The organism is Acidovorax sp., from assembly GCF_021287135.1.
In the GTDB taxonomy this organism is placed as follows: Bacteria; Pseudomonadota; Gammaproteobacteria; order Burkholderiales; family Burkholderiaceae_C; genus Acidovorax.
Map to the genome: position 1 here is coordinate 1 of NZ_JAJTBB010000089.1, position 114907 is coordinate 114907.

Here is a 114907-nt window from a genome sequence, read left to right on the forward strand (position 1 = left end):
GTGCAGGCGCTGCAGAAGAACCCGCTGGTGGCGCAGGTCATCCCGCTCAGCCTGGGTGACAGCTACCGGGGCTTCCGCATCGTGGGCACCACGCCGGACTACATCACGCACTACGCGGCCACGCTGGCCGAAGGCGCGCTGTGGCAGCAGCCCATGGACGCGGTGCTGGGCGCCAGCGTGGCGCGCGGCATTGTCAAGGCCAGCCACGCAGGTGCGCCGCTGGTCGGCGCCACCTTCATCGGCAGCCATGGCCTGGATGAAGGAGGGCATGCGCACGGCGACCACCCCTATCGCGTGAGCGGCGTGCTCGCGCCCTGCGGCTGTGTGCTGGACCGGCTGATCCTGACCAGCACCGAATCCGTCTGGATGGTGCACGAAACCGCCACGGCCAACGATGCCGAAGACCTGGAAATTCTGAAGGAAGAGCGCGAGGTGACTGTGGCGCTGGTGCACTATCGCACGCCCATGGCGGCCATCACGCTGCCGCGCCTGATCAACGGCGGCACCTCAATGCAGGCGGCGGCGCCTGCCATCGAGGTCACGCGCCTGCTGCGCCTGCTGGGCGTGGGGGCGGACGTGCTGCGCGCCTTTGGCGGCGTGCTGCTGGCGGTGGCTGCGCTCAGCGTCTTCATTGCCCTGTGGAATGCCGTGCGCGAGCGCCGCGCCGACTTGGCCATGCTGCGCATGCTGGGCGCGCCCCCCGGCCGCGTGGCCGGGCTGGTGCTGTGGGAGGCCCTGTGGCTGGCCGCGCTGGCGTCCGCCCTGGGCCTGCTGCTGGGCCACGGCCTGGCCCAGGGGCTGGGCTGGGCGCTGCAGGCCCAGGGCCTGCTGCCCGTGACCGGCGGCATCTGGCTGCCCGCCGAGGCCGGCGTGCCGCTGCTGGCGGCCGGCGTGGCCGCCCTGGCGGCGCTGCTGCCCGCCCTGCAGGCCTACCGCACCGACGTGGCGGACCTGCTGAGCCAGCCATGACCCCCGCCGCTCCGCTGGAAATTCTTTTGTTCGTTACCCTGAAGGACCTCTCATGACCCACCGCCTTTCCCTCCTGGCCCTGGCCCCCTTGCTGCTGGCGGGGGCCCTGGCGCACGCCCAGGCCCACAACGACAAGGAAACGCAGGAAGACATCGCCCGCCACCGCGCCATGGCCGCGGCGCACGAAGCCGCCGCCAAATGCCTGGAGTCCGGCAAGGGCGAGGAGCAGTGCCAGAAAGACCTGCAGGCCGCCTGCCGCAACCTGGCCATCGGCAAGTACTGCGGCATGAAGCACGTGCACTGACACGGCCCCTTTTTTCAACGACACGGACTTTTCCGGAGGTTCCCGCCATGGCCACCCGCTCCCGCTCCCGTTCCCTGTTGCTGCCTGCGCTGACCCTGGCCCTGTGGGCCGGCGGGGCCGGCACCGCGCTGGCCCAGCCGGTGGGCGGGGCCACGAAGCCGGAGCCCGGCGCGTTCGAGCGGGCCACCGGCAGGGCGCCGGCCGACGCAGCGGCTCCCACCGCCGCCGCCCCGGCGCTGTCCCCGCCGCTGCCCGCGGGCACCGGCGCCGGCTACCACAGCCCCAACAGCCCCATTGCGCCGCTGCCGCAGCGCAGCGACGTGGTGCCCTGGTCGGTGCTGGCGGACCTGAACAAGAAGACCACCAAGAACGGCATCCTTCCGGTGTTCAACAGTGCGCAAAAGGGCATGGACAAGACGGTGCAGCGCATCCAGGGCTTCATGGTGCCGCTGGACGCCAAGCCCACGCAGACGCACTTCATCCTCACCTCCGTACCGCTGACCTGCTCGTTCTGCACGCCCGGCGGCCCCGAGAGCATGGTCGAGGTCAAGGCCAAGACCCCCGTGCGCTACTCGCTGGAGCCGGTGGTGGTGGAAGGCCAGTTCGCCGTGCTCACCAACGACCCCTACGGCCTGTACTACCGCGTGGTGGACGCCGTGCCCGTGAAGTAAACGGGCCGCTCCGCGCCGAATTTTTGCCGCATGGCCCGCACCGCTCCGAACAACGCATCCGCACGCCGCCACGACCGGCGGCGCTGGGCGGCGCACGCCGCACTAGGTTGGTTGGTGTTGGCCCTGGTGCTGGTGCCTGCGATCGGGCGCCTGCACCAGATCGCCCACGCCACGGCCCTGGACCGGGTCCATGCCGGCCACGCGCTGGCAGGTGTGGAGCAGCCCGCCCGCGACGCTCAAGACGCCCAGGCCCCAGGCCGCGCGCCGGCAGAGGCGCCCCAGGCCCTGCTGCAACTGCTGGGCAGCCACACCCCGGCAGACTGCCTGGTGCTCGACCAGCTGGCGCTGGGCGACGCCGCGCACGCCACTCCGTTGGCGCTGCCGCCTATTGCGGCGCCTGCGCAGACGCCCCCCGGGCCCGCCGGGCAGGCCGGGGCCACCCACGAAGCGCTGTTCTACGCGCGGGGCCCGCCGCGCGCCTGACGGGCGGCGCGCTCCCCCACGGCACCGCCCTGCGGCGGGTGGCCGCAAACACTCCTGATTTCATAGCTGCTCGCGCTTGCTGGTAAAGCGCTGGCGGCCGTTTTTATTCAATTTTCCGTGGATGCCGCGTTCGCGCGGGCCGGCCGTTGGCCTGCCCGGCGCGCCGTGCCGCCACGGGCTTCCGTATGGACCGCACCTGTTGCGAACCCCTTTGCACACCATGACCTCCATCTTTATCGCAACCCGCCGCCCGGCGCTTCGCTACCGTCCCGCCCTCCATCCCGTGGCCCTGGCCGCTTTGCTGGCCTTTGGCGGCAATGGCGCGGCGCATGCGCAAGGCGCACCCGGCGGCGCCAGTGAAGCGCCCGGCGCCGCACCCGCCAGCCTGCCGGCCGTCACCGTCTCCGCCAGCGGTCTGCAGCTGGGCGCCGCCGACATGACCACGCCCGTGACCGTGCTCGAGGGCGACGAGCTGGTGCGCCGCCGTGAAGGCACCCTGGGCGAAACGCTGAACAGCGAGCCCGGCATCACCAGCAGCCACTTCGGCGCGGGGGCCAGCCGCCCCATCATCCGCGGCATGGACGGCCCGCGCGTCAAGGTGCTGACCGATGGCGCCGAGCTGCACGACGCCTCCACCCTCAGCCCCGACCACGCCGTGGTGTCCGAGCCGCTGCTGGCCACGCAGATCGAGGTGCTGCGCGGCCCCTCGGCCCTGGTCTACGGCAACGGCGCGGTGGGCGGCGTGGTCAACGTGCTGGACGGCAAGGTGCCCACCGCCGTGCCGGAAAAAGGCTATGAGGGCAGCGCCGAGCTGCGGGCCAACACCGGCGCCCGCGAGGCTGCCGGCGCGTTCTCGCTCACGGGCGGCACCGGCCCCCTGGCCGTGCACGTGGAAGGCGTGGCGCGCGATGCCGGCAACTACGGCGTGGGCAAGGGCTGGGCCGGGGGCGACAAGGTACCCGGCAGCTTCAACCGCACCGATACCGGCAGCGTGGGCCTGTCGTGGGTGGGCGACCGCGGCTACCTGGGCGCCGCCTACACCCGCCAGACCGCCAAGTACGGCCTGCCGGGGCACAACCACAGCTTTGACGGCTGCCACACCCATGGCGACCACCTGCACTGCGGTGCGCACGACGGGGAGGAGGGCGACGGCCACGACCACGGCGCCGCGGCGGACCCGGGCGACGTGCCCGTGGTGGACCTGCGCAGCGAGCGCTGGGACGTGCGGGGCGAGCTGCGCAACCCGTTTGCCGGCTTCTCGGCACTGCGCCTGCGTGCGGGCTTCACCGACTACCGGCACGACGAGGTCGAGGACGGCGCCATCAGCACCACCTTCAAGAACAAGGCCTACGACACGCGCGTGGAGCTGCAGCACGAGCCGGTGGCCGGCTTCAAGGGCGTGATCGGCCTGCAGACCTCGCAGCGCAAGTTCAGCGCCGAGGGCGAGGAAGCCTACGTGCAGCCCACCGTCACCCGCCGCACCGGCCTGTTTGCGCTGGAGGAATACCGCTTGGGCGACTGGCGCTTCGAGGCCGCGCTGCGCCACGACCGCCAGACCGCCGAAGCGCAGACCAGCGGCATCGAGCGCAGCCACAACGGCACCTCGGCATCGCTGGGCGCGGTGTGGAAGTTCACGCCCGGCTACCAGTTGGGCGCCTCCTTCACCCGCGCCAGCCGGGCGCCCACGGCCGAAGAGCTGTACGCCCAGGGCCTGCACATGGCCACCAGCACCTACGAGCGCGGCAACGCCGACCTGCGCTCCGAAATCTCGCAGAACATCGACCTGGGCCTGAAAAAGACCAGCGGCGACACGACCTTCGGCGTCAGCGTGTTCCGCAACCGCATCCACAACTACATCTACGGCCGCACGCTGGACGCGCTGGACGGCCTGCAGCTGCTGCAATACAGCCAGGCCGACGCCACCTTCACCGGCATCGAGGGGCAGGTGCGCCAGCGCCTCACGCGCCATCTGGGTATCACCCTGTTTGGCGACACCGTGCGGGCCCGCGTCGATGGCGGCGGCAACCTGCCGCGCATTCCCGCCACACGCGCGGGCGTGCGGCTGGACGCCAGCTGGCAGGCCTGGGAAGGCCAGGTGGAGTGGGTGCAGGTGGCCCGCCAGAACCGTGTGGCCGCGTTTGAGTCGGCCACGCCCGGCTACGGCATGCTCAACCTGGGCGTGAGCTACAACGGACAGTTCAGCACCGGCACGCCCTGGCAGCTGTACCTGAAGGCCAACAACCTCACCGACCGGCTGGCCTACGCCCACACCTCGTTCATCAAGACGGCGGCCCCGCTCATGGGGCGCAACATCACCGTGGGGATGAAGGTGGCGTTCTGACGCTCTGCCGCGGGTCCGCGGCGTTCCGCCGCCGGCCCGCGGCACCTGCGGGACGGCCCCGGCCCACCGCGGCACAACAATCTGATACAAATCAGGCGCTGAACGCCGCCCGGGCGTAAGGTGTTGCGCACGCTGCCGGCCGGGCGGCCGATGGCCCGCCCCGGCGGCAGCTCCGCGGGCACGCAAGAATGCCCGCGGACGGGGCAGGATAGCGCGCAGCAACAGGAACCTCCACGATGATGAAGGCGCACCGCATTTTCCGAGGAATGGCCGCCCTGGTCCTGGCCGGGGCTGGCGGACCGTTGTGGGCGCAGGGCGCCGGCGAGCCGCTGCAGCTGATGTGCTCGGTGCGCGAGGAATGGTGTTCGCTGATCGCAACCACCTTTGGCCGCGTGAGCGGCGCCAAGGTCCAGGTGGTGCGCCGCGGCTCGGGCGATGCGCTGGCCCAGCTGGCGGCCGAGCGCGCCAGCCCCCGGATCGACGTGTGGTTCGGCGGCACCGGCGACCCCCACCTGCAGGCGGCCGAGCTGGGGCTGACGCAGGCGTACAAGTCGCCCTCGCTGCCTCAACTGCGCCTGTGGGCGCAGGCGCAGGCCAAGCAATCCAACTGGCACACCGTGGGGGTCTACATGGGCCCCCTGGGAATCGCCGTCAACACCGACGTGCTGGCGCGGCGCGGCGTGGCCGCCCCCCAGTGCTGGCACGACCTGCTGCAGCCCGCCTTTCGCGGGCAGGTGGTGGTGTCGCACCCCGCCAGCTCCGGCACGGCCTACACCTTTGTCGCCACGCTGGTGCAGCTGCTGGGCGAGGACAAGGCGTTCGGCTACTTCAAGGCCCTGCACCAGAACGTGGGGCAGTACACCCGCGCCGGCACGGCCGCCGTGCGGGTGGTGGGGCGGGGCGAAGCCATGGCCTCGGTCAGCTTTCTGCAGGACGTGCCGGCCGAACGGCTCCAGGGCGCGCCGGTGGCCGGCGTCGTGCCCTGCGAGGGCACGGGCGCGGAGATCGGCTCCATGTCGATGGTCCGGGGCGCGCCGCATCCCGAGCTGGCGCGGCGCTTCTACGAATGGGCGCTCACCCCGGGCGCCCAGCAGTTCGGCGTCGCGGCCGGGCAGTTCCATGTGCCATCGCACCGCGACACGCCCATGGACCCGCGCATGCCCTCGCTGCCCCGCACGCGGCTGGTGAACTACGACTACGTGAAGTACGGATCGGTGGCCGAGCGGCAGCGGCTCATCGACCGCTGGGAGCGCGAGGTCACGGCGCCGCCGCACTGACCCCGCGCCAGCGCCTGCCGCTGCCGCTGCCGCTGCGGGTGCGGGTGCCGCTGCGGGTGCGGCTCAAGCAGCGGACCTCCGTTGGAGTGCGCCAGAAGGCCCCATGCAAGACCCGGCTGTCGGGTGCAATCTGAATAAAAATGGGCCGCAGCGCTTGTGGGGCAAGCGCGAGCAGCTACAACAACAATAGCGCCCCGCACCGGACTGTGCGCGGTGTCGGCCACAATACCGGCCACCTCTGCCATCTCTTGCGGCACGCCCCTGCCGCGCACCCACCGGTTTCCTGCCTTGAACTCGCCCGTCTTCACTTCGCTGGCCCCCGTCATCCTGTTCATCGCCCTGGGCTTTTATGTGGGGCGGCGGGGGTGGATACGCGCCGCCGCGGTGAAGGACCTGGCCAACCTGGTGTTCATGGTGCTCACGCCCGCGCTGCTGTTCCGCACCATGAGCACGGTGCACATCCAGGACCTGGACTTCGGCCCGGTGGGCATTTACTTTGCCGCGTTTGGACTGGTGTACACGGGCACGCTGGCGGTGCTGGGCTTCAGCAGCCTGGGGGCGGCGCGGGCGCTGGCCAACACCTTCAGCAACACGCTGATGATCGGCGTGCCGCTGGTGGGCCTGGTGTTTGGCGAGGCCGGGCTGGTCACCCTGTTCACGCTGATCTCGGTGCACTCGCTCATCCTGCTCACGGCCGCCACCGTGGTGTTCGAGCTGGCCGTGGCGCGCGAGCATGCGGGCCGGCCGGGCGGGGCGCAGCAGCCGATGTGGCGCACCGTGCTGCAGGCCGTGCGCAATGGCATCCTGCACCCCGTGCCGCTGCCCATCATCGCGGGCCTGCTGTTTGCGCAGACGGGGCTGATGGTGCCCGAAGTGATCAACAAGCCGCTGCAGCTGCTGGGCCAGGCGCTGGGCCCCATTGCGCTGCTGCTGGTGGGGGTGACGCTGGCCTTCACCAAGGTGGGACACCACTTCCGCGCGGCGCTGCGGATCGCGCTGGTCAAGTGCGTGGTGCATCCCGCCGTGCTGGCCGCGCTGGGCTGGGCGCTCGGCCTCTCGGGCCTGCCCCTGGCGGTAATGATCGTGGCAGCATCGCTGCCGGTGGGCGCCAACGTGTTCCTGTTTGCCCAGCGCTACAGCGTGGCCGAGGACGAGGTGACCGCCAGCGTGGCCGTCTCCACCGCCCTGGCCCTGGCCACCATGCCGGTGGTCATCCTGGCCGTGACGCGCTGGGTGGTGGGGTGACCCACCGCCCCCGGGTTCAAGGCGCCAGCCGTTCGCGCACCCACTCGCCAGCATCCAGCCGGTAGCGCAGGCGGTCGTGCAGGCGGCTCTTGCGGCCCTGCCAGAACTCCCACTGCTCAGGCTTCAGGCGGTAGCCGCCCCAGTGCGGCGGGCGCGGCGGCTTGAGCATGAACTGCGCGCCGTACTTGGCCGCGTTGGCCACCAGCACGCTGCGGCCTGAAATTACCTGGCTCTGCGGGCTGGCCCAGGCGCCGATGCGCGAATCCAGCGGGCGGCTGTGGAAGTAGGCGTCGCTTTCCTCGTCGCTCACTTTCTCCACCGTGCCCTCGATGCGCACCACACGCTCCAGCTCCACCCAGTGGAACTGCAGCGCCGCAAACGGGTTGCCCGCCAGCTGGCGGCCCTTGCGGCTGTCGTAGTTGGTAAACCAGACGATGCCGCGCTCGTCATAGCCCTTGATCAGCACGATGCGCGTGCTGGGGCGCAGGTCGCTGCCCACGGTTGCCAGCGTCATGGCGTTGGGCTCGGGGATCTGGGCCTTGATGGCTTCTTGCAGCCACTGGTCAAACTGTTGCAGCGGCGCGGCGTGCGAGGCGTCTTCGTTCAGCTCGGCGCGCTCGTAGCTCTTGCGCAGGTCGGCAATGGCGGAGGAAAGGGGAGAGGAGGGCGAGGTCATGGGCCGATTGTGCATGGCCGCTGCCGCGCAGTACCCCGCCACAGGTCAACCCCACTATTCGCCCGGCTCCAGGCTGGGTGGAGCGACGAACAGACGCCGAACGTTCATTCGCTTATAGTCGCAGGCTCCCATGAAACCCAAAGACGACGAAAAGCAGCGCGCCATTGCCCAGGCCACCTTCGACCTGGTGGCCCAGACGGGCCTGAGCGGCCTGACCATGGCCCAGATCGCCCGCGCCGCCGGGCTGGCCACCAGCACGCTGTACGTGTACTACCCGTCCAAGGACGAGCTGATCAGCCAGCTCTACCAGGACGCCAAGACCGTCACGGCTGCCCGCATCATGGAAGGCGTGACGCCCGAGCTGCCCTACCGCGCCAAAGTGCGCCGCATGTGGGGCAACCTGCTGCGCCACCGGCTGGACCAGTATGCCGAGGTCGTGTTTCAGGAGCAGTACTACAACTCCCCCTGGTTCACGCCCGGCAACCGCGAGTTCTCCACGCGCCTGATGGCCGGCTTTTTTGCAGTGGTGGAAGAGGGCCAGCGGCAAGAGATCCTCAAGGATGTGCCCGTGCCGCTGCTCACCGCCAGCCTGGTCGGCTCCGTGCGCGAGACGGCCAACCTGATCCGGTCGGGCACCCTGGCCGATGACGAGCAGGTTTTGCAAATGGCTTTCAGCCTTTGCTGGGACGCTATCAAAGCCTGACCGGATGCTGCCGCCCTGGTAGCGGCACCGTGCACAAACCCCAACTTTGCTGTTTAATCGAATATTTATTCTCTTAAAACCAGAGCGCGCTCACGCGCCCCGCATTCGCCTTCCCGCAATCGCTTCGCTACACCCCCCGGAGAACCCACGATGCCCACCCTGAACATCAACGGCAAGGACACCGCCGTCAACGCCGACGACTCCACCCCCATCCTCTGGGCCCTGCGCGACACGCTGGGCATGACCGGCACCAAGTTTGGCTGCGGCCAGGCGCTGTGCGGGGCCTGCACGGTGCACCTGAACGGCGCGCCCGTGCGCTCGTGCATCACGCCCATCTCGGCGGCGGTGGGCCAGAAGATCACCACCATCGAAGCCATTGCCGCCGACGACAAGGTGGGCAAGGCCGTGCACGCCGCCTGGGTGAAGCACGACGTGGCCCAGTGCGGCTACTGCCAAAGCGGCCAGATCATGAGCGCCACCGCGCTGCTCAAGGGCAAGAAGAAGCCCACCGACGCCGACATCGACGCGGCCATGGCGGGCAACGTGTGCCGTTGCGGCACCTACGTGCGCATCCGCGCCGCCATCCACGACGCCGCCAAGTCGCTGACTGCTTGAGCGGATTTCGAGCACGCATTACAGCCACGGCCACCCACCAGCCGTTCGGGCTGAGCCTGTCGAAGCCAGGGCGCTCCCGGTCGGAGCCCTTCGACAAGCTCAGGGCAAACGGTGGCGGCAAGGCCGCACCCCCAACACATCGTCAAAACAGTTACGAGCAGGAGAACACCATGCATTTCGACGCTCAAACCGCCCGCAACCACATGCCAAAAGGCCTGGTAGCGCTGATGGATCAAGCGCAAGGCGCTATCAATACCGAAGCAAATGCCGCCGCCCCCGAGGGCGTGGCACGCCGCACCTTCCTCAAGGCCGCGGCCGCATCCGGCTTTGCGCTGGGGGCCTACCCGCTGGTGGCTGCCGCGCAGGGTGCAGGGGGTGCGGCAGCGCCCGCCGGGCTCAAGCCTTTCGAGCAGCCCTCGGCCTTTGTGCGCATTGACACCGATGGCACCGTCACCGTCACCATCAACCGCCTGGACTTCGGCCAGGGCGTTCAAACCGGCCTGCCCATGATCCTGGCCGAAGAGCTGGACGCCGACTGGAGCCGTGTGCGCAGCGTGCACGGCGACGCCAACCCCGCTTATGCCGACCCGGCCTTTGGCATGCACCTCACGGGCGGCTCCAACTCTCTCAAGAACTCGTACACCCAGTACCGCGAGCTGGGCGCCCGCACCCGCGCCATGCTGGTGTCTGCCGCCGCAGCGCAGTGGGGTGTGGACGCATCCACCCTGCGCACCAACGCAGGCTTTGTGGTGGGCCCCGGCGGCAAAAAATTGAGCTACGGCGCGCTGGCCGAAGCCGCCATGCAGCAGCCCGTGCCCGAGAAGGTCACCCTCAAGGACCCCAAGCAGTTCCGCATCATCGGCAAGCCCACGGGCCGGCTCGACGCCCAGGCCAAATCCAGCGGCCAGCAAGACTACGGCATTGACGTGCGCCTGCCCGGCATGCTCACGGCCGTGGTGGCCCGCCCGCCCGTGTTTGGCGCCAAGGTGAAGTCGCTGGACGACAGCGCTGCCAAAGCAGTGAAGGGCGTGAAAGCCGTGCTGCGCGTGCCCACCGACCGCGGCGGCGAAGGCGTGGCCGTGATTGCCGAAGGCTACTGGCCCGCCAAACAGGGGCGCGATGCACTCAAGGTGGAATGGGACACCGCCGGCGTGGAGAAGGCCGATACCGCCCAGCTGCTCACCCAGTACCGCGCCCTGGCCCAGCAAACCGGCACCATCGCCATCCCCGCCGATGTGGCCCCGCTGGCCAACGCGCCGCAAAAGATCAGCGCCGAGTTCACCTTTCCGTACCTAGCCCACGCGCCCATGGAGCCGCTGAACTGCACCGTGAAGCTCGATGGTGACAAAGCCGAGTTGTGGATGGGCACCCAGATGCCCGGCCTGGACGCCATGGCCGCCGCCAAGGTGCTGGGCCTGCAGCCGCAAAACGTGAAGGTGCACACCCAGATGGCCGGTGGCGGCTTTGGCCGCCGCGCCATCCCCACCAGCGACTACGTGGTGGAAGCCTGCGGCGTGGCCAAGGCCGCCCGCACCGCCGGCATCGCCGCCCCCGTGCGCACCCTGTGGAGCCGCGAGGACGACATCAAGGGCGGCTACTACCGCCCCATGCACGTGCACCGCGCCGAGATCGGCTTTGACGCCCAGGGCAACATCCTGGCGTGGGACCACGTCATCGTCGGCCAGTCCATCCTCAAAGGCTCGCCGTTCGAGGCCTTCATGGTCAAGAACGGCGTGGACGCCACGGCCGTGGAGGGCATGAAAGAGCCCTACGACATCCCCATGCGCCTGTCGGTGCACCACCCGCAGGTCAACGTGCCCGTGCTGTGGTGGCGCAGCGTGGGCAGCACCCACACCGCCTACGCCATGGAAACCCTGCTGGACGAAGTGGCCCGCGCGACGAAGCAAGACCCCGTGGCCTACCGCCTGCGCCTGATGGGCGACAAGCACCCCCGCCACAAGGCCGCCCTGCAACTGGCGGTAGACCAGTCCGGCTACGGCAAAAAGAAGCTCGCCGCAGGCCGCGCCTGGGGCGTGGCGGTGCACGAGTCGTTCAGCTCCGTGGTCGCGTATGTAGTCGAAGCATCGGTGAGCAAGGACGGCACCCCCAAGCTGCACACTGTGACGGCCGGCGTGCACTGCAACCTGGCCGTCAACCCCAAGAGCGTGGAAGCCCAGGTGCAGGGCGCAGCGCTGATGGGCTTGTCGATGTGCCTGCCCGGCGCCGCCATCACCCTGAAGGACGGCGTGGTGGAGCAAAGCAACTTCGGCGACTTCGCCGTGCCCCGCATCACCGACATGCCCCAGGTGGCCGTGCACATCGTGCCGAGCGCGGAGCCGCCAACAGGGATGGGCGAGCCTGGGTTGCCGCCGCTGGCGCCCGCGTTTGCGAATGCAGTGGCAAGGTTGACGGGGAAGACGCCGAGGGAGTTGCCGTTTAAGTTGGCTTGAGCGGGTGGGATGAAATGAGAGCGCCGGGTTTGGGAAAGTCCGGCGCTTTTTTAGCCCATTCGATTACTCCAGCTCAGCGCTCCGGCTATTGCTGAGGTGGTGTTTGGTGAAAAGCCTTCGGCCCGCTTCCAGCGGTACAGGATGTGGTGGAGAGGTGTCTGCAATGCAGCGGTTGCAGCCCCGTCGTGCACCCTATTCGTCGCACAGCGGTAATTGGACTTGGCGACTGCAGTACGCATGAAGGTCCACTGCACAGTTTTTAGTAGCCGAAGAACTTTGGGCGACAATCAAATCTGCACCGCTGGCTGTGCATGCCTAGCGCAAACTTTCATTTTTGCCCATTGCCGCCTCAGCAGAGCACGACTTTAGTGTCCGAAAGCTTCCACTAACGCCCTTGGTAAGTCCCTTGGCGCAGGGAGAGCGTCAGATCTTCCGCCTGCTAGACGTGACAGATATCTGTGTGTTGCACTTCATTTACAACTTACTACTTAACCTGCAGGCCTGGGATTCGTGACCCCGAATGGGATGTGAACCGAAGGCACGACAGAGGAAGTTGCCGCGAGATGACCAGATTGATCATCGAAGAAGATGTGCGGCTTCAGTACGCCGAGAACGTTGTGCTTCTCAATGCCGCCAAGAAAGAAGGCATCGTTTGGCATAACACCCCAACTCTTGAGTGTATTCAACGCACGCTCATGCGAGGGGGCATTTCTAGCCGTCACTACCGAGATGCGTAAACGATTTTTGTACGTGGCGTCGGCTCGGCGCCTTTCCTCTTCAACTGACTGAATCTTTGCGACTCGAATCAAAAACTGTTGTAACGGCCCTGGGTTGTGGGGCTGCATTATGTTCTTGACTTCGTGCTCGTGAAACTTGCTGACGTCCTGCGTTTTCTGCATAACCGTCTCAGATTCGTCATCTGCGAGAACTCCGTCAAAGTCAAATGCAATACGCAAACCGGTATCCCCCTCGTCATCAACGACCGCTGAATCAAGAACTTGGCCGGCTGGATAACTCGCCTCGATCGCTGCCGTCACATCGTCTGCGTCACTCGAAAGGAATAGTGCAATATTGAGCGCAGGTATGTACTCATACGGCGCCCGACCCTGCATAAATATCGCACGCGTGATGCCCAGGTCATGATGCTCAATGGATTTCATTACCCGGAGGCCGGTGTCAGGGTCGTTTTTGGATAGTAGAACGACTTCGACCAGTGGATCCTTAGCTGGGTCCGTGCTCAAGTCATTGAGTGATAGCAGTCGACGGATGAAGGAGAACGCTATTCCCTTCGCTAGCGGCTTGTTTAGATTCTCCTGCTGAAACTTTCGGTATGACTCTTCGCCTTGGGCGCGGAAGACCGCGTCGGATTCGCGCAGATCAAACATCGCGCTAGATGCAACGCCAATGACTAGTCGGTTTTGAAGATCGTAGGCCATATCAAGATGCTACCTTTTTGAGTCCTAGCGGATGAAGGGACTTCTTCGTCCCGGCACGATCCGCCCAATTGCGGTATGGCGGCACTAGGTGCCTTGTGTTGGCGATCAACTACGGGGAGTTAGGCCGCGGCAAACAGCCTTTCGACAACGGCTTCTTCAACGACAGAGCGCTGGTAGGTGTAGCTGTCCAAGCCGGCCTTTGATCCAAGTACCAACGGTGCCTTGGAGGAAACGTCGTTTGTTACGAGAACGGTGAAGGCGGGGCCACCACCGACTCGACTTGTCTGATGAAGAGTGCCTGCTGTTACCGAGTACGACTCGCCTTCCTTGAAGACTGAGCGGCCCCGCTCAACCAAGCGGAATAGTTGGTCTGTCTTTATCAAGATGGACTGACCGTCTCGATACTTGGTCTCGTAGACCGAATACTCGTGTCCAGTCGCACTCGCTTCGTACTCGATGTTTTCGACTGCACCAGACAGGACCCAACTTTGAAACTCAAAGAGGTGATCATGAATCTGGCACTCTGGGGACTGCTGAACACCGCCATGTACAGGCCAATAGTGCAGTCTAAGATTAAGGGGGGCCTCCGCGATCAGTGTGCATACGATAAATCCTAGGGGGTGAAAGCGAAAGGGCGCACGAAGCTCTTGCCTCATTGCAAGCAAATCCGCCAAGCGGATACGACCGCAATCAAGGTCGACGCGAATCTGATCTATAGATATGCTCATTCAGTAGGGGTCACTGGGCGCGTTGACGCAACTAAGAACTCTAGCGAGATTAATTTCGCCTAGCCTCACCTCTTGGAACAGGTCAGCACACTTGATCGCCTCCCGTAACTTCATTTCATCGATCTGACCGCTGAACTCAATATTGCCGCAGCAAGTCATTTCCCTTGATTGACGCTCAGTCAAACGTACGTCATCCTTATAAGAGTCATAGAAGTATGTTCCTGCATCGGCTCGGAGCGCTGAAGCCTCTTTTTCTTCCTTTGTTATAACAACATACTGGTCGGCTATGTCGAGTCGGAAAGCGGAAAAATGATCGACGAAGAAAACTCTGATCCTGAGGAGAGGCTCGGAAAATCGAAATTTTAGGGCGGTAAGAGCTGTTGCTAGTATTTCTTCTTGCACTACTTGCCGAGTCCATGCCGTTCCAGACTTTCCTGATTTAAGACTTCTTCGATAGGTCGCATATTCGGAACACAGCGAATCGTTCATTGGATTTAGAACGCAGATGGTTATGTCTCGACCGATTCCATCTGCCCGTGCTGCCTCTGCGAGCTTGGGAATTGTCGTGGCGCGGGTGTATCTGCCACATGCCCCTTTGAATATCCAAGAACGGGTGGCGGATGTGGCGGACTTCAACAGCGGGTTTATCTGTTTCGGTTCGATGACTTCGATTGCGGACCTCTTCACAATATCGGGTTTAAGCCAAAACACGAATGCGCCAATGAAGACTGCCAGGAGCAATGAGACAACAAGATTATCTAGAAGCGAACCAAAGAGAGCGGCGCCAGTTAGCTTCTGCGCTGAATCAAAGTATGGGATAACAAAGAAGCGAACGATCAAGGCGAGCGCAAGTACTAGCGCTACCGCGCCAAAGAACGTGCGACGATAGTGTTGCTTAGAAAGAATTTCGTCCATTGAAGATGTGCTTTTTTGGACTGCCGGTTGAGTCTGCTGGCTCTCCTGCCGCCGGCTTGCAGTCATTGCTGCCAGAGGGCTCCTTGAAGAAATGTAACAGCACCCCTGGGGCTGTTTCAACATGCTGCGTTGGGATGGAATCCGGTGAGGGTCGGAAGACGCTTGTCACGGGGCGCGCAAGCCGTCATTTGAGCCAGTAGGCACAGAGCGGCCAATTTCAGAGATTAGGGCAGCCGGTCAGGAGGCGGCGTTCAGCTACAGGTGTTAGCGATTTGCCATTGATGTACAGGATTGCGAATGACTCAGATCAGCCTGAAGCCTCCCTGGCGTTGCAGGCCATCCCTATGGATGAAAAGTGCCGCTAGCGCTTTGTAGGTAAGCGCAAGCAGCTATCAATTTTGCATTGCGGGACTTGGGCGTGTTGGCTGCGATGCCATCCTGCATTTCAATCTGCGCCGATTGCACTCTGCTCCCCAGCGTCCGCTGCGCCAGCACCGTGTGGGGAGGTTGTATGACAGCTACCTTTTCTCAGCGGGCTGCCGTGGCGTCGCTGGTGCGCGGCATTCAGCACTGCCACAGTCCGCAGATTTCCTAGCGACTCCTATTTTTCTTTAGCAATCGCCTCAAATTTCCATAAAACCTTATGGCGTAGGCGCCCCATGCCGCGTCATCACTTCTTTCACGGCTTCCACAATCGCGTCCTGCAGGTGGTGCAGCCGCCCCTCAGGCGCAAAGATGTCCGGCTGGTCGCGGCGCAGTTTGCCGGTCACGGCCCAGCCGTTGCTGCGGAGGGACGCAATGATGCGGTCGGCATCGGGGTCGGGCATCTCCACCCATTGTTTGATGGCCTCGCGGGCGGCATCGTTGTCGCGCAGGGCGGCGGCTTCGCGGGCCATTTCGTGGTCTACGGTGTCGCGCAGCAGGTCGCTGAAGTAGCGCACATGGGGGGTGAGGTCGGGGTAGCGCCAGGCGTGCAGGGCGTCTTGCTCCGCCGCAAAGTGAAAGTCGCTGGTCACGCCGTCGGGGTAGGTGTGCAGGGTGGCAAAGCGGTATTGGCCTTCGTAGCGGCGCATCAGCGGCTTGGAGAAGGATTCGAGCACGCGGTCATAGGCGGCGCGCCCGGCGGGGGAGCCCGCGATGGTGGCCGACACGGGGATGATGAGGTTGGGCGGCACCGCGCCGTCCGCCGCCAGCAGGTGGTTGAACAAAAAGCGGTGCACGCGCCCATTGCCGTCTGACAAGGGGTGCAGGTACACAAAGGCGAATGACACGGCCGCAGCGCGTGCGACGGTGGCGGTTTCTGCGCTGGTGTCTGCTCGGTCGCGGCGGGTGCTGGCTTCAAAGCTGCGCAGGCCTTGCAGCATGTCTTGCACCGCAGCCGGTGGCGGCGCGATGTAGTGCACCACCTGCCCTTGAAAGCCCGATTGCCCCACAAACACCGGCGACTGCCGCACGCCCATGCGCAGGGCGGTGCTGCCGAGGATGGCGGTTTGCAGTTGGGCCAGGCCTTCGGGCTCCAGCGGGGCATCCATGCGGCCGCTCAACTCGCCAATGGCGGCGGCAAAGCGCTTGACGCGGTCGCCTTGCTCTTGCTCCCGTTCAATGGCAAAGCTGGCGCGCGATTCTTTCAGGGTAAGCCACGCTGCGCTGCGCAGCAGCAGGTCGGCCCCATAGGTGCTGTTCAGCCGCTCCACGCCAGCCCGCAAGTCGTACAGGTTGCGCTCGGGCTGCGGCCCCAGGTAAATCAGCGGGCAGTAGCTGCGCGGGCCGGGCAGGTTGTTGCGCACCTTCCAGCGTTTGTGGTTGGTGGGGCGGGTGGCAGTGAGGTACAGGGCGGGGTCGATGGCATCCACATAGCCCACGTTGGCGCCGGTGTCGGGCGCATGCAGCGTTTTGCCGGTGAACCATTCGTACAAAAAGGCGGTGCGCCGGGCATAGGCGCCGGTGGGCGCGTCTTGCAGCCAGGCAATGATTTCTTGCGGGTTGATGCGCTCAAACACGCGGGAGAAGAACTCGAAGTTCAGCCGCTCGTACTTGAGCCCGAATTCAAAGTGGCCGCGGAAGGTGTCGCTGGGCTGGTATTGCGGGGTCCAGGTGCGGATTTCGGCCGCCAGATGCAGTTCGGTGCGGTTTTGCGAGCCGATTTGACTGCGCGTGAACAGGGGCTGCACGGGTTCAATGCCCAGCATGTCGGCAACGCGCGTAAAGCCCAGGGCAGTGGCAGTCATGGCATGTTTTTTCGTCAGAGGTTATTTATTTTGTTATGAAATCTGTATTTTTCCTATAAATCTTTATTGATTGGCGCAGGGCGTTGATGTGCGAGGCACCCAGAGCCCGCTGTTCGGGCGCTGGAGCCGCACCTGCGGCGGCCCCATAGAGCAGCCCCGCTTACTTGATTTCAAAGCGTGCGGAAAGCACCTTGCCCCCCACCGTCACCTGCGCCAGCGCCTTGGTGCCCGGCGCTACGCGAAAGCTGCCTTTGGCCTCCAGCCGGTCGCCCGCAGGGGCCATGGTGGCTTCCTGCTTTTCGGTGCCGTTCAGCAGCGTGACTTTGGCGCTGGCCTTGCTCACGTCGGCGGGCTTGCCGTGGTCGCGCAGGTAGAGCTGCAGCACGTCGGGCTTGGCGACCAACTCTAGGTCCATGTCTTTCACTTCCACCACCACGCCGCCGTGTTGCGGGGCGTGGCTGTGGGCTTCGCCGTGGGCGTGGGCGGGGAGGGTGGGGGCCAGCAGGGTGGCGGTGGTGAGGGCGGCCAGGGTGAGCAGGCGGCGCAGGGGTTTGGTGGTGGTGGATGGGGTGTTGAAGGGCATGGTTGCTCCTGGTTGGTGAGTGAGGGGGTGAATGAATGGTTTTCGGTGTGCTTATTGATGGGCCGGCGCCTACTTCGACCGCTCACGCTAAGCTTGTCGAAGCGCGGCGCGCGGTTTCGACAAGCTCAACCCGAACGGATATTTCGGCTTTAAAAGGGCCTCTCAAGACAACAGTCGAATGGGCAGGGCCTGTGGAGGGCATGTGCGGCGCTTCGACAGGCTCAGCGTGAACGGTTGGGGGAGGGTTACGTCATGGGGGCCGGGCGCCGATCAAAGCGTGGGCGCGGACCAAGCTGCATACCGGTGCCAGCGCAAGGGCGCTTGGGTGGGGGCAAATCGCCGTAGTCGTCTGCATCAAAACGCCTCCGCATCCCGCTCGTCCATCAGACGTTCGGCGCTCTTTCGGCCAAACAGCCAGAACAGGGCGGGGGTGAGGTAGGTATCGAGCAGGGTGGAGCTGATGAGGCCCGAGAAGATGACCACGGCCACGGGGTGCAGGATTTCGGTGCCGGGGCGTTCGGCCTCGAATAGCAGGGGGGCCAGGGCAAAGGCGGTGACCAGCGCGGTCATCAGCACGGGGCTGAGCCGTTCGATGGAGCCGCGCACGATCAAGGCGTGCGAGAAGTTTTCACCCTCAAAGCGCATCAGGTTGATGTAGTGGCTGACCTTGAGGATGCCGTTGCGCACCGAGATGCCCGCCAGCGTGATGAAGCCCACCATGGCCGCCACCGACAGCGGCTGGCCCGACAGCCACAGCCCCAGCACAGCACCCACCAGCGCCAGCGGAATGTTGGCCATGATGAGGGTGGCCAGCACGGCCGAGCGGTAGCGGCTGTACAGCACCACGAACATCAGCACCAGCGACACCAGCGAGAGCAGGCCCACCAGGCGCGAGGCTTCTTCCTGCGCCTGGAACTGGCCGCCCAGGGTGATGAAGTAGCCCTCGGGCAGGCGCGTTTCGGCCACCACGCGGCGGATGTCGGCCACCACCTCGGACAGCGCCCGGCCCTGCGCGTTGGCCGATAGCACGATGCGGCGGCGGCCGTCGTCGCGGCTGATCTGGTTGGGGCCGTCGCTGTCTTCAATGGTGGCCAGGCGCGACAGGGGCACGGCGCCCAGGGGCGTGTCGATGAGCACCTGGCCCAGGCCCTCGATGCTGCGGGCGGCCTCGGGCAGCTTGACCACCAGGGCAAAGCGGCGGTTGCCTTCCACGATCTGCGTCACGCGCTCGCCTTCCACCAGGCTTTGCAGTGTGGCCAGCACCTGGGGCGCGGGCACGCCGTAGCGGGCGGCGGCGGCGTAGTCCACGCGCACCTTGATCTGCGGGGCCAGCACCTGCTTTTCCACCTCCAGGTCTGCCAGGCCGGGGATGCCTGCCAGCCGCCCGCGCAGCGATTCGGCCTGGCCGCGCAGGGTGTCCAGGTCTTCGCCAAACACCTTGATGGCGATTTGCGAGCGCACGCCCGAGAGCATGTGGTCGATGCGGTGCGAGATGGGCTGCCCAATGCCAATGGCGGCCGGCAGGGGCGCCAGGCGGGCGCGTATGTCGGCCACGACGGCGTCCATGGGCCGCGTCAGCTCGGCGGCGGGGCGCAGGCCCACGTCCAGCTCGCTCACGTGCACACCCTCGGCGTGTTCGTCCAGCTCGGCGCGTCCGCTGCGGCGGCCCACGTGGGTCACTTCGGGCACCTGCTTGACGAGCCGCTCGGCCTGCTGCGCCAGGGCGGAGGATTCGGCCAAGGTGACGCCGGGGTTGAGCCGCAGGCCCACCATCAGCGTGCCTTCGTTGAACGGCGGCAGGAACGTGGTGGGGAAGAACGGCACCGCCACCGCAGCCACCAGCACGGCTACGCCCGCAGCGGCCAGTGCGGCGCGCGGGCGGTTCAGCACCGCCTGCAGGCTGCCGCGGTAGCCGTTTTTGAGCCAACGCAGCACGCGCGTGTCGCCATGCCCCAGCTGCTTCATGCCCGGCAGCAGGTAGTACGACAGCACCGGCGTGATGGTGACGGACACCAGGAGCGATGCCAGCGTGGAGACGATGAACGCCACGCCCAGCGGCACAAACAGCCGCCCCTCCATGCCCGGCAGCGCGAACAGGGGTAAGAACACCAGCACGATGATGACGGTGGCGTAGAGGATGGCCGAGCGCACTTCCATGGAGGCGCGTGCGACTACCTCCAGCGGGTGCAGGCGGTGCTGCGGGTGGCGGATGCGGTCTTCTTTCAGGCGGCGCATGATGTTTTCCACATCCACCACGGCGTCGTCCACCAGCCCGCCAATGGCAATGGCCAGGCCGCCCAGCGTCATGGTGTTGATCGACAGGCCGAAGTACTGGAACACCAGCCCCGTGAGGAAGATGGACGTGGGGATGGCGGTGAGCGCAATCACCAGCGGCCGCAGCGTGCCCAAAAAGAAGTACAGGATGACTGCCACAAAGACGGACGCCCCGATGAGCTTGCCCTGCAGCGTGGTAATGGACGCCTCGATGAAGTTGGCCTGCCGGAAGGTGACGCGCGGCGCGTTCATGCCTGCGGGCAGCGAGGGCTTCATTTCTTGCAAGGCGGCCTCGATGCTGCGGGTGAGGGCGATGGTGTCGGCCGTGGGCTGCTTCTGGATGCCCAGGATGACGGCGGGCTGGCCTTCAAACCCCGCGTCGCCGCGCCGGATGGCGGGCGCGAACTGCACGGTGGCAACCTGCCGCAGCACGATGGGCTGGCCGTTGCGGGTGCTCAATGCCAAGTTCTGCAAGTCCGTGAGCCGCGAGGTGCGGCCCAGGTGGCGGATGAGGTATTCGCGCCCGTTCAGCTCCAGAAATCCGCCCGAGGTGTTGGCCGAAAAGCCTTTGAGCGCGGCCTCCAGGTGCGACTCGGTAATGCCCAGCGCGGCCATGCGGGCCGTGTCGGGCTGCACCTGAAACTGCCGCACCTCGCCCCCGATGGGGATGACCTGCGCCCCGCCCGCAATGGCCATGAGGCGGGGGCGCAGCCCCCAGTCGGCGTACTCGCGCACCTGCATGGCGCTGAGGGCGGGGGCTTTGCCTGTGGAGGCGTTGCCCGCCGCAGGCTCGGAGGCCGGGGGCGCGCCGATGGGAATGGCGATCTGCAGGATCTCGCCCATCACCGAGCTGATGGGCCCCATGCGGGGTACCACGCCGGGCGGCAGGCCTTCTTCCATGGCGGTGAGGCGCTCGGACACCATCTGCCGGGCGCGGTAGATGTCGGTGCGCCAGTCAAAGGTCACATACACGAACGACAGCCCGGCGCTGGAGACGGAGCGCACGCTCTCCACGCCGGGCAGGCCGTTCATGGTGGTCTCCAGCGGGAAGGTGATGAGCTGCTCCACCTCTTCGGCGGCCATGCCGCCCGCCTCGGTCATGAGGGTGACGGTGGGCTTGTTGAGGTCAGGGAACACGTCCACCGGCGTGCGGGTGAGCGTGAACGCGCCATAGGCCATCAAGACCAGGGCGCTGATGATGACGAGCAGCCGGTTGCGCAGGCTGCTTTCCAGAATCCACTTGAACATGGTGCGGGGGCCTTTCGCGTGTGCTCAGCGCACCTGGTTGATGAGGTTGGCGCCCTGCACGGCCACGCGGTCGCCCGCGGCCAGCCCGGCGGTGATGGCGACTGAGCTGCCATCGAGCGGCGCGGCCGTGACCACGCGCGGCGCAAACTGCTCGGCGGCCGTATTGACCCACACGATGGTCTCGTTGGCGGGGTTCTTGGCCAGCGCAGTGCTGGGCACGCGCAGGCCTTGCAGCTGGGTGCGGTGCTGCACGTGCACTTCCAGCGTCTGGCCCACGGCGACGCCCGCCAGGCTGGCGGGGGCGGTGCCAGCTTTGGCCGGGTCCGGCGCGGCGGGTGCGAACAGCAGCGGCAGGGCCTGTTCCCGCAGGCTGCGCGCCGCGCCCAGAAAGCGCAGCGGCACGCTGTGCCCGCCCACGGCAATCGCCGCACCGGCCACATCGGCGGCCAGGGCGGGGTCGTAGGCCAGGGCTTCCACCTGCAGTCGCTGGGGGTTGACCACTTCAAACACCAGCTCGCGCGCATCCACCACCTGGCCCGCCACGGCGTTGGCCGAGGCAATGACGCCCGAGACGGGGGCCACCAGCGCATCGCGCGCCTGCAGGCCGCCACCCACGGCGCCGATGCGGGCCTGCAGGCTGGCCACCTCGCTCTCGGCGGCTTCAATGTCTTTGCGCGGCACGGTGTCGGCCAGCTCGCGCTGGCGGGCCAGGCGTTTGGCGGCCAGGGCGTGGCTGGCGCGCAGCTCGGCCAACTGGGCCTGCTGGCCTGCGCGCTCCAGCGTGCCGGTGGCGGGCTCCACATAGGCCAGCACTTCGCCGCGCTGCACGGCTTGGCCCAGCTGGGGCAGGCCCTTGGGGCCGGGCTGCAGTCGGCCCGCGAGCAGCGCCTGCACCTTGCCACCGGCGGCAGGGTCCATCACCACACGCCCGGGCAGGGTGGTGGTGCGGGCCAGCGGGGCCAGTTCCACGGGCAGGGTGCGCACGCCCATCTGCCGCTGCGAGGGCTTGGGCAAGAACACGCTGCCATCGGGCAGGCGGCGTGGGCCGTTGCCGGTGGCGGCGGGAGGGGCATCGCCATGGTCATGGCCGGGGCCTGCCCAGGCGGTGGGAGCAAAGGCGGCGCACAGAGTTAGGGTGATGGCAAGCAGGGGCGAGCGAAGGGTGGGCATGGCCTTGGCGGAACGGGTTTGGGGGGTGGCTGGGGCGGTGCGGGCGGTCATGCGGCACCTCCGGCGGCGGTGGTGCGGCGGGCGCGCTGTGTTGCAACCAGCGCGATGGCGATGGCGGCCATTAAGGCAGCCAAGCCCGCCGCCCAAGGCAGGGCCTTGCGCCACGCGGGTGCTGCGGCTTCAGCGTGGGCGGCTTCGTCGCCATGCAGGTCCAGCGCGGCGGCCAGCAGGTCGCTTTGCGCGCCGGCCACCACGGTGGCGGCAATGGCGTGCTCGCCTTCGGGCAGGGGCTGGGGCAGGGTGGCTTCGTATTCGCCGGTGCCATGGGCTTGCACGGGCACGGCGGTGCCGTTCACTTCCAGCGTGATCTGCGCGCCATCCACCGGGCTGTTGTCGGGGGCGCGGTCCAGGTACAGGCTCAGGTGCTGGCCTTGCAGCACGCCCACCAGCTCAAAGTCTTCGGAGGTGGCGGCAAAGCGGGGCAGGGCGGTGGCGGGCGCTGCGTGCGCCTCGCCGTGGTCGTGGCCGGCGTCGGCATGGGCGGTGGAAGTCCACCCCAGGGCCAGCGCGGCCAGCAGGGCGAGGCTGGCGCCGAACAGGCGGCGCGTGAACGAAAGCATGAAGGGCAACATGGTCGAAAGAGGGAGATGGGGGTTGTGCGAAGTGGTCATGGGCGGGCCTTACTGCGGTGCGCCGCTGTGGTGCCCGGCCAGTGACGTCGGTGCAGGCGCTGGCAACAGCCCGGCGGCCTGGCGCAGCGCGGACTGGGCCGCGGCCTGCTCCACGCGGGCGCGCTGCAACTGGCGGGCGGCGTCGGCCGCCTCGGCCTCGGTGCGCAGGCGGGTGGGCAGATCGGTCTCACCCAGGCTGAAGGACTTGGCAAAGAAGCCACGGGTCTCCGCAGCCAGGCGGTGGCGCTCCTGGGCCGCGGCCAGTTGCGCCTGCGCGGCATCGGCCTTGGCCTGGGCGCTGGCCCAGTCGGCGGCCACGCGCTGCTGCTCGGCCTGCCACTGCAGTTCGGCTTCCAGCGCATCGGCCTGGGCCTGGGCCAGCTTGGCGCGGTGGCGGTCGCCCCCGCCAAAGGGCACGCGCAGGGCCAGCGTGAGGCTTTGCGCGCTGGGCTCGCCACGGCCATCGCGGGTGCGGGTGGTGGAAACGGTCAGCTCCGGGTTGGCGCGCTGCTGGCGCTCCAGCAGCGCCACCTGGGCGCGGGCGGTTTGCCAGCGCTGCCAGGCTTCGGCCACGGCGGGGTGCCCGGACCAGTCGGCGCTGCCCGGCGCCGGGGTGGGCGCGGGTTCCGCCTCAGGGTCGTTGGCCTGCGGCGTCGGCGCCATGCCGGCCAGGGCGCGCAGGCGCTGGGCGGCTTCGGCCAGCTGGGCCCGGGCGCTGGCCTGCTCGGCCTGGGCGGTGGCCGCTGCGCCGTCGGCCTGGTGCTGGTCGGCGCGGGCCAGGTCGCCGCGCTGCACGCGACGGGCCACGTCGGCGGCCAACTGGCGGGCGGTGCCTAGGCGCTCAGCGGCCGCCTGCGCATCCACCTGCGCACGCTGCCAGGCCCAGAAGGCCTCGCGCACCTGGCCGGCGCTGCGCCATTGGGCTGCTTGCAGGCGGGCGTCCAGGGCCGTGGTTTCTGCATGGGCCAAGTCAGCGGTGCGTGCGCGCTCGCCGGGCAGCCACAGGGGCACGGCAATGCCCACCTCGTGTTCGCGGCTGCCCGTGTTGCGGTTCCACCGGTCGGTCTGCGTGCTGAGCTGCAGCGCCGGTGGTTCGGGCGTCCAGCTCTGTGCGGCCTGGGTCTGTGCGTGTAGCGCCTGCTGGCGCAGCGCGGTAGAGGCCGCCTCGGGCTGGCGGCGCCACGCGGCGCTCACCCAGTCGGCCAGGGTTTGGGCCTGGGCGGCGGAACTCGCACCCGCCGCCCACAGAAGCACTGCCGCGCATGCCGCGGCGTTGCCTCGGGAAAAGCAATTCATCCGGATCTCCTGAAAGTCGAGAAAAACAAAGACGCAGGGAGATCGGCGCAAGGGCACGCGCAGCCGCAGCCCGGCCGCATTCAACGGCCAGCACTGGCGACAGGGCTAACGAAGGAGGGGAGAGAAAGCCGTTGCCGTCCGCCGATCAGGCAGCGGCGGCCCAATTGGGCTTGTCCGGCGGCGCCAGGGCGCGCGTGGGCAGGGTGGGCGTGCGGCGCAGCGGGTGCGCACCGATCCCGTGCAGGGCGGGTGCGGGCTGCCACAGGGGCACGGCCACGGCGCCCCCGGCGTGGCAGACGTTGCAGTCCACATCGGCGCCTGCCAGCAGCGCGGACGCGTCGTCCGCATCGGCTGCCGGGGCGGCGCTGCCATGCTGGTGCTCGTGGTGGCCCCAGTGGCGCTCGGCAGAGAGCATGCCCAAGCCGTTGGCAGCGCCGCGCTCATGCCGGCAATAGGCCGCCGCTTCAGCCCAGACGGATTGAAGCGGCAACAAGACCAGCAAAAGGGTGAGGAGCCAGCGGCGCATGCGCGGCGGATTGTAGGGAATGCGCCGCGCTGGCGGCGAGATCACGGCCGCGCGGTGCGGGTATGGCGAAGGGCGGACGCCCTCTGTTGTTGTTACTCCAGCGTCAGCCGCTGGGTTTCCACCACGCGCTTGTACACCTCCAGCTCGGCCCGCAGCTGGGCGGCAAACTGATCGGGGGTGTTCAGGATCAGTTGCGAGCCGGTGTCTTCGATGCGCTTCTTCACGTCCGGCTTGTCGGCCGCCTGGCGCACGCTGGTCGCCACCTTGTCGACCACCGCCTTGGGCAACCCCTTGGGGCCCACGATGCCGTAGTAGGCCATGCGGTTCACGGGCTCCAGCCCCACTTCCTTGAAGGTGGGCACGCCCGGCAGCTGCGGCAGGCGCTGGGGTGCCGCCACCACGATGGGAACCAGCCGCCCGGCCTGAATGAACGGCAGGGCCGAAGGCAGGTTGTCAAACACGATGGGCACTTGGCCTGCCACGGTGTCGTTGAGCGCGGGGCCGGAGCCACGGTAGGGAATGTGGGTGATGAAGATGCCCGAGAGGCTCTTGAACAGCTCCATCTGCATGTGCCCGATGGAGCCGGTGCCCGCGGTGGCGTAGCTGTATTTGCCGGGCTGTGATTTGAGGGCCTGCGCAAAGCCCTTGTAGTCGCGCACCCCGAAGCCGGGGTGCACGGCAATCACGTTGGGCGTGGCCGCCACGTTGATGATGGGGGTGAGGTCGGTGGCCGGGTCATAACCGACCTTGGGGTTGATGGCGGGGCCTGCCGCCGTGGTGGACACCGTGGCCATGCCCAGCACGTAGCCGTCGGCCGGCTGGCGGGCCAGTTCCTGCGTCCCCAGCGCGCCGCCCGCGCCACCCTTGTTGTCCACCACCACCGGCTGCCCCAGGGCAGCGGCCATGCCCGAGCCCAGCACGCGCGCAATGATGTCGGTGGTGCCACCGGCGGCAAAGGGCACGATGAGGCGCACCGGCTTGGCGGGGTAGCTTGCTTGGGCCTGGGCGGCCGGTGCCGCCAGCAGGCCGGCGTACGCCGCGGCGGCGCCCAGGGCGGCTGCGGTGGCGCGGCGCAGTGGGTGGGGCGAGGAAGTCATGGGGATCATGGCTGGGTGTCTCCAGGGTGGTTGTCAAACGGGGAATGGCTGCGCTGCCGGCCCAGGGCGTAGCCGGCCTGGCGCTCCATGAGATGGCTGGGCCCCAGCTCCGCGCAGGTGGTGGCGCCCAGCATCGCGAGGTTGCGGTCCACCTCGGCACGCAGCAGGTCAATGGCAGCGGCAACGCCGGCCTGGCCGTCCACCGCCGCGGCGTAGTTGAAGGGGCGGCCCACCCACACGGCCCGCGCGCCCAGGGCCAGGGCCTTGATCACGTCGGTGCCCCGGCGGATGCCGCCGTCCAGCATCACGGTCATGCCGCTGCCGGCCTGCTCGGCAATGGCGGGCAGCACGCGCAGCGGGGCCACGGCGCCGTCGAGCTGGCGGCCGCCGTGGTTGCTGACGATGATGCCGTCCACCCCGTGCTGGCGGGCCAGCGCGGCGTCCAGCGGGCTCAGGATGCCCTTGACCACCAGCGGACCCTCCCACTGACGGCGGATGCGGGCGATGTGGCTCCAGTCGAAATGGTCGCGGGCGGCAAAGTCGCGCTGCACCCGCGAGGACAGGATGGGCGCGCCGCGCTCGGCAAACGAGTTTTCAAAATGCGGCATGCCGTGGCGTGCCAGGGTGCGCAGCAGCGTGCCCGCCAGCCACCGTGGGCGCACCAGGCCGTCCCACGCCAGGCGCACGCTGGGGCGCAGCGGGGTGGAGAAGCCCGCGCGGATGTTGTTCTCGCGGTTGCCCGCCACGGGGATGTCCACCGTGACGACCAGGGTCTGCACGCCCGCCGCCTTCACGCGCTGGAGCAGGGCGTCGATGCGCTCGGGCGTGCCGGGCAGGTAGGCCTGGAACCAGGTGCCGGGGGCGGCCGCCATCACTTCTTCCAGCCGGATGAGCGAGCTGCCGCTTTGCACGGCGGGGATGCCGGCCGCCGCCGCTGCGCGCGCCAGCACGATGTCTCCCCGGTAGGCCGTCAACGCGGCAATGCCCATGGGCGCAATGCCGAAGGGGCTGGCATAGCGTTGGCCGAACAGCGTCACGCCCTGGTCGCGCTGGGCCACGTTGCGCAGCACGCGGGGCACCAGGGCCAGTTCACTGAATGCCCGGCGGTTGTCCGCGAGCGCCTGGTTGTCTTCGGCGGCCCCGGCCACATAGCCAAAAATGGGGCGCGGCAGCACGCGGCGGGCGGCCGCTTCAAAGTCGTCCAGCGACAGCAGGTGGGCCGTGCGGCCGCTGCGGCGCGCGCCGTCGAAGGCACCCCAGGCGTTGAGGGGCGGCGGGGTCAGGGCGGGAGAGGGGGCGGACATGGGGCTGGGTTCCAGTCAGGTGCAAGGCAATGGCTGAGTGGCAGTGTCCGGAATCCGCGAAAATCAAGAAAGCGAATTTATTGAGATGGATTCGTTCGCCAAATAGAAACGATATGACCCTCAAACAGCTTGAAGCCTTCTACTGGGCCGCCACCTGCAGCAGCTTTGCCACGGCGGCGGAGCGGGTGCACTTGTCGGTGTCGTCGCTTTCCAAGCGCATCACCGAGCTGGAGGCGTCGCTGGGGCAGGTGCTGTTCGACCGCGGCGGCCACCGCGCCACGCTGACCGAAGCCGGCTCGCGGCTGGTGCCGCTGGCGGGCGCCTTGCTGCAGCAGGCCGACCGCCTGCACCAGGAAATGGGCAGCACCACCGGCCTGCGGGGGCCTTGCCGCCTGGGGGTGGGCGAGCTCACGGCCCTGACCTGGCTGCCCCGGCTGGCGACGGCACTGGCCAGCGCCCACCCGGCGCTGGAGCTGAGCGTGCACGTGGACGTGGGCGAGGCCCTGTCGGAGCGGCTGGACAAGGGCGAACTGGACGCCGCCGTGATCGCCGGCCCCGCCAGCCGCAGCGCCTTGACCTCGGTGCCCCTGGCGGACGCGGCGTTCGTGTGGTGCGCGGCGCCCCAGGTGGCAGACAGCGTGCGCTGCATTGATGCCGACGCCTTGCTGCGGCAGCCGCTGGTCACGCTGCCGCAGGGCTCGGGGGTCACCGCCCTGGTGGACGACTGGCTGCGGCAAGCGAGCTCGCCCGCCGTGCGGCGCCTGCCGTGCAACCACTGGGGGGCCATCGTGGGGCTGCTGGCCCATGGCCGCGGGGTGGGCTTGCTACCCCAGGGGCTGGCGCAGGCCCTGGGCCGCCGTCAGGTCCTGCAGGAGCTGCCCAGCGCCGTCCCCCTGGGCCGCCTGGGCTACGCGCTGCACAGCCGCCGTGACGATGTGCGGCCCCTGGTGGGCGAGCTGCGCAGCCAGGCGGCGCTGCATGCGGATTTTTCGGTGGCCGGCGGGTTTTTCTGACGGCACGGCGCACGCGGCGGTGTCCTCTTGCGCGCGCGGGGCGCGGGGCGGTGCACACTTCGGGCTGGCCAAGCCTCCTCCCCCAGCGCAGACGTCTCATGCACCTTCCATCCCCCACCGTCCTGATCCTTGCCTCCGGCCGGGGCGAGCGCTTTGCCGCGTCGGGCGGCACGGTGCACAAGCTGCAAGCCCTGCTGGCGGGCAAACCCGTGCTGCAGCACACGCTGGACGCCGTGCGCGCCAGCGGCCTGCCGTGGCATGTGGAAGATGCGGGCCACCCCGGCATGGGCGATTCCATTGCCGCCGCGGTGCGCCACACGGCCGATGCGGCGGGCTGGCTGGTGCTGCCGGGCGACCTGCCGTTGGTGCAGCCCGCCACGCTGCAGGCCCTGGCCCAGGTGCTGGTGCAGCAGCAGGCCGTGGTGGCGTGGCCGGAATTCCGGGGCGAGCGCGGGCACCCGGTGGCCTTTGGCCCGCAGTGCCGCGCTGACCTGCTGGCCCTGTCGGGCGAGAAAGGCGCCGCGCCCGTGGTGCGCCAGTGGGCCGGGCAGGGCCGGGGGCTGGCGGTGCCGGTGGAGGATGAAGGCGTGGTCACGGACGTGGACACGCTGGACGCGCTGCGCCACGCCGAGGCGCTGCTGGCGGCACGCGGCCGCTAGCCGCCGGACACCTTTTTCCTTGATCCGGCAAAAAGAAAGCCGCTGCGGCGGGCAGCGGCTGGGGCATCAGGAGAGCGGGTGGCCGTCTACTTGGCGGCGATCACCGCGCAGGCCAGCCGGGGACCGGCGTTGCCGGTGGGTTGGGTGGTGTAGTCGTCCGGGTCGCGGTGCACGATCAGGCCGCGGCCGACGATGTTGGTGTCGCCACTGCCCACGCGCAGGGTGCTGGATTCAAAGCTGAACTTGGCCACGCCGTTGGCGTCCGCCTTCAGGCTGGGCAGGTCGCCCGTGTGGTGCTCGCCCATGCCGTGGTGGCCATGGGGCTTGCCGCCGGGGTTGAAGTGGCCGCCGGCGCTCATGCCATCGCCGCTGGAGCAATCGCCCTTTTCATGGATGTGGAAGCCATGTTCGGCGCCGGGCTTGAGGCCTGTGATTTCGCCGCTGACCTTCACGGTGGCACCTGACTGCACGAAGGTCACGGTGCCGGCGGTGGTGTTGCCGCGCGTGGGGGCCAGCTGGGCGGTGGCCGAGGGACCGGTGGAGCCCGTGGAATAGGCCGCGCAGCCGGCAAGCGCCGCAGCAGCGGCCAGCGAGAGGGCGCCGGCCAGGCGGAAAGGGGTCGTCTTCATGGCGGGGAACTCCTTTGCAGGTGGAAAAACGCGGCATTGTGCGGGCCTGTGGCCGCGGACTTGGGGCCCGGGCACTTGCGCACGGCGCAAAACGTGCACTATGCCTCTTTTTGGGCCAGCGCGATAAGGCGGGCGAGGGCGCGGTCATGGATGCCGTGCCGGCGCAGCTCGTCGTAGGTGGCCTGCGCGTAGTCGCGCGTGGTGCCGTAGCGCCCGCTGGCCTGGGCAAAGATGCGGCAGTACTCGTGGTCGGGCAGCACCCCGGTGTGGCTGGGGCTTTTGCGCGAGAGCGTGAACGCCAGCGCCCGCACCGGGCCCTGCGGCGTGTGGCACTCCAGCCAGCGCGGGTCGTAGACGGCGGTGACCATCTCGCGCTGCCACAGGTTGATCATCACCGGCCGGCCGTGGGCCTGCGGCACACGGAACACCATGCCCCGGCAGCTACCGCCCGAGAGCATGCCGAACACCAGGCCGGGGCATTCGGGCGTGCCGCGGTTGATGCGGCTCCACATCTTCAGCGCGCGGTGCCAGCCATGCACCTTGGCGGGGCGGCGCTCGGTGTAGTCAAAGTCCGGCCGCCAGATCAGGGAGCCGTAGCCAAAGATCCACAGGTCCTCCCGGCCGCCCCATTCGTGCAGCACGCGCTCCAGCATGGGAGCGGGATCGCGCAAGGGGGCTGGGAGCTGGGTCATGCGTTCACTCTACAATTGAAAGGTTTGCTGCAGGCGGCCCAGGGGCTTGGAGGCCCGGTTCGGCGGCCGCGTTGCGCGATTTTCCCTTCCAATCCACTCTCATTACAGGACCTTTTTCTCATGTCCAGCTCCGACGACGATAGCCAACAACGTTTTGCCCTTGGTTTCCTGTTTGCGCTCATCGCGCTGGTCATTTCCGTGGTGGTGGGCTCCGTGGTGGTCAAGCGCCTGGGCGCTGCTGCGCCGGCCAAGGCAGCGGCCGCAGCCCCCGCCGCAGCGGCCCCGTTGCTGGTGGAAGAAGCCAGCGTGCGCGTGGAGAACGGCGTGGTGATGTTCTTCTTCGCCACCGCCAAGGCCGATCTGGCTGCCGGCGCCAACGAAGCCCTGGCCGACGTGGTCAAGGGCGTGGCCGGCGGCAAGAAGGCCATCGTCTCGGGCTTCCACGACGCCACCGGCGACGCGGCCCAGAATGCCGAACTGGCCAAGCAGCGTGCCCTGGCCGTGCGCGATGCGCTCAAGGCGCTGGGCGTGGCCGAAGAACAGATCGAGCTGAAGAAGCCCGAGGTCACCACCGCCACCGGCACCAACGAACAAGCCCGCCGCGTGGAAGTGGTGCTGGGCGCCCAGTAAGCGGCGTCTCGCCCGGCCTCTGCGCCGGGCCTGCCCACAAAAAAACCCGGCCAGGCCGGGTTTTTTCGTTTCTGAATGAAAACAGGCTCTAGCGCTTGTGCAGCAAGCGCAAGCAGCTCTGTTTTTTATAGCAAAATCACCGCAAGCCCTGGCCCGCGGCGCCGTCGGCACGCTGGATCAGCTCGATTTTGTAGCCGTCCGGGTCGGTCACAAAGGCAATCACGGTGCTGCCGCCCTTGACCGGGCCGGCCTCGCGCGTCACGTTGCCGCCGGCGGCCTTGATCTTTTCACACGCTGCATACGCGTCCGGCACGCCCAGGGCGATGTGGCCGTAGGCCGTGCCCAGTTCGTAGCTTTCCACGCCCCAGTTGTAGGTCAGCTCGATCTCGGCCTGGCCGGGATTGCCGCCCTCGAAGCCCAGGAACGCCAGCGAGTACTTGTACTCGGGGTTCTCGGACTGGCGCAGCAGTTGCATGCCGAGCACCTGGGTGTAGAAATCAATCGAGCGTTGAAGGTTGCCAACGCGCAGCATCGTGTGGAGGAATCTCATGCCCGCGATTGTGCCGGCAGATCGAAAACCAGGCAGGTGGTGGTGGCGTGGGCGTACAGCGTCCCGTCCGGGCCCACCAGGCGCGCCTCGGCCGTGGCCAGCTGGCGCCCGCAGTGAATCACCCGGCCTTCGGCCCGCACCCGGGGCACCTTGGGCGTGATGGCCTTGACCAGGTTGATGCCCAGTTCGGCCGTGGTGTAGCCGCGGCCCGGCTCCATGCGGGTGTGGATGGCGCAGCCCAGCGCCGAGTCGAGCAGGGTGGCGAACCAGCCGCCGTGCACCGTGCCCATGGGGTTGAGGTGTTCGGCGCGGGGCGTGCCCTGAAAGATGGCGGTGCCTTCGCCCACTTCGATGATCAAGAAATCCAGCGTCTTGGCGATGGCGGCATAGGGCAGCTCGCCGCGAAGCATGGCTTGCATCTGCTGCAGGCCGTTCAGGTGGGCGATCTGCTCGCGCCGGGCCACGCCCGGGCCGGGGCCGGCATCCAGCGCGGCAAGGATGTTGCGCTCCTGGGCAAGCCAGTGTTCAAGGTGGTTGTGCTGTGTCATGGGAAATCCAGGTGGATGAAGGGGGCGAGCCGATTGACTTGCATATGCAATTATTGCAGATACAATCAAGCCCATGCAAGCCGAACCATCCGCCCAGGCACCCGTGCTGCCGCAGGGCTGCACCAACTTCAAGCTGCGCCAGCTGATGCGCCGCGTGGCCCACCACTACGACGCGGAGATGGCGAAGTGCGGGCTCAAGACCACGCAGTATTCGCTGCTGTCGCATGTCCTCAAGCTCGGCCCCATCCGCCCTGGCGACCTGGCCGCGGCGATGACCATGGATGCCTCCACGCTCACGCGCAACCTGCGTCCGCTGGTGGATGCGGGCTGGGTGGCGCTGAAGGCGGGCACGGACGCCCGCAGCCGCCTGGTGCACATCACCGACGCGGGCCGCGACAAACGCGCTGAGGCGCAACGCCATTGGAAGGCCGCGCAGCTGGCCTTGAACGAAACACTGGGCGTGGAACGCGTGTCCGCGTTGCACGCGCTGGTGGACGACTCGCTCGATTTGCTGGCGGCGCTGCCAGCGCAGGAGGCCGTGCATGGCGAATAGCAACACCCCTCCAGCGGCCGCCAAGCCCGGCGCGCCGCTGGCCCTGTGGCTGGTGCTGCTGGCCGCGGCGGGCGCCTTTGCGCTCACCATGGGCACGCGGCAGACCATGGGACTGTTCCTGTCTGCGCTCAACACCTCCACAGGGCTGGGCATCGGCAGCATCAGCCTGGCGTTCGCCTTCGGGCAGCTGTGGTGGGGGCTGACGCAGCCCTTTGCCGGCGCCGTGGCGGACCGCATAGGCACCGGGCGCGTGATCCTGCTGGGCGTGGCCCTGGTGGCCCTGGGCACGTTCATCACCCCCTACATGACGACCACGGCCGGGCTGGTGCTGGCCATTGGCGTGCTGGCGGCGGGCGGGGCCGGCATGGCCGGGCCGTCGGTGCTCATGGCAGCCACGGCGCGGCTGGTGCCCTTGCGCCACCGGGGCCTGGCCACCGGCGTCGTCAATGCGGGCGGCTCGTTCGGGCAGTTCGTGATGGCACCCATCGCCATCGGACTGACCGCGGCCGTGGGCTGGGCCAGCGCCATGCAGTGGCTGGGCGTGCTGGTACTGCTGGCGCTGCCGGCCGCGTGGGTGCTGCGGGGCAATTCGCAGGCGCTGGCGGCCCAGGCGGCAGCCGCGTCCGGGGCGAGGGCGCTCACCGCACGCGAGGCCGTGGCCCAGGCGCTGGCAACGCCCAGCTACCGGTACCTGGCGGCAGGCTTTCTGGTGTGCGGCTTCCATGTGGCGTTCCTGGCCACCCACCTGCCGGGCGTCATTGCAGCCTGCGGGCTGGCCCCTGAAATCGGGGGCTGGTCGCTGGCCGTGATCGGGCTGTTCAACATCGTGGGCAGCCTGGGCATGGGCTGGGCGGTGGGCCGCTGGCGCATGAAATCGCTGCTCTCGCTGCTGTATGCGGTGCGGGGGCTGGCGGTGCTGGCCTTCCTGCTGGCCCCCAAGACGCCGGCCGTGGTGCTGGTGTTTGCCGCGGTGATGGGCGTGACCTTTCTCTCCACCGTGCCCCCCACGGCCGGGCTGGTGGCCAAGATGTTCGGCACCGCCAACATGGCGCTGCTGTTCGGCGTGGTGATGCTGTCGCACCAGATCGGCGGCTTCCTGGGGGCCTACCTGGGCGGCAGCGTCTTCCAGGCCACCGGCAGCTACGACTGGGTCTGGTACATCGACATCGTCCTGGCCGCGGGCGCTGCACTGGTCCACCTGCCGATCCGTGAAGCACACCCGCCGCGCCCGGCGGCGTCCGCCGCCTGAACAGGCCCTGTTGACTGGAGAGGAAAGCCCACCATGATCGAATCCCCCGCCACCCACCCGGCCGCCAGTGCGCAGCGGCCGCCCCTGTACCTGGACGACCTGGCCGTGGGCGACCAGTTCAAGAGCGCCGAGCACGCGATGGACGAGGCGCAGATCAAGGCCTTCGCGGCGCAGTTCGACCCCCAGCCGTTCCACCTGGACGACGGCGCCGCCCGCGACACGCTGTTCGGCGGGCTGGCCGCCAGCGGCTGGCACACGGCGGCCATCACCATGCGGCTGCAGGTGACCTCGGGCCTGCCCATCGCAGGCGGCATCATCGGCGCCGGCGGCGAACTGAGCTGGCCCCGGCCCACCCGCGCCAGCGACGTGCTGCATGTGGTCAGCGAGGTGCAGCAGATCCAGCCTTCGCGCTCCAAGCCCGACCGCGGCATGGTCACCGTGCGCAGCGAGACCCGCAACCAGCACGGCGACGTGGTGCAGGTGGCCACCGTGCGGGTGGTGGTGCCACGCCGGCCGGGCGCCCAGGCCCCGGCGCCGTCTCCATCGCCAGCCCACCCATGAGTGCCCCCGCCGCCGCCGGCCCCACGGCGACAGGGAGCGCGCAGCGCGCCCCGGAACGCGGCCCGCTGGACCCGCGGACGCGCCTGCTGCTGGAGGCGCCCATCGCCCCCACGCTGCTGCGCCTGGGCGCACCCAACGTGCTGGTGATGCTGGCACAGGCCGGGGTAGGGCTGGTGGAAACCTATTTCGTGGGCCAGCTGGGCACGGATGCGCTGGCCGGCATGGCCCTGGTGTTTCCGGTGCTGATGCTCATGCAGATGACCTCGGCCGGCGCCATGGGCGGGGGCATCGCCTCGGCCATTGCCCGTGCGCTGGGGGGGGGGCGGCGCGACGACGCCAACGCCCTGGTCTGGCACGCCCTGGCCATTGCCGGCGTGTTTGCGCTGGTGTTCACCGCAGCCGTGGTGGGAGGAGGGCGCTGGCTCTACACCCGCATGGGCGGCACCGGCGGCGCGCTGGAGGCGGCGCTGGTGTATTCCAACGGGGTGTTTGCCGGCGCGGTGCTGGTGTGGCTGTTCAACACCCTCTCGGCCGTGATCCGCGGTACGGGCAACATGGCGGTGCCGGCCTGCGTGACGCTGCTGGGGGCGGCGGTGCTGGTGCCGCTCTCGCCCCTGCTGATCTTCGGCTGGGGCCCCGTGCCCGCTCTGGGCATCGCGGGCGGGGCGCTGGCGCTGATGGGCTATTACCTGGCGGGCAGCCTGGTGCTCGGCGGCTACCTGATGTCACGCCGCAGCCTGCTCCGGCCGCAGCTGGGGCCGCTGCGCTGGCGCGGTGCGTTGTTCTGGGACATCTTGCGCGTGGGGCTGGTGGGCACCGTCTCCACCGTGGCCACCAATGTCGCCATTGGCGCCACCACGGCGCTGGTGGGCGGCTTTGGCACCGCCGCGCTGGCCGGGTACGGCACGGCGGCACGCCTGGAATACCTGCTGGTGCCCCTGGTCTTCGGGTTGGGCGCTCCGCTGGTGGCCATGGTGGGCACCTGCATGGGCGCGGGCCAACGCGAGCGTGCGCTGCGCGCCACCTGGATCGGCGCCGGCCTGGCCTTTGGCATGGCGCAGGCCATCGGCCTGGCAGCGGCCGCATTTCCGGCAGCCTGGCTGTCGCTGTTCCATGCCGATGCCGCCATGCACGCCGCCGGCGCGCAGTACCTGCGGGTGGTGGGGCCGGTGTATGGGTTCTTCGGGCTGGGCCTGGTGCTGTACTTTGCCTCGCAAGGGGCAGGGCGCCTGCTGTGGCCGGTGGCCGGGAACCTGGTCCGCCTGGCCGTGGCGGTGCTGGGCGGCTGGCTGGCGCTGCGCTGGGGCGGCGGCCTGGGGGCCGTGTTTGCCGCACAGGCGGCGGCGCTGGTGCTCTACGGCCTGGTCAATGCCTGGGCGATTGCCGGGGGCGCGTGGTTCGGCCCCGTGGGCTGGCCGCGCAGCATTGCCCGCACGCTGGGCCGCAGCCCGGCCGGACGCCCCGTGATTTAGAAGAAAATCAGGCTCTAGCCCTTACCCATAAAGCGCGAGCAGCTATCAATTCAGGAGTTTTCAGGGTCTGTGGCCGCGAGGTCTACACCGGCACGGTGTAGTTCAGCGTCATGCGGCCACCGTCCACGGTCACGATCTCGCCGGTCACGTAGCTGGCGGCATCGCTGGCCAGCCAGGCCACCACGTCGGCAATCTCGGCGGGCTCGCCCAGGCGCTTCATGGGGGTGCGGCTCATGATCTTGTTGCGGGCCTCGTCGCTGGTCAGCACGGCCTGGGCCGCCAGTTCGGTGGCGATGGTGCCGGGCGCCACGGCGTTGACGCGGATGTTCCGGTCGGCCAGGGCCAGCGCCATCACCCGCGTGAGCTGGTTGATGCCACCCTTGCTCACGTTGTAGCTGGCGATGTTGGGGATGGCCAGCACGCCGTTGACGGAGCTCATGTTGACGATGGCGCCGCCGCCCGAGGCCGCCATGGCGCGCGCCGCTGCCTGACCCATGAGGAACGAGCCCTTGAGGTTCACGCGCAGCACCGCGTCGAAATCGGCCTCCGTCACGTCCAGAAAATCCGCCGCGCGGAAGATGCCGGCGTTGTTCACCAGCACGTCGATGCGGCCGTGGGCCGCCAGCGTCTGCGCCACCAGGGCGTCGACCTGTGCCTTGTCGCCGACATCGCAGTGCACGTACAACCCGCCCAGTTCCTGCGCCAGCGCCTGGCCGGGCGCGTCGGCCACGTCGGCAAGCACGGTGCGAGCGCCTTCGGCCGCAAACCGGCGCGCGCAGGCGGCGCCAATGCCTTGGGCTGCGCCCGTGATGATGCAAACGCGGCCCTGGTGGCCAAACTGGACCGGCGGCCGGGACAATGGTGAGGTGGTGATGGAAGCCATGGGCTGCATGGTAGCCGGAGCCCGGGGCGAAGCCGGCGGCATGGCCACATGCACGCCGTCATATCACTAGATACGATGTATATTATGTTAAATCACATTTAGACAGCAAAGGGCTGACGGCCAGTTCAACCCCGCCATGCGCCGTCATGCGACACCTTCAAAGCCAAAGCACCCTGCGCTGCCGATCAAGAGGCCTCGGGGCCCAGCACTTCGCCCTGTGGCCCCCAGGCCACGCGCGTCAGGCCGGGCTCCTGGGCTTCCAGACGGCGGCGCTCCAGCTCGGTGGCGCTGAGCTGGCCGAAGTCGTGGCGTCCCACGTCGGCCAGTTCGCTCTCGTGGCGCAACTGGTCGGCCCGTTCCAGCGCCGCACGCACATGGCCCAGCAAGTCCTTTTCGTCCCAGGGCTTGAGCAGATAGCGGAAGACCTCGGCATCGTTGACGGCCCGCATGAGGTTTTCGGAATCCGAGGACGCGCTCAACACCATGCGCACCGCGTTCGGCTGCAGCGTACGCACCAGGCCCAGGAATTCCACCCCGGTCATCAGCGGCATGCGGTAGTCAGAGATCACCACGTCGAATGCGGCTTCCTTGAGCCGCGCCAGCGCCTGCTCGGGGTCTTCGGTGCCCTCGATCCGCAGCTCCGGCCCAAAACCGGCGCGCAGACTGCGCTTGATGGCGGAAAGGACGTTGGGCTCATCGTCCAGAAGAAGAATTCTTGGCATGGCGGGCCTCGAGGGTTTGGCGGAGTTTCGAGCTTGTCAACAGGCGCTTATGGCCGGATCGGCAGGATCATTTCGATGCCGTCGCGGCCCTCGCGCAGCTTCAGCCGCTGGATGAGCTCGGCGGTCAGAACGTGGTCGGCCACCAGCAGCACGGCGCCTTCGCTGGACAGCAGATCCCGCGCCAGCACCATGCCCGGCCGCAGCTGGGGCGTGCGCAGCATGCGGGGCGGCGCTTCGGGCACCGGGGCGGCCTTCAGCAACATCTGCAGGAACACGTCGACCACTTCGGGATGGAACTGCGTGCCCCGGCCCCGCGCAATCATGGACCGGGCGTCGGCGGCATTCAGCGGGGTGGAACTGAGGTGCCCGATCTGCAGGTCGTCATAGGTGTCCGCCACGGCCAGGATGGCGGCGTTCAGCGGGATCATGTCGCCCGCGAGGCCATCGGGATATCCCTGGCCGTCGTGGCGCTCGTGGTGGCTGCGGATGATGTTGGCCACGGCATGCATGTCGTCCAGCGCCATCAGGGCCTGCTCGCCCAGCACCGCATGGCGCCGGTACTGGGCCATTTCGTCTTCCGAAAACCGGGGCACGGGCCGGCCGAGCAGGCTGTCGGGCAGGCCGATCTGGCCGATGTCATGCATGAGCCCGGCAATGAAGGCGTCCTGCTGGTCCGCTTCGCTCAGGTTCATGGCCCGCGCGGTGCGCCGCGCCAGGTCCGCCACCCGGCGCGAGTGGCCGGACAGATGCCCTCCCCGCCACTCCAGCAGGTTGGTGAACACCTTGATGGAGGTGAGATAGTTTTTCTTGAGCTTCTGGCTCAGGGCCAGCAGTTCGGCGGTGCGCTCGGCAACTTTTTCTTCCAGGGTTTCGTTCAGTTCCGTGAGCGCCTGGTTCTTGGCGCGCAGTTGCGCTTGCAGGCGCTCCTTGTCCCGCTGCAGCGCGTGGCGTTCAAAAACCTGGCGGGCGGCGGCCAGCACCTCGGCATCGTCCCAGGGCTTGGTGATGTAGCGGTACACCTCGCCGCTGTTGATGGCTGCGATGGTGGAACCGAGGTCGGCATAGCCGGTGAGCAGCACCCGCGTGGCGTGCGGCCAGCGCAGGCGGATCTGTTCGAGCAACTGGGCGCCGCTCATGCCCGGCATGCGCATGTCCGAAAACACCAGGTCGGCCGGCTCCTGCTCCATCAGCGCAAGCGCCTCGGCCCCGCTGAGGGCGGTATCCACCTGGTAGCCGCTGCCGCGGAACATGCGCTTGAGCGCCGCGACGATGTTGGGTTCGTCGTCCACGCACAGAATGCGCCAGGGGCGTTCCGTTTCAGTGACCACCGCGCCTTCCCTGGCGCCCTCGCCCGCCTGCGTGCTGGCTTGTACAGGCGCAGCGACAGCGGGGTCAGCCTGCGGCGGGATCGGACGCGCAGGCGGCGGCGCTTCGGCCGCGGGGCCGGTGGCGCGGGGGATGTCGGCAGGAACGTGGGCCATGCGCTACGCCTCTTCAGGGTGGCGGATGGGCAGCGTCACGCGAAAACAGGTGCCCGCCCCTGGCTCGCTGGTCACGTCGATATGGCCCAGGTGCTTCTTCACGATGCCGTACGACAGCGACAGCCCCAGCCCGGTGCCCTGCCCCACCGGCTTGGTGGTGAAAAAGGGGTCGAAGATCCGCACCAGGTTCTCCTTGGCAATGCCTTCGCCGGTGTCCTGCACCTCCACCCACACATGGGTGTCCGTGGCGCCGGTGCGGATGGTGATGGTGCCGCGGTCGGCCCGAATGGCGTGGGCGGCGTTGACCAGCAGGTTCAGGAACACCTGGTTGAGCTCGGACGGCAGGCACTCGATGTCGGGCAGCTGCCCGTAGTCCTTGACGACCTCGGCCTTGTATTTGATCTCGTTGTTGACGATGTTCAGCGTGGAGTCGATGCCATGGTGCAGATCGGCCAACACCCACTTCTGCGACGTGTCCACGCGGGAGAAGTCCTTGAGGTTCTGCACGATGTTGCGCACGCGCGTGATGCCGTCCTTGGACTCGGTCATCAGCGTGGGAATGTCCTCCTTGAGGAAGTCCAGCTCGATTTTCTCGCGCAGCGCCTTCAGGCGGGCCGCCACCGGGCTGCCCGCCAGGGCCGACTCCGCTTCCTCGTAGGCGGCCAGCATTTCAAACAGGTCGTCCAGGTAGCGCTCGAGCGTGCCGAAGTTCGAGAAGATGAAGCCGATGGGGTTGTTGATCTCGTGCGCCACGCCCGCCGCCAGCTGGCCGATGGACGCCATTTTTTCCGACTGCATCAGCTTGTCCTGCGCATCCGACAGCCTGGCGTTCAGCTGCTTGAGCTCTTCGTTGGCGCGCAGCAGCTCCTGCACGCGGTGCTCCGCCGCGTCCGCACCCGGCATCGGCACGGGCAGAACGGAGGCAGTGGCTGTCGTGTTCATGCGGTTCTCCTCAGGGAAGCAACGCGTGGCAGACCGCGTCGTGCTGCTGCGATACGGCGTCAAAAACCTCCGCGCATTGCGCGTCGCTCAAAGCCAGGCGGCTCCAGGCGTCCAGTGTGAGCAAAGGCACCATGTCATCGGCCTTGCGGGACAGGTCCAGCCCGTGGGCAATGTTGTCGGCAACATGCACCACGTCGGTCAGGCTTTTGGCGCTGGCGTGGGGCGGCCGGTGATGGCAGGCAATGGCGGCGACGATTTCCGGGGCGAAGCGCCAGTGTTCGGCCATCACGCCGCCCACGTCGGCATGGTCCGTCCCGAAATAATGACGCTCTGCCGCGTGCATGAGGCAGTCCTGTTCTGCGCGGTAGGCAATGGCCTGCGCGTATTCATCGGGGAAGGAGCTGATGAGCACCAGCCGCCCGATATCGTGCAGCAGGCCCAGGGTGAATGCCGCGTCTTCGTCCAGCCGTACGCGTTGGGCCACGGCACGCGCCGTCAGGGCAGTACCGATGGCGTGGCGCCAGAGCGCGTCGAAATCAAAGCCCTGGCAGCGCGAGCCGCCGAACCCCCCAGCCAGCCCCGCTGCCGTGGCCACGCTGCGCAGGGTGCGCAGGCCCAGGATTGCCGTGGCCTCCGCAATGGACGTGACCTGGCGCGGCAAGCCATAGAAGGACGAATTGGCCAGCCGCAGCGTCTTGGCGGCAATGGCCTGGTCATGCGAAATCTTGACCGCGAGCTGCTCGGCAGTGACCTGGCTGTCCCCCAGCGACTGGATCAGTTCCAGCACCACGGCCGGGAGTGCCGGCAATTCGCGCACGGCGTGCAGGATGGCATCAGGGGTCAGTGGCCTCATGGCTTCTGTGCGTCTTTTTCCGCGTCGCGGTATCGGAGGATGAGGTGCAGCAAGGGGTTGAGTTGCCCCAGGCGCAGCGCCGGGCGGAACAGGTGCAGCAGCCGCGCCTGCGTGGCTTCGTGCGAAGCCGGCGGCGGAGGTGCCGCGCCATCCTGCGCTGCGCCTCCTGCGGGGGGCGCGGCCTGGACAACAAAAACCGTCTGGATGCCCCGCTGCTGCAGGCTGCGCAGCACGCCCGTGGTGACGACGCTGCCTGCGGGCAGCAGCAGCTGCGCCTGGCTGTCGAGCACCGGCTGCGCCAGCACCAGCCCGTCGGGGATGGTTTGCAGGGTGGTGGCAAGTGCTTGTGGCATGGTTGCTCGGCAAGGGTCAGGGCGCACTGCTGGGCACCACCACCAGCAGGCGCCCGCGGGAATGGTCATCACCGCCCACGGCCCGGCAGACCACGCGGTAGGCGCTGCCAGCGAGGTGGACGTCGTGGTAGCTCTGGTCGGCCGCATGCCACACCGGCCGCAGTGCCTCGGGCAGCACGCTGTCCGCCGGGTAGCCCAGCAAGGGACCGGAGCCGCCCAGCAGCGCCTCGGCGTCCGCGTTCACAAAAGCGACCATGCCTTCCAGATCGACCCCCACCACCGCGGCGGGAATGTGGTCCAGGACCTCTCTGGCGACGCCCAGGCTGCTCTCCTCGCGGTGGACCTGGTCGCGCTGGTTGGCGAGCAGCTGCTGCAGACGCTCGTTCACCGAGCTCAGTTCTTCGTTGGCACTCAGGACTGCGCTGGCCAAGCGCCGGTTCTCATCGGCCATTTCCTTCTGCGCGAAGGCTTCGGCGATGTGGCCGCGCAGCCGCTCGTCGTCCCACGGTTTCGTGAGGAATTTGTAGATGGCGCCTTCGTTGATTGCGTCGGTGATGGATTGCAGCTCGGTGTAGCCGGACAGCACCATGCGGACGGTGTCGGGGTACAGCTCCTTGGCCCGCCGCAGAAACTCCACGCCCGTCATGCCGGGCATCCGCTGGTCGGACAAGATCACGTCCACCGCGTTCTCGGCCAGCCTTTGCAGGCCCTGGGGGCCGCTGCTGGCCGTGACGATGTGGTAGCCGTCGCGGCGCAGCAGCCGGCGCAGCGCGGCGACGATGCTGTCCTCATCGTCCACCAGCAGCAGCGTGCGCTGGTGCTGGCGCCGCAGCAGCAGATGCTCGGGCAGCGCCTTGCGCTCTTGCAGCAGCGCCGCCATCGCCGGGGCAGGCAGCGGCCCGCTGAAATACGTGCCCTGCATCTGGTCGCAGCGGTTGGCGATCAGCAGCGCCAGCTGCCCCTCGGTCTCCACGCCTTCGGCCAGCACCTTCATTTGCAGGCTGTGGGCCATGTTGATGATGGCGCGGGTGATGGACACATCCTGCGACGCCGCCGTGACGTCGTGGACGAAGGAGCGGTCCACCTTCACCACGTCGATGGGCAAGGTGCGCAGGTAGCTCAGGCTGGAATAGCCGGTCCCGAAGTCGTCCAGCGAAATTTCGATGCCCAGCGCCTTGAGGTCGCCCAGGATGCGCGCGGTGCGGGTGCTCTCGCCCATCAACGCGCCTTCGGTGATCTCCAGCCCGAGCAGCCGCGGGTCCAGCCCGGTATCGATCAGGATCTTCTGAATGCGCTGGACCAGGTCCGGTTGCTGCAGTTGCCGGGCCGACAGGTTCACCGCCACACGCAGCCCGGCGTGGCCTGCGCGCTGCCACTGCAGCGCCTGCTGGCAGGCGGTGCGCAGCACCCACTCGCCGATGGGCACGATCAGCCCCGTGTCTTCGGCCACCCGCAGGTAGCTGGAGCGGGACGCGGCCGGCCCCTCGGGCGTGTTCCACTGCAAGAAGGCTTCGGCCCCCACCACCGTGCCACTGACCAGTTCCAGCTTGGGCTGGAACTGCAGTTCAAACTCCTGGCGGTCCAGCGCCCGGCGCAGGCCGGATTCCATGGCCAGCCGGAAGATCGCCTTGGAATGCATGCCAAAGCTGTACACGCAAACCTGGTTGGCGCCCAGCTCGTGGGCCCGGTACATCGCAGCCTGCGATTGCTGCAGCAGCTTTTCAGGGTCGTCCCCGTGCGCGGGATACAGCGAGATGCCGACGCTGCAGGCCACCTTGACGTCGTTGCCGCCCAGCGTGACGGGAAGCGACAACGCTTCCACCACCAAGGCCGCCGCATTGCGAGCGAGGGTTTCGTTCACGGCATCGTCCCGCGCCAGCACCAGAGAAAACTCTCCGCTCCCGAAGTGCGCCAGCAGATCGTCGCGCGATGCATGGGGCTGCAGGCGCCGGGCCACTTCGGCCAGCAATTGGTCTCCTGCGGCGTACCCCAGTGATTCGCTCACCAGCTTGAGCTGGTCGATCTCGATGCTCAGCACCGCAAGCTGGCGGCCGTGGCGGCCGGCTTCGCGAATCTTGGTGTCCAGGTATTCCGTCAGCGCGTTGCGGTTGGGCAGATCGGTGACCTCGTCGGTGTTGGTCAGCCGGTCCAGCCGCTGTTCGGCCGCGCGCTGCAGCGTGATGTCCTGCAGCAGCGTGACGGTGCGCACCACCCTGCCCTCGGCATCCGCGTCGGCCAGCACGCGGTGCAGCACGGTGCGCTGGCTGCCGTCGGCATGCACGATGCGGTGCTGGAACTCGCAGATGTCGTCCGGAGACACGCCTTCGCTGATCGCCTGCACGTAAGGCCGCTCCACCGCTGGCACGCGGGAGAGCAGCCAATCGCCTTCGGCGGGAGCCTCGGTGGGCGGCACGCCGAAGATGGCGTACATGCCGGACGAAAGCGTCACCGCGCCCGTGGCCAGGTCCCATTCGGCAGCGCCGATGCGTGCCAGTTCCTCGGCATTGCGAAACAGCTGCGCACGCTGCTGCGCGTAGCGCGTGGCGGCCTTGATGGCGCTGACGTCGTGCAACGTGACCAGATCCGCCGCCTGGGAGGACAGCACAATCCGCGCGCCCCACACCTGGGCACTGAACCGCGCGCCGTTCTTGCGCACGCATTCGATCTCATACGCGTTGCCGGGCACACCGGCCACGCGGGCGCTCGCCTGGGCGCGCACCATGGCCCGGTACTCAGGGGCGCACAGCAGCATCGGATCCATGCCTCCGAGCATTTCGTCCCGGGTGTAGCCGAACATTTCCAGGAGCTTCGGGTTGACGAACAGGAAGCGCCCTTCCTGGATCACGAACACCGCGGCCTGGACCTGTTCGATCAGCAACCGGTAGTCGCCCTCGGCGACGTCCACCGCTTGTTCCAAGGAAAGGCCGGCGTCCATGGAGCGGGCCTCACTGCTCCACGCAGTCCCAGAAATGGGCGGTGCGCCGATTCTTTGGATCCCGCGGACTTGCTGCGCGGCCTGCGCCGCGGCCGCCCCGCGCTGGCTGGGGCCGCAGGAACTTGCGGCACGAGGACCCGCCGCACTGCGTGCTCCGGCATGCATCTCGGGCGGTCATGGGTAAGAGCTCCTCCGCTGGCGTTTTTTTTCTGGGACTTGCCGCCCACTGTACCGGTCCGCCAGCGGCCTGCCGCCATCACCCCACACCCGGTGGGGTTGGCCGCCTGATCGGCTCCAGCGGATCAGCTGCAGGCCGTGCCGCAGCCCGCCCGCGCACTACCCTCCCCGGCCACCTCGGCGCGGTGGCCGGCAAGGCCCAGCTTGGCCAGCAGCTGCACATCGGCCTGCACGTCGGGGTTGCCGGTGACCAGCAGCTTGTCGCCGTAGAAGATGGAATTCGCCCCAGCCAGAAAGCACAGCGCCTGCACCGCTTCGCCCAGCTGCTGGCGCCCGGCGGACAGCCGCACACGCGCCCTGGGCATGGTAATGCGGGCCACGGCGATCACGCGCACGAAGTCCAGCGGGTCGATGGGCTCGCTGTCCGCCAGCGGCGTGCCGGGCACGCGCACCAGGCTGTTGATGGGGACCGATTCCGGGTACGGCTGCAGGTTGGCCAGTTGGGCGATCAGGCCCGCGCGGTGCACGGGCGCCTCGCCCATGCCCACGATGCCGCCGCAGCACACGCTGATGCCGGCGGCGCGCACGGCCTGCAGGGTGTCCAGCCGATCCTGGTACTGGCGGGTGCTCACCACATCGGTGTAGTACTCGGGGGCCGTATCCAGGTTGTGGTTGTAGTAGTCCAGGCCTGCGGCCTTGAGGTGCTGCGCCTGGTGCGGCTCCAGCATGCCCAGGGTGGCGCAGGTCTGCAGGCCCAGCCCCTTCACGGCGCCGATCAGGGCGCTGACTTTTTCAATGTCGCGGTCCTTGGGCGCGCGCCAGGCGGCGCCCATGCAAAAGCGGGTGGCGCCCGCGTCTTTGGCGGCCTGGGCGGCGGCCGTCACCTCTTCCACACTCAGGAGCTTCTGGGCTTGCACGCCCGTGTCGAACTCGGCGGACTGCGGGCAGTAGCCGCAGTTCTCGGGGCAGCCGCCGGTCTTCACCGACAGCAGCGTGGCCAGCTCGATATCGCCAGCGGGCCAATGGGCGCGGTGCACCGTCTGGGCCTGGAACAGCAGGTCCAGCAACGGCTTGTCCAGCAGGGCCTGGATGGCTTCCACGGTCCACGGTCCTTGCGCGGCAGGCACGCTGGCGCGGGGGTGCAGTTGCACGGGCTGGGGCGCCATCGCGGTGGTGGCAGTTTGCATACGGTTGATTCCTTCTTCAGCAGCTCCCGGCGCCAATGCGTGCACGGCGGTAGGGACGGAGGCACAAATCACGCCACGCCGCAGGTGCTGGGCGGGCGGAGAAAGCGGGCATTCTCAAGCACAAATGGGCGCACAGATGCATCCAGTGGTCACAAAAACTGCCAATCATTTCCCCATTTTTCTGCGCAGAACGGCCGCCAATTCGCGCCAGTTATCCGCGCTGATGGGCGACGTTGCGCGCGGTTGCGCGCACGGCGCGGGCGGCGCTGGCATCTCGGCCCCTTTGGCCCGCTACGGCCGCCAAATGGAGCCCATGGGTGCGGGGGCGTGGCCGAAGTTATTACAGGCGCGGTGGGGCCGCTGAGGTCAGGCCGCCAACCGGGCGTTCAGCGCCACGAATTCGCCCACCAGCCGGCCTGCGGGGAGTCCGTCGTCGCCGGACAGGATCGACGCCACCGCAATGCGCGCCTTGCCCTTGCGTGCGAGCATCTGCGTGAAGCGCGGCCACAGCTGCGGCTCCAGCAGTTCAGAGCGGGCCTGGAAGGCCCCGGCGATGGGCTGCTCGTACTCCATGGTGTTGCGCTGGATCACCAGCCGGCAGTCCAGCGCCTCGGCCCGCAGCCGCTGGTGCAGCAGCGACCAGGCCGCCAGAATGGCCAGCGCCGACGCGCTGCCGCCAAAGACCGTGTCCCGGTGGTTGATGTTGGGCGCCAGCGGTGCGCGCAGCAGCACGCCGCCGGGGTCCGCAGACACCACTTCCACCGCCATGGCGTGCGACAGCGGAATGTGCTCGTGCAGGTAACGTTCCAGTTCAGTGGGCGCCATGGCAGCCATCTCGCCGCTCCTTTCGCGCCCGTTCAGCCCAGGGCGGCAATGACGTCCGCGGGCGCCTGCACCAGTTCGATCAGCACGCCCTCCCCCGCAATCGGGAACTCGTCATTGCTCTTGGGGTGCAGGAAGGTGATGTCGTAGCCCGCAGCGCCCTTGCGGATGCCCCCGGGCGCAAAGCGCACGCCCTGCGCGGTGAGCCACTCCACCGCCTTGGGCAGGTCGTCAATCCACAGGCCGATGTGGTTGAGCGGCGTGGTGTGCACGGCGGGCTTCTTGTCGATGTCGAGGGGCTGCATGATGTCCACCTCCACCTTGAAGGCGCCCTGCCCCATGGCGAGGATGTCCTCGTCCACGTTCTCGCGCTCACTCTGGAAGGTGCCGGTCTGCGTGAGGCCCAGCATGTCCACCCACAGGGTTTTCATGCGCTGCTTGTCGGTGCCGCCGATGGCGACCTGCTGGATACCGAGGACTTTGAAGGGACGTGGCGTGCTCATGGCGTTGCTCAATGAAAAGTTAGGTTGAAAACAGGGTGCGGAGCGCAGGCAGACGGGGTGCCTACCACTCGTCCAGCACCCAGCCGGCGGCAAACGCAAAGTACTCGCGCAGCCAGGCGTTGTAGCGGATAGAGAGCGGCGTGGGCGCCGCCACTGGAATCGTCCGGGTGTAGCCCGCCTTGCGGGCGATGCGCTGCGCACGGACGGTGTGAAAGTCGCTGGTGACCAGGGCCACGGCGGCATCCGGCCCCAGCCCCTGGGCTTGCAGCACGGGCAGGCTGTAGCGCAGATTCAGCTCGGTGCTGGTGCTGCGCTCTTCCTGCAGGATGCGGCGGGCGTCCAGGCCCTGCGCCCGCAGGTAATTGCCCATCACCTGGCCTTCGCTCAGCGTTTCGCCAAAGTCCACGCCGCCAGACACCACCACCCAGGCTTGCGGGTAGGCCAGCGCCACTTCAAGAGCCTTGTCCAGCCGCTCGCGCAAGGCCGGCGACGGCTGCCCCTGCGTGGTGCCGCTGCCCAGCACCAGGATGGCTTGCGGCGCGGGGCGGATGGTGGCCGCTGCGTGCCCGCCCATCTGGCGTGCCAGCACCGCCCAGAACGCGGCAACGCTGACGGCCCAGAGCAGCAACAACCCCCAGCCCACGCGCCACAGCTTGCGCCGCAGCGCCGCCCGCCCCAACCAGTCCTGCACGGCCTGCCAGCGCCAGGCCAGCAGGCTGCCCGCCGCGCCCAGCGCGGCCGGCACCGTCACGCCCACCGAGAAATAGCCCAGGGCCATCAGGGCCAGGCCGTCCGCCAGCAGCACGGTGCCCGCCGCGGCGCAAAACCACCGCGGCAATGGCCACGGGGCATTGCCCCCAGGCTTCACTGGAATTCCAGAATCACCTGGTCCACCGCCAGCGACTCGCCCTTGCCGGCGACGATCTTGCCCACCACGCCGTCTTGCGCGGCAAAGAGGATGTTCTCCATCTTCATGGCCTCGATCACCGCCAGCTTTTCACCGGCCTGCACTTTCTGGCCGGGCTGCACGGCCACGTCCACCAGCAGGCCGGGCATGGGCGAGAGCAGGAACTTGGACAGGTCAGGCGGCGCCTTGTAGGGCATCAGCTGGTGCAGCCGCGCCCCCAGGGGCGAGAGCACCATGGCCTCGATCTGCGTGCCGTTGTGCTGGATGCGCAGGGCCAGCGGGTTCTTGCCCGCGCCACGCTCCACCTGGGCCGTGAAGCCCTGGCCGTTGCAGGCACCCTGCACGCGGATCTGTCCCAAGGTGGCGTTACTACTGATTTGATAGCTTCTGCCGCCCACTGTGACTGCGCTGGAGCCCGATTTGTCTTCAAAGTCAGACACCGTCACCTCGTGGTGCTGGTTCTGCCCTTCGGCGCCCAGCGTGACCACCACAAACTGCTCGCCCACCTTCACCTCGTGCCCGGCCAGCTGCCCGCTGATGCCCGAGGCGCGCGCGCGGTAGCGGCGGTTCATGAACGCGGCCAGGGCCACCAGGAACAGCGGGTCTTCGTGCGGCACGTCTTCGGCCGCAAAGCCCTTGCCGTAGTGCTCGGCAATGAAGCCGGTGTTGAACTGGCCCGACACGAACTTGGGGTGCGCCAGCAGCGCCGCCTGGAACGGAATGTTGCTGCTGATGCCCCGGATCACGAACCCGTTGAGCGCCGCGCGCATCTTGGCAATCGCGTCGTTGCGGTCCGTGCCGTGCACGATCAGCTTGGCGATCATCGAGTCGTAGTACATGGGGATCTCGCCGCCCTCGTACACGCCCGTGTCCACCCGCACGCCCAGCTTCTTGCTGGTGTCGGACTGGAACATCGTCTCCTCCGGCGGCTGAAAGCGCACCAGCCGGCCGGTGGACGGCAAAAAGTTGCGGAACGGGTCTTCGGCGTTGATGCGGCACTCAATGGCCCAGCCGTCGCGCTTCACGTCGGCCTGGCCCAAAGGCAGCTTCTCGCCTGCAGCCACGCGGATCATCAGCTCCACCAGGTCCAGGCCGGTGATGCACTCCGTCACCGGGTGTTCCACCTGCAGGCGGGTGTTCATCTCCAGGAAGTAGAAGTCCTGGTCCTTGCCGACCACAAACTCCACCGTGCCCGCGCTCTGGTACTTCACGGCCTTGGCCAGCGCCACGGCCTGCTCGCCCATGGCCTTGCGCGTGGCGTCGCTGATGAAGGGGCTGGGCGCCTCTTCAATCACCTTCTGGTGGCGGCGCTGGATGGAGCACTCGCGCTCGTTCAGGTAGATCACGTTGCCGTGGCTGTCGCCCAGGATCTGGATCTCGATGTGGCGCGGCTCCTGCACAAACTTCTCGATGAAGATGCGGTCGTCGCCAAAGCTGTTGCGGGCCTCGTTCTGGCAGCTGGCAAAGCCCTCGAACGCTTCCTTGTCGTTGTAGGCCACGCGCAGGCCCTTGCCGCCGCCGCCGGCCGATGCCTTGATCATCACGGGGTAGCCGATGCCCTTGGCAATCTCCACCGCCTGCTCGGGGCCTGCAATCGCGTCGTTGTAGCCCGGAATGGTGTTGACCTTGGCCTCGTTGGCCAGCTTCTTCGACGCGATCTTGTCGCCCATGGCCGCAATCGAATGCGCCTTGGGGCCGATGAAGGCAATGCCCTCGTCTTCGCAACGCTGGGCAAAGGCTTCGTTTTCAGAGAGGAAGCCGTAGCCAGGGTGCACGGCCTGCGCGCCGGTCTGCTTGCAGGCGGCAATGATCTTCTCGGCCTGCAGGTAGCTTTCGCGGCTGGGCGCGGGGCCGATGTTGACGGCTTCATCGGCCAGCTTGACGTGACGGGCTTCCTTGTCGGCGTCGGAATAGACGGCGACGGTCTTGATGCCCATCTTGCGGGCGGTGGCGATGACGCGGCAGGCGATTTCGCCGCGGTTGGCGATCAGGATTTTGGTAAACATATAAAACTCCAGAATCTACGGCTTAGATACCGCACGCATTCAATAAAGATTGAGTAAGCATTGCCCGCTCTTCGGTCGAAGGAATTCGCTTATGCAAGGCTTTAGGCCCGCCCCGCCAGGTTGTCACGGTTTTCAATGGCTTAGAAAGCCAGCCAATGTTGAAACACACCTCATCAGAGTGTTCCGGTGTCGCAAAGAACTCCAGGTGACTCCATTCGGGCAGATTGTCATGAATCCACCACGCAATTGCTTCATAAGAGCAGGTTTGAGCAAGAACCGCTCTTGAAATACTAGGAATGCTGATACACGCGGTCGCACCGATTCCGTTGTTTTCACTCGGATGGTCCCACGTGTGAAATCCGCGGTTATCCGCAGCGCAGTTGTGTTTTTCAACACCTGCGGCGTTCACTTCCAAGCTCCGATAGCCTGAGCGAACATGAACTCGCCCAAATCGCTTCTGAAGCGGCTCAAGCAGCAAGTTGCACAGTTTGGAACCTGCTTCGATTGCAATGTCAACGCGTTCCTTTTCCGGGGCATTCAGCAGTCGATAATGCACAGCAATTTCGCTGTACAGAAATTCGCGCATGTGAAAGCTCTCAGAAAGGGCAATGCGCCCAAGCCTATCCAGGCCCGAGTAGCTTTGGGGATCGAAACGTGCCATATGTGGACGTGGTGATTTACATCAAAATATTCCTGTGCTCGCGCAACGGATTTTCCGGTTTCCTGTCAACCTCGGAAGAGGTGGCGAATATTCCCATCTTTTTTGCAGCGCCAATAACCCGGCAAGCAATCTCGCCGCGATTCGCGATCAGGATTTTGGTGAACATGTATTTTCTCTTTCACTGAAGACCGTTGGAGGTAGCTGCCAAGCGACTGAGTCGCGTCAGGCCATCCCATTCATCGAGGACTGGTGGATGCTCCCGCGGGTCAAAAAAACCGACTTCTTCCAAAGTCCATTGCCCTCGACCGAACTGGCAGGCATTGCATGCCGTTACCAAATTCGGCTCATCATTTGTTCCGCCCCGGCTGTGTGGAAGGATGTGATCGAGGGAAGCACTGAGTGCTGCCAGCGCAGTGTGCTTGTCTGCATTGCGCGCACCCCAACGGGCAACGTCTGGCAAGCAACGATGCAATAGCGCCCGCATGCTGCGGTCAATCACGCGAGTCCCGCAATACCTACACCGCCAGCCGTCTCGGGCATAGATAGCATGCTCAGCGCTTGCTGACGGCATGCGCTGGGCGCTGCGCTCCGGCCCCGCGCCAGCGGTTGGCACAGTGGATTGCCAGTGAAGCAGCGGATTGACCGCGCCAGTCACCAATGCGGTGTATGCGCCGATGACTGGCATATCTGCCTCTGACACAAGCTGGCGAGCATCCGACGTATCACCCGCCAGCAGGCAGTCTGCGGCAGATGACAGCAGATCGGCTGCAGTCATCAGCTGCGGTATCGGCGTTAGAAAACACCGCCGAGCGGGAGCATGGATTGGCAACATGAAGAATTACAGTGGGATGTTCCCGTGCTTGCGCCACGGGTTCTCGATCTTCTTGTTCTGCAGCATCACCAGCGAGCGGCAGATGCGCTTGCGCGTCTCGTGCGGCAGGATCACGTCGTCGATGAAGCCTCGCGCGCCGGCCACGAAGGGGTTGGCGAAGCGGGCCTTGTACTCGGCCTCGCGGGCGGCCAGCTTCGCGGGGTCGTTCTTGTCTTCACGGAAGATGATCTCCACCGCGCCCTTGGCGCCCATCACCGCGATTTCGGCGTTGGGCCAGGCCAGGTTCACGTCGCCGCGCAGGTGCTTGCTGGCCATCACGTCATACGCGCCGCCGTAGGCCTTGCGGGTGATGACGGTGATCTTGGGCACCGTGCACTCGGCGTATGCGTACAGCAGCTTGGCGCCGTGCTTGATGATGCCGCCGTACTCCTGGCTGGTGCCGGGCATGAAGCCGGGCACGTCCACGAAGGTGAGCACGGGGATGTTGAACGCATCGCAGAAGCGCACAAAACGCGCAGCCTTGATGCTGGACTTGATGTCCAGGCAGCCGGCCAGCACCAGCGGCTGGTTGGCCACGATGCCGACAGTCTGGCCTTCCATGCGGGCAAAGCCGATCAGGATGTTCTTGGCGTATTCGGGCTGCAGCTCGAAGAAGTCCCCGTCGTCCACGGTCTTGAGGATCAGCTCCTTCATGTCGTAGGGCTTGTTGGGGTTGTCGGGCACCAGCGTGTCCAGGCTCAGGTCCATGCGGTCGGCCGGGTCGTTGCTCTTGCGCACGGGGGCCTTCTCACGGTTGTTGAGCGGCAGGTAGTTGTACAGGCGGCGCAGCATCATCAGCGCCTCCACGTCGTTCTCGAACGCCATGTCGGCCACGCCGCTCTTGGTGGTGTGGGTGATGGCGCCGCCCAGCTCCTCGGCCGTGACTTCCTCGTGCGTCACGGTCTTCACCACTTCGGGGCCGGTCACGAACATGTAGCTCGAATCCTTGACCATGAAGATGAAGTCCGTCATGGCGGGCGAGTACACGGCGCCGCCAGCGCTCGGGCCCATGATCATGCTGATCTGCGGCACCACGCCGCTGGCCAGCACGTTCTTCTGGAACACGTCGGCATAGCCGCCCAGGGAGGCCACGCCTTCCTGGATGCGGGCGCCGCCCGAGTCGTTGAGGCCGATGACCGGCGCGCCGACCTTCATGGCCTGGTCCATGATCTTGCAGATCTTCTCGGCGTGCGTTTCGCTCAAGGCGCCGCCGAACACGGTGAAGTCCTGGCTGAAGACGAACACCAGGCGGCCGTTGATCATGCCGTAGCCGGTGACCACACCGTCGCCGGGCACCTTGTTGTCCTGCATGCCGAAGTCCGTGCAGCGGTGCTCCACGAACATGTCCCATTCCTCAAACGTGCCGTCGTCCAGCAGCAGTTCGATGCGCTCGCGTGCCGTGAGCTTGCCCTTCTTGTGCTGGGCGTCGATGCGCTTTTGTCCCCCGCCCAGGCGGGCAAGTTCGCGCTTTTTCTCCAGTTGGTCCAGGATGTCTTGCATGGTCGTCCTTCGGTGAAATGCTGTCTTGTGGGAATGAATTTGCTATCTATTCAATAGCTGCTTGCGCTTGTCCTGATTGCGCCAGCAGCAGATTTCTTGCTGCAGTGGATGCGGCGATGCGCCCCGCCACCACGTCGGCCTGCAGCTGCGGCAGCAGCGCGCGCACCTGCGGGTGCTGGCGGAACGCGAGCTTGAGGCCGGCCTCAATGCGCTCCCACATCCAGGCCAGGGCCTGCTTCTCGCGGCGCTGGGCCAGGCGGCCGTTGGCGGTCTGCAGTCTTTGGTACTCGCTGACCGCGGCCCAGAAGCTGTCCACGCCCTGCCCCAGCAGCGCGCTGATCTGCACGACCTTGGGGTGCCACTGGGCGGCGTTGTGGTGGGCGTGTTCGGGGTTGCCGTGCTGGCTCAAGAGCCGCAGGCTGGAGGTGATCTGCGCCTCGGCCCGCGTGGCGGCGTTCTTGTCGATGTCGGCCTTGTTGATGACCACCAGGTCGGCGATTTCCATCACGCCCTTCTTGATGGCCTGCAGGTCGTCGCCCGCGTTGGGCAGCTGCATGAGCACGAACATGTCCGTCATGCCCGCCACAGCGGTTTCGGACTGGCCCACGCCCACAGTCTCGATGATGACCACGTCGTAGCCTGCGGCCTCGCACACCAGCAGCGCTTCGCGCGTTTTCTCGGCCACGCCGCCCAGCGTGCCGCTGCTGGGGCTGGGGCGGATATAGGCGCGCTCATGGACGGAGAGATGCTCCATGCGCGTCTTATCGCCCAGGATGGAGCCGCCCGAGACGGTGCTGGAAGGGTCCACCGCCAGCACGGCCACCCGGTGGCCTTGGCCGATCAGGTACAGGCCCAGCGCTTCGATGAAGGTGGACTTGCCCACGCCCGGCACGCCGCTGATGCCCAGGCGGAACGCCTTGCCCGTGTGGGGCAGCAGCGCCGTGAGCAGCTCGTCCGCCTGCGCGCGGTGGTCGGCGCGGGTGGATTCGAGCAGGGTGATGGCTTTGGCCATGGCGCGGCGCTGAATGGGGCCTTCGCCCGCCACGATGCCACGCTGGATCGCTTCAGGGCTCACGCTGCCACGGCCTTGCGAATCTGCTCCAGCACATCCTTGGCGCTGGCCGGGATGGGGGTGCCGGGGCCGTAGACGCCCTTCACGCCCGCTTCGTACAAGAAGTCGTAATCCTGCGCCGGGATCACGCCACCCACGAACACGATGATGTCGTCCGCGCCCTGCTTTTTCAGCTCGGCAATGATGGCGGGCACCAATGTCTTGTGGCCGGCGGCCAGGGTGCTCACGCCCACGGCGTGCACGTCGTTTTCGATGGCCTGACGGGCGCATTCCTCGGGCGTCTGGAACAGCGGGCCCATGTCCACGTCAAAGCCCAGGTCGGCAAAGGCGGTGGCTACCACCTTGGCGCCGCGGTCGTGGCCGTCCTGGCCCAGCTTGGCGATCATCACGCGGGGGCGGCGGCCTTGGCTTTCGGCGAAGGCGTTGATCTCGGTCTTGAGTTTTTCCCAGCCTTCGGCCGAGTCATAAGCGGCAGCGTACACACCGGTCACCTTTTGCGTATCGGCGCGATGGCGCCCAAAAACCTTTTCCAGCGCATCGCTCACCTCGCCCACCGTGGCGCGCAGGCGGATGGCCTGGATGGACAGGTCGAGCAGGTTGCCCTGGCCCGACTCTGCTGCAGAAGTGAGAGCATCCAGCGCTTGCTGCACCTTGGCTGCGTCGCGTTTTGCCTTGATTTCCTGCAGGCGGGCAATCTGGCCGTCGCGTACCTTCATGTTGTCGATTTCGAGGATATCGACCTTGTCTTCCTTGGCCAGCTTGTACTTGTTGACGCCGACGATCACGTCACGGCCCGAGTCGATGCGCGCCTGCTTTTCAGCGGCGGCGGCTTCGATCTTGAGCTTGGCCCAGCCGCTGTCCACGGCCTGGGTCATGCCGCCCATGGCTTCGACCTCTTCGATGATCTTCCAGGCGGCGTCCATCATGTCCTGGGTGAGCTTCTCCATCATGTAGCTGCCAGCCCAGGGATCGATCACGTTGGTGATGTGGGTCTCTTCCTGGATGATGAGCTGCGTGTTGCGCGCAATCCGGGCCGAGAACTCGGTGGGCAGCGCAATGGCTTCATCGAGCGCGTTGGTGTGCAGCGATTGCGTGCCGCCAAACACGGCTGCCATGGCTTCGATGGTGGTGCGCACCACGTTGTTGTAGGGGTCTTGCTCGGTCAGGCTCCAGCCGCTGGTCTGGCAGTGCGTGCGCAGCATCAGGCTCTTGGGGTTCTTGGCGTTGAAGCCCTTCATGATGCGGCACCACAGCAGGCGCGCAGCACGCATCTTGGCCACTTCCAGGTAGAAGTTCATGCCGATGGCCCAGAAGAAGGACAGGCGGCCGGCAAAGTCGTCCACGTCCATGCCCTTGGCAATGGCGGTCTTCACGTATTCCTTGCCGTCGGCCAGGGTGAAGGCCAGTTCCAGCGCCTGGTTGGCGCCCGCCTCCTGCATGTGGTAGCCCGAGATCGAGATCGAGTTGAACTTCGGCATGTTCTTGGCCGTGTACTCGATGATGTCGCCGATGATCTTCATCGACGGCTTGGGCGGGTAGATATACGTATTGCGGACCATGAACTCCTTGAGGATGTCGTTCTGGATGGTTCCGCTGAGCTTGTCTTGCGACACGCCCTGCTCTTCCGCCGCCACCACGTAGCCAGCCAGCACGGGCAGCACGGCGCCGTTCATGGTCATGGAGACGGACACCTTGTCGAGCGGGATCTCGTTGAAGAGGATCTTCATGTCCTCCACCGAGTCAATCGCCACGCCGGCCTTGCCCACGTCGCCCGTCACGCGGGGGTGGTCCGAGTCGTAGCCGCGGTGGGTGGCCAGGTCAAACGCCACCGACACGCCCTGCCCACCGGCAGCCAGTGCCTTGCGGTAAAACGCGTTGGATTCTTCGGCCGTGGAGAAGCCGGCGTACTGGCGGATGGTCCAGGGCCGTACAGAGTACATGGTGGCCTGGGGGCCGCGCAGGAAGGGCTCGAAACCGGGCAGCGTGTTGGCGTAGGGCAGGTCCTGCGTGTCCGCCGCGGTGTACAGCGGCTTGACGGTGATGCCGTCGGGCGTGACCCAGTTGAGCGCATTCACGTCGCCACCGGGCGCCGACTTGGCAGCGGCCTTGGCCCAGGCCTCCAGGGTGGAAGGAGCAAATTCAGACGGAGCGTTGCGAGGAGAGTCACTCATGGCGTGGGGCGTGCGGAGTTGGCAGGAATTCAGCAACCAAGGGTTACCGGCTGTGGTGCGAAGTTTACATCATTCATAATTATTGATTCAAAATATTGCCCAACCCTTACAATCCCGCCATGTCTGCCCTGCCCCTGCTTACCCCCCGCGCCCTGTACGAAGAAGTGGCGGAGCAGTTGCGCCAGCGCATCTTCCGGCGCGAGCTGGAGCCCGGCTCGTGGATTGACGAGCTCAAGATTGCCGAGGAATTCGGCATCAGCCGCACGCCCCTGCGCGAGGCGCTCAAGGTGCTGGCGGCCGAGGGACTGGTCACGATGAAGGTGCGCCGTGGCGCCTATGTGACCGAGATGAGCGAAAAGGACTTGCGCGACGTGTACCACCTGCTGTCGCTGCTGGAGAGCGACGCGGCGGGCGTGGTTGCGCAGCGGGCCACGCCCGCCCAGCTCCAGGCCCTGCAGGCCCTGCACACCGAGCTGGAGGCCGCGGTGAACGACCGTGAAAAGTTCTTCGCCATCAACGAGCGTTTTCACATGCAGCTGCTGGAGATGGCCGACAACCGCTGGCGCAGCCAGATGGTGGCCGATCTGCGCAAGGTCATGAAGCTCAACCGCCACAACTCGCTGCTCAAGCAAGGGCGTATCGAAGATTCACTGCGCGAGCACCGTAGCATCCTGGATGCCATGCTCGCGCGCAACGGCCCGGCGACCGTGCAGGCCATGCAGGAGCACTTTTCGCACGGCCTCGAAGCAGCGACCTGAACGCGCGCCGCCGCGCCACCCCGTCACCGCATCTGGAACACTTCCTGGTGAAAGCGTGATTCGGGCATGCCCAGGGCCACCAGGCCCTTCTTGAGCGCCGCGCCAAACGGCGCCGGCCCGCAGAACCAGATGTCGGCGTTTTCCCAGTCGGGCACCGCCGCCACCAGGCGCTGCGCGTCCAGCAGCCCGTCCCGCTCGCTCCACAGCACGTGCAGCGGCACGCCCGCCGCTTCGGCGTCGCGGGCCAGCAGGCCGATGGCCTGCTCGTCGTACACGGAGGTGGGATGGAACAGGTCAATGGCCCGGCCATCGGGCGCAGCCGCCAGCGCCTGCAGGCGCGCGATGAACGGCGTGATGCCAATGCCCGCGCCCACCCAGATCTGCCGCCGGCAGGGGCCGTCGAAGGTGAAGCGGCCGTAGGGCCCCTCCACCCGCACGGCGTCGCCCACGCGCAGGCGGTCTTTCAAGGTGCGGGTGTAGTCGCCCAGGGCCTTGATGATGAAGGTGATGGTGCCCTGCCCGTTCCAGGCCGAGGCAATGGTGTAGGGGTGGTGTCCCTCGCCCTCGTGCAGCGTGAGGAACGCAAACTGCCCCGGCACATGTCCCGGCCAACGCCCGCCGCACTGCACATCCACCTCCAGCACATCCAGCGCCGGGTGCTGGCGCAGGGCCGCCACCTGCCCCCGCACGGTGCGCCCGGCCCCCACGCGGCCGCGCAGCACCAGCACCGCAGACACCGTGCCCGCCGCCATCAACGCCGCCATGGCCGGGCCGAGCAAGCCCGTCCAGTCTTCAAACCGGAGCAGGAACACGGAGTGCGCCACCAGGGCCAGGTAGGCCACGGCCATCAGGTGGTGGGTCTTGAAGAAGTACCGGTAGGGGAAGCGCTGGACCAACGCCAGCACCATCAGCACCAGCGCGCCATAAAAGGCCCATTCGCCCACGCCTTCGGCCCAGCCGCGCTGGCTCTGGAAAAACTGCTGCACCGGCGCATCCAGCAGCTCCGGGCGCGGCCCGCGGGCGGGACGCTGCAGCCATCCCCAGCCCACCATCCACTTGGGCGCCTTGGCCAGCAGCCAGTGGCTGACCGAAATGACCAGCGCCGCAATGCCCAGCCACTTGTGCAGGCGGTACATCTTGTCCAGGCCCCCCAGCTGCGGCTCCACCGCGGCCGGCCGCGCGGCCAGCACCATGGCCGCGCTCATGACCCCCATGGCCAGCACGCCGCCGTACTGCATCAGCACGGCACGCCAGGCGAAAAAATTGGGGGCAGTGGACCACGGGGTGGCATCGGTAGCCAGCCACAGACCACTCAACGCAAGAAGGTAGAGCCAGAAATATCGGTGAAGGGATCGCATAAAAGCCAACAGTCGCAAAAGAGTGGCCTCCACTGTAAGAACCGCGTGTAAACCTGGATTGACCTGGCGTGTCTGGCGTGTGAACAGAGGGGTGCATTGCGGTCGCTGCGGCGCCCAAACGGCGCGGATTTGCGATAGATCAAAGCGGGCCGCGCACCCAATCGCGGCGCCGCCATTCCGCATTCAGGAACAAACCATTCCTGACAATGCGCGCAATCCCACGGCGGTTCGGCCCGCCCCTGCTGGATATGATGCGCCGGCGCACGCGAAGGAGCCCGTGCGCCCAGCCCTTGCCCGCCACGGCCTGCTCCGCCTGTTTGTGAGTCTGATGACGCTTTCCACCGCCGCCCCCCATTCCCTCGCCAGCGTCCAGACGCTGCCCCAGCTTCTTGCCTTCCGCGCCGCCAGCACCCCCGATGGCGCGGCCTACCGGGCCTTTGACGCCGCCTCGCAGACCTGGTCCCAGCTGAGCTGGGCGCAGGCCCAGCAGCGCGTGGACACCTGGGCCCGGGCCCTGGCCGCGCTGCAATTACCCCCAGCGGCGCGCGTGGCCATCCTGCTGCCCAACGGGCTGAACGCACTGTGTGCGGACCAGTCCACCCTGGCCACCGGCTGCGTGCCGGTGCCGCTGCACGCCATCGACAACCCCGGCAGCATTGCCTACATCCTGGCGGACTGCGAGGCGTCGGTGCTCGTCGTCGAGCACGCCGCGCAGTGGGAAAAGATCCGCAGCGTGGGCACCGCCTTCCCGGCTTTGCGGGCCGTGGTGGTGACGGATGCGGAGACCCTGGCGCCGGCGGCCGCAGCGCAGGACGCCCCGGCCGTGGGTACGCTGGCGCAATGGCTGGCGGGTGCCGCCGCGCAGGCGGATGTGGCGCTGCCACCCCCGCCCGGCCCGCAGGACCTGGCAGCCATCGTGTACACCTCGGGCACCACCGGCAAACCCAAGGGCGTGATGCTCACGCACCACAACGTCATCAGCGACGTGAAGGCGGTGCTGGAACGGATTGCGCCCACGGCAGACGACGTGTTCCTGTCCTTCCTGCCGCTGTCGCACACCTTTGAGCGCACGGGCGGGTACTACCTGCCGATGGCGTCCGGTAGCTGCGTGGCATACGCGCGCTCGGTATCCCAGCTGGCGGAAGACCTGAAGACCGTGCAGCCCACGGTGCTGGTGTCGGTGCCGCGCATCTACGAGCGCATCCACGCCAAGCTGCTCGAAACCCTCTCGGGGAGCCCCTGGAAGATGCAGCTGTTTGAAGCCGCCCAGGCCAAGGGATGGGCGCGCTTTTGCGCCGCGCAGGGCTTGCCCGCGCCGGCGCAGGAGGGCTCCGCAGCCGGCGGCGGCTGGATGGCCGCCCTGCCCTGGCCCGTGCTGCGCGCCCTGGTGGCCAAGCCCCTGCTGGCCCAGTTTGGCGGGCGGGTGCGTGTGGCGGTCAGCGGCGGCGCGCCGCTGTCACCCACCATTGCCAAGTGCTTTCTGGGCCTGGGCCTGCCGCTGGTGCAGGGCTACGGGATGACGGAGACCACGCCCGTGGTGTCGGTCAATGCACTGCATGACAACGACCCTGCCAGCGTGGGCCGGGCGCTGCCGGGCGTGGAGGTGCGCATTGGCGAGAACCGCGAGCTGCAGGTGCGCGGCCCCATCGTGATGAAGGGCTACTGGAAGCGGCCCGAAGACACCGCCCGCACCGTGGACGCCGAGGGCTGGCTGGGCACAGGCGACCAGGCCGACATCGTGGACGGCCGCATCTACATCAAGGGCCGTATCAAGGAGATCATCGTCACCTCCACCGGCGAAAAAGTGCCGCCCGGCGACCTGGAGCTGGCCCTGCTGGCCGACCCTCTGCTGGAGCAGGCCTTTGTGGTGGGCGAGAACCGCCCCTTCATTGCCTGCGTGGCGGTGGTCAACGCCGACGAATGGAATCGCCTGGCCGCCGACCTGGGCCTGGACGCGCAGGACGCCGCCAGCCTCAACCATGCGAGCGTGCACCGCGCCGTGCTGGCGCGCATCGAGAAGAACACGGCCAGCTTTCCGCGCTACGCCGTGCCCCGCACCGTGCACCTGACGCTCACGCCCTGGACGATTGAAAACACGTTCATGACGCCCACGCTCAAGCTCAAGCGCAACAACCTGATGGCCCACTTTGCAGCGGCCATCGAGGGGATGTACCAGCAAAAGCCCGGAGCACGGTAGGTCTTCAGGCGGCCGCCGCGCTCGGGGTGCGGGTGCTCAGGGCGTCGGGGCGGTCCTGCGCATACACCGCGCCGAACCGGTTGCCCAGAAAACCCGCCAGCGCCACCGCCTCTTGCCCCACAAAACCCCGCTGCGGCAGGCGGCCCTGGGCCACCAGGTCCAGCGCCGTGCAGATGCCCGCCGCCGTGGTGAGCTGGATGGCACTCAGCGTGTGCCCGGCCACCCGGGTGCCGAGAATGCGGGCGGAGTAGGAGTCCTGCACCAGCCGCCCCTCGCGCAGCCCCGACGCTGTGGCAAACACCACGATCACGTCCTGATCGGTGGTCGGGATGGCGGTTTCCAGGATGTCGCGCAGCAGATCGCGCCGCTCGCGCAGGCGCAGGTCGTTGAGCAGCAGCTTCAGGATGGCGCAGTGCCCGGGGTAGCGGATGGACTGGTAGTCCACCTGCCGCGCCCTGCCAGCCAGCGTTTCGGTGAGCGTGCCCAGCCCGCCGGAAGTGTTGAAGGCTTCATATTCCACGCCATCCAAGGCAAAGGTTTCCAGCCCTTCCAGTGCGGGGACGGTGGTGCGCACGCCGTCCACGATGGCCTCGCAGGGGTTGCAGTATTCGTTGATGAGACCTTCTGTGCTCCACGTCAGGTTGTAGCGCAGGGCGCCCTGCGGGTAGCGGGGCAGCGCGCCCACGCGCATGCGCAGCGTGTGCAGGGCATCAAACCGGCGGGCCAGATCGTGGCCCACGATGCCGATGAAGCCCGGAGCGAGGCCGCACTGGGGCATGAGCACGCTGCGGGCGTCGGCCGCCAGCGCGCGGATGGCCTGGGTGCTGGCCACGTCTTCGGTCAGGTCAAAGTAGTGCACGCCCGCTGCGGCACACAGCGTAGCCACCGGCACCGCGCGGTGAAACGGCAGCGCGTTGAGCACCGCAAAACGACCGTGGATGACCGTCTGCAGGCTCGCGTCGTCCGTAACCCACTGCGTCGCCAGGCCCAAGGCCGCAACTTCGCCCAGGCGCGCGGGATCGCGGTCCGCCACGAGGATGTCGTAGTCGCCCGCGTGCTGGAGCAGCAGCGCCATGGCAAAGCCAATGTGGCCTGCGCCCAGGATGGTCACGCCGCGGCGGGCACAGGTGCTGGAAGAAACTGAAACGGTGGTCATGGCGGCACTCCCGGTGGATGCTCACTGCGCGAGGCGGTGAGAGGTGTTGTAGGAGCCTTGATGCTAGGCAAGGCTGCTGTCAATGTGTAGCGCCTGGAATGTCGAAAAACATGGAATCTTTTGCCATAGCGGCGAATATGATGGGCGTTATGACCTTTTTGGAGAAATGGCCGTGAGCCAGCCTCTGGACGCCACCGACCGCCAATTGCTGAGCCTGCTGCAGGCCAATGCACGCGAAGGCACCGCCACGCTGGCGCGCAAGCTGGGCCTGGCCCGTACCACCGTGGTGGCGCGTATTGCGCGGCTGGAACGCACGGGCGTGGTGGCCGGCTACGGCGTGCGACTGGGCGCGCCACTGGATGCCACCACCGTACGCGCTTGGTGCTCGCTCAGCGTGCTGCCCCGCGCAGCGCCCGCCGTGCTGCGGGCGCTGGCAGATATGCCCGAGGTGGAAGAGGTTTCGGCCGTGAGCGGGCCGTTTGACTACCTGGTGTTTCTGCGCTGCCCCACGCACGAGCAGCTGGACGCCCTGCTCGACCGGCTGGGCCAGCTGGAGGGTGTGCACCAGACGCAGACCAGCATCGTGCTCAGCCGCAAGATCGACCGCAGGAGTATCGGGTGACATCCCCCTGAGCGGCTGCGCCGCCCGGTGCTGGCCGCCCCGAACGCGTCACACCTCGAACTGCGCCGGGTTCTTGCCCTGGATGGGCGCGTAAAACGCCTTGATGGCCGCCAGGTCGCGCTCCACATCGCCCGTGGGCTGGAACACCGGTCCCAGGCCCCCCACCTTGCGGCCGTAATCCACAAACGCCATCACGATGGGCACCTGCGCCTGCTGGGCGATGAAGTAGAAGCCCGTCTTCCAGTGCCGCGTCTTGCCGCGCGTGCCCTCGGGCGGCACGATGAGCTGCATGGGGCCCACGGCGTCGCGCATGGCCTGGGCCGAGCGGGCCACCAGGTTGCTGGCATGCTCCCGGTTCACCGGAATGCCGCCCAGCCAGCGCATCACGCCGCCAAAGGGCGCGCGGAACAGGCTCTGCTTGCCCATCCAGTACACCCGCAGGCGCAGCGAAAACGCCAGCATCAGGGTGTAGGGCAGATCCCAGTTGCTGGTGTGCGGGGCGGCTATCAGTACGCTCTTGGCAGCATCGGGCGGCAGGCGGCCTTCAACCCTCCAGCCCGCGATGCGCAGGGTGGCGCGGGAAACGGCGCGCAACAGGGTGTTGACCACGGGCGTGTCAAAGATGGTGTGGTGCATTGGAAGAGACCGGGCAGCACGGGCGTTGGCGGCAACACCGCTGCGCTGAGGAAAGGTGAGCTGCGGCACTGGGCCGCCTGTGTCTAAACGAAACAAAACGCGGGCGCGAGTATCGCTGATGCCCCTGGGTTCCACCTTGACCCACGGCAAACGGCTGCGCGGTGTCGGTGCGATCTTCGGTATCAAATTGATAGCTGCCGGCGCTTTACCTACAAGGGCTGGCGGCCGTTTTTGCTTCAAACCCCCTGCGCACCCAACACCCTGGCCGACGCCGGCCCCAACCCCGGTCGGGGATAATTGCTGCTTTGCGCGCGGCCGGGCTCCACAACACCACGCCCTTGCGCCCGGCGCCCGCCCCGCCCCGCCCTTTTTCCCACCCTTTGCCTGATTTCCGTGGACTCCACCTCCCTGAGCCCTTGGCGCATGTCCGTTGCCCCCATGATGGACTGGACTGACCGCCACTGCCGCTACTTTCACCGGCTGCTGACGCGCCACACCCTGCTGTACACCGAGATGGTGAACGCCGGCGGCATCCTGTACGGTGGCACCGAACGGCACCTTCGCTACAACGCCGAAGAGCATCCGGTGGCGCTGCAGCTGGGCGGCAACGAGCCCGACAAGCTGGCCGAGGCCGCCCGCCTGGGCGCGCAATGGGGCTATGACGAGATCAACCTCAACTGCGGCTGCCCCAGCGACCGTGTGCAGCGCGGAGCCTTCGGCGCCAGCCTGATGAAGGCGCCGCAGCTGGTGGCCGACTGCGTGAAGGCCATGCGCGACGCGGTGGGCTCTGACTTGCCTGTCACCGTCAAGCACCGCATTGGCATCGACAAGGTGGAGGACTACAGCTTCGTGCGCGACTTCATCGGCACCGTGGCCGAGGCCGGCTGCACCGTGTTCATCGTGCACGCCCGCAATGCCTGGCTGCAGGGCCTCTCCCCGAAGGAAAACCGCGACATTCCGCCCCTGCGCTACGAGGTGGTGCACCGCCTGAAGGCCGAGTTTCCGCAGTTCACCATCGCCATCAACGGCGGCATCCAGACCGACGCCGGGGTGCAGGAGCAGCTGACCCACCTGGACGGCGTGATGATCGGCCGCGAGGCCTACCACAACCCCTGGTGGCTGGCCCGCTGGGACCCGCTCTACTACGGCGAACACGGTGGTGTGCCCTGCCCCCTGACCCGCGAGGAAGTGGAGCTGGCCATGGTCGAATACATGGAGCGCGAGGCCGCCCAGCACGGCACACCCTGGCCCCACATCGCCCGCCATATGCTGGGCCTGCGCCACAGCCTGCCCGGCGCACGCCTTTGGCGCCAGGTATGGAGCAACCACCTGCTCAAGGACCGGCCGGCGCGCGAGGTGCATGCGCTGGCGCAGCAGTCGTACCACCAGACAGCCGCCGAAGAGGCCGTTGCGCCGGCCCAGTAGCGCCGGCGGGCGTGGCTGCGGCTAGCGCGCGTCGCGCTGCCGGGCCACCCACGCCGCCAGCGGCTCCGGCCGCGCAAACAGGTAGCCCTGCAGGAAGTCGCACTGGCTTTGCACCAGGAAGTCGGCCTGGGCGCCGGTCTCCACGCCCTCGGCCACCACGCGCAGTTTCAGGTGGCGGGCCACTGAGAGGATGGACTGCACGATGGCCGTGTCGTTGGGGTCGCCTGGCGTGTCATCCACAAAGCTCTTGTCGATCTTCAGCTCGTACAACGGCAGCCGCTTGAGGTACGCCAGGCTGGAATAGCCGGTGCCGAAGTCGTCGATGGAAAACCGCACGCCCAGGCGCACGATCTCCGTCATGCGGGCAATGGTGTCGTCCAGGTCCTCAATAAGCAGGCTTTCGGTCACCTCCAGGACCAGGAGGCCGGGGTCCGCACCCGTATGGGCCAGCACGTGGCGCACGCGCTCGACAAAGTCGTCCTGGCGGAACTGCCGCTCGCTCACGTTGACCGACAGCGACAGCGCCAGCCCCTGGGCCTGCAGGCGGGCAAGGGCTTCGCAGGCCTGCAGGATCATCCAGTCGCCCATGCGCAGGATCAGCCCCGAGGCCTCGGCCACCGGGATGAAGCGGCTGGGCGGCACATTGCCGCGCACGGGGTGGTTCCAGCGCATCAGCAGCTCCCCGCCCACCACCCGGCCCTGCGCGTCCACCTGGCTTTGGACGTAGGCGGCGAGCTGGCCGAGTTCATGGGCCTTCTTCAGGTCCTGCTCCAGGGCCAGGCGCTCCTGCACGTCGGCCTGCATGGCGGCCTCGTAGAAACGGATGCGGTTGCGGCCCAGGTCCTTGGCGCGGTACATGGCGGTGTCGGCCTCGCGCAGCAGGTCCTCCACGCCTTCGCCCCGCTTGGGGAACAGCGTGATGCCAATGCTGCCCGTGGTGCTGTAGAGGTGGGTTTCGATGGTGTAAGGCACCTCCAACGCGGCGCGGATCTCCTCGGCCACCAGCAGGGCGGCCCGTCCGGCCGTGTCCATGTCGGCCGCGATGTTGTGCGCCAGCACCACGAACTCGTCCCCGCCCAGGTGCGCCACGGTGTCGCCCGGGCGCAGGTGCTCCTCCAGCCGCCGCGCCACCTGCCGCAGCAGGGCATCGCCCAGCGTATGGCCGCGCGCGTCATTGATCTGCTTGAAGTTGTCCAGATCGATGTACAGCACCGCGCCCACCTGCGCGGCCTGTTGCGCGCTCAGCAGGGCATGCTCCAGGCGGTCCAGCAGCATGCGGCGGTTGGGCAGTCCTGTCAGGGCATCGAAGTACGCCAACTGGTGCGAGCGGGCTTCGGCCCGCTTGCGTTCGGTGATGTCGCGCGACAGCGCGATGAACCGGGGCGCGGTGCCGGGCGCCGCGTTCTGCTTGCGGGCAATGGACAGTTCAAACCAGTGCGTGGCGCCCTGCAGTTCCAGGCGGTACTGGTGGCCCGCGGAATAGCCGGTGCGGTCGGCCGCTTCCAGCGCTACATGGCAGCCCGCCGCCGCTTCGGGTGGAACCACGTCGCGCAACAGCCGGCCCAGGAACAGCTCCGGAGGCACGGCCAGCTCCGCCGCCCGTGCCGACCGGTAATGGTGGATGCGGCCTTCCAGGTCCAACTCGAACAACAGGTCGGGGATGGCGTTGAGCGTGCTCTCCAGGTCGTCGCGCGTGGCGCGCAGTTCGGCCGTCATGGTGCGCGCCAGGGCCACGGCCCGCTGCCGCCCCGTGGCCAGCTGCCAGGTGGCCCATGCCAGCAGCAGGCTCAGCGCAAAGCCCAGCAGCGCGACGGCATGGTGGCCCGTTTCCCGGAAGCGGCTCGCAAAGGCCGGCAGGGGCGCCATGTGCAGCGTCCAGCGGCGGCCGCCCAGCTCCAGTACGCGGCGGGCTTCCAGGCCCGTTGCAGCGGGAGCGGCCCCCTGGGGCGGCGCGGTACTGCTGAACAGCATGGCGTCGTGCCCGGTGCTGTCGGTGATGCGCAACCCGATGTCGGCATCAAACTCCCGCGACAGGCCGTGAATCACGTCCTGCATGCGAAACGGCGCGGACACCCAGCCGGTGAGGCCGGCGCGCCGGCCCGCTTCCGTGCGCGTGTCGGCCGTCGGAAGGTACAGGGGCAAGTACATCACGAGACCGGGCCCGCTGTCCTGCATGAGCACAAGCTGCCCGGTCAACGCCAGGGTGCCCGTGTCCCGTGCGCGGTACAGCGCTTCCCGCGCAGCGGGAATGGTGAGCACGTCAAAGCCCAGCGCCCTGAGGTTGTTGCCTTCCAGCGGCTCGATATGGGTGATGGGCGCCAGCACGTCACGGTGCCCTTCGGGGCGCACGGTGTACTGGGCAAACCCGCGCTGGCGCATGTCCTCCAGGTGGGCCGCCACAGCCGTGGCCGGCAGCTGCAGGATGAGCGAGATGCCCTGCAGGCCGGGGCGGGTCTTGGCCAGCTCCAGCGCGCCCACATACGCCTGGAACTCCGACCGGTCGATGCGCTCGGAGCCCTCGAAGTACCCCTTGACGCCGCGCAGCACCACCTCGTACGTGGCCATGCGGTCTTTCAGGTTCGACGCGATCTGGTCGGCCGCCACCTGGAAGTTCTGCTGCTGTTTTGCGCGGGTGCCCTTCTCCTCGCTTTGCCAATAGAGAAAGGTCAGCCCCAGGGTGAGCAGGCCCACCAGCGGCGCCAGCAGCACCGCCCGCCACCGCAGGCCGGCGGCGGCACCCGCCCCGGCGCGGCCCGGAGCCGCGGAGGCAGGACCGGCGGGGGCGCCGGCGTCGGAGTGCTGCGTCATGGAGTCGTTCCGGTGAATGGCCTGCCGTCAGGAGCCCGTGGCGGAGAACGGACAGGGCTATTATGGCCATCCGCCCCGCGGGGAACAGGACTTTTTGCCCCGGCGGCCCCGGCATGCGCCGCCGGGTTGCCCGCCGCGGCCGGACCGGCCTTCCCGGGGTTGGGTATGCTCCCCCCACCTTCACGGCTGCCGGATGCGTCCGGCCACCACCCACCCACCCCAAGGCCCCGCATGGCATCGCTTGATTTCGACCTGGAGGAATCCCACTTCCGCGCGTGGTATGCGCAGCAGTCCGGCGCGCTGGAGGGCGCCTGCGCCGCATTCACCGGGCTGGTCGCCTCGGCGGTCGCCCGCGCAGGGGGCGTGGAGGTGGCCAAGGTCGAGGGGCGCGTGAAGGACGTGGACGAGTGCATCCGCAAGTTCGTGCGCAAGTACCGCCCCGCGCTGGAGGAAAGCAACACGCCCTACGAGATCCAGCACTACATCACCGACCTGGTGGGCGTGCGCGTGGTGTGCCTGTACGAGGACGAGCTGGAGAAGATCGCCGCCATCGTGCGGGCGCACTTCGCGGTGATCGACGTGACGGACAAGGTGTCGGCCGTGGAAAGCACGGAGGCGTCCTTCGGCTACAAGGGCCTGCACCTGGACCTCAAGCTCAGCACGGCGGAGCGCGCGCTGCCCGAGCATGCGGCCTACGCGCATTTGCCGTTCGAGCTGCAGGTGCGCACCATCATCCAGGACTCCTGGAGCGTTCTGGACCACCGCATCAAGTACAAGAAGTCGATCCCCGGGGAGCTCAAGCGGCGCATCAACGTGCTGTCCGCCCTGTTCGAGCTGGCCGACCGGGAGTTCCGCCAGATCCGGGACGCGACCGCGGCCGAGCTGCTGCAGGCGCCTGATGAGACGGCCGAGCCCGTCGCCGAGGGCGTGGCCGGCGACGGAAGCGCCACCGCGCCGTCGCGCACCCAGGTCTCCAGCAGCGAACTCAATGCCTTCACGTTCCTGAAGATCGCCACGCACTTCTTCAAGGATTTCGAGTTCGAGCCGTCCAAGGTCGACAGCTTTGTGGACGACATCCAGGCCTGGTCGCGCGGCACCATGACGCGCGCCCGCTTCAACAGCCTGCTGCGCGAGACCGTGGGCGTGGTCAAGCGCTACAAGCAGCATTTCGAGGAACACAACCCTGAGGCCAGCTTCAACCCGTACACGGTGATGCGCCACTGCCTGTACCTGAGTAACAAAGCCGCCTTTCGCCCGGCGCTGCGCAACTCCGCCCGCGAGGCGTTCGAGGCCTGGCTCCGGGAGACGGGCGAACCCAAGGCATCTTGAGCAAAACATGGCTCTGGCGCAGGTGGAGCCTGCGCAACCAGCTACTCTTTTGATAGCGATTCGTCGAAAAACCGATCCGGCGGCCGGCCCGGCCCGCCGCCTGTCGCTTGCGCGACTCCACATTGGTGGTTTTCCTCCATGCGCACGTTACCCGGTGCTGCTATATTGCACTGCAACATAACGGAGTTTCGCCCCATGCTCTACCACATTTACGAAACCCAGCGCTCCTTGATGGAGCCGTTCACCGACTTCGCCCAGGCCGCGGCCAAGCTGTTCAGCAACCCGCTGTCCCCGTTCAGCGAGACACCGTTTGCCCAGCGCATGTCCGCCGGCTACGAACTCATGTACCGCCTGGGCAAGGACTATGAAAAGCCCGCTTTCGGCATCCATTCGGTGGACGTGGACGGCGTGGGCGTGGCGGTGCATGAGCGCATCGAGATCGACAAGCCATTTTGCGAACTCCGGCGCTTCAAGCGGTTCTCGGACGATCCGGCCACCCTGGCCAAGATCAAGGCGCAGCCGGTGGTGCTCATCGTAGCGCCCCTGTCCGGCCACTACGCCACGCTGCTGCGCGACACCGTGCGCACCATGCTCAAGGACCACAAGGTCTACATCACCGACTGGAAGAACGCGCGGCTGGTGCCCCTGTCCGACGGTGAGTTCCACCTGGACGACTACGTGAACTACGTGCAGGAGTTCATCCGCCACCTGCAGGGCGTGTATGGCAATTGCCACGTGATCAGCGTGTGCCAGCCCACCGTGCCCGTGCTGGCGGCCGTGTCGCTGATGGCCAGCCGGGGCGAGACCACGCCCCTGTCCATGACCATGATGGGCGGTCCCATCGACGCCCGCAGGTCGCCCACCGCGGTGAACAACCTGGCCACGAACCGCAGCTTCGAGTGGTTCGAGAACAACGTGATCTACCGCGTGCCCGACAACTTCCCCGGCGCGGGCCGGCGTGTGTACCCGGGCTTCCTGCAGTACACCGGCTTCGTGGCCATGAACCCCGACCGCCACGCCACCAGCCACTACGACTACTTCAAGGACCTGATCAGGGGCGACGACGCCAGCGCCGAGGCCCACCGCAAGTTCTATGACGAGTACAACGCCGTGCTCGACATGGACGCCGACTACTACCTGGAAACCATCCAGACCGTCTTCCAGGACTACAAGCTGGTCCACGGCACCTGGGATGTACGCTCCCCCGACGGCACCCTCGAGCGCGTGCGGCCGCAGGACATCAAGACCACGGCGCTGCTCACGGTGGAAGGCGAGCTGGACGACATCTCTGGCTCGGGCCAGACCCGTGCTGCCCACGACTTGTGCAGCGGACTCCTGCACAAGGAGCAGCAGCACCTGGAGGTCCAGGGCGCAGGCCACTACGGCATCTTCAGCGGCCGCCGCTGGCGGGAGGTGGCGTACCCGCAGGTGCGCGCCTTCATCCGGCAGCACGAGCAGCCCCAGCGCCAGGCATCCGCCAGCACGCCCGCCAGTGCGTCCGAAACACCTGACGACAATCCGCCCCGCCGCGCAGCCGCCAAGACCGCCGCCCCGGCGGCTTCGCGCACCCGCCGCAGCGCGGCACGCAAGGCTTGAGCCCGCAGACTGCAGCGCCATCCGCCGCGCCGCCCTGGCCCTCTGCCCACCACCCGGCCGCGGCGGCGCGCGGGGATCTGGCGGCCCGGATCGATGCGGCGCTGCCCCAAACGCAGTGCACCCGCTGCGGCTACCCGGACTGCGCCGCGTATGCGCGCGCCATCGCCGAGGACTCCGCGCCCATCAACCAGTGCCCTCCGGGTGGCGCCGAGGGCATTGTCCGCCTGGCGCTGATCACGGGCCGCCCCGCCCTGCCGCTGAGTGCAGAGCACGGGGTGGAGGCCCCCCGGTCCGTGGCCTGGATCGACGAATCCTGGTGCATTGGCTGCACCCTGTGCATCAAGGCCTGCCCCACGGATGCCATCGTCGGCTCCCACAAGAAGATGCACACCGTGATCGAGCCGTACTGCACGGGCTGCGAACTGTGCATTCCCGTGTGCCCGGTGGACTGCATCCAGCTGGAAAACACCAGCGGCTCCGCCACGGGCTGGGCGGCGTGGTCCCTCGCACAGGCCCAGGAGGCGCGCCAGCGCTACCAGGCGCACCGCGAACGGGTGCCGCTGGAAGTGGTGGACGATGCAGCAGATGCCGGTGGCGCGGCAGCAGCACCGGCCCCCTCTGCGGCCGCCCCCGGCGCGCCCGACCCAGCGGCCACGGCCGACGCCGCTGCGGCATCCCGCCAAGCTGCGATCGCCGCGGCGCTGGAGCGCGCGCGGCAACGGCGCGCGGCGGGCCCGCGGTAGCCCGCCCGTCCTGCGGCCCGCCGCAGGGGCCGGGTCAGCGCGCCGCGAGCGTCTTGTACACGCCGCAGCCCACGTACAGATCGCCCACGCGGCTGACATAGGACATCTTGGTCTGCACGCTGCCCGTGGCGGGGTTGGTGATGTCGTATTCCACCCAGCCCGATTCGCGGTCGGCCTGCGCGACGATGTCCCGCACCAGCTGGTCGCCCGCGATGCCGGGTATGTCCTGCACGCGGGTGCCCACCTTGGCCGGGTTGCCGCCGAAGGCCAGGTAGGTGCCCGCCGAGTCCAGCACGAACACGTACATGTCGCGGTCGTGGTAAGGCTGGTGCTTGTCGGTGATGCTGCGCAGGAATTGGTCGCGCGAGGTGGTCTTGTGCAGCCCCACCGCCTTGCGCACCAGGGCCACCGCCTCTTCGGCCGTGCCCTGCTGCAGGCGAAACGCGGACACGGCGCGCGACAGGGTGGATGCGCGGCTTTCCAGCGCCTCCGCCTGGTACACGGCGTTCCCCACCATCTGCGCGTTGTGCTGGGTGATCTGGTCGAGCTGCTGCACCGCGGCGCTCACCTCGCGCAGGCCCGTGCTCTGCTGCGCGCTGGACTCCGAGATCTCGCTCATGCTTGCCGCCACGCTGCGAATGCCCCGCGCCATGCCCGAGATGCCCTCGCCCGCAGAGCGGATCAGCCCCGCGCTGGTCTCCACCTGGCTCACCGACGTGCCGATCAGCTCGCGGATCTCGTGGGCCGCGTCGCTGGAGCGCTTGGCCAGCATGCGCACTTCCGACGCCACCACGGCAAACCCCCGGCCCTGCTCCCCGGCCCGCGCTGCCTCCACGGCCGCGTTCAAGGCGAGGATGTTGGTCTGGAACGCGATGCTGTCGATCACGCCGATGATCTCCGTCATGCGGCGCGCCCCCTGCTGGATGGCCTCGACCGACTGCACGGCACGTTCCATGGCTTGCGCGCCCACATCGGCCGCACCGCGCACCTGGGCCGCCTGGGCGTCCGCGCTCTGCGCCGTCTGGGCATTGTTCTGCACCGCGGACGACAGCTGCTCCACGCTGGCGGCGGTTTGCTCCAGGTTGGCGGCCTGCTGCTCGGTGCGCTCCGCCAGGGCGCGGCTGCCCTCGGCCAGGCTTTCCCCGGCATGGGCCACCAGGGCCGCGTTGCTGCGGATGTCCGCGACCATGGAGGACAGGGCCAGCACCATGCGGTCCAGCGAGCGGGCCATCTCGCCGATCTCGTCCTGGCCGTAGTGGCTGGCGGGCTGGGCGCGCAGGTCGCCGCCTTGCGTCAGCGCCACCGTCTGTGCCAGGCCGGCCAGATCGGCCCGCAGGCTGGCATACAGCGCCCCGAGCGCATAGGCCACCAGCCCCGCGGCCAGGGCTACGGCCCACCAGGGGCTGCCGGCCAGGGCCACGGCCAGCGCCGCGGCCACGGCGAGCGCCAGCGAAAGCAACTTGCCCGGCAGATGCCACCTGCGCATCCACCAAAGCCCCGGGCGCAGCGGTAGGAATCCTGGCATCTTCTTGTCTCCTCTGTCGTTCTTGTCAAATGGCGCGAATCTAGGGGGGCGCACTTACGAAGGATTGACAGGCCCACAGGTTGTACGGCTACCGGGCGCGGGAGGAGACCGCAGCCCGGGAACCCTGGCGGGGGCATCGCCCATAATGGCGGCCCATGAATCCCCTGCTTTCCCACCTCCAGCCCTATCCGTTCGAGCGTCTGCGGCAACTCTTTGCGGGGGTGACGCCTCCGGCGGCGTATGGCCCCATCAGCCTGGGCATGGGTGAGCCACGCCATCCTACACCCCAGTTCATCAAAGATGCACTCGGTAACAACCTGAATGGCCTGGCCAGTTACCCCGCCACGGCGGGGGACCTGGCGCTGCGCGAAGCCTTCACCCGCTGGCTGCAGCGGCGCTATGGGGTCGGGCTCAATCCGGCCACGCAGGTGCTGCCCGTCAACGGCTCCCGCGAGGCGCTGTTTGCCTTCGCCCAGACCGTCGTCGATCCATCGCAAGGGCAGGCGCTGGTGGTCTGCCCCAACCCGTTCTATCAAATCTACGAGGGCGCGGCCCTGCTGGCGGGGGCGCAGCCCTGCTACGCCGCCAGCGACCCCTCGCGCAACTTCGCCGTCAACTGGGACGCCGTTCCGGAAACGGTCTGGCAGCGCACCCAGCTGCTCTTTGTGTGCTCCCCCGGCAACCCCACCGGCGCCGTGATGCCGCTGAGCGAGTGGAAGCGGCTCTTCGAGCTGAGCGACCGCTACGGCTTCGTGATCGCTTCGGACGAGTGCTACAGCGAAATCTACTTCCGCGACGAGCCGCCCCTGGGCGGCCTGCAGGCGGCCGACCAGCTGGGGCGCAGCGACTACAAGAACCTGATTTCCTTCACCAGCCTGTCCAAGCGCAGCAATGTGCCGGGCATGCGCAGCGGTTTCGTGGCGGGCGATGCGGCCCTGATCAAGGCCTTTCTGCTGTACCGCACCTACCACGGCAGCGCCATGAGCCCGGTGATCCAGGCGGCGAGCATCGCGGCCTGGGGCGACGAGCAGCACGTGGTGGAAAACCGCACGCTGTACCGCAAGAAGTTTGCGCAGGTCACGCCCTTGCTGGCCGGCGTCATGGACGTGGCGCTGCCCGACGCCGGTTTCTACCTGTGGGCCAAGGTCCCCGATGCCCTGGGAATGGACGACGCCGAGTTCGCACGGGCACTCCTGGCTCAATACAATGTCACGGTGCTCCCTGGGAGCTACCTGGCCCGCGAGGCCCAGGGCAGCAATCCTGGCGCCCAGCGCGTGCGCATGGCCCTGGTGGCCGAAGCCGAAGAATGCGTGGAAGCCGCGCTGCGCATCGTGCAATTCATCCAATCCCGTACTGCCTGACAGACCACACCATGACCCAACAATTGCAAACCATCATCGACAACGCCTGGGACAACCGCGCCAGCCTCTCGCCCGCCGCAGCTCCCAAGGAAGTGCAGGACGCTGTCGAGCAGGTGATTGCCGAGCTGAACAATGGCACGCTGCGCGTGGCCACGCGCCAGGGCGTGGGCCAGTGGACCGTGCACCAGTGGATCAAGAAGGCTGTGCTGCTGTCGTTCCGCCTGAAGGACAACGAAGTCGTCAAGGCGGGCGACCTGGGTTTTTATGACAAGGTGCAGACCAAGTTCGCCCACCTGTCCGAAGACGAGATGAAGGCCACTGGCGTGCGCGTGGTGCCCCCGGCCGTGGCGCGCCGCGGCAGCTTCATCGCCAAGGGCGCGATCCTGATGCCCTCGTACGTGAACATCGGCGCCTACGTGGGCGAAGGCACCATGGTCGACACCTGGGCCACCGTGGGCTCGTGCGCGCAGATCGGCGCGGGCGTGCACCTGTCGGGCGGCGTGGGCATTGGCGGCGTGCTGGAGCCGCTGCAGGCCGGCCCCACCATCATTGAAGACAACTGCTTCATCGGCGCCCGCTCCGAAGTGGTCGAAGGCGTGGTCGTCGAGGAAAACTCGGTGCTGGGCATGGGCGTGTACCTGGGCCAGAGCACGCCCATCTTCAACCGCGCCACTGGCGAGATCAGCTACGGCCGCGTGCCCGCCGGCTCGGTGGTGGTGAGCGGCAACCTGCCCAAGACGGCCGCCAACGGTGCGCCTTACAGCATGTACGCCGCCATCATCGTCAAGCAGGTGGATGCCCAGACGCGCTCCAAGACCAGCATCAACGACCTGCTGCGCGACTAAATGAACGACACCCCCCTGCCGAGCGGCGGCCCTGCTGCCACGCCCCGCCCGCACCAGCCCGGCGCCGCCTGTGCGGCCGCGCGGCCCGTGCGTGCGGGGGCCGCTCCAGGCGGGTGCCCGTTTTCCAGGGCCGAAGAAGAGCCCATGATTCGGAGGGACACCCCATGAGCACGATGGAACGGATTCTTCGCCTGATGGCCGAGAAAAAGGCTTCCGATGTCTATCTGTCGGCCAATGCCCCGGCGCTGATCAAAATCAACGGCGAGTGCATACCGATCAACAACCAGATCCTGCCACCGGACGCCCCGCGCAACCTGCTGTCCGAAGTGGTGCCCCCCGACCGTGTGGAAGAGCTGGAGGAAACCGGCGAGCTCAACATGGGCGTGCCCATCACCGGGGTCGGCCGCTTCCGTATCAGCGCCATGCGCCAGCGTGGCAGCTACGCGGTGGTGGTCCGCTTCATCTCCCAGCAGATCCCCGAGTTCGAGTCGCTGGGATTGCCGCCGGTGCTGCGCGACCTGATCATGGAAAAGCGCGGGCTCATCCTGGTGGTGGGTGCCACGGGGTCGGGCAAGAGCACCACCCTGGCCTCGATGATCGACACCCGCAACGAGGCGCTCACGGGGCACATCCTGACCATCGAGGACCCGGTCGAGTACCAGTTTCGCAACAAGAAGTCGATCGTCAACCAGCGCGAGATCGGCAGCGACACCCAGTCGCTGCAGACGGCCCTGAAGAACGCCCTGCGGCAGGCGCCCGACGTGATCCTGATCGGCGAAATCCGCGACCGCGAAACCATGTCGGCCGCCATTGCCTACGCGCAGTCCGGCCACCTGTGCCTGGCCACGCTGCACGGCAACAACAGCTACCACGCGCTCAACCGGATCCTGTCCTTCTACCCGGTGGAAGTGCGCCCCACCATGCTGGGCGACCTGGCTTCGGCGCTCAAGGCCGTGGTGTCCCAGCGGCTGGTGCGCAAGTCCGACGGTGGTCGGGTGCCGGCCGTGGAGGTCATGCTCAACTCCAAGCTCGTGTCCGAGCTGGTGGAAAAGGGCGATTTCTCCGGCGTCCGCGAAGCCATGGAAAAGTCCATGGCCGAGGGCTCGCAGACCTTCGAGGAGGCCCTGGCCGTGTTGATCAAGGACGGCAAGATCGACCGCAAGGAAGGCCTGGCCTACGCCGACTCGCCCACCAACCTGATGTGGCGCCTGCAAAACGACTTCTCGCTGGCGGCCAAGGCCGCCAAAGCCCAGAAGGAGGCCCGCGATGCGCCCGACGATCTGCCCTCGTTCACGGAAATCGTGCTGGACGTGAAGCCGGCGGGGTGAGATTCCCCCTGAGCGCCGCTTCACCACCGCCCCCACGGGAGAACCCCGGCCCCGCTGCGGACGGCGCTGGCGCGGCCTCGCCTGCCGGGCCGTGCGAAGGCTGCCGCGCCGCCCGGCATGCTGCGCATGTTCCGCAACCCTTTTTCTACGCCCTGCCCACCCATGTCCCGCACCCTGCATCTGGCTGAACAGCTGATTTCCCTGCCCTCCACCACCCCTGACGACGCGGGCTGCCTTGAGCTGCTGGCGGCACGGCTCGCGCCGCTGGGGTTCACCTGTGAGCGCATGGACAGCGGCCCGGCGGACTTCCGCGTCAGCAATTTGTGGGCAAAAAGGCCTGTAGCGCTTGCTGGACAAGCGCAACCAGCTATCAAAACCATAGTGTTTGCCGGCCATACCGATGTGGTGCCCACCGGCCCGCTGGCCCAATGGAGCAGCGACCCGTTCGTGCCCACCCACCGGGACGGCCGCCTGTTTGGCCGCGGGGCCAGCGACATGAAGACCTCCATCGCCGCGTTCGTGGTTGCGGTGGAGGAGTTTCTGGCCGCCACGCCCGCGCCGCTGCTGAACCTGGCCTTCCTGCTGACCAGTGACGAGGAAGGCCCGTCGGTGGACGGCACCAAGGTGGTCGTGGAGCAATTGCAGGCGCGCGCCGAACGGCTGGACTACTGCATCGTGGGCGAGCCGACCTCGGTCGAGAAAACCGGCGACATGATCAAGAACGGGCGCCGCGGCACCCTCAGCGGCAAGCTCACGGTGCGGGGCATCCAGGGCCACATCGCCTACCCGCAACTGGCGCGCAATCCCATCCACCAGGCCGTGCCCGCCCTGGCCGAACTGGCCGCCACCGCCTGGGACGCGGGCAACGCCTTCTTCCCGCCCACCAGCTGGCAGATCAGCAACATCCACGGCGGCACCGGCGCCACCAATGTGATTCCCGGGGACGTGGTGGTGGACTTCAACTTCCGCTTCTCCACCGAATCCACGGCCGAAGACCTCAAGCAGCGCGTGCACGCGGTGCTGGACCGCCACGGGCTGGAATACGACCTGCGCTGGACCCTGGGGGGCGAGCCTTTCCTCACCACCCCGGGCGAGCTGGTCCATGCCGTGCAGCAGGCCATTGCCGCCGAAACGGGGCTGACCACCGAGCTGTCCACCACCGGGGGCACCAGCGACGGCCGCTTCATCGCCCGGATCTGCCCGCAGGTCATCGAGCTGGGGCCGCCCAATGCCAGCATCCACAAGATCGACGAGCACGTGGTGGTGGCCGACATCGAGCCGCTCAAGAACATCTACCGGCGCACGCTGGAGAACCTGCAGGCCCAGGCCGAACGCCAGGCCGGCGGATCGGAGCCCGCATGAGCGCCGCCGCACCGCAGCCCGCTGCCCTGCCCGCGGGCGCCACGGTGGGCGCGCTCGTCGCCTCGGGTGCCCAGTGCCTGGCGGATGCCGGCGTCTCCTTTGGCCACGGCACCACCAACGCCCACGACGAGGCCGCCTGGCTGGTGCTGTGGCGCCTGGGCCTGCCGCTGGACAGCGACCTCTCGGACGCGCCCGGTTCCCTGAAAGACCAGCCCGTCACTCCCGCCGACCAGGCACTGGTGGCCGCCTTGTTTGAAGAACGCATCACCAGCCGCAAGCCCGCCGCATACCTCACGCGCGAGGCCTGGCTGCAAGGCGTGCCGTTCTACGTGGACGAGCGCGCCATCGTGCCCCGCAGCTTCATTGCCGAGCTGCTGGTGGACGGCGGCGTGGATGAATTCCTGAGCGACCGCACCCGGCAGGTGCTGGACCTGTGCACCGGCAACGGCAGCCTGGCCGTGCTGGCCGCCATGGCCTGGCCCGAGGTGCAAGTGACCGGCGCAGACATCTCGCCCGACGCCCTGGCCGTCGCGCAGATCAACGTGGCCCGCCACGGCCTGCAGGACCGCATCCGGCTGCAGCTGTCCGATGGCCTCAGCGCCCTGCCCGGCCCGTGGGACCTGATCCTCTGCAATCCGCCGTATGTGAACGCCGCCAGCATGGCCGCCCTGCCGGCCGAGTACCGTGCCGAGCCGGAACTCGCGCTGGCCGGCGGTACGGATGGCATGGACTTTGTGCGCCGGCTGTTTACACAGGCCCCCGCCTGCATGAGCGAGGGCGCCGTGATGGTGCTGGAGATCGGCAACGAGCGCGCCCATTTCGAAACGGCCTTCGCCCAGCTGCCCGTCTTCTGGCTGGACACGAGCGCGGGCGAAGACCAGGTGTTGCTGGTCACCCGCGAGGCGCTGGCGGCCTACGCCCGGCTCACGGCACAATAGAGCCCCTGCAGGCCGCCCCGGGCGGCCCCGATTGCGGCCGTTCCGGCCTGCGCATTGTTTTCGCATGCATGCCACCCGCCTTGCGCGGGTGTGCTTTTTCTGGTCTCCCATGATCACCCTCAAGAACGTTACCCTGCGGCGGGGCACGAAAGTCGTGCTCGACAGCGTGTCCGCCACCATCAACCCCGGCGAAAGCGTGGGCCTGGTCGGGCGCAATGGCGCCGGCAAATCCAGCCTGTTCGCACTGCTCAGCGGCAAGCTGCACGAAGACGGCGGGGACTTCCACATCCCGTCCAGCTGGCGGATGGCCGAAGTCGCGCAGAACATGCCCGAAACCGACCAGCCAGCCACCGCGTTCGTGCTGGAGGGCGACACCCGCCTCACGGAGGTGCAGCGCCAATTGGCCGAGGCCGAGGCCAGCGACGACGGCATGGCCATCGCCCATGCCTACTCCGACCTGCACGATGCCGGCGCGCACGATGCCGTTGCCCGCGCGCAGGCGCTGATCCTGGGCCTGGGCTTTCGCGCCAGCGAGCTGAACCACCCTGTCAACAGCTTCTCGGGCGGCTGGCGCATGCGGCTGCAGCTGGCCCGTGCCCTGATGTGCCCCAGCGATCTGCTGCTGCTCGACGAGCCGACCAACCACTTGGACCTGGACGCCCTGGTCTGGCTGGAGTCCTGGCTCAAGCGCTACACGGGCACCATGATCGTCATCAGCCACGACCGGGAGTTCCTGGACGCGGTCACCAACGTCACCTTGCAGATTCAGAGCGGCCAGCTGACCCGCTACGGCGGCAACTACAGCAAGTTCGAGGAACTGCGCGCGCAGCAGCTGGAACTGCAGCAGGCCAGCTACGCCAAGCAGCAGGAAAAGATGGCGCACCTGCAGCGCTTCATCGACCGCTTCAAGGCCAAGGCCAGCAAGGCCAAGCAGGCCCAGAGCCGCGTCAAGCAGCTGGACCGCATGGAGAAGATCGCGCCCGTCCTGGCCGAGGCCGACTTCACCTTCGAGTTCAAGGAGCCCGCCAACCTGCCCAACCCGATGCTGGCCATCAGCGACGCGTCGTTCGGCTACCTGGACGAAGACGGCACGCCGACCACCATCCTCACCGGCGTCAACCGCTCCGTGCTGGCCGGCCAACGCATCGGCATCCTGGGCGCCAATGGCCAGGGCAAATCCACGCTGGTCAAGACCATCGCCCGCACCATGAAGCCGCTGGCTGGCAGCATCACCGAGGGCAAGGGGCTGAACATCGGCTACTTTGCCCAGCAGGAGCTGGACGTGCTGCGCCCGGCGGAAAACCCGCTGGAGCACATGATCCGCCTGGCGAAGGAGCTGGGTCCCGACGCCAAGCAGCCCAGCCGCGAACAGGACCTGCGCAGCTACCTGGGCAGCTTCAATTTCACGGGCGACATGGTCAAGCAGGCCGTAGGCACCATGAGCGGCGGCGAAAAGGCCCGCCTGGTGCTGGCCATGATCGTCTGGCAGCGCCCCAACCTGCTGCTGCTGGACGAGCCCACCAACCACCTGGACCTGGCCACGCGCGAGGCCCTGGCCATGGCGCTCAACGACTTCGATGGCACGGTGATGCTGGTCAGCCACGACCGGGCGCTGCTGCGCTCGGTCTGCGAAGACTTCTGGATGGTGGGCCGCGGCGTGGTGGGACCGTTCGACGGTGACCTGGACGATTACCAGCGCTACCTGCTGGAGGAATCGCGGCGCTTGCGCGAAGAGGCCCGCCTTGCCGAGCAGCAGCAGGCTGCGGCGGCATCCCCCCCGCCAGCACCAGCCGCGGCCGCCCCTGCTCCGACACCGGCACCCGTTGCAGCAGCCCCCGTCCCGACAGCCCCGGCCCGTGACCAGCGCGAGCAACGCAAGCTGGACGCGCAGGCCCGCCAGCAACTGGCCGAGAAGACCCGCCCGCTGAAAAAAGAGCTGGAACAGATCGACAAGCGCCTCGCGGCCCTGACCGCGGAGCGCACCGAACTGGAGCATCGGCTGACCGAACCGCTGCCGCCCGCCGACATTGCGGAGTGCGGCCGCCGCCTCAAGACCGGCCAGGACGAAACCGCGCAGCTGGAAGAACGCTGGCTCGAAATTTCAGAGGCGCTGGAAGAAATTTCTGCCCAGGCGGCCGGCTGAAGTGTAATTTCTTGTATTTTTCTGCCCATCGTTTTGGCACTTTGCGCTTGTACCAGCAGCGCAAAGCGCTACATAAACGATAGCAAATTCAAGGCTTCACATTCGGGCACGTGCCGTTGCTTTTTTTTGCGAAACACTGTCAACGGCCGCGCAATGGCCTGCGTTGTGGGTACATCACAGGAGTTTTTCCACCATGAACACCACTGCAATCTTGTCCGCTTGGCCCGAAGACGAACGCGATCGCAAGCGCGCTCCGGCCCGCTTCTGAGAAGCGCGACTTGCAAGTTCCTGCCCTGGGCTGTGCCGCCACCCAACACAAGCAGGAACCATGCCAAATAATGGCTTCGCTGGCTGATTTGCTGCGGCGCTGGATCAAGTTCCAACTGCGAAGACCCGGTTTCGTCCCGGCAGTTCCCTGACAAAAAAGACCCCGCATTGCGGGGTCTTTTGCTTGGGGCGCCGAGGCGCCGCGGGGCGGCACTGCAAGGGATCCTCTGCACGCATCGGTCAAGAGGATCCCAAACCCATCAACCCATGTGCAGGCCGCCGTTCACCGAGAAGTCGGCGCCCGTGGCATAGCCGCCTTCTTCGGAGGCCAGCCAGGCGATGATGGAGGCAATCTCGCTGGGCTCGCCCAGGCGCTTCACCGGCACGGTGGAGACGATCTTTTCCAGCACGTCGGGGCGGATGGCCTTGACCATGTCCGTTCCGATGTAGCCGGGGCTCACGGTGTTGACGGTGACGCCCTTGGTGGCCAGCTCCTGCGCCAGCGCCATCGAAAAACCATGCATGCCGGCCTTCGCAGCCGAATAGTTCGTCTGGCCGGCCTGGCCCTTTTCGCCGTTGACCGAGCTGATGTTGATGATGCGGCCCCAGCCCTTTTCCACCATGTCTGCCACCACCTGCTTGGTGACGTTGAACATGCTGTTGAGGTTGGTCTCGATGACGGCATCCCAGTCCTCGCGGGACATCTTGAGGAACATCCGGTCTCGCGTGATGCCGGCGTTGTTCACCAGCACATCGATGGGGCCATGCTCGTTCTTGGCCTTCGTGAACGCTTCCACCGTCGAGTCCCAGTCGCCCACATTGCCCACCGATGCATAGAAGGTGAAACCGTGCGCCTTCTGCTCGGCCAGCCACTTGGCGTGGTCGCGCGTGGGGCCGCAGCCGGCGATGACCTTGAAGCCTTCCTTGTGCAGGCGCTGGCAGATGGCTGTGCCGATGCCCCCCATGCCGCCCGTGACATACGCGACTTTCTGGCTCATGTGATTTCTCCTTGTTGGTTAACGTCTCAGCAGCCACTCTACCCAAGAAACAGGCCACTGCCGTGGAGGAAAACACTGAACCCCTTTCCTTTTTGACATATCGGCATGCGTCACACGTTTGACACACATCATGGCGTGGCGCTGACGCCGGTGCGCAGCCCGTGCACGCGGGTCTGCGCCCCGTCTTGGGGCATGGAAAAGCGGCGTCGATCAGCGGCGCCAAAAGGTGCAAGGACGGACGCAAAAAAGCCGCGCCCATGCGCGGCTTTCGGGGCGAGCGTGCTGCGGGGCAGCCAGCGCGTCAGCGTTCCAGCGCCAGCGCTACTCCCATGCCGCCCCCGATGCACAGGGCGGCCAGGCCCTTCTTGGCATCCCGGCGCTGCATTTCGTGCAGCAGCGTCACCAGGATGCGGCAGCCCGAGGCACCAATGGGGTGTCCGATGGCGATGGCACCGCCGTTGACATTCACCTTGGCGGGGTCGAGGGCGAGTTCCTTGTTCACGGCGCAGGCCTGGGCGGCAAAGGCTTCGTTCAGCTCGAACAGGTCCACGTCGGCGGCGCTCCAGCCCGCGCGCTGCAGCGCCTTGCGCGATGCGGACACCGGGCCCATGCCCATGATGGCCGGGTCCAGCCCCGAGGTGCCGAACGAAGCGATGCGCGCCAGCGGCTTGAGGCCCAGCGCCGCAGCCTTCTTGGCCGTCATCACCACCACGGCAGCGGCGCCGTCGTTGATGCCCGAAGCGTTGCCAGCCGTCACGCTGCCGGCCTTGTCGAAGGCCGGGCGCAGACCCGCCAGGGCTTCGGCATTGGTCTTGCGGTTGAGGTATTCGTCGGCGTTGAAGACGATGGGGTCACCCTTCTTCTGCGGAAGGGTCACGCCCACGATTTCATCCACGAACTTGCCCGCGTCCTGGGCAGCGGCCGCCTTCTGTTGGCTGGCCAGGGCCAGCGCATCCTGCATGTCGCGGGTGATGCCGTATTGCTTGGCCACGTTCTCGGCGGTAATGCCCATGTGGTACTGGTTGTACACGTCCCACAGGCCGTCCACAATCATGGTGTCGACCAGCTTCCAGTCGCCCATGCGCTGGCCTTCGCGCGAGCCGTTGAGCACGTGCGGTGCCAGGCTCATGTTCTCCTGGCCGCCGGCCACCACGATCTCGCTGTCGCCCCAGGCCACCGCCTGGGCCGCCAGCATCACGGCCTTCAGGCCCGAGCCGCAGACGGCGTTGATGGTCAGCGCCGGGGTTTCCTTGGCCACGCCGGCCTTTATCGAGGCCTGGCGCGCAGGGTTCTGGCCCACGCCTGCCGCGAGCACCTGGCCCATGATGACCTCGCCGATCTGGTCGGCTTGCAAGCCCGCGCGCGCAATCGCTTCGCGGATGACGATGGAGCCCAGCTCGGTCGCGGGCGTCTTGGCCAGGGCGCCACCAAACTTGCCCACGGCAGTGCGGGCGGCCGAAACGATGACGATGTCTTCCATGGAATGTCCTTGTGGTTGATGGGTTGCTGGTTCGGATTCTCGCAGCGCGGAAGATCCGCACTGTTCCATACCAGGGTTTCTGCGTACCCGGCCGGGGCCTCAGGCCTTCTCTTTGACGTAGCGGCCCGGCGCGGGCTCGATGGCCTTGAACTTGGCGCCTTTGCCGTAGCTCTTGGGTGCGGCAATCTGCTTGCCCGCGTGGCCCTTGAGCCACTGCGACCAGTCGGTCCACCAGCTGCCGGGGTGTTCGGTGGCGCCTTCGAGCCACTGGTCCAGCGTGGCAGGGAACTTGCCGTCGGCGCGCATCCAGTGGCTGCGCTTGCCCTTGGCGGGCGGGTTGATCACGCCCGCGATGTGGCCCGAGGCGCCCATCACAAACCGCTTCTTGCCGGGCAGCACCTGGGTGGACGCATACGCGGCCGTGGCCGGCACGATGTGGTCCTCGCGCGAGCCGTAGATGTACACCGGCATCGTGAGCTGGCCCAGGTCCATCTTTTCACCGCACACGGTGAGCTTGCCGGGCTGGACGAGGTTGTTCTCCAGGTAGAAGTTGCGCAGGTACCAGGCGTAGAACGGGCCGGGCAGGTTGGTGCTGTCGCTGTTCCAGTACAGCAGGTCAAAGGGCGGCGGGGTTTCGCCCTTGAGGTAATTGCCCACCACGTAGTTCCACACCAGGTCGTTGGGACGCAGGAAGCTGAAGGTGGAGGCCAGATCCTGGCCCTTCATCAGCCCACCCTGCCCCATCTGCATCTCGCGGAACTTGACGAAGGCCTCGTCGATGAACACGTCCAGGATGCCAGTGTCCGCAAAGTCGATCAGCGTGGTCAGGAAGGTGGCGCTGGCCACCGGCTCGTCGCCACGCGCGGCCAGCACGGCCAGGGCGTTGCTCAGGATGGTGCCGCCCACGCAAAAGCCCAGAGCGTTGATCTGCTCGGCGCCGGTGATGTTCTGCACCACGTCGATGGCGGCCATGGCGCCGTCTTCCACGTAGTCGTCCCAGGTCTTGTGGCCCAGGTCTTCGTGGGGGTTGCGCCAGCTCACCACGAACGTGCGGTGGCCCTGCTCCACCGCGTAGCGGATGAGCGAGTTCTCGGGCTGCAGGTCCAGGATGTAGAACTTGTTGATGCACGGCGGCACCAGCAGGAACGGCCGTTCGTACACCTTGGCCGTGAGGGGTTTGTATTCAAGCAGCTGGAACAGCTCGTTCTCGTACACCACGGCGCCCTCGGTGGTGGCCACGTTGCGGCCCACCTCGAACAGGCTCTCGTCCGTCATGGACACATGGCCCTGCGAGATGTCGTGCCACAGGTTCTTCAGCCCCAAGGCAATGCTTTCGCCCTTGGTCTCGATGGCCTTTTTCTGCGCCTCGGCGTTGAAGGCCAGGAAGTTGCTGGGGGCCATGGCGGCCATCCATTGCTCCACGCCGAAGCGGATGCGCGCCTTGGTCTTCTCGTCGGCTTCGACCGCGTCGGCCAGGCCCATCAGCGTGCGGGCGTTGAGCAAATAAGCCGCTGCGGAGAAGGCCGCCACGGGATTGCTGGCCCAGCCTTCACCGGCAAAGCGCTTGTCCTTGATCTCGGGGGCGCCCTGCAGGCCCTGCGTCCACAGCGCCTGCGCCTCCTGGAGGTACTGCTGCTGCAGGGCCTTCAGCTTGTCGGGCGAGAGCTTGACGGCGGAGGCGGGAGGCAGCGCGCCACCCAGGTCCATCTTCTGGAGCGATTGCAGCGCGTGGGCCCAGGTTTGGCCGAAAATCTGCTGGAACTGCTGGGCGCCTTCTGCCCAGGGTGATTCAGAATGCATGCTCTTTCCTCGGTGACGGGGCGCCCGCTCCGGCCAGGCCGGCGGGCAGGCTCTCTTTCGGATTCATTGTTGCCGACGCCCCGGCGCCTGGCAACGGAATCACAACACGTGCAGTGAACGCAAACCAATGTACCTCATCGTCATTGCCTGGACCTACGTCACGCTCATGATGGCGGTGGCCGAGGCCGCCAGTCCCACGGGCACGCTGCTGGGCGCGTTTTTTACGTTCGCGCTCTACGGAGCGCTGCCCATGGGCATCCTGGTGTACATCCTGGGCACGCCGTCGCGCAAGCGGGCCATCAAGGCGCGCGAGGCGGCGGAACAGGCGGCCTACGACGCCGAGCAGGCCGCCGCCGCAGCGGGCACCGCGGCCGCCGTGGCCTCAGGTGCGCCAGATGCAGGCGGCCAGCCGCCCGCTGCCGCCGAGGGCAGCGGCATCCCGCCGGTGCGAAAAGAACCGTGAGGCGTTGGTGACCGTGCACCAGGCGCCGGTGCCGTCGTTGCCGTAGATGTGCGTGACGCCCAGCGCCTGCAGCCGGCGCCGCGCCAGGCCCGCCAGGTCGCACAGGTATTTGCCTGGCACCCGCGGCCGGGCCACGAAACATGCTTGGGCGCCCGGGTCGTCGCGGCAGAAAGCGTCCCGCACCTCGGCCCCCACCTCGAAAGCCTGGGGGCCGATGCACGGGCCCAGCCAGACCAGGACGTCTGCAGCCTCCGCGGCAGCGGGCAAATATGCTCCTGTTTTGATAGCTGCTTGCGCAGATCCATCCTGCGCCAGGGCCTGAAAACGCTGAAACACCGACTCCAGCACGCCCTGCCCTCCGGTGCCGGCCAGCCCGCGCCAGCCGGCGTGGGCCGCCGCCACCACGGCGCCTGAGCGGTGGGCCCACAGCACCGGCAGACAGTCGGCCACCATGATGGTGCAGGCCACGCCGGGCGTGGCTGCGGTACAGGCATCGGCCTTCATGCCGTCGGGGGTGGTGGTGTCCAGGTGCACCACGCCGTCGCCGTGGACCTGGTCCAGGAACACCGGCCGCGTGCCGGGCGCCAGCTCTTGCAGGGTGGCCTGCAGGCGCGCGCGATTGGCGCGCACGGCCCCGGGGTCGTCGCCCACGTGGCTGCCCAGGTTCAGGCTGTCGTAGGGCGCGGCGCTCACGCCGCCCGCCCGCGTGGTGCACAGGGCCTGCACACCGGGCGGCGCGGGCCAGTCCGGCTGGATCCAGTCGGCAGGGGCCAGAGGTGCCGGCGCCGGCGCGGACGCGTCCATCAGGCCTCGGCGTCCGGGCAGGCCGAGGGCTGCGCGCGCTGGAATGCGGGCAGCGCCATGCAGGCCTCGAATGCGCCCATCGTGAGCGGCAGCTGGTCCAGGTTCACGTTGAAGCGCTGGCCGTTGAAGATCTGTGGCACCAGGCAGCAGTCGGCCAGCGTGGGCGTGTCGCCCCAGCACAGCACGGACGGCGCCAGGCCCTGCGCGGCGCGCTCCTGCGCCAGCAGCGCCAGCTGGCGCTCGAAGGCTTCCAGCCCGCTGCGCACCCAGTGCCGGTACCAGGTGTTCTTGGCGTCTTCTTCCACCTGCAGCTCGCGCACCAGGTACTTGAGCACGCGCAGGTTGTTGATGGGGTGGATCTCGCAGGCCACCATCTGGGCCAGTGCCCGCACCCGCGCGCGGGCCAGGGGCGTGGCCGGCAGCAGCGCTGGCGTGGGGTGGGTCTCGTCCAGGTATTCGATGATGGCCATGGACTGGGTGAGCGCCGCCCCCTCGTCGGTCACCAGCGTGGGCACCAGGGCGTCGCCCACCCGGCTGGCATACGCGGGCGCCTTGTGCTCGCCCTTGACCAGGTGCACGGGCAGGTAGTCGTAGTCCAGGCCCTTGATCTGCAAGGCGATGCGCACGCGAAAGGACGCGGAAGAACGGAAGTAGTTGTAGAGCTGCATGGCGAAACCCAGGGTTGCGGTGAAAAGGAAGGGCCGGGCACGCAGGCAGGCGCGGGGCGGCGGCTGCTGCGCTGCGCGCAGGCAACGAAGCGCTCAGGCGCCCGAGGCGCCGGCGGGGTCCTGGTGCTGGTACACCACGCGGTGCAGCAGCTGCATGAGGTCGCTGCGCTCCTGCGCATTGAGCGGGGCCATCAGCCGTTCCTGCACCCGCTGGGCCGCGTCGCGCATCTGCAGCGCGGCCACTTCGCCCTCGGGCGTGATCCACAGCAGCTTGCGGCGCCGGTCCCGCGTGTCCGGCTCGCGGCGCACCCAGCCGCGCTTTTCCAGCCGGCCGATCACCGAGCCCGACGTGGCCGCGTCGAAGGCCACGCGCGAGGCCACGGTCACCTGGTCTTCGCCGGGGCGGGCCAGCAGCTCGTGCAGGATGGCAAACTGCACCGGCGTCACGTCGAAGCCGGCCGTCTCCTCCATGAATAGCGCAACGGTTCGCTGGTGCGCACGGCGCACCAGGTGGCCCGGCGTGTTGTGGAAGTCGAAGCTCTGTGCCATGGGCGCGAGTGTAGCGCTCCCCGGCGCGCGGCCCGCAGCCATGGCACACTGCGCCGGGGGCGCCCGCGCCCCGACGAAATCCAGCCCTTCATTCCTGGCCTGCCCGCGTTTGCGCCCGGCGCAGGCCCAACCCGAAAGACCGACGGACATGAGCTACGTGTTTTCTCCCGCCCCGGTGGCCAGCGTGCCTATCGTGGGCAGCGGCGACCGCTTTCCTGTGCACCGCATTTACTGCGTGGGCCGCAATTACGAAGAGCACGCCAAGGAAATGGGGTTTACAGGCCGCGAGCCGCCCTTCTTCTTCATGAAGCCTGCCGACGCCATCGTCGTGGTGCCGCAGGGCGAGACCGTGCCCCTGCCGTACCCGAGCCTCACGGCCAACCTGCACCACGAGATCGAGCTGGTGGTGGCCATCGGCAAGGGCGGCAAGAACATTGCCGCCGCCGACGCGCTGTCGCACATCTACGGCTACGCCGTGGGCCTGGACATGACCCGCCGCGACCTGCAGAACGACATGAAGAAGCAAGGCCGCCCCTGGTGCATCGGCAAGGGCTTCGACGCCAGCGCGCCCATTGGCCCCATCACCCCGGCGGCCCAGGCGGGTGACGTGTCGCGCGCGGCCATCTGGCTCCAGGTCAACGGAGCCGATCGCCAGCGCAGCACGGTCGCGCAGCTGATCTGGAACATCGCCGAGACCATCGAGCACCTCTCGGCCGCGTGGGAGCTGCAGCCGGGCGACCTCATCTACACCGGCACGCCCGAGGGCGTCGGCGCCGTGGTGCGCGGCGATGTGCTGGAGGGCGGCATTGACGGGCTGGGCACGCTGCGGCTGAACGTGGTGTAACGGCCGCACCGGCCCAGCGTGGGCCGAATGCTATAATTTTAATAGCTTTCAGCGCTTATGGCGCAAGCGTTGGAGGCCATTTTTATTCAAACTCTCTGAATGACCTTCCGCAGCCCCATCAAACACTGCCGCGCCTGCGGCACCGCCGTGGTCTACCGCCTGCCCGACGACGGCGACACCAAGCAGCGCGCCGTCTGCCCGGCCTGCAACACGGTGCACTACGAGAACCCGCTCAACGTGGTGGGAACGGTGCCGGTGATGCCCGATGGCCGCGTGCTGCTGTGCAAGCGCAACATTGAGCCGCGGTGGGGCAAGTGGACGCTGCCGGCAGGCTTCATGGAGCTGGACGAGACCACGGCCCAGGGCGCCGCGCGCGAGACCGACGAAGAAGCCGGCGCCCAGATCCGCATGGGCCCCTTGTTCAGCCTGCTGAACGTGCGCCGGGTCGGGCAGGTGCACCTGTTCTACCAGGCCACCCTGCTCAGCGACCAGTTCAACCCGGGGTACGAAACCATCGAGGCGCGGCTCTTCCACGAGGAGGAAGTGCCCTGGGACGAGATCGCGTTCCGCACCGTCAAGGAAACACTGGAAGCCTACTTTGCCGACCGCAAGGCCGGCGCCTTCGGGCTGCACTGCATCGACATCGAGTGAGCCCGCCCGGACCAGAACCTGCTCAAGGTCTCAGGGCAGGAACAGATCCGCCGGCGTCGGCACCACGGTCGTGAACACGTAGCCGCTGCTGCCGGCTTGCGCAGACTGCGGCACGCCGCTGCTCATCAGCCCTCCGCTGCCGCCCTGCCCACCGCTGGCGCCGCCCCCGCCGCCAGCGACGGCCAGGGTGCCAGTGAGATCATCGACGCCGGCAGGGCCGCCATTGACCTGCGCCGTGCCCGTGATGCTCGGCGCCGCGGGGGCGATCAGGTGCACGATGCCGCCACCGCCGCCCCCGCCCGCTCCGGCGCCCTGGATGTTGCCGGTGTTGCCGTTGACGCCCGGGGCTCCCGCCCCGCCATTGGCGCGCAGCGCCCCGCTCACCACGATGCTGTTGGCCGAGGCCACGATGATCACGCCGCCGCCCCCGCCGCCCGCCCCGGCCGCATCCACGCCGGGCGTGGGCGCGTTGGAGGCATTGCGGCCGCTGGCATCGACCGCGCCCGAGGCCGAGATCGTGACCTTGCCCCCGGCCAGGATGACCAGGGAGCCGCCGCCCTCGCCACCCGTGTTCGATGCGTTGGGCCGGTAGCCCGCCCCGCCCGCCGCAGCGGGCGCCTTTTTCATGAGCGAAGCCGTCAACGGCGGCAGCCCCGTGCCACCCTGCGATGCCCCCGCGGCCGACAGCGCAATGCCCGGGTGCGGCGCCGCCCCGCTGCTGACACCGGCCCCCTCCGCCACGGTGACGGTGCCGGAGATCGTGACGTCGCCCGTGGCGCGCAGCACCGTTCCGCTGGGGACCTTCAGCGATCCATCCACCTGGATGGTGGTGAACTGCAGGTGGTGGCGCCCGGCCAGGCTGTTGAAGCCGCTGGCAGTCGTGAGGTCCAGGTTGGCACCCGGCAACACCGTGAACGCGCCGCCCGAGCCATCGCCGTACACCCCCATCGAGCCGGCCGGGCCCTGGGGGCCTTGAGGCCCCGCAGGCCCCACAGCGCCGGCCGGTCCCTGGGCGCCTGCCGCTCCGGTGGCTCCCGCAGCGCCGGCAGGCCCGGTGGGGCCTGGGGCGCCGGGCAATCCGGCGGCTCCCGCAGCGCCGGCGGGACCTGCCGGACCCGTGGCACCAGTGGGCCCCACGGCGCCCGTGGCCACGCCGGCAGAGCATTGGCCCAGCGTGCCGCTGGTGCCGTCAAAGCACAGCAAGGTGCCCTGGGCCGGCGCCGCCACCAGTCCGGGGGCGCGCACGCCGCCGCTGTCGTCCACCCGGAAGCGCACCGACTGGGTGGCGGAGTCAGTCACGACCACGGCACCCCCGGGTGGCGGGGTCATGCGGATATCGGCGGCCCGGCTGGACAGCGGAGCACAGCATAGAACGCAGGTGGCCACGGCCAGGGCCAGCCGCGACGAACGGAAGGGACAAGAAGTCATGGAAAAGGCGGGAAGGACAAAAGACTTGCACAGACAGGGACAGGCTGGGCGCGCAGCGCACACACCGCAGGCCCCGGCCCGCAGCCTGCCCGGCCGCGCGCCGGGCGCAGCCGCCACCCCACACCGGCGCGCATGCTAGCGGCGCGCTGGCGGGCACGCCAGCAAAAAAGTGCCAGGCCGCGCCCTTTGCATGCTGCGCACCTTGCGCAGCGTGGCGCGGTGCTCAGCCGCCCACGCGCTCCTCGGCAGGCGGCGGAGGCCGGCCGGGGTCATAGGTGGAGGGCGGCAGGCCGTGCTGGCCGCCCCCCGGGGGCGCCTGGGGCGCGGGCCCCAGCGGCCATGGCGGCGGCGCGGGCTGGGGTGCGGGGTCCGTGCGGAACAGGCCGCGAATCCATTCGCGCATGCTGCCCAGCGAGGCGTCTGCAGGCGGCGGCGACGGCTGCGGCGGCGCCTCGGCAAACTCGTCCACAAAGCGGTCACCGGCACTGACCACCTTGGCGCGCAAGGCCTGCTGCATGAACTCCCCCACCATGGGAAGCGCGCTGCGGGCGCCCTGGCCCCAGGCATCGCTGCGCAGCGTGACGCGGCCGTCGTTGAAGCCCGCCCAGGCGCCCGCCACCACGCGGGCATGCATGAGGATGAACCAGCCGTCGGTGTTGTCTTGCGTGGTGCCGGTCTTGCCGGCCACGTCGGCCTGGATGCCGTAGCGCGTGCGGATGGCGGCGGCCGTGCCGCGGTCCACCGACCCGCGCATGGTGTTGCGCAGCGTCTGCGCGGCCCGCGGGTCGAACACTTCCTGGGGCGTCGATTCGGCAAAGGTCTCCAGCACCTTGCCATCGCGGTCCTCGATGCGCGTGATCAGCACCGGCTCCACATAGCGCCCCAGGTTCACGATGGAGCAGTAGGCCGTCACCATCTCCTTGAGGGTGACCGGGCTGGTGCCCAGCGCGAGCGAGGGCACCTCCTCCAGCGGCGACTGGCGCACGCCCAGGGCGCGGGCCACCTCGGCCACGCGGGCGGGCCCCACCTGCTGCATGACCTGGGCGGTGATGGTGTTCTTGGAGAACGCCAGGCCGTCGGCCAGGGTCATCGGCTCCTCGCTGGGCGCGCGCCCGTCCGTGGGCCGCCACACGCGGCCGCCGCCCAGGGGGATTTCCACGGCCGTGTCCATCAGCGTGTCTTCGGGCGAGGCGCCCTTGGCAAACGCGGCGCCATAGACAAAGGGCTTGAAGGTGGAGCCCGGCTGGCGGCGCGCGGCCTGCACGTGGTCGAACGGGTCCAGGGCAAAGTCGCGGCTGCCCACCCACGCCAGCACATGGCCGTTGACCGGGTCTTGCGCCAGGAAGCCGGCCTGCACGCGCGTTTTCTCGGTGCGCAGCTTCTGCAAAAAGGCATCGTCGGCCAGCAGGGCCTTGAGCGCATCCTCGGGCGCCTCGCCCTTGTCCACGGCGGCGCGGTACTCGGCGCTTTCCCGCACCAGGGTCTGCACCAGCTCGTTGGCGGCATTCCAGCCATCGCGGCGGCTCCAGGCGGCGTCGGCCACGGCCTGCAATTGCTTGCCCTGGTGGGCCACGGCCTGGTTGGCGATGGCCTGCAGGCGCGAATCAATGGTGGTGCGGATCACCAGCCCGTCGGCGTACAGGCTGTAGCCATGGCTGTCGGCCCAGTCGATGAGCTGCTTGCGCAGCTGGATGGCGAAGTGCGGCGCAGGCCCCATGACCTCGGTCTGACGCTCAAAATTGACGCGCAGCGGGCGTTTTTGCAGCGCCTCGAACTCTTTCTCGTCGAGCTTGCCGCGCTTGACCATCTGCGAGAGCACCGTGTTGCGGCGGGCGCGGGCGCGCTCGGGATTGAGCACGGGGTTGTAGTACGCCGTGCCCTTGAGCATGCCGATCAGCGTGGCGCTTTCCAGCACGTTGAGCTTGTCGGCCGACTTGTCGAAGTACGTGCGCGCGGCCATCTCGATGCCGTAGGCGTTGTAGAGGAACGGCACGGTGTTGAGGTAGGTCTCCAGGATCTCGTCCTTGGAGTACGAAGCCTCGATCTTCAGCGCGGTGATCGCCTCCTTGAGCTTGCGCGTGAGCGCCTGCGGGAACACGCGCGAGCGGCCGATCTCGTCCGGAAAGAGGTTGCGCGCCAGCTGCTGCGTGATGGTGGAGCCGCCCTGCGGGTCGCCCCGCAGCGTGAGCACCACCGAGGAGGCCGTGCGCTTCCAGTCCAGCCCGAAGTGGTCGTAGAAGCGGTGGTCTTCCGTGGCGATCAGGGCATCCACCACATGGGGCGAGATCTTGTCCAGCTCCACCCATTCGCGGTTGGCCCAGCGGTACTCGGCCAGCAGCTTGCCGTCGGCCGACAGCAGCTGCGCCGGCAGCTCGCTCTTGGCCTTGCGGATGTCGGCCACCGAGGGGGTGAGCGGCAGCAGCACCAGGGTGTAGGCCAGAACGATGGCCGGCAGCGCCAGCACGCCCCACAGCAGCACGCGCCGCACGGGGCGCGGGATCCAGGCCAGCCCGGCGGCCAGCCCGCGGAGTCCGGCCCCGGCACGCGCCCGGACCGATTGCACCCAAGAATTGCGCATCAATAAAACCTCACAGGTCCGGGCCGGCCGCCAGCAGGGCGAGCATGCCGGCTTCGTCGAGCACCGGCACACCCAGCTCCTCGGCCTTGGCCAGCTTGCTGCCGGCTTCGGCACCGGCCACGACATAACTGGTCTTCTTGCTCACCGAGCCGGCCACCTTGGCGCCGGCCGCCTCGAGCAAGTCCTTGGCCGCGTCGCGGCTGAGCGTGGGCAGCGTGCCCGTGAGCACCACGGTCTTGCCCGCCAGCACCTGGGGCGCGCGCTCGGCCGGCGCCCCTTCGGGCCAGGTCACGCCGCAGGCGCGCAGCTGCTCCACCACCTCGCGGTTGTGGGGCTGCTCGAAGAAGGTGTGGATGGCCTGCGCCACCACGGGGCCCACGTCGTTCACCTGCAGCAGCTCGTCCACGCTGGCATCCATGATGGCGTCCAGCGTGCCAAAGTGCCGCGCCAGGTCCTTGGCGGTGGCTTCGCCGACATGGCGCAGCCCCAGGCCGAACAGGAAGCGCGGCAGCGTGGTCTGCTTGGATTTCTCCAGCGCGGCTAGCACGTTCTGCGCCGATTTCTCGGCCATGCGCTCCAGCGCCACCAGCGAGGCGAGGCCCAGCCGGTACAGGTCGGGCAGCGTGCGGATCACGCCCTGGTCCACCAGCTGGTCCACCAGCTTGTCGCCCAGGCCCTCGATGTCCATGGCGCGGCGCGCGGCAAAGTGCAGGATCGCCTCCTTGCGCTGCGCGGCGCAGAACAGCCCGCCGGTGCAGCGGTGGTTGGCCTCGCCCTTCTCACGCACCACGGCGCTGCCGCACACGGGGCAGGTCTTGGGCATGCGGAAGTTGGGTACATAGTCCGTGCGGTTGCCGGGCATCACGCCCACCACCTCGGGGATCACGTCGCCCGCACGGCGCACGATGGCGGTGTCCCCCACGCGCACGCCCTTCTTGCGGATCTCGAACAGGTTGTGCAGCGTGGCGTTGGTCACCGTGACGCCGCCCACGAACACCGGCGCCAGCCGCGCCACAGGCGTGATCTTGCCGGTGCGGCCCACCTGCACGTCGATGCCCTCCACCCGCGTGGCCATCTCCTGCGCGGGGTACTTGTGCGCCACGGCCCAGCGCGGCTCGCGGGTCTTGAAGCCCAGGTCGCGCTGCAGCTGCAGCGAGTTCACCTTGTAGACCACGCCGTCGATGTCATAGGGCAGCGCGTCGCGGCTGGCGCCCACCTGCTGGTGATACGCTACCAATTCCATAGCGCCTTGCGCAATCTGCACCTGGGCTGCGACCGGAAAACCCCACGATTTGAGGGTCTGCAGCAGCTCGTAGTGGGTGCGGAACACGGGCCCGCCCTCGCCTGCCGGAGTGATGGCGCCTACGCCATAGGCAAAAAAGCTCAGCGGCCGCTGGGCCGCGATGCCCGAGTCCAGCTGGCGCACCGCGCCCGCCGCCGCGTTGCGCGGGTTCACAAAGGTCTTGCCGCCCTGCTCGCGCTGGCGTTCGTTCAGCGCGTCAAAGTCGGCCCGGCGCATGTACACCTCGCCGCGCACCTCCAAGAGCGGCGGCACGCCGTCCGGCAGGGTCAGCGGGATCTGCCGGATGGTGCGGATGTTGTGCGTCACGTCCTCGCCCACCTCGCCATCGCCGCGCGTGGCGGCCTGCACCAGGCGGCGGTTTTCATAGCGCAGGCTCATGGCCAGGCCGTCGAACTTGGGCTCCGCCACGTATTCGACCGGCGGGTCGGCCGGCGCCAGGCCCAGCTCGCGGCGCACCCGCGTGTCAAACGCCTGCGCGCCGGTGGCCTCGGTGTCGGTTTCGGTGTGGATGCTGAGCATGGGCACGGCGTGCCGCACGGGCGTCAGCCCCTCCATCACCGCGCCGATCACCCGCTGCGTGGGCGAATCGGGGGTGATGAGGTCGGGGTGCGCGGCTTCCAGCGCCTGCAGTTCGCGGAAGGCGCGGTCGTACTCCGCATCGGGCACGGAGGGCGCGTCCAGCACGTAGTACTGGTGCGCCCAGGTGTTGAGCTGCGCCCGCAGTGCTGCAATTTTGGTAGCTGCCTGCGCTTGGCTGGTCTGCGCTGCAGCCGAAAAAAGGTCGGATTGCTCAGTCATGGTGGCCCCCGCTGGGATTCTTTTGGACGAAACCCAGTTCCCGTCCCCCCACAAACCCGACGGATTCGTAGAGCCGATGGGCTTGCGCCCGCTGCGCCCCCGAGAGCAGCATCACCTTGCAGCAGTCCATGGCCCAGGCCTCGTCCAGGGCGAACGCGAGCGCCGCACGCGCCAGGCCCCGTCGGCGAAATCGCTCGCCGGTGATCACGTGCTCAATGACGCCGATGGGCTGGCCCGCGCTCGCGAAATTGGGCAGCAAGGCCAGCATGCACGTGGCACCGACTTCGCCGCCGTCCAGCGCAACCACCAGCCTGGCCTGCGGCGAGTGGAGCACCGCGCGGAACAGCTGCAAGGACGCGTCGTCACCCAGGTCCGGGTCCTGCGGACGCAGTTCGCGGTACAGCGCCCTGACGGCGCGGTGGTCGGCTTCGTTGGCCCGCCGCACCGGCGCGGCGCTCGCCCCCCGTACCACGGCCACTCAGCTGAAGAGCCTGCGCGCCAGCGCCGACCCTGCGGACAAGTCCCGGCCGTCCAGCTGGTCGTAGAGCAGCTCCAGGTCGGCGGCGATGGGCTCCATGGCCATGGCGGGCAGCGGGGTGCCGTTCTGGTCGCACAGCACGCCGTCCATGGCCTGGCACAGCGCTGCAGCCACGTCGCGCAGCCGGGTGAAGGGCTGTTCCGTGCGGTAGACCTGCGGCACGTCAAGGCTCAGGGTGATGTCGCGGATGGCGGACTGGTCCGGGTCCTCGGCCAGAGCGGCCTGGGTGTCGTAGCCCAGGGTCAGCAGCGGCGGCAGGCCGGGCGTGGACACGGGCAGCACCAGGCGCCCGGGCATGGCGCCGGGCACAAAGCCCAGGCGCGCGGCGTTTTGCTGCACGTAGCCGGGGCTCCAGGCGGCCTGGCGGGCGCGCAGCATGAACATCAGCTGCGCGTCGTGCTCGCTGGCGAACTGGTCCAGCTCGCGGGCGCGGGCCACCTCCTGCAGCATGTCGGGGAAGTCCGGCGCGGCGTTGATCGCGTCGGCAAAGCCTTGCGTCTTCATCACGAATTCGGAGAACTCGATCTCGTTGAGCGCGCCCATGCGGTTGGCCAGCTGCACGCCCGCCTGGAAGCTCTGGTAGCGCTGGCCGGCGGCGGGCGTCTCCCACTGCTGGGTAGCCTCGTTCAGGCCTTCGATGGCAAACGGCTTGCTGCCGGCGCGGCGCGTGGGCGGCAGCGCGGCCAGCGCGGCGTCGCCAGACACCACATGCTCGACCTGCAGGCCGGCAATCACGTCGATGAGCGGGTCCAGGCCCAGGCGGCGCTCGGCCGACAGCGGCGGCACGGGCATCTGCAGCGCTTCGCTCAGGTCCACGGCATGGCCGTCGGCGGGCTCCAGGCCGCGGTCCAGGTCCTGGAATGCGTCGCCCGGCACGGCCACCGCGGTGCCATCAAAGCCGGGTTCCTGGCGCAGGGCCGGGTCCGCGATGCCGGCGGCCAGCTCGGGCTCCTGCGGCAAGGCGCGCTTGGGAGCGTTGCGGCGCGACGTCCAGGTGTTGTAGGCAACGATCAGGGCCAGCACCAGGCCGCCCACGATGGCCAGACTCAGTTGCAATGTGCTCATAGGTGAGGGGGTCTTCTACTGTCCGTTGCGAGGCGACACAGGGGGCGCATCATCGTTCTTCAAGCATCCACCATTGACAGCGCGGACTCCATGTCCACCGCCACGATGCGCGAGACGCCCTGCTCCTGCATGGTCACGCCGATCAGTTGCTCGGCCATTTCCATGGCGATCTTGTTGTGGCTGATGAACAAAAATTGCGTGCCCTTGGACATGCTGGACACCAGCTTGGCATAGCGCTCGGTGTTGGCGTCGTCCAGCGGCGCGTCCACCTCGTCCAGCAGGCAGAACGGCGCGGGGTTGAGCTGGAAGATGGCGAACACCAGCGCGATGGCCGTGAGCGCCTTTTCGCCGCCCGACAGCAGGTGGATGGTCTGGTTCTTCTTGCCGGGCGGCTGGGCCATGACCTGCACGCCGGAATCGAGGATTTCGTCGCCGGTGATGATCAGCTTGGCCTGGCCGCCGCCGAACAGTTCGGGGAACATGCGGCCAAAGTGCGCGTTCACGGTGTCGAAGGTGCCCGAGAGCAGCTGGCGGGTTTCGCCGTCGATCTTGCGGATCGCGTCTTCCAGCGTGTTCATGGCCTCGGTCAGGTCGGCGGTCTGCGCATCCAGGAAGACCTTGCGCTCGCGCGCCAGGTTCAGCTCGTCCAGCGCGGCCAGGTTGACGGCGCCCAGCGCAGCGATCTCGCGGTGCAGGCGGTCGATCTCGCCCTGCAGGCCCTGCACGCGCACATTGCCTTCGGCGATGGAGCGGGCCACGGCCTCCAGTTCGGCCTGGGCGTCGGCCAGCAAGGTGGTGTACTGCTCCAGGCCCAGGCGCGCGGCCTGCTCCTTGAGCTGGAATTCGGTGATGCGCTGGCGCAGCGGGTCCAGCGCGCGTTCCAGCTGCATGCGGCGCTCGTCGCTGGCGCGCAGCTTGGTGGTCAGGTCGTCGTACTCGCTGCGCTGCGCGGCCAGCTGCTTTTCGCGCTCCATCTTCACGTCCAGCGCCTGCTGCAGGCCGCCCTGGGCGGCCGCGTCCGACAGGCGCGCCAGCTCGTCGCGGGCGCGCTGCTGCTCGTCGGCGAGCGCGACGGCCTGCTGCGTGGCCGTTTCGATGGATCGGTTGAGCTCGGCCCGGCGCGCCTCCAGGCTGCGCTGGGAGAACGTGGCTTCCTGCACCTGGCGCTCCAGCGTGCGCTGCTGCTCGCGGCAGGCGGCCAGGCGGCGCTCGGCCTCGATCACGCGGTCGCCCAGGCTGGCTTCGCGCTCCTGGCTTTCGGCCAGCTGCATGTCCAGCTCTTCAAACCGCGCCTCGGCGGCGACGCGGCGCTCCTGCAGGTCGCCCAGTTGCGCTTCCACTTCGGCCAGGTCGCCATCGATCTGCTGGCTGCGGGCGCGGGTCTGCTCGGCCAGCTGGGACAGGCGCAGCGTCTCCACCTGCAGCTCGTGCGCCCGGCTCTGCGCCTCGGAGGCTTCGCGCCGCGCCGCAACCAGGCGCTGCGAGGCATCGGCGTAGGCCGCCTCGGCGCGCACCAGGGCCGTGCGGGACTCCTCGGCGATCAAGGCCTGGGCGCGCAGTTCCTTTTCGAGGTTCTCGATCTCCTGCGCCCGGGCGAGCAGCCCGGACTGTTCAGAATCCTGCGCATAGAAGGACACGCTGTGCGCGCTGACGGCGTGGCCGGACGGCACGAAGATCACCTCGCCCGGCTGCAGCGTGGCGCGGCGGGCCAGCGCCTCGTCCAGCGTGGGGGCGGTGGTGCAGCCTTGCAGCCAGTCGCACAGCACGGCGCGCAGCCCGGCGTCGTGCAGCCGCAGCAGGTCGGACAGCCGGGGCTGCGCGGACGGCGGCTCGGCCTGGCCCGCGGCGGGCGGGCTGTAGAAGGCCAGGCGCGCGGGCGGTGCGTCCGTGCCGCCGGAGCCCAGGAAGCCGCGCACCATCTCCAGGCGCCCGACCTCCAGAGCGCCCAGCCGCTCGCGCAGCGCGGCCTCCAGGGCGTTTTCCCAGCCGGGCTCAATGTGGATGCGGCTCCACAGGCCCTGCAGGCCCTCCAGCCCGTGCTTGGCCAGCCAGGGGCGCAGCTTGCCGTCGGTCTTGACCTTTTCCTGCAGCGCCTTGAGCGCCTCCAGCCGCGCCGAGAGGTCGGCCTGGCGGGCGCTTTCGCTGTTCACGGCCTGCTGGCGCGCGCGGCGGTCGTCGTCCAGCTGGGGCACGGCCTCCTGCAGCTCCTGCAGGCGGGCCTCGGTGGTCTCGGCAATTTCCTGGGCGGCGTCGAGCTGCTCGCGCAGGTTGTCCAGGCGGGCCTCGTCCGGCGCCGCCAGGGCATTGCGGTCGGTGCGCAGGCGCTCAAAGCGCGCGTCCAGCTGGCGGCTTTGTTCGTCGATGCTGCGCTGCTCGGCGGCCAGCACGCCGATCTGCTGCTGCACCTGCACCACGCTGGCGCGCTGCTCGCTGGCGCGGCTTTGCGCCTGGCGCAGGGCGTCCTCCAGGTCGGGCAGCTGCATCGCCTGCTCTTCCATCTGCGCGGCCAGCAACTCGGCACGCTCTTCGGCGTCCACGCCCGCGCCGGCCAGGTTCTCCAGCTCGATGTCGGCCTCTTCCTTGCGGGCCTGCCACTGGGCGATCTGCTCGGCCAGCGTCACCAGGCGCTGCTCCACACGCTGGCGGCCTTCCACCACGTAGCGGATCTCGGCCTCCAGCTTGCCGACCTCGGCCGTGGCCTCGTAGAGCTTGCCCTGGGCCTGGTTGACCTGGTCGCCAGCCGCGTAGTGGGCTTGGCGGATGGTCTCCAGGTCGGATTCGACGGCGCGCAGGTCGGCCATGCGCGATTCCAGGTCGTTCACGGCCTGCAGGCCGTCCAGCCGCACCTTGGCCTGGTCGGCCTCGGCGTCGGCGCGCTTGAGGAACCACAGCTGGTGCTGCTTGAGGGTCGCGTCGGCCTGCAGGGTGTTGTAGCGGGCGGCCACCTCGGCCTGCTTTTCCAGCTTTTCGAGGTTGGCGTTCAGCTCGCGCAGGATGTCTTCCACGCGGGTGAGGTTCTCGCGCGTATCCGACAGGCGGTTTTCCGTCTCGCGGCGGCGCTCTTTGTACTTGGAGACGCCGGCCGCCTCCTCCAGGAACAGGCGCAGTTCCTCAGGGCGGCTTTCGATGATGCGGCTGATGGTGCCCTGCCCGATGATGGCGTAGGCCCGCGGCCCCAGGCCCGTGCCCAGGAACACGTCCTGCACGTCGCGCCGGCGCACCGGCTGGTTGTTCAGAAAGTAGCTGCTCGTGCCGTCGCGCGTGAGCACGCGGCGCACTGCGATCTCGGCAAACTGGCTCCACTGGCCGCCGGCGCGGTGGTCGGAGTTGTCGAACACCAGCTCCACGCTGGCGCGGCTGGCCTGCTTGCGGGTGGTGGTGCCGCTGAAGATCACGTCCTGCATCGACTCGCCGCGCAGCTCGCTGGCCTTGCTCTCGCCCAGCACCCAGCGCACGGCGTCCATGATGTTGGACTTGCCGCAGCCGTTGGGGCCCACCACCCCCACCAGCTGGCCGGGCAGCATGAAATTGGTGGGCTCAGCGAACGACTTGAAGCCGGAAAGCTTGATGGAGGTAAGACGCACGGGTCAGAAAGCGGGCAAAGAAGGCGTGACAGACAGGACAGGCGGTGGCGCCGGGTGGCCGCTCCATAGGGAAACCCGCTGGCGGCAAGGCCGGAATGATACCGCGCCACCCTGCCCTCACCTGCTGCAAATGGTTTGCGCGGAGTGCTGTGGCACCAAGTTTGCCGCACTAGAGATAAAAATAGGCTGAAACGCCCGTTCAGCAAGCGGTAGCAGCTATTAATTTTGCAGTGCACCGAAGGACCCGCTCGCCCCGATACTGGCGCGCCCCACACCAGTGCACCCGTGGAACTGGCTCCGCCAGGCCACAGGGTGCGTCCCCCCTGGAGGCTGAGGGCCGCGGCTCCAAGCCTGCCTGCGCAGGCTTGGACGTGCCCGAAGAGCCGCCGACTCTGGCGGCGGTGCCGAGGCGCGCAGCGCCTCAGGGGGGGCTACCGATTCGTCCGGCGCACCTGCGCCTCGAATTCAGCCGCCGGCACGGGCGGGCTGAACAGGTATCCCTGCCAGGCATGGCAGTGGTGGCGTGCCAGGAACTCGCGCTGGGCCTCGGTTTCCACGCCTTCGGCAATCACGCGCAGGCCCAGGCTGGTGCCCAGCGCGACCACGGTGCGGGCGATGGCGGCGTCGTTGGGGTCGGTCAGCACGTCGCGCACGAAGCTTTGATCGATCTTGAGCTGGTCCAGCGGCAGGCGCTTGAGGTACGCCAGGGACGAATACCCCGTGCCGAAATCGTCCAGCGAGAAGCCCACGCCGTAGCCCTTGAGCTGGCCCATCTTGTCGATGGTGTCCTCCACGTCCTGCAGCAGCAGGCCCTCGGTCATCTCCAGCTTGAGCTGGCGCCCGTCCGCGCCCGAGCTGGCCAGGGCGGCCAGGACCTGGGGAACGAAGCCGTTCTGGTGAAACTGCCGCGGGCTCACATTGACCGCCAGGCTCAGCCCCGCCAGCTCCGGCGACGCAGCCCAGCGCGCCAGTTGCACGCAGGCGGCCTGCAGCACCCACTCGCCCAGGGGCAGGATGAGGCCGGTTTCCTCCGCCAGGGGGATGAACTGCGCGGGCGAGACAAACCCGTTGCGCGGGTGGCGCCAGCGCAGCAGGGCCTCGGCGCCGGTGATGCGGCCGCGGTCGATCTGCGGCTGGTAGTACAGCTCGAACTGGCCCTGGGCCAGGCCGGCGCGCATGTCCAGCTCCAGCGCGGCCCGGGCGCTGACGGCGGCCTGCATCTGCGGGTCGTAGAAGCGCAGCGTGTCCCGCCCCGCGTTCTTGGCCTGGTACAGCGCCAGGTCGGCCCGCTTGAGCAGCTCGTCCACCGTCTCGCGCATGCCGCTGAAGATGGTGATGCCCATGCTGATGGAGCTGTGGTACTCGCCGCCCGCCAGCCGGTACGGTTCGCGCAGCACCGACAGGATGCGCTGGCCCACCTCCTCGCTGCGCGCAGCGGCTTCTTCGGGGTTGTCGCCCAGCGCCTCCAGCACCACCACGAACTCGTCGCCGCCCTGGCGGGCCACCGTGTCGTCCTCGTGCAGGCAGCTGCGCAGCCGGTGCGCCACCTCCTGCAGCAGGCTGTCGCCGCTGTCGTGCCCGCGGGTTTCGTTCAGGGTCTTGAAGTTGTCCAGGTCCAGCAGCAGCAGCGCGCCGCTGCGCTGGTGGCGGGCGCTGGTGGCCAGGGCCTGCTGCAGCCGGTCCATCAGCAGGCGCCGGTTGGGCAGGCGGGTGAGCGGGTCGTAGTAGGCCAGGTGGTTGATCTCCTCCTCGGCCGCCTTGCGCTCGCTCAGGTCCTGCATGGTCACCAGGTGCCCGCCCTCCACCTGCACGCCGGAGACCTCCACCGGCCGCATCTGGCCGTCCTGGCAGCGGATCAGGTACTCGCCGCTGGGCACCACGCCGTTGCGGGCCTGCGCCCGCGCCAGCGCATCGCGCCAGCTCTGGCGGGCGGCGGCGCGGCGCTGGGGGTCGGGAAACGCCCGCTCCCACCAGGTCTCCACGTCGGGCACCTCGGCTTCGGTATAGCCGCAGATTTCCACATAGCGCTGGTTGCGAAAGGCGATGCGCCCGTCGGGCTCCACCAGGCACAGCCCCATGGGCAGCCGCTCCAGGATGCCGCGCAGGCGGTGCTCGTTGCTGCGCAAGGTCTCTTCCATGCGCTTGCGCGAGGTGATGTCCTGCACCACCGCGATGTGGCGCTCGGGCGCCGCCCCGGGCAGCCACAGCGGCGAGACGGTGATGTCGCCCCAGACAACCTGCCCGTCCTTGCGCAGCAGACGCTGCTCCAGGCGGTATTGCGGCACCTCCCCGGTCTTCAGCCGCTCCAGCTGCGCCAGGTCGTGCGGCAGGTCTGCGGGGTGGACGATGTCGTGGAACGAGCTGCCCAGCAGGTCGCGCGGGCGGGCATAGCCCAGGATGTCGGCATAGCGCTGGTTCACGCGCACATAGCGGCCGGTGTCGGTGTCCACCTGCGCCACGCCCACGGTGGCCTGGTTGAACAGCGCGCGGAACCGCTCCTCGCTGTCGCGCCGCGCTTCTTCGGAGGCCTGGGCCCGTGCCAGCGCCAGGGTGCGCTGGCGGGACAGCAGCCCCACGGTGGAAGCCAGCAGCAGCGACACCAGCGCCCCGGCCAGCCCGGCCAGCCACGGCAGGCGGGATTCCGCCGGGGTGAGGAACGTGCGCGTGGGGTAGAACGTGAAGCGCCAGCGCCGGTCGTGCACCACCACGTCGCGCACCACGGGCTGGGCGCCCGGCAGCGCGGGGGCCGTGAGCTCCAGCAGCGGCAGCGCGGCGCTCTGGCCCGGGTCGGTGCGCACGGGGCCCAGGTCGGACATGGCCACGGCAATGCCTTCAAGCAGGCCCTGCTGGCCCAGCCCCTGCACCAGGTCGTACACGCGAAGCGTGGACGCCACCGCGCCCAGAAAACGCAGCTCGGCCGTGCCGGCCGTCGGGTCGAACACCGGCACGCGGATCACGATGCCGGCCCGGTGCTCGGTCTCCTGCAGCAGCTCGAACGGCGCGGACACGACCGTCTGGCCACTGTCGCGGCTGTAGCGCATGGCTGCCAGATTGGCCGGCTGGGCACTGATGTCCAGGCCCAGGATGCCCTCGTTGCCCACCATGGGCCACAGGTACTCGGCCACAAAATACTCCGCCCGCTCGCCGGGCGGGTGGATGTGGAAATCCGGGAGGCCCCGCGGAGACAGCGACGTGTCCGCCCGCACCCGCGCCTCGTAGGCCGCGCGCTCGCTGCCCGGCACCCAGCGGGTGAACGAGAGGTTGCGCACGCCGGGGTAGCGCTGGCCCACCTCCATCTCGCTGGCGGCGCGCTCGAAGTCCAGCCGCGACAGGTGCGGGTTGGCGGTGAACAGGCCGCGCAGCGCATTCACCACCTCGGTGTGGCCCGCCAGCCGCTGGCGCAGCGCTTCCGTGAACGCCCGGGTTTCCTGGGTGAAGCGGGCCTTTTCGATCTCTGCCGTGGCCTGTGCCTGGTGCCAGCCCAGCAATCCGCTCAGCACCAGCCCGGACACGGCCACGGCCACGCCCGACACCCAGTGCCGGTACCGGCCCGGGGGTCGCACCGGGTCCGCCGCAGAAGAGAAAGTGCTCGGAGTGTTCAGGGGAGAAACCTTGCGTCGCCGCCCCGGCGGCCACCCGGCCGCACGGGAAAGAGCGCAGGATACCGGCAATCCACAGTTGCCTGGATCAACAAACGGTTACGAAGGCTCTTTTTGCTAAAAAATGCCGATCGCGCAACATTACCGGGCGGTGCAAGCTATGAAATGAAGAGCGCATTTTGTAACTTATCAGTCACAAATGAGGCCTCTCCGACTGCGTGGCCGCGACGGCGTAGGGCGTGAAGAGGCTGCGGTTTTCGTCCACGGCCAGCGCCCGGCCGATGGGGGGGAACGCCCGCTGCGGGCAGTCGCCGCGCTCGCAGACCTTGCAGCCCATGCCGATGGGCACGGCCGCGGCAGGGTTGGCCAGGTCCAGCCCCCGGGCGTACACCAGCTGCGGCGCGTGGCGGATGTCGCAGCCCAGCGCCACCGAAAACTCCTTGCCCGGGGCGCCCCAGGCCCCCGCGCGGCGGGAGACGGTGCGCGCAATCCACAGGTAGGTGCGCCCGTCGGGCATGCGCGCCACCTGCGGCACCGTGCGGCCGGGCTGGGCAAACGCCTCGTACACGTTCCACAGCGGGCAGGTGCCGCCCACCTTGCTGAAGTGAAAGTGCGTGGCCGACTGCCGCTTGCTGATGTTGCCCGCCCGGTCCACGCGGATGAAGAAGAACGGCACGCCGCGCGCGCTGGGCCGCTGCAGGGTGGACAGCCGGTGGCACACCGTCTCAAAACCCACGCCGAACTGGCGGCACAGCCGGTCGATGTCGTAGTGCGCGGCCTCGGCGGCGTGCAGGAACGCGGTGTAGGGCAACACCAGCGCCCCCGCGAAATACTGGGCCAGGCCAATGCGCGCCAGCGCCCGCGCCTGGTCGCTGGACAGGCCCGCGCCTTCGGCCAGGCGGGCCAGCTCCGCGCCCTGCTCCAGGAACGCCAGCTGCGTGGCCATCTGAAAGGCCCGCTGCCCGCGCGACAGGCCCGCCGCCAGCTGCAGCACGCGGGTGTCGGCGTGGAACACGCGCTGCGCGCCGCCGGGCAGCTCCGCCCCGTCGGCCAGGCGCACGCCATGGGCGGCCTCCAGCCGCCGCGCCAGGCACTCGTCCGCACGGCCGGGCTGCAGCGCCCAGTCGCTTGCGCAGCGTTCGGCCGCGTCGTCCAGCGTCGCAATATGGTTCTGCCGGGCAAAGAAGAAGTCGCGCACTTCCTCGTAGGCCATGGGCGCCGGGGGCTGCCAGGGCGCCGCGGCGGCGCTGCGGTCGTCGCCCAGGCCCCACTGTGCGTTTTGCGCGCCCAGGGCCTCCAGGCGCTCCAGCGCCGCACGGCGCCCCTGGTGCAGCGCCAGCAGCGTGCGGGCCACGGCCGGCATGTGGGCGGCCAGCTCGCGGATCTCGGCCAGCGAAACCCCTTCGCCGCCCGGTCCGGGGGGCGCCTCGGCCAGCGCTTCGCGCAGCGCGGTGATCAGCCGGGCCTCGTCGTCGTCGGAAAACCGCTGCACGTCCACGCCGAACACGGCGTTGATCTTGAGCAGCACCGGCACCGTCAGCGGGCGCTGGTTCTGCTCGATCTGGTTGAGGTAGCTGGCGGACAGGTCCAGCGCGCGCGCCAGGGCCACCTGGGTCATGCCGCGCTCTTCGCGCAGGCGGCGCAGGCGCACGCCCATGAAGGTTTTTTTCATCGTTTGGCGGATTCGGTTATTCGCAAACTTTGCAAAACGCCGCAGCGGCGTTCGCAAATCTTCGCCATTTCAGGCCTTCTGCAGGACTGCCATTGTGCGTAGATTGCGAAGTATGACAAGCCTGAACACCGCCACCATCCCTGCAGGAGACCTTTGCATGAACGCCCCCGTCCTGACCCCCGCCTTCCGGCCCAAGAAGTCCGTTGCCCTGTCCGGCGTGACCGCCGGCACCACCGCCCTGTGCACCGTGGGCCGCACCGGCAACGACCTGCACTACCGCGGCTACGACATCCTGGACATGGCCGAGGTGTGCGAGTTCGAGGAGATTGCGCACCTGCTGGTGCACGGCAAGCTGCCCACCCACGCCGAGTTGAGCGCCTACAAGGCCAAGCTGCGCGCCCTGCGCGGCCTGCCGGGCAGCGTGAAGGCGGCGCTGGAACAACTGCCCGCCGCCAGCCACCCCATGGACGTGATGCGCACCGGCGTCTCGGCCCTGGGCTGCGCGCTGCCCGAGAAGGACGACCACAACCTGCCCGGCAGCAGAGACATCGCCGACCGGCTGATGGCCAGCCTGGGCAGCATGCTGCTGTACTGGTACCACTTCAGCAATTCGGGCCGGCGCATCGCGGTGGAGACGCAGGACGACTCCATTGGCGGCCACTTCCTGCACCTGCTGCACGGCACCCCGCCGCCCGCCAGCTGGGTGCGTGCCATGCACACCTCGCTCAACCTGTACGCCGAGCATGAATTCAACGCCAGCACCTTCACTGCCCGCGTGATCGCCGGCACCGGCAGCGACATGTACTCCAGCATTGCCGGCGCCATTGGCGCGCTGCGCGGCCCCAAGCACGGCGGCGCCAACGAGGTGGCGTTCGAGATCCAGAAGCGCTACGACAACCCCGCGCAGGCCGAGGACGACATCCGCCGCCGCGTGCAGGCCAAGGAGGTGGTGATCGGCTTCGGCCACCCGGTGTACACCGTGAGCGACCCGCGCAACGCCATCATCAAGGGCGTGGCCCGGCGCCTGTCGCAAGAGGCCGGATCGACCAAGATGTACGACATCGCCGAGCGCCTGGAGTCCGTGATGTGGGAGGAGAAGAAGATGTTCCCCAACCTCGACTGGTTCAGCGCCGTGAGCTACCACATGATGCAGGTGCCCACCGCCATGTTCACGCCGCTGTTCGTCATGGCCCGCACCAGCGGCTGGGCCGCGCACGTGATCGAGCAGCGCCAGGACAACAAGATCATCCGCCCCAGTGCCCACTACACCGGGCCGGAAGACCAGCCCTTTGTACCGATTGCAGAGCGCCGTTGATCAAAAACCATAGCTGCTTGCGCTTGCTGCACGCCATGTTCAGCATGTTTTGCTTCAGAGAATGGCTTCCACAAAGCGCAAGCAGCTCATAAAAAAAGAGCAAGCCCAGCCCCCTACTCATGATGAACATCGCCCACCGCAAACCGCTTCCCGGCACGGCGCTGCAGTATTTCGACGCGCGCGAAGCCGTTGAAGCCCTGCAGACCGGCGCCTGGGCCGCCCTGCCCTACACCGCGCGCGTGCACGCCGAAAACCTGGTGCGCCGCGCCGATCCTGCGCAGCTGGACGGCTACCTGCGCCAGCTCATCGGGCGGCGGCGCGACGCCGACTTCCCCTGGTTTCCGGCGCGGGTGGTCTGCCACGACATCCTGGGCCAGACGGCGCTGGTGGACCTGGCCGGGCTGCGCGACGCGATCGCCCAGGAAGGCGGCGACCCGGCCGCCGTGAACCCGGTGGTGCCGGTGCAGCTCATCGTGGACCACTCGCTGGCCGTGGAGTGCGGCGGCGCCGACCCTGGTGCGTTTGCCAAGAACCGCGCCATCGAAGACCGCCGCAATGAAGACCGCTTCCACTTCATCGAGTGGACGAAGAAGGCCTTTGCCAACGTGGCGGTGATCCCCGCGGGCAACGGGATCATGCACCAGATCAACCTGGAAAAAATGTCGCCCGTGGTGCACGCCGACCAGGGCGTGGCCTACCCCGACACCTGCGTGGGCACCGACAGCCACACGCCGCACGTGGACGCGCTGGGCGTGATCGCCGTGGGCGTGGGCGGCCTGGAGGCCGAGAGCGTGATGCTGGGCCGCGCGGTGTGGATGCGCCTGCCCGAGATCGTGGGCGTGGAGCTGACGGGCCGCCGCCCGCCGGGCATCACCGCCACGGACATCGTGCTGGCGCTCACCGAATTCCTGCGCCGCGAGAAAGTGGTGGGGGCCTACGTGGAGTTCCACGGCGCGGGCGCTGAAAGCCTCTCCATCGGCGACCGCGCCACCATCAGCAACATGTGCCCCGAGTACGGGGCCACGGCCGCGCTTTTTGCCATCGATGCGCAGACGCTGGAGTACCTGCGCCTCACGGGCCGGGAGGCCGCGCAGGTGCAGCTGGTGGAGACCTACGCCCGGGCCGCCGGCCTGTGGGCCGACACGCTGCATGCAGCGCAGTACGAGCGCGTGCTGCGTTTTGACCTCGGCAGCGTGGTGCGCAACCTGGCCGGCCCCAGCCACCCGCACCGCCGTCTGCCCACCTCGGCACTGGCCGAGCGCGGCATTGCCGGCCCGTGGGCGCAGGAGCCGGGCCGCCTGCCCGACGGCGCGGTCATCATCGCGGCCATCACCAGTTGCACCAACACCAGCAACCCGCGCAACGTGATCGCCGCCGGCCTGCTGGCGCGCAACGCCCGCCGCCTGGGCCTCACCCGCAAGCCGTGGGTCAAGACCTCGCTGGCGCCCGGCTCCAAGGCCGTGGAGCTGTACCTGAAAGAAGCCGGCCTGCTGGCCGACCTGCAGGCGCTGGGCTTCGGCATCGTGGGCTTTGCCTGCACCACCTGCAACGGCATGAGCGGCGCGCTCGACCCGAAGATCCAGCAGGAGATCATCGAGCGCGACCTGTACGCGACGGCCGTGCTCTCGGGCAACCGCAATTTCGACGGACGCATCCACCCCTACGCGCAGCAGGCCTTCCTGGCCAGCCCGCCGCTGGTGGTGGCCTACGCCATCGCCGGCACGGTGCGCTTTGACATCGAGAACGACGCTTTCGCCGTGGCGGACGGCCAGCCCGTGCGCCTGAAGGACCTGTGGCCCAGCGACGAAGAGATCGATGCCGTCGTGGCCCGGGCGGTCCAGCCCGCGCAGTTCCGCGCCGTGTACGAACCCATGTTTGCAGTCCGCCGGGACGATGGCGAGGCCGTGCGCCCACAGTACGGCTGGCGCCCCCAGTCCACCTACATCCGCCGCCCGCCGTACTGGGACACGGAAGGCGTGGGCGCCCTGGCCGCCCGGGCGCGCACCCTGCAGGGCATGCGCCCGCTGGCGCTGCTGGGCGACAACATCACCACCGACCACCTGTCGCCCTCCAACGCCATCCTGCCGGACAGCGCGGCGGGCGAATACCTGGCGCACATGGGCGTGCCGGCGGAGGACTTCAACTCCTACGCCACGCACCGGGGCGACCACCTCACCGCCCTGCGCGCCACGTTGGCCAACCCGCAACTCGTCAACGAAATGGCGGTGGTGGATGGCCAGGTGCAAAAGGGCTCGCTGGCCCGCGTGGAACCCGAGGGCCAGGTGATGCGCATGTGGGAAGCCATCGAAACCTACCTGCACCGCCGCCAGCCGCTCATCGTCATCGCAGGTGCCGACTACGGCCAGGGCTCCAGCCGCGACTGGGCGGCCAAGGGCGTGCGCCTGGCGGGCGTGGAGGTGGTGGTGGCCGAGGGGTTTGAGCGCATCCACCGAACGAACCTGATCGGGATGGGGGTGTTGCCCCTGGAGTTTGCCCCCGGCGTGAACCGCCGCACGCTGGGGCTGGATGGCACGGAGACCTATGGCGTGGTGGGGGACCGAACCCCACGCGCCACCGTGACGCTGGTGGTGCACCGGCGCAACGGCGAGACGCTGCGGGTGCCCGTGGCGTGCCGGCTGGACACGGCGGAGGAGGTGTCGGTGTATGAGGCGGGGGGCGTGCTGCAGCGGTTTGCGCAGGATTTTTTGGCGGCGCGGACTGGGGCCGCCCCCTCTCCCCAACCCCTCTCCCGCGAGGGGAGAGGGGCTAGTGCGTGATGACAACCGCTGCTTCATATCTTCCGCCCCGCTCCCCTCACGGGAGAGGCGCGAGCGTGATGACAATCACTGCTGTCCGTTTTGCTCCGCTCTCCCCTTGCGGGAGAGGGGCCGGGGGAGAGGGGCTTGCGCGCGATGACCAGCGCTGCTTCATGTCTTCCCTCCCGCTCCCCGGGCGGGCAAGAGGCGCGAGCGTGATGACAATCGCTGCTGTCCGTTTTGCTCCCCTCTCCCCTCGCGGGAGAGGGGCCGGGGGAGAGGGGGCCCCGCCCATGCACCAACGCCAATTCACCAAAACCCTGCGCCAGAACATGACCGACGCAGAGCAGTTGCTATGGAAGCACCTGCGCGCGCACCGCATGGACGGCCAGAAATTCCGGCGCCAGCAGCCTATCGGCCCCTACATCGTGGACTTTGTGCATTTCGGCCTGCGGCTGATCGTGGAGGCAGACGGTGGGCAACACGTGGATTCAGACCACGACGCCGCCCGCGATGCCTGGTTGCGCAGCCAGGGCTTCGCCCTGCTGCGCTTTTGGAACAACGACATCCTGCACCACACGGACAGCGTGCTCGAAGCCATCTGGGCAGCGCTGCAAGCGCAGCCCCCCTCTCCCCCGGCCCCTCTCCTGCAAAGGGAGAGGGGAGTCACACCATGAACAAACCTCTTCCTCAAATCAGAATCCCCGCCACCTACCTGCGCGGCGGCACCAGCAAAGGCGTGTTCTTCCGCCTGCAAGACCTGCCCGAGGCCGCACAGCAGCCCGGGCCTGCGCGCGACGCCCTGCTGCTGCGCGTGCTGGGCAGCCCCGACCCCTATGGCAAGCAGATCGACGGCCTGGGCAATGCCTCGTCCAGCACCAGCAAGGCCGTGATCCTCTCGCGCAGCACGCGGCCGGGGCACGACGTGGACTACCTCTTCGGCCAGGTCGCCATCGACCGCCCCCTGGTGGACTGGAGCGGCAACTGTGGCAACCTCTCGGCCGCCGTGGGGCCGTGCGCCCTGCACATGGGACTGATCGATGCCGCACGCGTTCCGCAGCACGGCCCCCTGGCGGTGCGCATCTGGCAGGCCAACATTGGCAAGACCATCGTGGCGCACGTGCCCATGGCGGACGGCCAGGTGCAGGAACTGGGCGACTTCGAGCTGGACGGCGTCACCTTTCCTGCCGCCGAAGTGCCGCTGGAGTTCATGGACCCGTCCGATGGCGCCGGCGCCCTCTTCCCCACGGGCAACGTGGTGGACACGCTGGAGGTGCCCGGCGTGGGCAGCTTCCCGGCCACCTTCATCAACGCGGGCATTCCCACCATTTTTCTCAACGCCAGCGACCTGGGCTACACCGGCACCGAGCTGCAAGCCAACATCAACGGCGATGCGGCGGCGCTGACGCGCCTGGAGGCCGTTCGCGCGCACGGCGCCGTGCGCATGGGCCTGATCGCCACGCCCGCCGAGGCCGCCACGCGCCAGCACACGCCCAAGATCGCCTTCGTGGCGCCGCCGGCCAGCTACACGGCCGCCAGCGGCAAGCGGGTGCACAAGGAAGACGTGGACCTGCTGGTGCGCGCCCTCTCGATGGGCCAGCTGCACCACGCCATGATGGGCACGGCGGCCGTGGCCGTCGGCGCGGCGGCGGCTGTGCCGGGCACGCTGGTCAACCGGGCGGCGGGCGGTGGCACGCCCAGCGCCGTGCGCTTCGGCCACCCTTCCGGCACGCTGCGGGTGGGGGCCCAGGCGGCGCAGGTGGCCGGCCAATGGACGGTCACCAAGGTCCTCATGAGCCGCAGCGCCCGCATTTTGATGGAGGGCTGGGTCAGGGTGCCGTCGCCGTGAACGGCCGCACGCCCCCTCCACGCCCATCCACCGGACCCGCATTCAAGGAAAAAGAAGCATGAACACCAAACAGCAGTTGCGCGCGCTCGCCCAGGCCCGCCGCGGCGTCATCGTCCCCGGCGCGTTCAACGCCCTGTCCGCCCGCGTGGTGGAAGACCTGGGGTTTGAAGCCCTCTACATCACCGGCGCCGGCGTGACCAACATGGGCCTGGGGCTGCCGGATCAGGCCTTCATGGGCCTGACCGACATCGCCGACCAGACGGCCCGCATCCGCGATGCGGTGCAGCTGCCGCTCATCGTCGACGCCGACACCGGCTTCGGCAATGCGCTCAACACCTACCACACGGTGCGCACGCTGGAGCGCGCGGGCGCCGACTGCATCCAGCTGGAGGACCAGGTCAGCCCCAAGCGCTGCGGCCACTTCAACGGCAAGGACGTGGTGGATGCGCGCGAGATGGTGGGCAAGATCCGCGCGGCGTGCGATGCACGGCGCGACAGCGACCTGCTCATCCTGGCCCGCACCGACGCAGCCGCCGTGCACGGCTTTGACGCCGCCGTGGAGCGCGCCGGGCAGTACGCCGAAGCCGGCGCCGACATCCTGTTCGTGGAGGCCGTGACCACTGCCGAGCAGGTGCGCGCCCTGCCCGCGCTGTTGCCCCAGCCCCAGCTCATCAACCTGGTCATCGGCGGCAAGACCCCGATCACCGGCGCTGCCGAGCTGGCCGCCCTGCGCTACGGCCTGGTGCTGTACGCCAACGCGGCCCTGCAGGGCGCCGTGGCCGGCATGCAAAGGGCGCTGACCGTGCTGCGCGACCACCAGCGCATCGATGAAGACCCTGCGCTGGTCGCACCCTTTGCTGAACGCCAACGGCTGGTGCGGAAAACCCACTGGGACGCGCTGGAGCAAAAATACCAATAAAAACAGGTTCTATCGCCCGACCATCAAGCGCATGCAGCTATACCTTTGATAGCAAATTGCAGCGCGCGGCGCCCCCCGCGCCCGCGCCCAATGCACAAGGTCCACCGGGACCGGGGCGTGCGCGGCACAATGGGCCGTCCCAGCCCCTGTGCGCCCCATGCAAAGCATCTCTTCCCAGAACGTGGTGGACCTGCTGCTCGACGCGGTTTGCGTTGTCCAACGGGACAGCACGATCGAGTTTGTCAGCCCCGCCTTCGAGCGCATCTTCGGCTACCGGCCCGACGAGGTCCTCGGCAAGCGCATGCTCGACATGGTGCATCCCGACGATGTCACCATGACCGCCCAGCAGGCGCAGCGCGTGACCGAGGGCCATCTGCAGCTGCAGTTTGAAAACCGCTATGTCCACAAGGACGGCTCCATTGCCCATGTGCGCTGGACCGCGCGCTGGCTCCCCGAGCAGCAGGTACGGCTGGCAGTGGCGCACGACATCACCGAGCGCAAGTTCACCGAGTCGATGCAGGCCGCCATCTACGCCATTTCCGAGGCGGCCCATGCCACGCAGAACCTGCAGGCGCTGTTCCGCCACATCCACGAGATCGTGGGCAAGCTGCTGCCGGCCTCGCACTTCGCCGTGGCGCTGTACGACGCCGCCCAGGACGCGCTCAGTTTTCCCTACCTTGCCAGCGCCAGCGCCAGTGGCGACGCCCAGCCCGAGATCCAGGTGCGCAACGCGCTGTGCACCGAGGTGATCCGCAGCGGCAACACGGTGCTGCTGACCCCGCACGCCCCGGTGAACCTGGAGCACGCCCCGCTGCCGCAGGGCGGCACGCCCCAGCACTGGCTGGGCGCCCCGCTGCCCACCCTGAACGGCCCCATCGGCGCGCTGGTGCTGCGCAGCGACGGCGGCGAGCGGGGCCGCTACACCGAGAAGGACAAGGAGCTGCTGCAGTTTGTCTCCACCCAGGTGGCCGCCGCCATCGAGCGCAAGCAGATGCACCAGCGCCTGGAGCACATGGCCCAGTACGACCAGCTCACGCACCTGCCCAACCGGCAGCTGTTCCTGGACCGGCTGCGCATGGCGCTGTCGCGCGTGCGGCGTGACCAGGGGGGGCTGTCGCTGCTGTTCATCGACCTGGACGGCTTCAAGCAGGTCAACGACACGATGGGCCACGCCATGGGCGACCTGCTGCTGCAGCGGGTGGCGCAGCGGCTGCAAGATTGCGTGCGCGATTCCGACACGGTGGCCCGCCTGGGCGGCGACGAATTCGTGGTGCTGCTGGAAGGCGCCCAGGCCCTGAAGGTGGCCGAAAAGATCCTGGCCTCCTTCGGGCAACCGTTTGACCTGGACGGCGTGCGCCTGCACGTGCAGCCCAGCATCGGCATCGCCATCCACCCGGACCACGGCAGCGAAGCAGACCACCTGCTGGGGCACGCGGACGCAGCGATGTACCTTGCCAAGAAAAGCGGGGGCAACCGGGTCCACGTGGCACCCGGCGGGGGCGGCGGGCCGCCATGACGGGGCTCCGCGCCCTCCCACCGCAACCCCGGCCTCCACGGCACAATGCCCTCCCGATCCGCTGACCGGAGCCTTCCACCATGGACCTTGTTCACCGCGCGCTGCTGTTGCTGCACCTCCTGGCCGTCATCGTCTGGGTGGGGGGCATGGTCTTTGCCCATTTCTTCCTGCGGCCCGCGGCGCAATCGCTGGAGCCGCCCCTGCGCGTGCAGCTGATGCAGGGCGTGCTGCAGCGCTTTCTGGGCGCGGTGGGCGGCGCCGTGGCGGTGGTGCTGGCCAGCGGGGTGTGGATGATCGGCCGCGCCGCCCGCCAGGCCGCGCAGGCCGGGGGCAGCTTTTCCATGCCCCTGGGCTGGGCGGCCATGGCGGTGCTGGGGCTGGTCATGGCGGCCATCTTTGGCCACATCCGCTTTGCCTTGTTTCCCCGCCTGCGGCGGGCCGTGGCGGCCGCAGACTGGCCCGCAGGCGGCAAGGCGCTGGCAGGCATCCGCCGCTGGGTGGCGGTCAACCTCGTGCTGGGCTCGCTGACCGTGGCGGTTGCCGTGCTGTCGTAGCCGCGGCGCGCACCGTGCGCCGCCCCACGGGCGACCTTGAGCGACCTCAAGTGACCTTGAGCGCGCCTTTGCGCACAAAAGAAAAGCCACCGCTGCAGGCGCACGGTTTCACCCACGAAGGCTGCGGACAAGCCCCTTGCTGACACCTCGGGTGCGCGGCACTCCTCTACCATGCGGCGCCGAGGAGCTGCCCTGTGTTCAAGTATTTCGAAAACCGCCTTCCCCCCTACCCTCCCGCCGAACCCCACCTGCCGCCCAAGGACTTCATGGCCTTTGTGTGGGACTGCACCCGCGGCCTGCGCGGCTGGGTGGTGGCCATGGCTGTCCTCTCGGCCGCGATCGCGGTGTTCGAGGCCCTGCTGTTTGCCGTGCTCGGGCATGTGGTGGACTGGCTTTCCAGCGTGGCGCCGGGCGCGCTGTGGGCCGAGCGGCGCGGCTCCATCCTGGCCATCACCGCACTGCTGCTGGGCTCGGTGGTGTTGGTGGCCTGGCAGACCAGCCTCAAGCACCAGGTGCTGGCCATCAACTTCCCGCTGCGGCTGCGCTGGAACTTCCACCGGCTGATGCTGGGCCAGAGCATGGCCTTCTACGCCGACGAGTTCGCCGGGCGCATCACCACCAAGATCATGCAGACCGCGCTGGCCGTGCGCGACATGATCTTCACCACCACCGACGTGGTGATCGGCATGGGCATCTACCTGGTCACCATCCTGGTGCTGCTGGCCGGCTTTGACGCGCGGCTGATCCTGCCGTTTGCGGCCTGGATGGTGGCCTACGGCCTGGCCTGCTGGTACTTCGTGCCGCGCCTGGGCCAGGTGGGCAAGGCGCAAGCCGATGCGCGGTCGGTAATGACCGGGCGCATCACGGACGCCTACACCAACATCGCCACCGTCAAGCTGTTCTCGCACACCCGGCGCGAGTCGGAGTTCGCGCGGGCGGCCATGGACGCGTTCAAGCTCACCGGTTA

The 114907-nt window shown here is 68.1% G+C and carries 94 protein-coding genes (1 of these 94 cut by a window edge); 41 read left to right on the top strand and 53 right to left on the bottom strand.

The features are described 5' to 3' along the window. The 7 genes from LWW96_RS21625 to LWW96_RS21655 all read left to right on the top strand — a co-directional run. Positions 1-969: FtsX-like permease family protein (locus tag LWW96_RS21625; RefSeq protein WP_291489934.1), on the top strand; the 969-nt coding region annotated here is incomplete at its 5' end. 52 nt (positions 970-1021) lie between these two features. Then, positions 1022-1273: a hypothetical protein gene (locus LWW96_RS21630; protein ID WP_291489935.1), complete on the top strand. Its 252-nt coding sequence runs from the start codon at positions 1022-1024 to the stop codon at positions 1271-1273. 47 nt (positions 1274-1320) lie between these two features. After that, a complete protein-coding gene (locus LWW96_RS21635) occupies positions 1321-1944 on the top strand; it encodes a DUF3299 domain-containing protein (protein WP_291489936.1) in 624 nt (207 codons plus the stop codon). 30 nt (positions 1945-1974) lie between these two features. Then, positions 1975-2427 (top strand): hypothetical protein, encoded by a 453-nt coding sequence (locus LWW96_RS21640; RefSeq protein WP_291489937.1) that lies wholly within the window; start codon positions 1975-1977, stop codon positions 2425-2427. Positions 2428-2647: 220 nt separating this feature from the next. Continuing rightward, positions 2648-4768 (top strand): TonB-dependent receptor, encoded by a 2121-nt coding sequence (locus LWW96_RS21645; RefSeq protein WP_291489938.1) that lies wholly within the window; start codon positions 2648-2650, stop codon positions 4766-4768. 236 nt (positions 4769-5004) lie between these two features. Next, complete coding sequence (locus LWW96_RS21650) at positions 5005-6045, top strand: ABC transporter substrate-binding protein (protein ID WP_291489939.1); 1041 nt, start codon at positions 5005-5007, stop codon at positions 6043-6045. 288 nt (positions 6046-6333) lie between these two features. Beyond that, on the top strand, positions 6334-7290 hold the full coding sequence (locus LWW96_RS21655; protein WP_291489940.1) for an AEC family transporter: 957 nt from the start codon (positions 6334-6336) through the stop codon (positions 7288-7290). Positions 7291-7306: 16 nt separating this feature from the next. Here LWW96_RS21655 and pdxH read toward each other — a convergent pair whose 3' ends face one another. Beyond that, complete coding sequence (gene pdxH / locus LWW96_RS21660) at positions 7307-7981, bottom strand: pyridoxamine 5'-phosphate oxidase (RefSeq protein WP_291489941.1); 675 nt, start codon at positions 7979-7981, stop codon at positions 7307-7309. Between the two features lie 115 nt (positions 7982-8096). On the opposite strand from pdxH, the gene LWW96_RS21665 reads away from it, so the two are divergent. From LWW96_RS21665 to LWW96_RS21675, 3 genes are all read left to right on the top strand, one after another. Beyond that, the gene (locus LWW96_RS21665) at positions 8097-8669 is read left to right on the top strand and encodes a TetR/AcrR family transcriptional regulator (RefSeq protein WP_291489942.1); all 573 of its coding nucleotides are present in this window, start codon (positions 8097-8099) and stop codon (positions 8667-8669) included. A gap of 150 nt (positions 8670-8819) precedes the next feature. Next, on the top strand, positions 8820-9284 hold the full coding sequence (locus LWW96_RS21670; RefSeq protein ID WP_291489943.1) for a (2Fe-2S)-binding protein: 465 nt from the start codon (positions 8820-8822) through the stop codon (positions 9282-9284). A gap of 170 nt (positions 9285-9454) precedes the next feature. Then, on the top strand, positions 9455-11734 hold the full coding sequence (locus LWW96_RS21675; protein WP_366118602.1) for a xanthine dehydrogenase family protein molybdopterin-binding subunit: 2280 nt from the start codon (positions 9455-9457) through the stop codon (positions 11732-11734). 488 nt (positions 11735-12222) lie between these two features. Here LWW96_RS21675 and LWW96_RS21680 read toward each other — a convergent pair whose 3' ends face one another. From LWW96_RS21680 to LWW96_RS21730, 11 genes are all read right to left on the bottom strand, one after another. Then, positions 12223-13170 (bottom strand): 5'-nucleotidase, encoded by a 948-nt coding sequence (locus tag LWW96_RS21680; protein WP_291489945.1) that lies wholly within the window; start codon positions 13168-13170, stop codon positions 12223-12225. Positions 13171-13898: 728 nt separating this feature from the next. Then, on the bottom strand, positions 13899-14813 hold the full coding sequence (locus LWW96_RS21685) for a hypothetical protein (protein ID WP_291489946.1): 915 nt from the start codon (positions 14811-14813) through the stop codon (positions 13899-13901). 641 nt (positions 14814-15454) lie between these two features. Next, positions 15455-17041 (bottom strand): Fic family protein, encoded by a 1587-nt coding sequence (locus LWW96_RS21690; protein WP_291489947.1) that lies wholly within the window; start codon positions 17039-17041, stop codon positions 15455-15457. 160 nt (positions 17042-17201) lie between these two features. Continuing rightward, positions 17202-17624 (bottom strand): hypothetical protein, encoded by a 423-nt coding sequence (locus LWW96_RS21695; protein WP_291489948.1) that lies wholly within the window; start codon positions 17622-17624, stop codon positions 17202-17204. A 354-nt stretch (positions 17625-17978) separates the two neighbouring features. Then, positions 17979-21146 (bottom strand): efflux RND transporter permease subunit, encoded by a 3168-nt coding sequence (locus LWW96_RS21700; protein WP_291489949.1) that lies wholly within the window; start codon positions 21144-21146, stop codon positions 17979-17981. A 24-nt stretch (positions 21147-21170) separates the two neighbouring features. Next, positions 21171-22367 carry an HlyD family efflux transporter periplasmic adaptor subunit gene (locus LWW96_RS21705; protein ID WP_291489950.1) on the bottom strand — a complete coding sequence of 399 codons (1197 nt, stop codon included), beginning with the start codon at positions 22365-22367 and terminating at the stop codon, positions 21171-21173. Continuing rightward, complete coding sequence (locus LWW96_RS21710) at positions 22364-22987, bottom strand: hypothetical protein (protein WP_291489951.1); 624 nt, start codon at positions 22985-22987, stop codon at positions 22364-22366. The genes LWW96_RS21705 and LWW96_RS21710 overlap by 4 nt, the downstream gene beginning before the upstream one ends. Before the next feature lie 9 nt (positions 22988-22996). Continuing rightward, positions 22997-24283 (bottom strand): TolC family protein, encoded by a 1287-nt coding sequence (locus LWW96_RS21715; RefSeq protein WP_291489952.1) that lies wholly within the window; start codon positions 24281-24283, stop codon positions 22997-22999. Positions 24284-24428: 145 nt separating this feature from the next. Continuing rightward, complete coding sequence (locus LWW96_RS21720) at positions 24429-24809, bottom strand: cobalt-zinc-cadmium resistance protein (protein ID WP_291489953.1); 381 nt, start codon at positions 24807-24809, stop codon at positions 24429-24431. A 92-nt stretch (positions 24810-24901) separates the two neighbouring features. After that, positions 24902-25906 carry a tripartite tricarboxylate transporter substrate binding protein BugE gene (locus LWW96_RS21725; RefSeq protein ID WP_291489954.1) on the bottom strand — a complete coding sequence of 335 codons (1005 nt, stop codon included), beginning with the start codon at positions 25904-25906 and terminating at the stop codon, positions 24902-24904. A gap of 5 nt (positions 25907-25911) precedes the next feature. Next, positions 25912-27210 carry an alpha-hydroxy acid oxidase gene (locus LWW96_RS21730; protein ID WP_291489955.1) on the bottom strand — a complete coding sequence of 433 codons (1299 nt, stop codon included), beginning with the start codon at positions 27208-27210 and terminating at the stop codon, positions 25912-25914. A gap of 113 nt (positions 27211-27323) precedes the next feature. On the opposite strand from LWW96_RS21730, the gene LWW96_RS21735 reads away from it, so the two are divergent. Both LWW96_RS21735 and LWW96_RS21740 read left to right on the top strand, forming a co-directional pair. Beyond that, a complete protein-coding gene (locus tag LWW96_RS21735) occupies positions 27324-28223 on the top strand; it encodes a LysR family transcriptional regulator (protein ID WP_291489956.1) in 900 nt (299 codons plus the stop codon). Between the two features lie 98 nt (positions 28224-28321). Then, positions 28322-28882, top strand: coding sequence for an NTP transferase domain-containing protein (locus LWW96_RS21740; RefSeq protein ID WP_291489957.1), 561 nt, complete (start codon positions 28322-28324; stop codon positions 28880-28882). An 86-nt stretch (positions 28883-28968) separates the two neighbouring features. Here LWW96_RS21740 and LWW96_RS21745 read toward each other — a convergent pair whose 3' ends face one another. Both LWW96_RS21745 and LWW96_RS21750 read right to left on the bottom strand, forming a co-directional pair. Further along, positions 28969-29511 (bottom strand): superoxide dismutase family protein, encoded by a 543-nt coding sequence (locus LWW96_RS21745; RefSeq protein ID WP_291489958.1) that lies wholly within the window; start codon positions 29509-29511, stop codon positions 28969-28971. A gap of 98 nt (positions 29512-29609) precedes the next feature. Continuing rightward, a complete protein-coding gene (locus LWW96_RS21750) occupies positions 29610-30203 on the bottom strand; it encodes a gamma-glutamylcyclotransferase (protein ID WP_291489959.1) in 594 nt (197 codons plus the stop codon). Positions 30204-30323: 120 nt separating this feature from the next. On the opposite strand from LWW96_RS21750, the gene LWW96_RS21755 reads away from it, so the two are divergent. Further along, a complete protein-coding gene (locus LWW96_RS21755; RefSeq protein ID WP_291489960.1) occupies positions 30324-30833 on the top strand; it encodes an OmpA family protein in 510 nt (169 codons plus the stop codon). Between the two features lie 136 nt (positions 30834-30969). Here LWW96_RS21755 and gloA read toward each other — a convergent pair whose 3' ends face one another. Both gloA and LWW96_RS21765 read right to left on the bottom strand, forming a co-directional pair. Continuing rightward, a complete protein-coding gene (gloA, locus tag LWW96_RS21760; RefSeq protein WP_291489961.1) occupies positions 30970-31383 on the bottom strand; it encodes a lactoylglutathione lyase in 414 nt (137 codons plus the stop codon). After that, on the bottom strand, positions 31380-31931 hold the full coding sequence (locus LWW96_RS21765) for a PaaI family thioesterase (RefSeq protein WP_291489962.1): 552 nt from the start codon (positions 31929-31931) through the stop codon (positions 31380-31382). The genes gloA and LWW96_RS21765 overlap by 4 nt, the downstream gene beginning before the upstream one ends. Before the next feature lie 73 nt (positions 31932-32004). Here LWW96_RS21765 and LWW96_RS21770 point away from each other — a divergent pair, with 73 nt between their 5' ends. From LWW96_RS21770 to LWW96_RS21785, 4 genes are read left to right on the top strand one after another with little or no spacing between them, the layout of a single operon-like run. Beyond that, positions 32005-32484, top strand: a complete 480-nt coding sequence (locus LWW96_RS21770) for a MarR family winged helix-turn-helix transcriptional regulator (RefSeq protein ID WP_291489963.1) — start codon at positions 32005-32007, stop codon at positions 32482-32484. Beyond that, positions 32474-33733 carry an MFS transporter gene (locus LWW96_RS21775; protein ID WP_291489964.1) on the top strand — a complete coding sequence of 420 codons (1260 nt, stop codon included), beginning with the start codon at positions 32474-32476 and terminating at the stop codon, positions 33731-33733. The genes LWW96_RS21770 and LWW96_RS21775 overlap by 11 nt, the downstream gene beginning before the upstream one ends. A 33-nt stretch (positions 33734-33766) precedes the next feature. Continuing rightward, a complete protein-coding gene (locus tag LWW96_RS21780) occupies positions 33767-34294 on the top strand; it encodes a MaoC family dehydratase (protein ID WP_291489965.1) in 528 nt (175 codons plus the stop codon). Next, positions 34291-35766, top strand: a complete 1476-nt coding sequence (locus LWW96_RS21785; protein ID WP_291489966.1) for an MATE family efflux transporter — start codon at positions 34291-34293, stop codon at positions 35764-35766. Before LWW96_RS21780 ends, LWW96_RS21785 begins: the two co-directional genes overlap by 4 nt. A gap of 82 nt (positions 35767-35848) precedes the next feature. On the opposite strand, the gene LWW96_RS21790 is transcribed toward LWW96_RS21785, so the two are convergent. The 18 genes from LWW96_RS21790 to scpA form a co-directional block, all read right to left on the bottom strand. After that, positions 35849-36649 carry an SDR family oxidoreductase gene (locus LWW96_RS21790; RefSeq protein ID WP_291489967.1) on the bottom strand — a complete coding sequence of 267 codons (801 nt, stop codon included), beginning with the start codon at positions 36647-36649 and terminating at the stop codon, positions 35849-35851. Between the two features lie 185 nt (positions 36650-36834). Then, entirely contained in the window at positions 36835-37371 is a 537-nt protein-coding gene (locus tag LWW96_RS21795) for a response regulator (protein ID WP_291489968.1), read from the bottom strand. A gap of 47 nt (positions 37372-37418) precedes the next feature. Further along, complete coding sequence (locus LWW96_RS21800; protein WP_291489969.1) at positions 37419-38852, bottom strand: HD domain-containing phosphohydrolase; 1434 nt, start codon at positions 38850-38852, stop codon at positions 37419-37421. Between the two features lie 3 nt (positions 38853-38855). Then, positions 38856-39794 (bottom strand): ATP-binding protein, encoded by a 939-nt coding sequence (locus LWW96_RS21805; protein WP_291489970.1) that lies wholly within the window; start codon positions 39792-39794, stop codon positions 38856-38858. Positions 39795-39804: 10 nt separating this feature from the next. Next, entirely contained in the window at positions 39805-40647 is an 843-nt protein-coding gene (locus LWW96_RS21810; RefSeq protein ID WP_291489971.1) for an HDOD domain-containing protein, read from the bottom strand. Next, on the bottom strand, positions 40644-41000 hold the full coding sequence (locus LWW96_RS21815; protein ID WP_291489972.1) for a hypothetical protein: 357 nt from the start codon (positions 40998-41000) through the stop codon (positions 40644-40646). Before LWW96_RS21815 ends, LWW96_RS21810 begins: the two co-directional genes overlap by 4 nt. 16 nt (positions 41001-41016) lie before the next feature. Next, complete coding sequence (locus LWW96_RS21820; RefSeq protein ID WP_291489973.1) at positions 41017-43935, bottom strand: EAL domain-containing protein; 2919 nt, start codon at positions 43933-43935, stop codon at positions 41017-41019. 302 nt (positions 43936-44237) lie between these two features. Further along, a complete protein-coding gene (bioB, locus tag LWW96_RS21825) occupies positions 44238-45278 on the bottom strand; it encodes a biotin synthase BioB (RefSeq protein WP_291490039.1) in 1041 nt (346 codons plus the stop codon). Between the two features lie 387 nt (positions 45279-45665). Continuing rightward, complete coding sequence (locus tag LWW96_RS21830) at positions 45666-46124, bottom strand: YiiD C-terminal domain-containing protein (protein WP_291489974.1); 459 nt, start codon at positions 46122-46124, stop codon at positions 45666-45668. Positions 46125-46156: 32 nt separating this feature from the next. After that, entirely contained in the window at positions 46157-46624 is a 468-nt protein-coding gene (locus LWW96_RS21835) for a VOC family protein (RefSeq protein ID WP_291489975.1), read from the bottom strand. A gap of 61 nt (positions 46625-46685) precedes the next feature. After that, positions 46686-47429: a YdcF family protein gene (locus LWW96_RS21840; protein ID WP_291489976.1), complete on the bottom strand. Its 744-nt coding sequence runs from the start codon at positions 47427-47429 to the stop codon at positions 46686-46688. A 59-nt stretch (positions 47430-47488) separates the two neighbouring features. Further along, positions 47489-49537, bottom strand: a complete 2049-nt coding sequence (locus LWW96_RS21845; RefSeq protein WP_291489977.1) for an acetyl/propionyl/methylcrotonyl-CoA carboxylase subunit alpha — start codon at positions 49535-49537, stop codon at positions 47489-47491. Positions 49538-49559: 22 nt separating this feature from the next. Beyond that, positions 49560-50123, bottom strand: a complete 564-nt coding sequence (locus LWW96_RS21850; RefSeq protein WP_291489978.1) for a hypothetical protein — start codon at positions 50121-50123, stop codon at positions 49560-49562. Positions 50124-50214: 91 nt separating this feature from the next. Continuing rightward, positions 50215-50364 (bottom strand): biotin carboxylase N-terminal domain-containing protein, encoded by a 150-nt coding sequence (locus LWW96_RS21855; RefSeq protein ID WP_291489979.1) that lies wholly within the window; start codon positions 50362-50364, stop codon positions 50215-50217. Positions 50365-50376: 12 nt separating this feature from the next. Further along, on the bottom strand, positions 50377-50973 hold the full coding sequence (locus tag LWW96_RS21860) for an HNH endonuclease (RefSeq protein WP_291489980.1): 597 nt from the start codon (positions 50971-50973) through the stop codon (positions 50377-50379). Between the two features lie 63 nt (positions 50974-51036). Next, on the bottom strand, positions 51037-52569 hold the full coding sequence (locus LWW96_RS21865; protein WP_291489981.1) for an acyl-CoA carboxylase subunit beta: 1533 nt from the start codon (positions 52567-52569) through the stop codon (positions 51037-51039). A 46-nt stretch (positions 52570-52615) separates the two neighbouring features. Next, positions 52616-53644, bottom strand: coding sequence for a methylmalonyl Co-A mutase-associated GTPase MeaB (meaB, locus tag LWW96_RS21870; protein WP_291489982.1), 1029 nt, complete (start codon positions 53642-53644; stop codon positions 52616-52618). Continuing rightward, positions 53641-55812 (bottom strand): methylmalonyl-CoA mutase, encoded by a 2172-nt coding sequence (scpA, locus tag LWW96_RS21875; protein WP_291489983.1) that lies wholly within the window; start codon positions 55810-55812, stop codon positions 53641-53643. Before scpA ends, meaB begins: the two co-directional genes overlap by 4 nt. Before the next feature lie 119 nt (positions 55813-55931). Here scpA and LWW96_RS21880 point away from each other — a divergent pair, with 119 nt between their 5' ends. Further along, positions 55932-56570, top strand: coding sequence for a GntR family transcriptional regulator (locus tag LWW96_RS21880; RefSeq protein WP_291489984.1), 639 nt, complete (start codon positions 55932-55934; stop codon positions 56568-56570). 23 nt (positions 56571-56593) lie between these two features. On the opposite strand, the gene LWW96_RS21885 is transcribed toward LWW96_RS21880, so the two are convergent. Further along, entirely contained in the window at positions 56594-57928 is a 1335-nt protein-coding gene (locus LWW96_RS21885) for a ferric reductase-like transmembrane domain-containing protein (RefSeq protein WP_291489985.1), read from the bottom strand. 328 nt (positions 57929-58256) lie between these two features. Here LWW96_RS21885 and LWW96_RS21890 point away from each other — a divergent pair, with 328 nt between their 5' ends. Beyond that, a complete protein-coding gene (locus tag LWW96_RS21890) occupies positions 58257-60125 on the top strand; it encodes a long-chain fatty acid--CoA ligase (protein WP_291489986.1) in 1869 nt (622 codons plus the stop codon). Between the two features lie 4 nt (positions 60126-60129). Here the strand turns inward: LWW96_RS21890 and LWW96_RS21895 are convergent, their stop codons facing one another. Beyond that, positions 60130-61281 carry a saccharopine dehydrogenase C-terminal domain-containing protein gene (locus LWW96_RS21895; RefSeq protein ID WP_291489987.1) on the bottom strand — a complete coding sequence of 384 codons (1152 nt, stop codon included), beginning with the start codon at positions 61279-61281 and terminating at the stop codon, positions 60130-60132. 172 nt (positions 61282-61453) lie between these two features. Between LWW96_RS21895 and LWW96_RS21900 the strand changes: the two genes are divergently transcribed. After that, positions 61454-61903 carry an Lrp/AsnC family transcriptional regulator gene (locus tag LWW96_RS21900; protein WP_291489988.1) on the top strand — a complete coding sequence of 150 codons (450 nt, stop codon included), beginning with the start codon at positions 61454-61456 and terminating at the stop codon, positions 61901-61903. 48 nt (positions 61904-61951) lie between these two features. Here the strand turns inward: LWW96_RS21900 and LWW96_RS21905 are convergent, their stop codons facing one another. Continuing rightward, a complete protein-coding gene (locus LWW96_RS21905) occupies positions 61952-62539 on the bottom strand; it encodes a lysophospholipid acyltransferase family protein (protein ID WP_291489989.1) in 588 nt (195 codons plus the stop codon). 393 nt (positions 62540-62932) lie between these two features. Here LWW96_RS21905 and dusA point away from each other — a divergent pair, with 393 nt between their 5' ends. Continuing rightward, a complete protein-coding gene (dusA, locus tag LWW96_RS21910; protein WP_291489990.1) occupies positions 62933-63964 on the top strand; it encodes a tRNA dihydrouridine(20/20a) synthase DusA in 1032 nt (343 codons plus the stop codon). Between the two features lie 21 nt (positions 63965-63985). On the opposite strand, the gene LWW96_RS21915 is transcribed toward dusA, so the two are convergent. Beyond that, positions 63986-66772: an EAL domain-containing protein gene (locus LWW96_RS21915; RefSeq protein ID WP_291489991.1), complete on the bottom strand. Its 2787-nt coding sequence runs from the start codon at positions 66770-66772 to the stop codon at positions 63986-63988. Between the two features lie 231 nt (positions 66773-67003). Between LWW96_RS21915 and LWW96_RS21920 the strand changes: the two genes are divergently transcribed. The 3 genes from LWW96_RS21920 (at position 67004) to LWW96_RS21930 (ending at position 70440) form a co-directional block, all read left to right on the top strand. After that, positions 67004-68101: a RelA/SpoT domain-containing protein gene (locus LWW96_RS21920; RefSeq protein WP_291489992.1), complete on the top strand. Its 1098-nt coding sequence runs from the start codon at positions 67004-67006 to the stop codon at positions 68099-68101. 195 nt (positions 68102-68296) lie between these two features. Then, the gene (gene phaZ / locus LWW96_RS21925; protein WP_291489993.1) at positions 68297-69697 is read left to right on the top strand and encodes a polyhydroxyalkanoate depolymerase; all 1401 of its coding nucleotides are present in this window, start codon (positions 68297-68299) and stop codon (positions 69695-69697) included. Between the two features lie 101 nt (positions 69698-69798). Next, a complete protein-coding gene (locus tag LWW96_RS21930) occupies positions 69799-70440 on the top strand; it encodes an RnfABCDGE type electron transport complex subunit B (protein WP_291490041.1) in 642 nt (213 codons plus the stop codon). A 34-nt stretch (positions 70441-70474) separates the two neighbouring features. Here the strand turns inward: LWW96_RS21930 and LWW96_RS21935 are convergent, their stop codons facing one another. After that, positions 70475-71965, bottom strand: coding sequence for a methyl-accepting chemotaxis protein (locus tag LWW96_RS21935; RefSeq protein WP_291489994.1), 1491 nt, complete (start codon positions 71963-71965; stop codon positions 70475-70477). Between the two features lie 155 nt (positions 71966-72120). Between LWW96_RS21935 and dapC the strand changes: the two genes are divergently transcribed. The 6 genes from dapC (at position 72121) to LWW96_RS21965 (ending at position 79942) form a co-directional block, all read left to right on the top strand. After that, complete coding sequence (gene dapC, locus LWW96_RS21940) at positions 72121-73326, top strand: succinyldiaminopimelate transaminase (protein ID WP_291489995.1); 1206 nt, start codon at positions 72121-72123, stop codon at positions 73324-73326. A gap of 11 nt (positions 73327-73337) precedes the next feature. Further along, the gene (dapD, locus tag LWW96_RS21945; protein ID WP_291489996.1) at positions 73338-74171 is read left to right on the top strand and encodes a 2,3,4,5-tetrahydropyridine-2,6-dicarboxylate N-succinyltransferase; all 834 of its coding nucleotides are present in this window, start codon (positions 73338-73340) and stop codon (positions 74169-74171) included. Between the two features lie 164 nt (positions 74172-74335). After that, the gene (locus LWW96_RS21950; RefSeq protein WP_291489997.1) at positions 74336-75499 is read left to right on the top strand and encodes a PilT/PilU family type 4a pilus ATPase; all 1164 of its coding nucleotides are present in this window, start codon (positions 74336-74338) and stop codon (positions 75497-75499) included. Between the two features lie 162 nt (positions 75500-75661). Beyond that, a complete protein-coding gene (gene dapE, locus LWW96_RS21955) occupies positions 75662-76861 on the top strand; it encodes a succinyl-diaminopimelate desuccinylase (RefSeq protein ID WP_291489998.1) in 1200 nt (399 codons plus the stop codon). Next, positions 76858-77799 carry a 50S ribosomal protein L3 N(5)-glutamine methyltransferase gene (prmB, locus tag LWW96_RS21960; protein ID WP_291489999.1) on the top strand — a complete coding sequence of 314 codons (942 nt, stop codon included), beginning with the start codon at positions 76858-76860 and terminating at the stop codon, positions 77797-77799. The genes dapE and prmB overlap by 4 nt, the downstream gene beginning before the upstream one ends. Positions 77800-77908: 109 nt before the next feature. Further along, entirely contained in the window at positions 77909-79942 is a 2034-nt protein-coding gene (locus LWW96_RS21965) for an ATP-binding cassette domain-containing protein (RefSeq protein WP_291490043.1), read from the top strand. A 527-nt stretch (positions 79943-80469) separates the two neighbouring features. On the opposite strand, the gene phbB is transcribed toward LWW96_RS21965, so the two are convergent. From phbB to phaC, 3 genes are all read right to left on the bottom strand, one after another. Continuing rightward, on the bottom strand, positions 80470-81207 hold the full coding sequence (gene phbB, locus LWW96_RS21970) for an acetoacetyl-CoA reductase (protein WP_291490000.1): 738 nt from the start codon (positions 81205-81207) through the stop codon (positions 80470-80472). Positions 81208-81508: 301 nt separating this feature from the next. Continuing rightward, positions 81509-82687, bottom strand: a complete 1179-nt coding sequence (locus LWW96_RS21975; protein ID WP_291490001.1) for an acetyl-CoA C-acetyltransferase — start codon at positions 82685-82687, stop codon at positions 81509-81511. 99 nt (positions 82688-82786) lie between these two features. Then, positions 82787-84487, bottom strand: coding sequence for a class I poly(R)-hydroxyalkanoic acid synthase (gene phaC, locus LWW96_RS21980; protein ID WP_291490002.1), 1701 nt, complete (start codon positions 84485-84487; stop codon positions 82787-82789). A gap of 127 nt (positions 84488-84614) precedes the next feature. Here phaC and LWW96_RS21985 point away from each other — a divergent pair, with 127 nt between their 5' ends. Then, a complete protein-coding gene (locus tag LWW96_RS21985; protein ID WP_291490003.1) occupies positions 84615-84950 on the top strand; it encodes a hypothetical protein in 336 nt (111 codons plus the stop codon). Here the strand turns inward: LWW96_RS21985 and LWW96_RS21990 are convergent. The 3 genes from LWW96_RS21990 to LWW96_RS22000 form a co-directional block, all read right to left on the bottom strand. Beyond that, the gene (locus LWW96_RS21990) at positions 84870-85754 is read right to left on the bottom strand and encodes a laccase domain-containing protein (RefSeq protein WP_291490004.1); all 885 of its coding nucleotides are present in this window, start codon (positions 85752-85754) and stop codon (positions 84870-84872) included. The two genes, LWW96_RS21985 and LWW96_RS21990, sit on opposite strands and share 81 nt — an antisense overlap. Then, positions 85754-86422 carry a maleylacetoacetate isomerase gene (maiA, locus tag LWW96_RS21995; RefSeq protein WP_291490005.1) on the bottom strand — a complete coding sequence of 223 codons (669 nt, stop codon included), beginning with the start codon at positions 86420-86422 and terminating at the stop codon, positions 85754-85756. Before maiA ends, LWW96_RS21990 begins: the two co-directional genes overlap by 1 nt. A gap of 93 nt (positions 86423-86515) precedes the next feature. Then, positions 86516-86971, bottom strand: coding sequence for a MarR family transcriptional regulator (locus LWW96_RS22000; protein ID WP_291490006.1), 456 nt, complete (start codon positions 86969-86971; stop codon positions 86516-86518). A 148-nt stretch (positions 86972-87119) separates the two neighbouring features. Here LWW96_RS22000 and LWW96_RS22005 point away from each other — a divergent pair, with 148 nt between their 5' ends. After that, positions 87120-87815 carry a fumarylacetoacetate hydrolase family protein gene (locus tag LWW96_RS22005; protein WP_291490007.1) on the top strand — a complete coding sequence of 232 codons (696 nt, stop codon included), beginning with the start codon at positions 87120-87122 and terminating at the stop codon, positions 87813-87815. Between the two features lie 99 nt (positions 87816-87914). Beyond that, complete coding sequence (locus LWW96_RS22010; protein WP_291490008.1) at positions 87915-88466, top strand: NUDIX hydrolase; 552 nt, start codon at positions 87915-87917, stop codon at positions 88464-88466. 30 nt (positions 88467-88496) lie between these two features. On the opposite strand, the gene LWW96_RS22015 is transcribed toward LWW96_RS22010, so the two are convergent. From LWW96_RS22015 to LWW96_RS22050, 8 genes are all read right to left on the bottom strand, one after another. Next, entirely contained in the window at positions 88497-89894 is a 1398-nt protein-coding gene (locus LWW96_RS22015) for a hypothetical protein (protein ID WP_291490009.1), read from the bottom strand. Positions 89895-90117: 223 nt separating this feature from the next. Then, on the bottom strand, positions 90118-92472 hold the full coding sequence (locus LWW96_RS22020; protein WP_291490010.1) for a transglycosylase domain-containing protein: 2355 nt from the start codon (positions 92470-92472) through the stop codon (positions 90118-90120). A gap of 10 nt (positions 92473-92482) precedes the next feature. Beyond that, positions 92483-94573, bottom strand: a complete 2091-nt coding sequence (ligA, locus tag LWW96_RS22025; protein ID WP_291490011.1) for an NAD-dependent DNA ligase LigA — start codon at positions 94571-94573, stop codon at positions 92483-92485. After that, entirely contained in the window at positions 94566-95045 is a 480-nt protein-coding gene (locus LWW96_RS22030) for a GNAT family N-acetyltransferase (RefSeq protein ID WP_291490012.1), read from the bottom strand. Before LWW96_RS22030 ends, ligA begins: the two co-directional genes overlap by 8 nt. 6 nt (positions 95046-95051) lie before the next feature. Continuing rightward, positions 95052-96176 (bottom strand): cell division protein ZipA C-terminal FtsZ-binding domain-containing protein, encoded by a 1125-nt coding sequence (locus LWW96_RS22035; RefSeq protein ID WP_291490013.1) that lies wholly within the window; start codon positions 96174-96176, stop codon positions 95052-95054. A gap of 59 nt (positions 96177-96235) precedes the next feature. Next, the gene (gene smc / locus LWW96_RS22040) at positions 96236-99760 is read right to left on the bottom strand and encodes a chromosome segregation protein SMC (protein ID WP_291490014.1); all 3525 of its coding nucleotides are present in this window, start codon (positions 99758-99760) and stop codon (positions 96236-96238) included. Between the two features lie 431 nt (positions 99761-100191). Then, positions 100192-103323 (bottom strand): EAL domain-containing protein, encoded by a 3132-nt coding sequence (locus LWW96_RS22045; protein WP_291490015.1) that lies wholly within the window; start codon positions 103321-103323, stop codon positions 100192-100194. Positions 103324-103552: 229 nt separating this feature from the next. Further along, the gene (locus tag LWW96_RS22050; RefSeq protein ID WP_291490016.1) at positions 103553-105031 is read right to left on the bottom strand and encodes a short-chain fatty acyl-CoA regulator family protein; all 1479 of its coding nucleotides are present in this window, start codon (positions 105029-105031) and stop codon (positions 103553-103555) included. Between the two features lie 157 nt (positions 105032-105188). Here LWW96_RS22050 and prpC point away from each other — a divergent pair, with 157 nt between their 5' ends. The 8 genes from prpC to LWW96_RS22090 all read left to right on the top strand — a co-directional run. Next, a complete protein-coding gene (gene prpC, locus LWW96_RS22055) occupies positions 105189-106346 on the top strand; it encodes a 2-methylcitrate synthase (protein WP_291490017.1) in 1158 nt (385 codons plus the stop codon). A 122-nt stretch (positions 106347-106468) separates the two neighbouring features. Next, on the top strand, positions 106469-109123 hold the full coding sequence (acnD, locus tag LWW96_RS22060; protein WP_291490018.1) for a Fe/S-dependent 2-methylisocitrate dehydratase AcnD: 2655 nt from the start codon (positions 106469-106471) through the stop codon (positions 109121-109123). 272 nt (positions 109124-109395) lie between these two features. Further along, positions 109396-109779, top strand: coding sequence for a DUF559 domain-containing protein (locus LWW96_RS22065; protein ID WP_291490019.1), 384 nt, complete (start codon positions 109396-109398; stop codon positions 109777-109779). Then, positions 109776-110951 carry a 2-methylaconitate cis-trans isomerase PrpF gene (prpF, locus tag LWW96_RS22070; RefSeq protein ID WP_291490020.1) on the top strand — a complete coding sequence of 392 codons (1176 nt, stop codon included), beginning with the start codon at positions 109776-109778 and terminating at the stop codon, positions 110949-110951. Before LWW96_RS22065 ends, prpF begins: the two co-directional genes overlap by 4 nt. A 58-nt stretch (positions 110952-111009) precedes the next feature. Then, positions 111010-111870: an isocitrate lyase/PEP mutase family protein gene (locus tag LWW96_RS22075; protein WP_291490021.1), complete on the top strand. Its 861-nt coding sequence runs from the start codon at positions 111010-111012 to the stop codon at positions 111868-111870. Between the two features lie 157 nt (positions 111871-112027). Then, positions 112028-113386, top strand: a complete 1359-nt coding sequence (locus LWW96_RS22080; RefSeq protein WP_291490023.1) for a GGDEF domain-containing protein — start codon at positions 112028-112030, stop codon at positions 113384-113386. Between the two features lie 80 nt (positions 113387-113466). Next, complete coding sequence (locus LWW96_RS22085; protein ID WP_291490025.1) at positions 113467-113940, top strand: CopD family protein; 474 nt, start codon at positions 113467-113469, stop codon at positions 113938-113940. Positions 113941-114134: 194 nt separating this feature from the next. Continuing rightward, positions 114135-114907 carry the beginning of an ABC transporter ATP-binding protein gene (locus LWW96_RS22090; protein WP_291490027.1) on the top strand. The gene runs 1063 nt beyond the window's last position, so the window shows 773 of its 1836 coding nt (coding positions 1-773); it begins with the start codon at positions 114135-114137; its stop codon lies beyond the right edge, outside the window.

What these genes read in the sequence shown, in the direction of transcription:
- LWW96_RS21630 (WP_291489935.1), top strand. Translation starts at nt 1,022, where the DNA reads ATGACCCACCGCCTTTCCCTCCTGGCCCTGGCCCCCTTGCTGCTGGCG.
- LWW96_RS21635 (WP_291489936.1), top strand. Translation starts at nt 1,321, where the DNA reads ATGGCCACCCGCTCCCGCTCCCGTTCCCTGTTGCTGCCTGCGCTGACC.
- LWW96_RS21640 (WP_291489937.1), top strand. Translation starts at nt 1,975, where the DNA reads ATGGCCCGCACCGCTCCGAACAACGCATCCGCACGCCGCCACGACCGG.
- LWW96_RS21645 (WP_291489938.1), top strand. Translation starts at nt 2,648, where the DNA reads ATGACCTCCATCTTTATCGCAACCCGCCGCCCGGCGCTTCGCTACCGT.
- LWW96_RS21650 (WP_291489939.1), top strand. Translation starts at nt 5,005, where the DNA reads ATGATGAAGGCGCACCGCATTTTCCGAGGAATGGCCGCCCTGGTCCTG.
- pdxH (WP_291489941.1), bottom strand. Translation starts at nt 7,981, where the DNA reads ATGCACAATCGGCCCATGACCTCGCCCTCCTCTCCCCTTTCCTCCGCC.
- LWW96_RS21665 (WP_291489942.1), top strand. Translation starts at nt 8,097, where the DNA reads ATGAAACCCAAAGACGACGAAAAGCAGCGCGCCATTGCCCAGGCCACC.
- LWW96_RS21670 (WP_291489943.1), top strand. Translation starts at nt 8,820, where the DNA reads ATGCCCACCCTGAACATCAACGGCAAGGACACCGCCGTCAACGCCGAC.
- LWW96_RS21675 (WP_366118602.1), top strand. Translation starts at nt 9,455, where the DNA reads ATGCATTTCGACGCTCAAACCGCCCGCAACCACATGCCAAAAGGCCTG.
- LWW96_RS21680 (WP_291489945.1), bottom strand. Translation starts at nt 13,170, where the DNA reads ATGGCCTACGATCTTCAAAACCGACTAGTCATTGGCGTTGCATCTAGC.
- LWW96_RS21685 (WP_291489946.1), bottom strand. Translation starts at nt 14,813, where the DNA reads ATGGACGAAATTCTTTCTAAGCAACACTATCGTCGCACGTTCTTTGGC.
- LWW96_RS21690 (WP_291489947.1), bottom strand. Translation starts at nt 17,041, where the DNA reads ATGACTGCCACTGCCCTGGGCTTTACGCGCGTTGCCGACATGCTGGGC.
- LWW96_RS21695 (WP_291489948.1), bottom strand. Translation starts at nt 17,624, where the DNA reads ATGCCCTTCAACACCCCATCCACCACCACCAAACCCCTGCGCCGCCTG.
- LWW96_RS21700 (WP_291489949.1), bottom strand. Translation starts at nt 21,146, where the DNA reads ATGTTCAAGTGGATTCTGGAAAGCAGCCTGCGCAACCGGCTGCTCGTC.
- LWW96_RS21705 (WP_291489950.1), bottom strand. Translation starts at nt 22,367, where the DNA reads ATGACCGCCCGCACCGCCCCAGCCACCCCCCAAACCCGTTCCGCCAAG.
- LWW96_RS21710 (WP_291489951.1), bottom strand. Translation starts at nt 22,987, where the DNA reads ATGACCACTTCGCACAACCCCCATCTCCCTCTTTCGACCATGTTGCCC.
- LWW96_RS21715 (WP_291489952.1), bottom strand. Translation starts at nt 24,283, where the DNA reads ATGAATTGCTTTTCCCGAGGCAACGCCGCGGCATGCGCGGCAGTGCTT.
- LWW96_RS21720 (WP_291489953.1), bottom strand. Translation starts at nt 24,809, where the DNA reads ATGCGCCGCTGGCTCCTCACCCTTTTGCTGGTCTTGTTGCCGCTTCAA.
- LWW96_RS21725 (WP_291489954.1), bottom strand. Translation starts at nt 25,906, where the DNA reads ATGACTTCCTCGCCCCACCCACTGCGCCGCGCCACCGCAGCCGCCCTG.
- LWW96_RS21730 (WP_291489955.1), bottom strand. Translation starts at nt 27,210, where the DNA reads ATGTCCGCCCCCTCTCCCGCCCTGACCCCGCCGCCCCTCAACGCCTGG.
- LWW96_RS21735 (WP_291489956.1), top strand. Translation starts at nt 27,324, where the DNA reads ATGACCCTCAAACAGCTTGAAGCCTTCTACTGGGCCGCCACCTGCAGC.
- LWW96_RS21740 (WP_291489957.1), top strand. Translation starts at nt 28,322, where the DNA reads ATGCACCTTCCATCCCCCACCGTCCTGATCCTTGCCTCCGGCCGGGGC.
- LWW96_RS21745 (WP_291489958.1), bottom strand. Translation starts at nt 29,511, where the DNA reads ATGAAGACGACCCCTTTCCGCCTGGCCGGCGCCCTCTCGCTGGCCGCT.
- LWW96_RS21750 (WP_291489959.1), bottom strand. Translation starts at nt 30,203, where the DNA reads ATGACCCAGCTCCCAGCCCCCTTGCGCGATCCCGCTCCCATGCTGGAG.
- LWW96_RS21755 (WP_291489960.1), top strand. Translation starts at nt 30,324, where the DNA reads ATGTCCAGCTCCGACGACGATAGCCAACAACGTTTTGCCCTTGGTTTC.
- gloA (WP_291489961.1), bottom strand. Translation starts at nt 31,383, where the DNA reads ATGAGATTCCTCCACACGATGCTGCGCGTTGGCAACCTTCAACGCTCG.
- LWW96_RS21765 (WP_291489962.1), bottom strand. Translation starts at nt 31,931, where the DNA reads ATGACACAGCACAACCACCTTGAACACTGGCTTGCCCAGGAGCGCAAC.
- LWW96_RS21770 (WP_291489963.1), top strand. Translation starts at nt 32,005, where the DNA reads ATGCAAGCCGAACCATCCGCCCAGGCACCCGTGCTGCCGCAGGGCTGC.
- LWW96_RS21775 (WP_291489964.1), top strand. Translation starts at nt 32,474, where the DNA reads ATGGCGAATAGCAACACCCCTCCAGCGGCCGCCAAGCCCGGCGCGCCG.
- LWW96_RS21780 (WP_291489965.1), top strand. Translation starts at nt 33,767, where the DNA reads ATGATCGAATCCCCCGCCACCCACCCGGCCGCCAGTGCGCAGCGGCCG.
- LWW96_RS21785 (WP_291489966.1), top strand. Translation starts at nt 34,291, where the DNA reads ATGAGTGCCCCCGCCGCCGCCGGCCCCACGGCGACAGGGAGCGCGCAG.
- LWW96_RS21790 (WP_291489967.1), bottom strand. Translation starts at nt 36,649, where the DNA reads ATGGCTTCCATCACCACCTCACCATTGTCCCGGCCGCCGGTCCAGTTT.
- LWW96_RS21795 (WP_291489968.1), bottom strand. Translation starts at nt 37,371, where the DNA reads ATGCCAAGAATTCTTCTTCTGGACGATGAGCCCAACGTCCTTTCCGCC.
- LWW96_RS21800 (WP_291489969.1), bottom strand. Translation starts at nt 38,852, where the DNA reads ATGGCCCACGTTCCTGCCGACATCCCCCGCGCCACCGGCCCCGCGGCC.
- LWW96_RS21805 (WP_291489970.1), bottom strand. Translation starts at nt 39,794, where the DNA reads ATGAACACGACAGCCACTGCCTCCGTTCTGCCCGTGCCGATGCCGGGT.
- LWW96_RS21810 (WP_291489971.1), bottom strand. Translation starts at nt 40,647, where the DNA reads ATGAGGCCACTGACCCCTGATGCCATCCTGCACGCCGTGCGCGAATTG.
- LWW96_RS21815 (WP_291489972.1), bottom strand. Translation starts at nt 41,000, where the DNA reads ATGCCACAAGCACTTGCCACCACCCTGCAAACCATCCCCGACGGGCTG.
- LWW96_RS21820 (WP_291489973.1), bottom strand. Translation starts at nt 43,935, where the DNA reads ATGGACGCCGGCCTTTCCTTGGAACAAGCGGTGGACGTCGCCGAGGGC.
- bioB (WP_291490039.1), bottom strand. Translation starts at nt 45,278, where the DNA reads ATGGCGCCCCAGCCCGTGCAACTGCACCCCCGCGCCAGCGTGCCTGCC.
- LWW96_RS21830 (WP_291489974.1), bottom strand. Translation starts at nt 46,124, where the DNA reads ATGGCGCCCACTGAACTGGAACGTTACCTGCACGAGCACATTCCGCTG.
- LWW96_RS21835 (WP_291489975.1), bottom strand. Translation starts at nt 46,624, where the DNA reads ATGAGCACGCCACGTCCCTTCAAAGTCCTCGGTATCCAGCAGGTCGCC.
- LWW96_RS21845 (WP_291489977.1), bottom strand. Translation starts at nt 49,537, where the DNA reads ATGTTTACCAAAATCCTGATCGCCAACCGCGGCGAAATCGCCTGCCGC.
- LWW96_RS21850 (WP_291489978.1), bottom strand. Translation starts at nt 50,123, where the DNA reads ATGCGCGAATTTCTGTACAGCGAAATTGCTGTGCATTATCGACTGCTG.
- LWW96_RS21855 (WP_291489979.1), bottom strand. Translation starts at nt 50,364, where the DNA reads ATGTTCACCAAAATCCTGATCGCGAATCGCGGCGAGATTGCTTGCCGG.
- LWW96_RS21860 (WP_291489980.1), bottom strand. Translation starts at nt 50,973, where the DNA reads ATGACTGCAGCCGATCTGCTGTCATCTGCCGCAGACTGCCTGCTGGCG.
- LWW96_RS21865 (WP_291489981.1), bottom strand. Translation starts at nt 52,569, where the DNA reads ATGCAAGACATCCTGGACCAACTGGAGAAAAAGCGCGAACTTGCCCGC.
- scpA (WP_291489983.1), bottom strand. Translation starts at nt 55,812, where the DNA reads ATGAGTGACTCTCCTCGCAACGCTCCGTCTGAATTTGCTCCTTCCACC.
- LWW96_RS21880 (WP_291489984.1), top strand. Translation starts at nt 55,932, where the DNA reads ATGTCTGCCCTGCCCCTGCTTACCCCCCGCGCCCTGTACGAAGAAGTG.
- LWW96_RS21885 (WP_291489985.1), bottom strand. Translation starts at nt 57,928, where the DNA reads ATGCGATCCCTTCACCGATATTTCTGGCTCTACCTTCTTGCGTTGAGT.
- LWW96_RS21890 (WP_291489986.1), top strand. Translation starts at nt 58,257, where the DNA reads ATGACGCTTTCCACCGCCGCCCCCCATTCCCTCGCCAGCGTCCAGACG.
- LWW96_RS21895 (WP_291489987.1), bottom strand. Translation starts at nt 61,281, where the DNA reads ATGACCACCGTTTCAGTTTCTTCCAGCACCTGTGCCCGCCGCGGCGTG.
- LWW96_RS21905 (WP_291489989.1), bottom strand. Translation starts at nt 62,539, where the DNA reads ATGCACCACACCATCTTTGACACGCCCGTGGTCAACACCCTGTTGCGC.
- LWW96_RS21915 (WP_291489991.1), bottom strand. Translation starts at nt 66,772, where the DNA reads ATGACGCAGCACTCCGACGCCGGCGCCCCCGCCGGTCCTGCCTCCGCG.
- LWW96_RS21920 (WP_291489992.1), top strand. Translation starts at nt 67,004, where the DNA reads ATGGCATCGCTTGATTTCGACCTGGAGGAATCCCACTTCCGCGCGTGG.
- phaZ (WP_291489993.1), top strand. Translation starts at nt 68,297, where the DNA reads ATGCTCTACCACATTTACGAAACCCAGCGCTCCTTGATGGAGCCGTTC.
- LWW96_RS21935 (WP_291489994.1), bottom strand. Translation starts at nt 71,965, where the DNA reads ATGCCAGGATTCCTACCGCTGCGCCCGGGGCTTTGGTGGATGCGCAGG.
- dapC (WP_291489995.1), top strand. Translation starts at nt 72,121, where the DNA reads ATGAATCCCCTGCTTTCCCACCTCCAGCCCTATCCGTTCGAGCGTCTG.
- dapD (WP_291489996.1), top strand. Translation starts at nt 73,338, where the DNA reads ATGACCCAACAATTGCAAACCATCATCGACAACGCCTGGGACAACCGC.
- LWW96_RS21950 (WP_291489997.1), top strand. Translation starts at nt 74,336, where the DNA reads ATGAGCACGATGGAACGGATTCTTCGCCTGATGGCCGAGAAAAAGGCT.
- dapE (WP_291489998.1), top strand. Translation starts at nt 75,662, where the DNA reads ATGTCCCGCACCCTGCATCTGGCTGAACAGCTGATTTCCCTGCCCTCC.
- prmB (WP_291489999.1), top strand. Translation starts at nt 76,858, where the DNA reads ATGAGCGCCGCCGCACCGCAGCCCGCTGCCCTGCCCGCGGGCGCCACG.
- LWW96_RS21965 (WP_291490043.1), top strand. Translation starts at nt 77,909, where the DNA reads ATGATCACCCTCAAGAACGTTACCCTGCGGCGGGGCACGAAAGTCGTG.
- phbB (WP_291490000.1), bottom strand. Translation starts at nt 81,207, where the DNA reads ATGAGCCAGAAAGTCGCGTATGTCACGGGCGGCATGGGGGGCATCGGC.
- LWW96_RS21975 (WP_291490001.1), bottom strand. Translation starts at nt 82,687, where the DNA reads ATGGAAGACATCGTCATCGTTTCGGCCGCCCGCACTGCCGTGGGCAAG.
- phaC (WP_291490002.1), bottom strand. Translation starts at nt 84,487, where the DNA reads ATGCATTCTGAATCACCCTGGGCAGAAGGCGCCCAGCAGTTCCAGCAG.
- LWW96_RS21985 (WP_291490003.1), top strand. Translation starts at nt 84,615, where the DNA reads ATGTACCTCATCGTCATTGCCTGGACCTACGTCACGCTCATGATGGCG.
- LWW96_RS21990 (WP_291490004.1), bottom strand. Translation starts at nt 85,754, where the DNA reads ATGGACGCGTCCGCGCCGGCGCCGGCACCTCTGGCCCCTGCCGACTGG.
- maiA (WP_291490005.1), bottom strand. Translation starts at nt 86,422, where the DNA reads ATGCAGCTCTACAACTACTTCCGTTCTTCCGCGTCCTTTCGCGTGCGC.
- LWW96_RS22000 (WP_291490006.1), bottom strand. Translation starts at nt 86,971, where the DNA reads ATGGCACAGAGCTTCGACTTCCACAACACGCCGGGCCACCTGGTGCGC.
- LWW96_RS22005 (WP_291490007.1), top strand. Translation starts at nt 87,120, where the DNA reads ATGAGCTACGTGTTTTCTCCCGCCCCGGTGGCCAGCGTGCCTATCGTG.
- LWW96_RS22010 (WP_291490008.1), top strand. Translation starts at nt 87,915, where the DNA reads ATGACCTTCCGCAGCCCCATCAAACACTGCCGCGCCTGCGGCACCGCC.
- LWW96_RS22015 (WP_291490009.1), bottom strand. Translation starts at nt 89,894, where the DNA reads ATGACTTCTTGTCCCTTCCGTTCGTCGCGGCTGGCCCTGGCCGTGGCC.
- LWW96_RS22020 (WP_291490010.1), bottom strand. Translation starts at nt 92,472, where the DNA reads ATGCGCAATTCTTGGGTGCAATCGGTCCGGGCGCGTGCCGGGGCCGGA.
- ligA (WP_291490011.1), bottom strand. Translation starts at nt 94,573, where the DNA reads ATGACTGAGCAATCCGACCTTTTTTCGGCTGCAGCGCAGACCAGCCAA.
- LWW96_RS22035 (WP_291490013.1), bottom strand. Translation starts at nt 96,176, where the DNA reads ATGAGCACATTGCAACTGAGTCTGGCCATCGTGGGCGGCCTGGTGCTG.
- LWW96_RS22050 (WP_291490016.1), bottom strand. Translation starts at nt 105,031, where the DNA reads ATGAAAAAAACCTTCATGGGCGTGCGCCTGCGCCGCCTGCGCGAAGAG.
- prpC (WP_291490017.1), top strand. Translation starts at nt 105,189, where the DNA reads ATGAACGCCCCCGTCCTGACCCCCGCCTTCCGGCCCAAGAAGTCCGTT.
- acnD (WP_291490018.1), top strand. Translation starts at nt 106,469, where the DNA reads ATGAACATCGCCCACCGCAAACCGCTTCCCGGCACGGCGCTGCAGTAT.
- LWW96_RS22065 (WP_291490019.1), top strand. Translation starts at nt 109,396, where the DNA reads ATGCACCAACGCCAATTCACCAAAACCCTGCGCCAGAACATGACCGAC.
- prpF (WP_291490020.1), top strand. Translation starts at nt 109,776, where the DNA reads ATGAACAAACCTCTTCCTCAAATCAGAATCCCCGCCACCTACCTGCGC.
- LWW96_RS22075 (WP_291490021.1), top strand. Translation starts at nt 111,010, where the DNA reads ATGAACACCAAACAGCAGTTGCGCGCGCTCGCCCAGGCCCGCCGCGGC.
- LWW96_RS22080 (WP_291490023.1), top strand. Translation starts at nt 112,028, where the DNA reads ATGCAAAGCATCTCTTCCCAGAACGTGGTGGACCTGCTGCTCGACGCG.
- LWW96_RS22085 (WP_291490025.1), top strand. Translation starts at nt 113,467, where the DNA reads ATGGACCTTGTTCACCGCGCGCTGCTGTTGCTGCACCTCCTGGCCGTC.